Source organism: Pseudomonas sp. ARP3, assembly GCF_001029595.1.
GTDB classification, from domain to species: Bacteria; Pseudomonadota; Gammaproteobacteria; order Pseudomonadales; family Pseudomonadaceae; genus Aquipseudomonas; species Aquipseudomonas rhodesiae.
The window spans coordinates 1-111,909 of sequence record NZ_LEKF01000004.1 but is presented as its reverse complement, the minus strand read 5'-3'; the positions used below and the strand labels follow the sequence as shown (position 1 = coordinate 111,909).

Below are 111,909 nucleotides of genomic sequence, written 5' to 3'. Positions count from 1 at the left end.
GCATCATGCTGGGGGCGTTCGGGCTTTATTTGGTTGACCGCAAGGTCTCAGGCGCCAGCCCGGAAATGCTGGTGGGTACGCCGGAGCACCCGGTGATTGCGCCACGCATCTGGCTGTTTGTGTTTGCGATCATTGCCCACAACATTCCGGAAGGCATGGCGGTGGGCGTATCGGCGGGGGGCAGTATGCCGGATGCCGATAGCCTGGCCATGGGCATTGCTTTGCAGGATGTACCCGAAGGCTTGGTGATTGCGTTGGTGCTGGCGGGTGCGGGCATGTCGCGGGTCAAGGCCTTCATGATCGGCGCCGCGTCGGGGTTGGTCGAACCCGTATTTGCCGTGCTCTGCGCCTGGCTGGTAAGCCTGGCGGAAATGCTGCTGCCCCTTGGGCTGGCGCTGGCCGCTGGGGCGATGCTGCTGGTGGTCACTCACGAAGTGATCCCGGAGTCGCGGCGCAATGGCCACGAAAAGCTAGCCAGCCTGGGCCTATGTATCGGGTTTTGCGTGATGATGGCGATGGATACCGCGTTGGGATAAAGCGCCGGGAGGTTATTCCCCTTCGTCGAAGAAGTTGTTGATCAACTCTACCAAGGCGTCCATTGCCTCTTTTTCTTGATCGCCTTCGGTCTCCAGGTGAATCGTAGTGCCCTTGCCGGCCGCCAACATCATCATCGCCATGATGCTTTTGCCATCAACCATCGACTCCGGCGTGCGTCCTGCGCGGATTTTGCAGGGGTATTTTCCAGCAACGCCGACAAATTTTGCCGAGGCCCGGGCGTGGAGGCCCAGCTTGTTGATGATTTCAATTTCACGAGCGGGCATCGCGTGAGTGTTCCTTTCAGCTGAGGTCGCGGTGGCGAACCTGGACGTTCTTGAGGGTTTGTTGCAGCACCTGACCCAGGCGCTCCGTCAGGTAAACCGAGCGGTGATGGCCGCCGGTGCAGCCGATGGCAATGGTCACATAGGCTCGGTTGCTTGCGGCAAAACGTGGCAGCCACTTGAGCAGGTAAGTGGAGATGTCCTGGAACATCTCCTCCACATCCGGTTGCGCCGCCAGGTAATCGGCGACCGGCTGATCCAGCCCGGACTGGTCACGCAATTCCGGCTTCCAGTAAGGGTTAGGCAGGCAGCGCACATCGAACACCAGATCGGCGTCTACCGGCATGCCGCGCTTGAACCCAAAGGACTCCACGAGAAAGGCCGTGCCAGGCTCCGGCTGGTTCAGCAGCCGCAGCTTGATAGCATCGCGCAGTTGATACAGGTTGAGGCTGGTGGTATTGATCTTCAGGTCGGCCAGATCGATGATCGGCCCCAGCAGCTTGGTCTCGTCCTCAATCGCTTCGGCAAGGGAGCGATGGGGGCTGCTGAGCGGGTGGCGCCGCCGGGTTTCGGAGAAGCGCTTGAGCAGGGTCTCCTCGTCGGCATCCAGGTACAGCACATCGCAGTGAATATGCTTGGCGCGCACTTCCTCCAACAGCTCAGGGAACCGGGAAAGGTGGCTGGGCAAGTTGCGGGCATCGATCGACACGGCAACCAGCGGCTGCGCTAGCTCAGTGTGGATCAGCGCGCGTTCGGCCAGTTCCGGCAGCAACCCGGCGGGCAGGTTGTCGATGCAATAAAAGCCACTGTCCTCCAGAACATTCAGGGCAGTACTTTTACCAGAGCCGGAGCGGCCACTGACGATGATCAAACGCATGATTACTTCTCGTTTTGTTCATCCAGAACAACCTGATAGAGCGCTTCATTGCTGCTGGCGCTGCGTAGTCTGTTACGTACTTCCTTGCGATCAAGCATGCTGGCGATCTGCCGAAGCAGTTCCAGATGCGCATCGGTGGCAGCTTCCGGGACCAGCAGGACAAACAGCAGGTCGACCGGTGCGCCGTCGATGGCGTCGAAATCGATGGGGGCTTCCAGGTGTATCAGAGCGCTTATCGGATCTGCGCACCCTTTGAGGCGGCAGTGTGGAATCGCGATGCCGTTACCAAAACCGGTGGAACCCAGTTTTTCACGGGCGACGAGCGCCTCGAAGACATCTTGCATCTCCAGATCCGGCACTTCGCGAGCGATCAGGTTGGCAATTTGTTCGAGGGCTTTTTTCTTGCTGCCGCCCGGCACGTTCACGAGGGAACGGCCGGGGGTCAGGATAGTTTCAAGTCGGATCATGGGGGGGAGAGTTAGCGACCTGTACCTTGCATCAGGTGCAGATTCTTTTCCTTATGCTTTATGAGTTGGCGGTCAAGCTTTTCGTACAGCGAGTCAATCGCGGCATACATGTCGTCATGTTCGGCATTGGCGACGACTTTGGCATTCGGTATGTGCAGGGTGGCCTCGATTTTCTGCTTGAGCTTATCGACCTCCATGATGACCTGCACATTGGTAATTTTGTCGAAGTGCCCCGCAAGCTTGTTCAGCTTGCTCTCGGTGTACTCACGCAGGGGCTTGGTGACTTCCAGCTGGTGTCCACTGATGTTGACTTGCATACAGCTTCTCCTTCGTTGCCAGTGCATAAAGCGGCAGGCCGGGATGCCTGCCACTGGAACGCTATGGCCCGCCCGTCACATCAAACGCTTACGCTCGCTGGAAGGCGCGATCCCAAGGGACTCGCGATATTTGGCGACGGTTCGACGGGCGACCTGAATGCCTTGTGCCTCCAGTAAACCAGCGATCTTGCTGTCACTCAACGGCTTTTTCTGATTTTCCGCGGCAACCAGTTTTTTGATGATCGCGCGGATCGCCGTGGACGAGCATTCGCCGCCTTCGGAAGTGCTGACATGGCTGGAGAAAAAGTATTTCAGCTCATAAATACCCCGTGGGGTATGCATGAATTTCTGCGTGGTCACCCGTGAAATTGTCGACTCGTGCATGCCGACTGCCTCGGCGATGTCATGCAGCACCAGCGGTTTCATCGCTTCGTCGCCGTATTCCAGGAAGCCGCGCTGATGCTCGACGATCTGGGTGGCGACTTTCATCAGGGTTTCATTGCGGCTTTGCAGGCTCTTGATGAACCAGCGCGCTTCTTGCAGCTGATTGCGCATGAAGGTGTTATCGGCGCTGGTATCGGCGCGGCGCACGAACCCGGCATATTGCGGATTGACGCGCAGGCGCGGCACCGACTCCTGATTCAGCTCCACCAGCCAGCGTTCGTTGTCCTTGCGTACGATAACGTCCGGGACAACGTATTCGGCTTCGCTGGACTCGATCTGCGAGCCTGGGCGAGGGTTGAGGCTTTGCACCAACTCGATGACCTGGCGCAGCTCGTCTTCCTTGAGCTTCATGCGTCGCATCAGTTGGCTGTAGTCGCGGCTGCCCAGCAGATCGATGTAATCGGTGACCAAACGCTGGGCTTCGCTGAGCCAAGGGGTCTTGGCGGGCAACTGACGCAATTGCAGTAGCAGGCACTCGCTGAGGCTGCGGGCACCAATGCCGGCAGGCTCGAACTGCTGGATGCGGTGCAGGACGGCTTCGATTTCGTCCAGCTCGATATCCAGTTCCGGGTCGAAGGCCTCAAGGATCTCCTCAAGGGTTTCGTCCAGATAGCCCTGGTTGTTGATGCAGTCGATCAGGGTCACGGCGATCAGCCGATCGGTGTCCGACATCGGCGCCAGGTTCAACTGCCACAACAGGTGGCTTTGCAGGCTTTCGCCGGCGGACGTCCGGGTGGTGAAATCCCACTCGTCATCGTCGCTGCTGGGCAGGCTGCTGGCGCTGGTCTGGTAGACGTCTTCCCAGGCAGTGTCCACGGGAAGCTCGTTGGGAATACGCTCGTTCCATTCACCTTCCTCCAGGTTATCCACCGTCGGGGCGGTTTCCTGATAGGAGGGTTCCTGCACATCGGAGTTGGGTTTTTGCTCGATGTTGTCAGCCAACGGATCTGCATTATCGAAGTCGTCGCCTTCTTCCTGGCGTTCGAGCATCGGATTGGACTCCAGAGCCTCCTGGATCTCCTGTTGCAGGTCCAAGGTCGACAATTGGAGCAGGCGGATGGCCTGTTGCAGCTGCGGTGTCATCGTCAGCTGCTGGCCCATTCTCAGGACTAGCGATGGTTTCATGGCAGGGGCTTAACACCTTATTCGCCGGCGCAATGCGCCATCCACGACAGGGCGCGTGAGCGCCAAACATAAGCAAATTATATGCCTGATATCGGGGGCTTTGCCTAGAGCGCGGTAACAATAAAAATCCAGAGGCTTTCATTGCATCCGCGCACCAGGCTAACGTCCTGCCAACGCCTTGCTAAAGGCTGTTTACAGGCGGAACTCGTGGCCCAGGTATACTTCCTTGACCAGTTCGTTGGCCAGGATGGTGGCGGCATCGCCTTCGGCGATCAGTTGACCATCGTTGACGATATAGGCGGTTTCGCAGATATCGAGGGTCTCACGTACGTTATGGTCGGTAATCAATACCCCGATGCCCTTGGCCTTGAGGTGATGGATGATCTGTTTGATATCGCCAACCGAAATCGGGTCGACGCCGGCAAACGGTTCGTCCAGCAAGATGAACTTGGGCGCGGTGGCCAGTGCGCGAGCAATTTCCACACGACGACGCTCGCCACCGGACAGGCTCATGCCAAGGTTGTCGCGAATGTGGTTGATGTGGAACTCCTGCAGCAGGTTTTCCAACTCCGCGCGACGGCCATCCCGGTCAAGCTCCTTGCGAGTCTCCAGGATCGCCATGATGTTGTCGGCGACCGAGAGTTTGCGGAAGATCGACGCTTCTTGCGGAAGATAGCCGATACCGGCGCGGGCGCGACCGTGCATCGGTTGGTGGCTGACGTCTAGATCGTCAATCAGCACGCGGCCTTGGTCCGCTTGAACCAGGCCGACGATCATGTAGAAACAGGTGGTCTTGCCGGCACCGTTGGGGCCGAGCAAGCCGACGATCTGGCCGCTGTCAATCGACAGGCTGACATCGCGCACGACCTGACGGCTTTTATAGGCCTTGGCCAGATGCTGGGCTTTCAGGGTTGCCATTACTCGGCCTTCTTCTTCGGCTGGATAACCATGTCGATGCGTGGGCGCGGTGCGCTGACCTTGGTACCGTTGGCGCGGCCCGCCTGGGCGACCTGAGTCTTGGTGTTGTACACGATCTTCTCGCCTTCGGTGGAGTTACCGTCGGCGCTCAGCACCTTGGCCTGATCGATCAGCACAATGCGGTTCTGCTGCGCATGATACTGGATGGTCTTGCCATAGCCCTTCATCGGGCCTGGATCTTCTGCCTTTTGCTTCTGTTCGAAGTAGGCAAGGTTGCCCACCGACGTCACCACGTCGATGTCGCCTGCCGGGGTGCGCGTCAGAGTTACCGTGTTGCCGGTGATCTTCATCGAACCCTGGATAATGATCACGTCGCCCTTGTAAGTGGCAACGCCTTGCTTGTCATCCAGCTGAGCATCGTCAGCCTGGATGCGGATAGGCTGCTCGCTATCGTTCGGCAGAGCCCAGGCGCTCACGCTTCCCAGTGCTGCGCCAAGACCGAGCAAAATCGGGAGAGTTTTAACGAGCCTCATACTGTCCTCTTACGTTCGATAGCAGGTGTATCCTGCTTTCTTTCAAATACGCTTTCATTCCCTTGCCAGTCGATACACCGCCAGCGCCGTCGATTCTAACGTCTTGCTCGGTCTGCGCATATTGCTTCTGTGGGAATACGGTCATGCGACTGCTGGTAATAATGGTGTCGCGGTTCTGCGCATCGGTACGCGCGACGCGCACTGAGTCGATCAGTTCGACTTCGGTGCCATCTGGGTTCACCTCGCCACGCTTGCTAGTCACGTGCCACGGAAACTCCGTGCCGCGATACAGGTTCAAGTCCGGATTGGTCAGCAGGGTCACCTCGCTGGCCTTCAAATGCTCGACTTTGTCCGAGGTCATTTCGTATTGCACCTTGCCATCGGGCAGGAACTGCACGCTGTAGGCGTTGGTGGCGTAATAGTCGATAGCCCCATCGTCGACCTGCGCCACAGGTCGGTCGAGAAACCGCTCCGGGCTGATATTCCAGTAGCCCACCGCCAGGAACAGCGCGGCGATGACTCCGAATAACAGGAAGTTGCGAATCTTTTTGCTCAGCATAAAACGCTCTATAGGTAGGCGGCGTGGGCCGCTTCAAGACGGTCTTGGGCGCGCAGTATCAGCTCGCAGAATTCGCGGGCGGCACCTTCGCCGCCACGGGCAGTGGTGATGCCATGGGCGTGCTCGCGAACGAACGCCGCCGCGTTAGCCACCGCCATGCCCAGCCCGACCCGGCGGATCACCGGCAAGTCGGGCAGGTCGTCACCGAGGTAGGCGACCTGTTCATAGCTTAGGTTGAGTTGGCCCAATAGTTCGTCCAGAACTACCAGTTTATCCTCGCGGCCCTGATACAGGTGAGGAATCCCCAGGTTTTGCGCGCGACGTTCCACCACTGGCGTCTTGCGACCGCTGATAATGGCGGTCTGTACCCCTGCGGCCATCAGCATCTTGATGCCTTGGCCGTCCAGTGTGTTGAATGTTTTAAATTCGCTGCCATCTTCGAGGAAATACAAGCGGCCGTCGGTCAGCACGCCGTCAACGTCGAAGACGGCCAATTTGATGCGCTTGCCGCGTTGTAACAGGTCGTTGCTCAATTACATCACTCCCGCACGCAGCAAATCGTGCATGTTCAAGGCGCCAATCGGGCGGTCATCGCTATTGACCACTACCAGCGCACCGATTTTATGGTCTTCCATGATCTTCAGCGCTTCGGCTGCCAGCATGTCAGGACGCGCGGTCTTGCCATGGGGCGTCATCACCGCATCGATGGTGGCGGTATGGATATCGATGGTGCGGTCCAGAGTCCGACGCAAGTCACCGTCGGTGAATACGCCGGCCAGGCGGCCATCAGCTTCGAGGATCACCGTCATGCCCAGGCCCTTGCGGGTCATTTCCATCAATGCGTCCTTGAGCAGAGTGCCGCGTTGGACGTGAGGCAGCTCATCGCCCGAATGCATGACGTTCTCCACCTTCAACAGCAAACGACGGCCCAGCGCACCGCCCGGGTGGGAAAACGCGAAGTCTTCCGCTGTGAACCCGCGAGCTTCCAGCAGCGCCACGGCCAGGGCATCTCCCATGACCAGCGCGGCGGTAGTGGAGGAGGTCGGGGCCAGATTCAGTGGGCAGGCTTCGTGGGCCACATGCACGTTCAGATTGACTTCAGCAGCCTTGGCCAGGGTCGATTCCGGGTTACCGGTGATGCTGATCATCTGGATGCCTAGGCGTTTGATCAACGGCAGCAGCGTCACGATTTCGTTGGTGGTGCCGGAATTGGATAGGGCCAGGATGATGTCATCCTTGGTGATCATGCCCATGTCACCGTGGCTGGCTTCGGCCGGATGCACGAAAAACGCTGTGGTGCCGGTGCTGGCCAGGGTGGCGGCGATCTTGTTGCCTATATGGCCGGATTTACCCATGCCGACCACGACAACGCGACCCTTGCTGGCCAGGATCATCTCGCAGGCGCGTACGAAATCCGCGTCGATATGGGCCAGCAAACCTTCTACGGCTTCAAGCTCGAGGCGGATAGTGCGTTGTGCGGATTGAATAAGGTCGCTGGATTGGCTCATGTTTGAAATCGTATAGCCTGACGAAAAGTCGGCGATTATAGCGGTAATGTTCAATTCCCTCACGCAAGTTCGTCAGGGTTTATTCGGTAGTCGCCTGAGATTCATGCTCAGCAACGTTTTTTCCTGGCCCCGAAACTGAACTGGCGTTGTTCCGGCCTTGGGGGCGTTGTACCAGCAGTGATATAGTTCGCGGCCAGTTCGGTCCGCTCAGTCCCTGTGGCTATCTATATTGCGCAGCCGTTGCAAACGTTTGTCGCATAGATGGTGTCTGAGTGAGAAGCTGCATCCCAAGGAGTTTAGATGAGTGCCGATAACGCCTACGCGGTCGAGCTGAAGGGACTGACCTTCAAGCGCGGGACGCGCAGCATCTTCAATAACGTCGATATTCGCATTCCCCGCGGCAAGGTCACCGGCATCATGGGGCCTTCCGGTTGCGGCAAGACCACCCTGTTGCGTTTGATGGGCATGCAATTGCGCCCGAACGCCGGTGAGGTGTGGGTCAACGGCCAGAACCTGCCGACGCTGTCGCGCAGCGATCTGTTCGATGCGCGCAAGCACATGGGCGTGTTGTTCCAGAGTGGGGCACTGTTCACCGACCTCGATGTGTTCGAGAACGTGGCGTTTCCGCTGCGGGTGCATACGCAACTGTCCGATGAAATGATTCGTGACATTGTTTTGTTGAAGCTCCAGGCCGTGGGCCTGCGCGGCGCCATCGACCTGATGCCTGACGAGCTGTCCGGCGGTATGAAGCGTCGCGTCGCCCTGGCGCGCGCCATTGCCCTTGATCCGCAGATCCTTATGTACGACGAGCCCTTTGTTGGTCAGGACCCGATCGCCATGGGGGTGCTGGTGCGCCTGATCCGTCTGCTCAACGATGCATTGGGGATCACCAGTATCGTGGTCTCCCACGACCTGGCGGAAACCGCGAGCATCGCCGACTACCTGTACGTCGTCGGCGATGGTCAGGTGTTGGGGCAGGGCACGCCTGAGGAATTGATGAATGCCGACAACCCGCGCATTCGCCAATTCATGACCGGCGATCCCGACGGCCCCGTGCCTTTTCACTTTCCGGCGGCGGACTACCGCGCAGATCTTCTGGGGAAGCGCTGATGCGCAAGACATCTCTTATCGAAAAGGTTCGCCTTTTCGGTCGCTCGGGCATCGACATCGTCGAAGTGCTGGGTCGCTCGACGATTTTTCTATTTCACGCGTTACTAGGCCGCGGCGGCATTGGTGGCGGCTTTGGTCTGTTGATCAAGCAGTTGCACGCAGTGGGTGTGATGTCCCTGGTGATTATCGTGGTCTCCGGCGTCTTCATTGGCATGGTACTGGCGTTGCAAGGCTTCAATATCCTGTCCAGTTACGGTTCGGAGCAGGCGGTGGGGCAGATGGTGGCCCTGACGCTGTTACGCGAGCTGGGGCCGGTGGTGACTGCATTGTTGTTCGCTGGGCGCGCGGGTTCCGCGCTGACCGCCGAAATCGGCAATATGAAGTCCACCGAGCAGTTGTCCAGCCTGGAAATGATTGGCGTGGACCCGCTCAAATACATTGTTGCCCCGCGCCTGTGGGCTGGCTTCATTTCTCTTCCATTGCTGGCGATGATCTTCAGTGTGGTGGGTATCTGGGGTGGTTCTTGGGTCGCGGTAGACTGGCTGGGCGTCTACGACGGCTCCTACTGGGCCAACATGCAGAACAGCGTGACCTTCAACGGTGACGTGCTCAACGGCGTTATAAAGAGCATCGTCTTTGCCTTTGTAGTGACCTGGATCGCCGTATTCCAAGGCTATGACTGTGAGCCCACTTCAGAAGGGATCAGTCGCGCCACCACCAAGACCGTTGTGTACGCCTCGCTGGCGGTACTGGGCCTTGACTTCATTTTGACCGCCTTGATGTTTGGAGATTTCTGATGCAAAACCGCACTGTGGAAATCGGTGTCGGCCTTTTCTTGCTGGCTGGCATCCTGGCTTTACTGTTGCTGGCCCTTCGGGTCAGTGGCCTGTCGGCCAGCCCCACCGCCGACACTTATAAACTTTACGCGTACTTCGACAATATCGCCGGTTTGACTGTCAGAGCCAAAGTGACCATGGCCGGCGTGACGATCGGCAAGGTCACGGCAATCGATCTGGATCGCGATAGCTTCACGGGTCGAGTGACGATGCAGCTGAACAAGAAGGTCGACAACCTGCCGACCGACTCCACTGCGTCTATCCTCACCGCGGGTCTGCTGGGCGAGAAGTACATTGGTATCAGCGTGGGCGGGGAAACAGCCTTGCTCAAGGATGGTTCGACCATCCACGACACGCAGTCGTCGCTGGTGCTTGAAGACCTGATCGGTAAATTCCTGCTCAATACGGTCAATAAAGACGCTAAATGAGGAATCTGTACATGATCTCTACCTTACGACGTGGCCTTCTGGTACTGCTTGCAGCGCTGCCGTTGTTGGCTAACGCGGCGGGTTCTGCGCACGATCTGGTGCAGGACACGACCAACAAAATGTTGGCTGACCTGACGGCTAACAAAGAACAGTACAAGCAAGACCCGAGTAAGTTTTACGACGCGCTCAATACCATTGTCGGGCCGGTGGTCGATGCCGAAGGCATTTCCCGCAGCATCATGACGGTCAAGTATTCGCGTAAGGCGACGCCTGAGCAGATGCAGCGCTTCCAGGAAAATTTCAAGCGCGGCCTGTTTCAGTTCTATGGCAACGCATTGCTTGAGTACAACAACCAGGGCATTACCGTTGCGCCAGCCGGCGACGAATCGGGTAATCGCACCAGCGTCAACATGAGCGTCAAAGGCAACAACGGCGCGATCTACCCGGTGCAATACACCCTGGAGAAGATCCAAGGCGAGTGGAAGCTGCGTAACGTGATCATCAACGGCATCAATATCGGCAAGCTGTTCCGTGATCAGTTCGCCGATGCGATGCAGCGCAATGGCAACGACCTGGACAAGACCATCAACGGCTGGGCCGGGGAAGTCGCCAAGGCCAAGGAAACATCCGACAAAGAAGCCGGGAAGTCTGCGCAATGATCGAGTCGGCTGTTCGTCTTGGCGATGCCGGCGAGCTGTTTCTCAGCGGCGTGCTGGATTACCGTACCGGGCCTGACCTGCGCAAGCAGGGCCAGGCACTGATCAAGACCAGTACCGCGCCCGCGCTGGTGCTGGATTGCTCGGCGGTGACCAAGTCCAGCAGCGTCGGATTATCGTTGTTGCTGTGCTTCATGCGCGATGCCGAGGCGGCCAAGAAGTCGGTCAGCATCCGTGCGTTACCCGACGACATGCGCGAAATTGCCGAGGTTTCCGGTCTGACCGAGCTGTTGGCGCATCCTTAATACACATATTCAAGCAAGCCCCCCGTCAGAGTCCTGCTATGCGGGGTTCGCAGGCGCGGGGCTTTTTTGTATGATGTGCGACCCGCGCGCACTGGGCGCCGATAGAGGTTGAGCATGCAGGCCCTAGAAGTTAAGAGCTTCCTTGAAGGAAAGCTGCCGAATACTGAGGTTGTAGTTGAAGGCGAAGGCTGCAATTTCCAGCTGAACGTGATTAGCGATGAACTGGCGGCATTGAGCCCGGTCAAGCGTCAGCAGCAGATCTATGCCCATTTGAACCCGTGGATCACCGATGGCAGCATCCATGCGGTCACTATGAAATTTTTCAGCCGCGCGGCCTGGGCCGAGCGCACCTGAGCCCCCAAGGCGTCGAGATTCTTATGGATAAATTGATTATTACCGGCGGTGCCCGCCTTGATGGCGAGATCCGCATCTCCGGTGCGAAAAACTCCGCCTTGCCGATTCTGGCTGCGACCCTGCTGTGCGATGGCCCGGTGACCGTGGCCAATCTGCCGCATCTGCACGACATCACCACCATGATCGAGCTGTTCGGTCGCATGGGCATCGAGCCGGTGATTGACGAGAAACTGGCTGTCGAAATCGACCCGCGTACCATCAAAACCCTGATCGCTCCGTACGAATTGGTGAAAACCATGCGTGCATCGATCCTGGTGCTGGGCCCGATGGTTGCCCGTTTCGGCGAAGCTGAAGTGGCACTGCCTGGCGGTTGCGCCATTGGCTCGCGTCCGGTGGACCTGCACATCCGTGGTCTGGAAGCGATGGGCGCGATCATCGACGTCGAAGGCGGCTACATCAAGGCCAAGGCACCGGAAGGCGGCCTGCGGGGCGCGAACTTCTTCTTCGATACCGTCAGCGTGACCGGTACCGAGAACATCATGATGGCCGCTGCTCTGGCCAACGGCCGCAGCGTACTGCAAAACGCCGCCCGCGAGCCGGAAGTAGTCGACCTGGCTAACTTCCTGAACGCCATGGGGGCGAAGGTTTCCGGCGCTGGCACCGACACCATCACCATTGATGGCGTAGAGCGTCTGCACACCGCAACCTACAAGGTTATGCCCGACCGGATCGAGACCGGCACCTACTTGGTCGCCGCCGCCGTCACCGGTGGTCGCGTCAAGGTCAAGGATACCGATCCGACCATCTTGGAAGCGGTCCTGGAAAAACTCCGTGAAGCCGGTGCCGAAATCACCTGCGGCGAAGACTGGATCGAACTGGACATGCACGGCAAGCGGCCAAAAGCCGTCAACGTGCGTACCGCGCCGTACCCGGCGTTCCCGACCGACATGCAGGCGCAGTTCATTTCCTTGAACGCGATTGCAGAAGGCACCGGTGCCGTGATCGAGACCATCTTCGAAAACCGCTTCATGCACGTATACGAGCTGCACCGCATGGGCGCGAAGATCCAGGTTGAGGGCAACACGGCCATCGTGACCGGGATCGACAAGCTCAAGGGCGCGCCAGTAATGGCTACCGACCTGCGTGCCTCGGCCAGCCTGGTGATCTCCGCGTTGTGTGCAGACGGTGACACTTTGATCGACCGCATCTACCACATAGACCGCGGTTACGAGTGCATTGAAGAAAAACTGCAGATGCTGGGCGCAAAAATTCGCCGCGTACCGGGCTAGTCCTGGAACTGAAAACACCGCCACTGTGGTGAGCGGGCTTGCTGTGGTGAGTGGGCTTGCTGTGGTGAGCGGGCTTGCCCCGCGCTGGACTGCGCAGCAGTCCCCGCTTTTGGGTCGCTACGCAACCCAGCGCCGGGCATACCCGCTCACCACACACGGTGTCAGTTCGCGGTATGCTGAATGTGTTCCAAATCGAGGCTGTCATGGCCTCGATCTGTGTCTGGCGCCGTTTGCGACCGGACAGCAATAGCCTGATGAAGGATTGACGTTTCCCATGTTGACCATCGCACTGTCCAAGGGCCGTATCCTTGACGACACTTTGCCGCTTCTGGCTGAAGCGGGCATCGTGCCGACCGAGAATCCGGACAAGAGCCGCAAGCTGATCATCCCCACGACCCAGGACGACGTTCGTCTGTTGATCGTAAGGGCTACTGACGTGCCGACCTATGTTGAGCATGGCGCGGCCGACCTCGGCGTCGCCGGCAAGGACGTGCTGATGGAATATGGCGGTCAGGGCCTGTATGAGCCGCTGGACCTGCGCATTGCGCTGTGCAAGCTGATGACCGCCGGTCGCGTCGGTGACGTTGAACCCAAGGGCCGCCTGCGCGTGGCCACCAAGTTCGTCAACGTCGCCAAGCGCTACTACGCCGAACAAGGTCGTCAGGTCGATATCATCAAGCTCTACGGCTCGATGGAGCTGGCGCCGCTGATCGGCCTGGCCGACAAGATCATCGACGTGGTCGATACCGGCAATACCCTGCGTGCCAACGGTCTCGAACCACAGGAATTTATCGCTGACATCAGCTCCCGTCTGATCGTCAACAAGGCATCGATGAAGATGCAGCACGCCCGTATCCAGGCGTTGATCGACACCCTGCGCAAGGCAGTGGAGTCTCGACACCGCGGTTGACCCACACGCGCGGCCTTAGGCTGCGCCCGTCTATCCGCCTCATAGCCAGAATTCTCAGGTGCCCAAGCGGAGCGAACGGTAGTTTAGGGCGCCTGAGTTTTTTGCCAATCCTATGAGGCCCTCGCTATGACCACGTCCACTGCAATTGCCCGACTCAACGCTGCCGATCCGGATTTCGCCCATCATCTGGATCATCTGCTGAGCTGGGAAAGCGTGTCCGACGATTCGGTCAACCAGCGGGTGCTCGACATCATCAAGGCGGTGCGCGAGCGTGGCGACGCCGCACTGGTGGACTTCACCCGTCAGTTCGACGGTTTGGACGTCCAGTCCATGTCCGATCTGATCCTGCCTCGCGAGCGCCTGGAGCTGGCCCTGACCCGCATCACCGCCCCCCAGCGCGAAGCCCTGGAAGTGGCGGCGGCAAGGGTTCGCAGTTACCACGAAAAACAGAAGCAGGATTCCTGGAGCTACACCGAAGCAGATGGCACGGTGCTGGGCCAGAAGGTCACGCCGCTCGACCGTGCAGGCCTGTACGTGCCGGGCGGCAAAGCGTCGTACCCGTCGTCGGTTCTGATGAATGCTATCCCGGCCAAAGTTGCCGGTGTGGCTGAAGTGGTCATGGTGGTGCCGACCCCGCGCGGTGAAATCAACGAATTGGTGCTAGCCGCCGCGTGCATCGCCGGTGTCGACCGCGTTTTCACCATCGGTGGCGCCCAGGCCGTGGCGGCCCTGGCCTATGGCACCGAGAGCGTGCCAAAGGTCGACAAGGTGGTCGGCCCCGGCAATATTTACGTGGCTACCGCCAAGCGCCACGTCTTTGGCCAGGTCGGTATCGACATGATCGCCGGCCCGTCGGAGATCCTGGTGGTGTGCGACGGCCAGACCGATCCGGACTGGATCGCCATGGATTTGTTCTCCCAAGCCGAGCATGACGAAGACGCTCAGGCGATCCTGGTCAGCCCGGATGCCGAGTTCCTCGATAAGGTCGCGGCCAGCATCAATAAGCTGCTGCCGACCATGGAGCGTGCCGAGATCATCGAGAAGTCGATCAATGGCCGCGGTGCGTTGATCCTGGTGCGTGATATGGAGCAAGCCATCGAAGTGGCCAACCGCATCGCGCCCGAGCACTTGGAGCTGTCCGTGGCTGACCCACAGGCTTGGCTGCCGTCGATTCGCCACGCCGGTGCGATCTTCATGGGGCGCCACACCAGCGAAGCCCTGGGCGACTACTGCGCCGGCCCCAACCACGTACTGCCCACCTCCGGCACCGCGCGCTTCTCGTCGCCGCTGGGGGTGTATGACTTCCAGAAGCGTTCTTCGATCATCTTCTGCTCGCCACAGGGCGCGTCCGAGCTGGGCAAGACCGCTTCGGTGCTGGCCCGTGGTGAATCGCTGAGCGCCCACGCGCGCAGCGCCGAATATCGCATCGCCAAGGGAGAGTAAGACATGAGCAAATTCTGGAGCCCTTTCGTCAAGAACCTCGTGCCTTACGTGCCCGGCGAGCAACCGAAAATGACCAAACTGGTCAAGCTCAACACCAACGAGAATCCCTACGGTCCATCGCCCAAGGCGTTGGCTGCGATGCAGGCCGAGTTGAACGACAACTTGCGCCTGTATCCGGACCCGAACAGCGACCTGCTCAAGCAGGCGGTGGCCACGTATTACGGGATCGACGCCGGCAAAGTATTCCTCGGCAACGGTTCCGATGAGGTGCTGGCGCACATTTTCCACGGCCTGTTCCAGCACGAGCTGCCGCTGCTGTTTCCGGATATCAGCTACAGCTTCTACCCGGTCTACTGCGGCCTCTACGGCATCCAGTCGGCGCCGGTGCCATTGGACGAGCAGTTCCAGATCCGCGTGGAAGACTACGCCAAGCCTAACGGCGGGATCATTTTTCCCAACCCTAACGCGCCAACCGGCTGCGTCCTGGCGCTGGACGCCGTGGAACAGATCCTCAAGGCCAGCCCGGATTCAGTGGTGGTGGTCGATGAAGCCTATATCGACTTCGGCGGCGAAACGGCCATCAGCCTGGTGGACCGCTACCCGAACCTGCTGGTGACCCAGACCCTGTCCAAATCGCGCTCACTGGCCGGTTTGCGCGTGGGCCTGGCGGTGGGCCACCCGGACTTGATCGAGGCGCTGGAGCGGGTAAAGAACAGCTTCAACTCTTACCCCCTGGATCGCCTGGCGATTGTCGGCGCGGCGGCCGCGTTCGAGGACCGTGAATACTTCGAGAAGACCTGCCGACAGGTGATAGACAGCCGCAACCAGTTGGTCGCGCAGTTGGAGGATAAGGGCTTTGAGGTGTTGCCGTCGGCGGCCAACTTTATCTTCGCCCGCCACCCACGGCACGACGCGGCTGGCCTGGCGGCGAAGTTGCGCGAGCAGGGCGTGATCGTGCGGCACTTCAAGCAGGAGCGGATTGCCCAGTTCCTGCGGATCAGCATTGGTACGCCGGAGCAGAATCAGGCGTTGATCGATGGCTTGGGTGACCTCTAACACTCAGTGAAATCAAATGTGGGAGGGGGCAACCCCCTCCCACATTAGTTGGTGCTTTGGCCGTCAGATCAATGGCTCATCTGGCTTCTTGTTCTTCCAGCCATCATTGCCCGGCAGCAGCAGGTTCAACCCGATCGCTACCACGGCGCACAGGGCGATGCCCTTGAGACCGAAATCATCTGGGCCGGTGCCGGTTCCCACCAGCACGCCGCCAATGCCGAACACCAAGGTCACCGACACAATCACCAGATTGCGCGCTTCGCCCAGGTCGATCTTGTGGCGAATCAACGTGTTCATCCCCACAGCAGCAATCGAACCGAACAACAGGCATAGAATTCCGCCCATCACCGGCACTGGAATGCTTTGCAGCAGCGCGCCGAATTTGCCGATAAACGCCAGGCTAATGGCAAAGATAGCCGCCCAGGTCATGATTTTCGGGTTGTAGTTCTTGGTCAGCATCACCGCGCCGGTCACTTCGGCGTAAGTGGTGTTCGGCGGGCCGCCAAACAGGCCGGCGGCCGTGGTGGCAATGCCGTCACCCAGCAAGGTGCGATGCAGGCCAGGTTTTTTCAGGTAGTCGCGCCCGGTCACGCTGCCCACCGCAATCACACCGCCGATGTGTTCGATCGCCGGGGCCAGGGCCACCGGGACGATAAACAGGATCGCCTGCCAGTTGAATTCCGGCGCGGTGAAGTGGGGCAGGGCGAACCACGGGGCGGCCGCGATCTTGGCCGTGTCGACCACTCCAAAGTAGAACGACATGGCAAAGCCCACCAGCACGCCGGAGATAATCGGCACCAGGCGGAAAATGCCTTTGCCGAATACCGCCACGATCAGCGTGGTCAGCAGCGCCGGCATCGAGATCATCATCGCCGTCTGGTAATGAATCAGCTCGGCACCGTCGCCGGACTTGCCCATGGCCATGTTCGCGGCAATCGGTGCCATGGCCAGGCCGATGGAAATGATCACCGGGCCTATCACCACCGGCGGCAGCAAGCGGTCGATAAAACCGGTGCCCTTGATCTTCACCGCCAGGCCCAGGAACGTATAAACGAAACCGGCCGCCATCACGCCGCCCATGGTCGCCGCGAGGCCGAACTGGCCCTTGGCGAGGATGATCGGGGTGATGAAGGCGAAGCTCGAAGCCAGGAATACCGGCACCTGACGCCCGGTCACCACCTGGAACAGCAAGGTGCCTAGACCTGCGGTGAACAGCGCAACGTTTGGATCAAGACCTGTGATCAGCGGCATCAACACCAGCGCGCCAAATGCCACGAAGAGCATTTGTGCGCCAGACAGGATCTGGCGCCAAAGCGGGTCGTTGAATTCATCCTGCATGCTCACGCGTCCTTCTGCTTGGTGCCGAAGATCTTGTCACCGGCATCGCCCAGGCCTGGGATGATGTAGCCGTGTTCGTTCAAGCGTTCATCGATGGAGGCGGTGTAGATCTGCACGTCCGGGTGTGCGCTCTCGACGGCGGCGATGCCCTCCGGCGCGGCTACCAGCACCATGGCGCGGATGTCCTTGCAACCGGCCTTCTTCAGCAGGTCGATGGTGGCGACCATGGAGCTGCCGGTGGCGAGCATCGGGTCGATGATCATTGCCAGGCGCTCGTCGATTTCCGGAACGAGTTTTTCCAGGTAAGTGTGGGCTTGCAGTGTCTCTTCATTACGGGCCACGCCCACGGCGCTGACCTTGGCGCCCGGGATCAGGCTGAGTACGCCTTCGAGCATGCCGATGCCGGCGCGAAGGATCGGCACCACGGTGATTTTCTTACCGGCGATTTTCTCGACCTGGACAGGACCGGCCCAACCGGGAATCTCATAATTCTCCAGGGGTAAATCCTTGGTGGCTTCGTAAGTGAGCAGCGCTCCGACTTCCTGAGCAAGCTCACGGAAGTTCTTCGTGCTGATGTCGGCGCGGCGCATAAGGCCGAGTTTGTGTCGGATCAGCGGGTGGCGGATCTCGCGAGTGGGCATGGGAAAGGCTCCGGCGGCGGGCAAAAAAACCGGCCTAGATTAATCTATCCGAGGGTGTTGTCCTATAGACATGTAGCACGTTAGTCCATAAAGGCTTGCCCGGAGCGCATGAGAAGCGTACCTTCGCCCGCTTTTCTTGCCACAGCACCCCTTGGAGAGCGCCATGTCCGCTGATCTCGAGCATATCCGTCAAATCATGCGCGAGGCTGACTGCCTGTACACCGAAGCGCAAGTCGAAGAAGCGATCGCCAAGGTCGGCGCCCACATCACCCGCGAAATGGCCGATACCAACCCGGTGGTGTTCTGTGTGATGAACGGTGGTCTGATCTTCGCCGGCAAATTGTTGACTCACCTGCAATTCCCGCTGGAAGCGTCTTACCTGCACGCCACCCGCTATCGCAATGAAACCAGCGGCGGCGACCTGTTCTGGAAGGCCAAGCCGGAAGTCTCGTTTATTGACCGTGACGTGCTGATCATCGACGACATCCTCGATGAAGGTCACACCCTGGGCGCAATCATCGACTTCTGCAAACACGCTGGCGCACGCAAAGTGCACACTGCCGTGCTGATCGACAAAGACCACGACCGCAAGGCTCGCCCTGAGCTGAAAGCCGATTTCGTCGGTCTGCCGTGCATCGACCGTTACATCTTCGGTTACGGCATGGACTACAAGGGCTACTGGCGCAACGCCAATGGCATCTACGCCGTCAAAGGGATGTGATACGTGGCGCGCTTTCTGGATCAGACACTGTTTACCGAGCTGGCCGAGAAAGCGAACGCCAGCACCCGTGGGCGGCATCATCACAATTTCCATGAGATGGACGAGCCGTGTCATCGCATGGCAGTGGGCCTGCAACCGAGCACCTACGTGCCCCCACATCGCCACCTCAGTGCGGACAAGGCGGAAACCTTGCTCGTGCTCAAGGGCCGTCTGGGCCTGCTGGTGTTCAATGACCGCGGCGAGGTAATCGCCAAGCGCGTGATGCAGGCTGGCGGCGAGTGCGCCGGCGTCTATCTGCCGCCGGGCGTGTTCCATGGCCTGGTGGTGCTGCAGCCCGATACGGTGATGTTCGAATGCAAGGCAGGGCCTTATCGGCCGGTTGGCGAGGGCGAACTGGCCGAGTGGGCACCGCGTGAAGGCGACGCCGGCGTGGCGGCGTATCAACGCTGGATGCTTGCGCAGTTCGATTGAGCTACAGTGCTGGGCCCCTTGCCGTGGAGTGGCTCATGAGCCGGTTGATACGCAGTTGCGCCATGCTGGCGTTGTCCTTCAGTTTGCCCTTGGCCGCAGCGCCCGCGCCGATGCACGGCCAATTCCTACCGCCGGATGACCTTGCCCTGCGTGCCGAAGCTCCTGATCAGCAGCAATTGCTGCAGGTCACCGAGTACGCGGTGGTGGTGGGCAATCAGCGTCAGTCCAATCAACAGCCGATCCCGGTTACGTCACCGCTGATGATCCGCCTCAAGGGCAAGCCCCTGAACAAAGGCGCGACCATCGCCCAAGTGATGCTCAACTTCGATGCCGAAAGCAAAAGCCTGAAAAAGCCGGTATTCGATGAGAAAACCCGTACGCTTACCTTGTCGTACCCGGTGGCTCAATACCGTGTAATCGTCGATCTGCTGCGCAATGACACGGTGTATGTGCAGTTCCTCAGTTATGCCAACGGTCATATCTGGGCGGATTTGCATACCGGCACGGTCAAGTCCAGATAGGCCGGCGCCTACACAAGGCCGTGCCCCGCAGGTAGACTTCAAGCCCCGTGTAAATGTCTGCAGGCTGGAGTCGGTAATGCGTAAAGATAAGAAACAGGTGATTGGCGACGAGATCGGCGACGATCAGATCAAGTTGTTCCTGGACTTCGAGCCAGTCGACGCAACTTCACCGTCCCTGCACAAACTGATCAAGGCTTACCGTGGCCTGCGTATCGACGACTTCGAACGCTTCCTGGGCTTTTTCAAGGCCGCCGGTTTGGATCTGGATGGCAAGGATGAGCACGGCCAGACCTTCGTTGATCTGATCAAAGACCAGCGTAACGCCGCCGAATACATCGAGCTGATCGACAACGCCCGCGGCTGATTACTCCAGGCAAAAAAACGCCCCGTTCTCCTCGTGAGAGCGGGGCGTTTTTTATTGCAGCAAGGCCTTAGGCGAAGCTCTCGGCCTCGTTGCTCTGCTCAACCAATTGCAGACTGATGTTGTTCTGGGCGTTGATCTTGCGATACAGCTCGGCATCGGTCTCCAGCACTTTTTCCCGCGCCGGGAAGATTTCATGCAGCTTGGCCGCCCACTCCCCACTGGCCTTGTCCGGGAAGCAGCGCTCGATCAGTTCCAGCATGATCGAGACGGTCACCGAAGCGCCTGGCGAGGCGCCCAGCAGGGCCGCCAGCGACCCGTCCTTGGCTGCGACCAGCTCGGTACCGAATTGCAGCACGCCGCCTTTCTTCGGGTCTTTCTTGATGATCTGCACCCGCTGACCGGCCACTTCCAGGCGCCAGTCCTCGGCTTTCGCCTCCGGGTAGAAGCGGCGCAGGGATTCCAGGCGCTGTTCCATGGACTGCATCACTTCGCTCACCAGGTACTTGGTCAGGTCCATGTTGTCGCGAGCCACGGCCAGCATCGGGCCGATGTTGCCGGCGCGCACCGACAGCGGCAGGTCGAGGAACGAACCGTGCTTGAGGAACTTGGTGGTGAACCCGGCATAAGGCCCGAACAGCAGAGATTTCTTGCCATCCACCACGCGGGTATCCAGGTGCGGCACCGACATTGGCGGCGAACCCACGGCGGCCTGGCTGTAGACCTTGGCCTGGTGATGCTTGACCACTTCAGGGTTATCGCAGCGCAGCCACTGGCCGCTGACCGGGAAACCGCCGAAGCCTTTGCTTTCTTCGATGCCCGAGGCTTGCAACAGCGGCAGGGCCGCGCCGCCAGCACCGAGGAACACGAACTTGGCATCCACTTCACGGCTGTTGCCGCTGTTGACGTCCTTGATGCTCACGGTCCAGCCGGCGCCGTTGCGCTTGAGGCCGGTGACGCGCTTGCAATACTTGACCTGGGCGTCGGCCGAGCTGGTCAGGTGGTTGAGCAGTTGATTGGTCAGGGCGCCAAAGTTGACGTCGGTGCCGTTCATGACGCGGGTGGCGGCGATTTTTTCGTCGAGCGGGCGGCCCGGCATCATCAGCGGCATCCATTCGGCCATCTCGCTGCGGTCTTCGGTGTAGTGCATGTCCGAAAACGCGTGGTGCTGGCTCAGGGTCTCAAAGCGCTTCTTGAGGAACTCCACGCCTTTGTCGCCTTGCACGAAGCTCAGGTGCGGTACCGGGCTGATAAAGGATCTGGACGAGCCAAAGGTGCCCTTTTTGGTCAAGTACGCCCAGAACTGCTTCGACACCTCGAACTGGGTGTTGATGTGCACGGCTTTCTTGATGTCGATGGAGCCATCGGCGGCCTGAGGTGTGTAATTCAGCTCACACAGGCCGGCGTGACCGGTACCGGCGTTGTTCCACGGGTTGGAACTTTCCGCGGCACCCGAGTCCATCAGCTCAACGACTTCCAGCTTGAGGCCGGGGTCGAGCTCTTTGAGTAGTACGGCCAGGGTGGCACTCATGATGCCGGCCCCTACCAGTACTACATCGACTGCTTCGTTATGCGCCATTTAACGCGTCTCCAAAATCTGCAGCACCAAATTGACGGCATGGCTGCCAGGAGTGACGGGGCGTTCACGTATTGCCCCAGGTTACCCATGGCCAGGATCGCCATGTCCGTTTCGCAATTCTTTGCAACTCAGCACACGCTTGCTGCCTGGCCTGATCTGCCTATGAACGCATTCATGGGCGGCTGTGGCAATTCGACTTATGGTCAAAGCGTGCGATGCGTGCAATCAATCCGTAGCGGACAGGCTCAAGCTCCAGTGGTTGATGAGTACTCGGTCCTGTGCGGTTGGGCTGTTCCAGACGCTGATGGTGCTTGTACAAACGCCAAACTATTCATTTGCTCGCCACACTCTTGTGAAGTTGTGAAAACCCGTTTTTTCACGCTCTTTTGAAGACGTGAACCTCAAAAAAGGGCTGCCCCAGCCTGGCACCTGGCCCGTAAACCTCTGCCGATAGGCAGCAAAACGGGCAAACAACTCAAGTGGCCGAGCGCAATGGCAGCTCTGGCAGATTCGGTAAAGGCGGGTGGTTTGCAAAGGAACAGCAAGCGCGCCGGCTTCACTCGATCTGTGTGGGCGGCTCTCTGTGGGCGATTCTTGGGGGTTAATACCGAGGCATTAACGATGCTGCGAGGCCCGATCAGGAGACGTCCTTATAATCGGGGGGAGATTGTAGCGAAGAACGTCAGGGAAATGGGCGTGTTTTATGACTTTTATTAGGCGTTTGGTCAGGCGGCCAACACCGGGTGGCGCGATGACCGTGTCGCGCGTGGGCTGACACGGGCCCGGGCCGGCAGCGGTCGATGCATCCAGCTCAGGCGGATTTCTTCGATTTCCACCCAGCCTTGGCCCACCGGCGGCTGGCTGCATTCTTTGAAGGCTTGGCAGCGGCCCTGGGAATCGAGCAAGGCAAACTGACGAAGCGCGGACTTGCGAGTAAATAACGACCAGAGATATTGCATGGCGATCAACCTCCTGTGAATGAGGCCAAGCATGCCGATGCGGGATGACGCGGCGATGTATCGGCTGTGACACATCGGTGACAGCGAACCGCGCAAAGTGTCGTGAGTCATAGGTTGTAACTGATGCTGGTTCCCGGCGATGGCGCCCCGTTATACTGCCGGCCTGTCGGTACCTGATTTCTGGAGAGAAGCGCATGTTGCAACGCCTGTTGTTCGGTTTGATCACTGTGACCACGTTGTCCCTGGTTGGCTGCGCCAACAGCCCGCAACAACTCAGCCCGCAACCGAAGCTCACCACGCAGTTGGCCCCGGTAGGCCATGGTCAGCCGGTGTCGGTGCGTGTGGTGGATGGCCGTCCTTCGCCGACCTTGGGTTCCCGTGGGGGCCTGTATCCGGAGACCGCGCTGATTTCGGTCAACGCCCAGGATGTGCTGCCCAAGCTGCAGGTCCAAGCCGAGGCGGCCGTGCGTCTGCTGGGCTTTACTCCCTCCAACTCGCCGGGCGTGCCGCAGTTGACGGTCACCCTGGCTGAGCTGAAATACCAGTCGCCGAAGGAAGGTCTGTATGTGACCGAGGCGTCAATCGGCGCGACCTTCAAGTCCGACGTCAACGCCGGCACCCGCCGCTACAGTGGCCGCTACGCTGCATCCCTGAATCAGCGCTTTGGCATGTCGCCGAACCAGGAGACCAACACCAAGCTGGTCAGCGACGTCCTGAGCGATGCCTTGACCCGTCTGTTCAAAGACCCGAGCATCGGCCAGTTGCTTAGCTCGCAATAACCGCTCCACAAAAAACCGGGCTCGCAAGGCCCGGTTTTTTTACGTCTTCAGTTTCATGCCGCCGTGTCGATACAGAAGTCCAGCAGGCTGATCCCGGTCAGCAGATCGGTTTCCGGCAAGTCCGCATGGGAATGCCCGCCCAGGGCGCAATACACCAGCCAATGCCGGTCTTGAACGTTGAACGCCAGGCTGTCTATCAGCGCCTCCTGTTCATCGCTTTGAGCGATCAGATACAGCCGATCCTGGTTTTGTGCATGCAGCATGACAAGCTCCCGAACGTCCGAAGGGCCACAGAGTGGACTGTTAAGGTGACGTTCAGGTGACGCGGTAAATTACTGGATAGATTAGCCGTCCATGGGGAGGAAACGTTCACGCGCAGCAGAGGTAGTGCGCGTGCGGTTGTGTCCAAACTGTTACCCAGGCACCGTTTTACCGAGGTTTGCGATGGCACTGCCCGCACTAATGATTAACGTTGTCGCGCTGGCAATCGCCTGCCCAGGCGCCGCGCTGCTGTATGTCACCCGCCTGCGCGAGCAGCGCGCCATGACCAAGCTCGCCGCTCAAAGCGAAGAACGCGCAATCGATCAGCCGATGCTGTTTCTGGATATGCGCCTTGTACGGGCGCACCGGGTGGCTTACCGCATCGGGTTCGCCTGCCTTGGAATGGCGCTACTGACCTCGTGGGTCAGCACTCACCTTTAAGAACACTGCAAAGCGAACGTGGGAGCTGCAAGCCCCCACATTTTTCGCCCGGTGTTTAGAGCGGGATCCCAGCCTTGACCCGATACTGATTGCGCACCGGCGTTGCATATTGCACCACCAGGAATGGCCGGTGTTCCGCCGGGCATTCGCTCAAGCGCCGCTCCCACTCGGCCTTCGCCTTGGCCAACTCGTCGGCGGGGAACAGCTCCTCGGCCTTGGGCACCTGCAATTGCGGCTCGGCTTCACTCCATTGGGCATAAGCCAGGTAGTGCACCGGAAACAAGCGGTAGCCGCCGAGAATCTGCCGGTCCATTTCCACCGCCAGCACCTTGGTGTCTTCGAAGCGCTCGGTAATCGGCGGGGCGAAGTTGATATGCACCCGGCCCTTGTAGCCGGTGATGCCCAGGGCAATGCTCACGTCGTCCTCGCCCGATGCCTTGGTGTAGGTGCCGGTGGTGGCGCGGATATACAGTTCGCGCGCCTTGGCCGCATCGCAGGGGTCGTATTCGTAGCTGATGGACACGGGCGTCAGGTTCAGCGACTGGATCACTTCTGCGAACGGTTCGTCCTTGCGGCTGACGTGGAACATCTTGAGGATCGCCGATTCGGTGCGATCGTCGCCGTCCTTGGCGCGGCCTTCGGCCTGGGCGATCCAGATCGATTGGCCGTCATTGAGGATCGAATGGTTGATGTAGGCAGACAGCAGGTTGAACGCCGCCATTTTTTCCTTCCGCCCGGTGATCGAGCGGTGCACGATGAAGCTCTTGTTCAGGCGCATCAGATCGCTGACGAACGGCTTTTGCAGCAGGTTGTCGCCAATGGCGATGCGCGGCGTCGGCAGGCCGGCGTGGTACACGGCGTAGTTGACGAAGGCCGGGTCCATCACGATATCGCGGTGGTTGGCCAGAAAGAGGTAGGCGGTGCCCGATTTGAGCTGCTCGACCCCGGTGTAGGTGACACCGTCGGTCGCCCGGTCGATGGTGTGGTCGACGTAATACTCGACTTTGTCCTGCAGCGTCGCCACGGTGGTGACGCCGGCGAATTCGCGGCGCAATTTGCGGGCGATCATGGGCTTGAGCAGCCAGCCAAGGGTGCCGGCGAAGCGGGGGAAGCGGAAGTGGGTCAGGATGTCCAGAAAGGCCTTGTCACTGAACAGCCGCGCCAGCACCGCCGGGACTTCGCTGTCGTTGTAAGGTCGGATGGTATCGAATTCGCCCATCATGCTCTCTTGTTAGAAACGGCTAGGGTAAGTAGAAGAAATACCAGGGTTCGGCCCGAGTCATTGGCTCAGCCGGGGTATAACCCTGTAAATAGACCGGCGATTATACGCACAAGTCACCTGGGAGACTGCGATGCTGGAACCTGCGCTGTACGATTGTCCTTATTGTGGCGAGTCGGTTGAAACATCGGTGGATTTGTCTGGCGGTGACCAGATTTACATTGAAGACTGCCAGGTGTGTTGCAGACCGATCATTTTCAATCTGCAGGTGCATGGCGACGAGTGGATGCTCGACACTCGCAGCGAGAACGAATAACAGGTACGCCTATGCAGCGAATCTACGAACCGGAAAACCTGATGGAAGGCGAGCTGCTGCAGCAGATGCTCGCCAGCGAGGGTATCGAGGCGCACCTGGTGGGCCGCCATTTGCTCGGCGGCACCGGCGAATTGCCGATCTTCGGCCTGCTTGGCCTGGAAGTGGACAACGACCGCGCACTCGACGCCCGTGAACTCATCACCGCCTATATCGGCGCGCAACCGCTGCCCGGCGATGAACCCGACAGCTTCCCCGACGTGTTGGTCTGTTAGGCTGTCGGCCGGTTTATCCAAGAGTCGTGTTGCCCCATGTGTGGACGTTATGCCCTGTTTCGCTGGAACCCCACCTTTGCTGCCTTGCCGGGCTTTCCGGCCGATCAGCAGGCGCAGTGGAACATTTCGCCGAATGATTCGGTGCTGATCCAGCGCCTGGAAGGCGAGCAGCTCACCCTGGCCCGCGCTCGCTGGGGGCTGACGCCGCCCTGGCTCACCGACCTGTCCCGCACCCCGGCCCATGCCCGCGCCGAAACCCTGGCCGAGCAACCGATGTTTCGCGAGGCGTTTCGCCAACGCCGCTGCCTTTTGCCAGCCAACGGTTTCTACGAATGGCGCGGAACCCAGCGCAAACGCCCGTACTGGCTGACGCCGGGGGAGGGCTCCTCGTTGTTTTTTGCCGCGATCTGGGAAGCCTACCCCGTGCAGGAACAGGTGTGGCTGAGCACGGCCGTGGTGACGCAGGCCGCGCAAAGTCAGCGACGGCCGTTGATCCTGGATGCGGCAGGGCAAGCGGCCTGGCTCAACCCCGACACGCCGCTGCCGGCGTTGCAGGCATTGCTGGCCAGTGAACCGAGCGCGTTGCGCGAGCGGGTCCTGGCCAACCTGGTCAACGATCCCAAGCTCAATGGGCCGGAGTGCCTGACCCCGGCGTAAGCCTGTCGGCGCGCCCTACACCTTGAACTGATTGATCAGCCGCCGCTGCTGCTCCGCCAGCTTGGTCAAGTCCGCACTGGCCGCGCTGGATTCGTCCGCGCCTCCCGCCACTTCATTGGCCACCTGGCCGATATTAATCACGTTGCGATTGATGTCCTCGGCCACTGCGCTCTGCTCTTCGGCCGCACTGGCAATCTGAGTGTTCATGTCGTTGATCACCGACACTGCCTGAGTAATAGTCTCCAGCGCTTCAGCCGCCTTGGCCGCGTGTTGTACGCTTTCGTCGGTGCGGTGCTGACTGTCTTCCATCACCCGTACCACGTCCCGTGTGCCTTGTTGCAACTGCTGGATCATGGCCTGGATTTCTTCGGTGGCCTGCTGGGTTTTTTGCGCCAGGTTGCGCACTTCGTCGGCGACCACGGCAAACCCGCGACCTTGTTCGCCGGCGCGCGCGGCTTCGATGGCGGCGTTCAGCGCCAGCAGGTTGGTCTGTTCGGCAATCCCGCGAATGGCAGTCAGGATCGCGTTGATGTTTTCACTGTCCTTGGCCAGCGTTTGCACCACCGCCACCGCTTTGCCGATTTCCTCGGCCAGCACACCGATGGAGGCCGAGGTGTCGCGCACAATGCGCATGCCCTGACTCGCGGCCTGATCGGCGTGGCTGGCGGCTTGCGCGGCCTGGGTGGCATTGCGCGCCACGTCCTGGGCGGTGGCGGTCATCTCATGCACGGCAGTGGCGACCTGGTCGATTTCCACCATCTGCTTATGCACGCCCTGGTTGGTGCGGATCGCAATATCGGCGGTGTGCTCCGACGAATCGCTAACCTTCTGCACCGAGCTCACCACCTGGGTAATCATGCCCTGCAATTTGATCAGGAAGGTGTTGAAACCGCTGGCGATTGCGCCCAACTCGTCGGCTCGGTCGCTGGTCAGGCGGCGTGTCAGGTCGCCTTCGCCTTGGGCGATGTCATTGAGCATGGCCACCATCTGTTTGAGCGGGCGGGCGATCCCATGGCCAACCAGCCAGATCACCAGCAGGCCGAGCCCGGCCACCACCAGGCCGGCGATCGCCATGCCGACGGTATCGGTTTTGCGCTGGGCTTGCAGGTCGCTTTGCAGTTTCTGCGAGTCGGCCATCACCGCCGCCAATGGCAATTGCATCATCAAGGTCCAGCGTGCGTCGGTCTGGCCGATGCCGAAGGGCAGGAACAACTCGATATGGCCGTGCTCGCGGTCGATGTCGTAGCGCACTTCGCCGGGCTTGAGCTGGTTGAGGTTGGCCAGTTCGCTGGCGTCGAGCAGGTCGCTGGCCTTTTCGCCGAGTTTGCTGGCGTCCTTGGTGTAGGCCACCAGGCGGCCGTTGCTGGAGATCAGCGCCAGTTCGCCGGCGCCGTTATAGAGCTTCTGGTCGGCACTGGTGAGCATGTCCTGAATGAAGTTCACCGACAGATCGGCCCCCACAATGCCCTGGAACTTGCCATCGACCATGATCGGCTCGATGAACGAGGCCAGCATCACCATGACGTCGCCGACTTTATACGGGGCGGGGTCGATGGCGCAGGGCTTCTGGTTTTCCTTGGAGCACAGGTAGTACTCGCTGGCGCGTACGCCGGTGGAGAGCATTTTCTGGTCGGCCACGTCGGCGAGCTTATCCAGGCCCAGGCTGCCGTCCGCGTTGCGATACCACTACGGGATAAAGCGGCCGTCGGCGCCCATGCCGATGATGGGGCTGTTCACGTAGGCGGCGTCGTTATGATCGATTGCGTTGGGTTCCCAGCCGATGTAGGCACCGAGGATTTTCGGGTTGCGCACCACACTTTCACGCAGCAGATTGATCAATTGCTCACGGCCGATCTGCAGCGCGGGCTCGCCCTTGGCGTCCTTCATGGCAATCAGGGCGTTGGCGGTGGCCAAACCTTTGGCGGTCACCAGCGGCGCCTCCAGCTCACGCTGGATCTGGGTGGCCTGGGTTTGCGCCAGGGACGTCAGGCGCTGCTCGATGATCTGCTCGAACTGCGCCTGAGTGCGTTGCTGGACCATCTCTTGGGTGCGCGCGCTGGCGAACACCGCGTAGAGCACCAGCACCGCGACCACGGTCAGCACAATGGCCCCGGCCAATGCGGCGACGGAAAACTGAATCGACTTGAATTTCATGAACGCTCCACGCGCAGGAGAGATGGGCTGCCTGATGTATCGGCTGGAGACGGGCAGGTCATGAGCGGTGGGCGGTCAAAAGCCGGCCGCTTGTCGCAAATGGGACAGCCGTCGCCGCAGCGGGAGGTGTGAGATGTATCCGAAATTCAGCGGTTACACGTCTGGTGTATCTGGCGTCGATACAGTCGAACGCCTACGATACGCGCCATGTTTTCAGGGCGTCTTTTCAGGGAGAGTGTATTGATGAAGAAATCACTGGCGGTAAGTGTATTGGCGGCAGCGGTCCTGCTGGCCGGGTGTCAATCGGTCAACACCACCAGCGGCGGCGCCGTTGGGGTAGAGCGCAAGCAGTACATGTTCAGCATGCTGTCGAGCCAGGAAGTCGACCAGATGTATGCCCAGTCCTACCAGCAGACCCTGGGTGAGGCCAGCGGCAAAGGCTTGGTGGATAAAACCAGTGCCAACGCCAAGCGGGTGCAGGCCATCGCCAAGCGTCTGATCGCCCAGGCACCGACCTTCCGTGCGGATGCGGCGCAGTGGAACTGGGAAGTGAACCTGATCAAAAGCGATGAGATGAACGCCAACTGCGGGCCTGGCGGCAAGATCTTCGTGTACAGCGCGCTGATCGACAACCTCAAGCTCACCGATGACGAATTGGCCGCGGTAATGGGCCATGAGATCGCCCATGCCCTGCGTGAGCATGGTCGCGAAGCCATGTCCAAGGCTTACGGCATCGAAATGGCCAAGCAGGGCGCCGGCGCGTTGTTTGGCCTGGGTCAGGACAGCCTGGCGCTGGCCGACACCGTAGCCAACTACGGCATGACCTTGCCCAACAGTCGCAGCAATGAAAACGAAGCGGACCTGATCGGCCTGGAACTGTCTGCCCGGGCCGGCTACAACCCGAACGCCGCGATCACGCTGTGGAACAAGATGGCCAAGGCGTCCGAGGGCGCGCCGCCGGAGTTCATGAGCACGCACCCGGCGTCTGACAGCCGCATCGCCTCGCTGCAGGCGGCCATTCCAAAGGTCATGCCGCTCTATCAGCAGGCCAAAAAATCTTGACCCTGTGACGATCCAATGGTGGGAGAGGGTTTGCCCCCTCCCACATTGAATTGGGTTTGCAGGCTGAGACTCTTAGATCCAGCCACTGCTCTGCATGGCTTTGTACACCGCCACGATCGCCAGGATGAAAAACGCTGAGGCGGCCAGGCGGCGAATCAACGTCAGCGGCAGTTTCTCTGCGGCGAAATTCCCCGCCAATACCACCGGCACGTTGGCAATCAGCATGCCCAGGGTGGTACCGATGATCACCAGCCACAGTTCCGGATATTGCGCGGCGAGCATCACCGTGGCGATTTGCGTCTTGTCACCGATTTCCGCGAGGAAAAACGCAATCAGCGTGGTTAGGAAAGGCCCGAACTTGCGCGTGGTGCTGGCTTCGTCATCGTCGAGTTTGTCCGGCACCAAGGTCCACAGCGCGGTGGCGCAGAAGCTGGCCGCGAGGATCCAGTGCAGCACCGCATCCGAGAAGAAACTGCCGAACCAGGCGCCCACGGCACCGGCGGCGGCGTGGTTGGCCAGGGTGGCGGCGACGATACCGGCGATGATCGGCCAGGGTTTGCGAAAGCGGGCGGCCAGGATGAGGGCGAGCAGTTGCGTCTTGTCGCCGATTTCGGCCAAGGCAACGATTGCGGTGGGAACGAGCAATGAATCCAGCATCAGGTAGGTTTCCAGGGGCGGGTCGACACGGCTATGACACGTACAGCCTTCCCGCCCCGGGTAAGGTGTGCGTGTCATAGGTCTTGTCAAACCCCGGTCCGTCTGTGCGGACTCCTGGGTCGCATACGCCATGGTCTGCTGACCAAGTATGTTGACGTATGCCGGACGAGCGTGGTGCTCGTGGGAGACTACTCCCCTAGGACGGAGCGGATTCTGCCTAGGCAAATTCCATTCGGCAAGCGTTCTTTTCTAAACCTCGATCAGCCGCGCTTGGCGCGGTAGATACGAAAACCGTTGCCTTCAGCCTTGATCGCACACACGCCCAGATGCTCTTCGATCAGCGGCTGGTACTTCAGGAAACTGTTGGCCACCAAGCGCAGTTCGCCGCCTTTTGCCAGATGTTTGGCCGCTTTTCGCAGCAAGTTCTCGGTGGCGAAATAGTCTGTGTGCACGCCAACATGGAAAGGTGGATTGCTCAGAATCGCATTCAACCCCATCGGCGCGGCGTCGATGCCATCACCGGTCAGCACCTCGGCTTCCAGGCCGTTGGCGGCCAGGGTCAGGCGGCTGCTGGCGGCTGCGAAGGCGTCCACGTCGAGCAGCGTGACAGTGTTATGCGGGTAGCGACGTTTGATTGCGGCTCCCAATACGCCAGCCCCACAGCCAAAGTCCAGCAGATGACCGCTCGGCAGTTTATCCAGATGCGCCAGCAACAACTCGGTGCCGCGATCCAGGCGGCCGTGGCTGAACACGCCCGGCAGGCTCACCACCTTCAACGGCCCTTCGGCCAGCGGTACGTCGAACGTCTGTGCCAGGCTCTCCAACGCCACCGCCTGCGGGGCATTGGCTACGGTGACTTGCCACAGCTGGCAATGCCGCGCGTTGTCGAGCTTGCGTGGTTTTCCCAAGGGGGTCATTTGCTTGGCGGCGCTTTCGATACCGGCTTTTTTCTCGCCCACCAGGAACAGCTCGGCACCGGGAAGGCGTGCGGCCACGGCCTTGAGCAGGTAGTCGGTCAGGTCCTTGGACTTGGGCAGAAAGATTACCGCCGCGTCGAACGCACGCTCCGGCACGCTGACGCCGAACTGGCTGCGCTCGGGGAAACGGGCGTCGAGCGCCGCCTGGTCGCCGGCATGCCAGCACCAGCCGTGGGCATTGGGCAGGCGCCCCAGCAAGTCGTCGGCGGGCAACCCCACCAATAGCAGGTTGCCTTGAAAAAGTTCGGCCTGGCGAAGCAGTACTTCACTGCGCGGATCCATGGTCTGCTCCTTGAAAAGGGGCGCAGTTTATCAACTCACAACCCGCAGCGGGGTGCCGCTGAAAAAGCCACGGGCGTTTTCCACCAGTTGACCGACGATACGCTGGCGCGCTTCGCGGCTGCCCCAGGCATTGTGTGGGGTGACGATCAAGCGCGGAATATCATCGGCCAGCAGCGGATTACCGTCGACCGGCGGCTCCACGCTCAACACGTCGGTAGCCGCGCCGCCCAGATGGCCGCTGCGCAACCCATGGGCCAGGGCTTGCTCGTCGATCAAGCCGCCGCGCGCGGTGTTGACCACCAGCGCGCCGGGCTTGAGCAGCGCCAGTTCGCGGGCGCCGATCAAATGGCGGGTGTGCTCGTTGAGCGGGCAGTGCAAGGTCAGCGCGTCGACCTGGGGCAGCAGTTCATCCAACGGCACGCGGTCGGCCCGGGCAGGGCGCCCCGGAATCGCGCCCAGCACCACGCGCATGCCAAAGGCTTCGGCCAGACGCGCCACGGCGCTGCCCAATTCACCGTGGCCCAACAGGCCGAGGGTTTTGCCCTCCAATTCAATGATCGGATGATCCAGCAGGCAGAATTGCTTGGCCTGTTGCCATTTGCCGGCGGCTACATCCTGCTGATAGTCCTTCAGCCGCGTCGCCAGGTTGAGCAGCAGCATAATCGTGTGCTGCGCCACCGATGGCGTGCCGTAGCCCTGGCAGTTGCTCACTGTGATGCCCTGGGCGCGGGCGGCGGCCATATCAATGTTGTTGGTACCGGTGGCCGACACCAGGATCAGTCTGAGATCGGGGCAAGCCGCCAGGGTTTGTGCGTTGAGCACGATCTTGTTGCTGATGGCCACTTGGGCACCTTGCAGGCGTTCCAATACATTTTGCGGCGTCGTGTCCGAAAACAGCTGCAACTCTGTGAAGCTGTCTCGCAATTCGCTGAGGTCGAGGTCCCCCAAGTCCAGGGAAGGGTGATCAAGGAAGACGGCGCGGCGATTGTCAGTCATCAACTGTACCTTTTGCGACAGAGTTCGAAGGCGTAATCTGCCGAGCCTATCAGATGAAATAATCAGTTACTTAATGGAGTGAGCATGTACCTCGCCGAGTTTTTGACCGTAGCCTTGATTCACTTGTTGGCGGTGGCCAGTCCCGGACCGGACTTCGCCGTGGTGGTGCGTGAGAGCGTGACCCACGGCCGCCGCGCCGGCACCTGGACCGCGCTGGGCGTGGGTTCGGCGATTTTCCTGCATGTGGGCTATTCGTTGCTGGGTATCGGGCTGATCGTGTCCCAGTCCATCGTGCTGTTCAACGCCCTCAAGTGGGCCGCGGCTGCTTACTTGCTGTACATCGGCTTCAAAGCCCTGCGCGCCCAGCCGGCCAAACCCGCGGCCGAGGGCGAGCTGCACCGCGAAGCCGGTGAACGCACCCCGCGCGGCGCCTTCACCGCCGGTTTCGTAACCAATGGCTTGAACCCCAAGGCCACGTTGTTCTTCCTCTCGTTGTTCACCGTGGTGATCAATCCACACACGCCGCTGGCGGTCCAGGCCGGTTACGGCGTGTACCTGGCGGTGGCGACGGCGCTGTGGTTCTGCCTGGTGGCGATGCTGTTCAGCCAGCAACGCGTGCGCGCCGGGTTTGCGCGGATGGGGCATTGGTTCGACCGGACCATGGGCGCGGTATTGATTGCCATAGGTGTGAAGCTGGCGTTTACCAGCATGAAATAACATTGGCCCACCCGGTGCGCATGACCAGTAATCGGTGCAAATGCTGGCGCAAAGCTAGCATTTGCTGAGGTCTGCAAATCATTCCTTTGGCTGATTTAGCGCACACATAACGTCTCTACAGTGCAGGTCTTCAAGCCAAGACCGTGCAGTCATAAAAGGGATTCGTATGTTGCAGACCCGTGTTATCCCGCCCGCCGAAGGTGCGTACCAATACCCACTGTTGATCAAGCGCCTGCTGATGTCCGGCACCCGTTACGAGAAGACCCGGGAAATCGTCTACCGTGACAAATTGCGTTACACCTACCCCACCTTGATCGAACGCGTCGCGCGCCTGGCCAATGTGTTGACCGAGGCCGGTGTGAAGGCCGGTGACACGGTGGCGGTGATGGATTGGGACAGCCATCGCTATCTGGAATGCATGTTCGCCATCCCGATGATCGGCGCGGTGATCCACACCATCAACGTGCGCCTGTCGCCGGAACAGATCTTGTACACCATGAACCACGCCGAAGACCGCTTCGTGCTGGTCAACAGTGAGTTTGTCGGGCTCTATCAAGCCATCGCCGGGCAGCTCACCACCGTGGACAAGACCCTGCTGCTCACCGACGGCGAAGCCAAAACCGCCGATCTGCCTGACCTGGTGGGCGAGTATGAAACCCTGCTGGCCGCCGCCAGCCCTCAGTACGACTTCCAGGATTTCGACGAGCACTCGGTCGCCACCACGTTCTACACCACTGGCACCACCGGTAACCCCAAGGGCGTGTACTTCACCCATCGCCAACTGGTGCTGCACACCATTGGCGTGGCGACCATCATGGGCAGCGTCGACAGCGTACGATTGCTGGGCACCAACGACGTGTACATGCCGATCACGCCGATGTTTCACGTGCATGCCTGGGGCTTGCCGTATGTGGCTACCATGCTCGGTCTCAAGCAGGTCTACCCTGGCCGCTACGACCCGGAATTGCTGGTGGAGCTGTGGCGCAAGGAAAAGGTCACGTTCTCCCATTGCGTGCCGACCATCCTGCAGATGGTGCTCAACGCCAAGGCCGCTCAGGGGGTGGATTTTGCCGGTTGGAAAATCGTCATCGGTGGCAGTGCGCTGAATCGTTCGCTGTATGAAGCTTCCAAGGCCCGTGGGATTCAACTCACCGCTGCGTACGGCATGTCCGAGACCGGACCGCTGGTGTCCTGTGCGCATCTCAACGAAGAACTGCTGGCCGGCAGCGAAGACGAGCGCATTACCTACCGCATCAAGGCTGGCGTGCCGGGGCCGTTGGTGGAGGCGGCGATCATCGACGCCGAGGGTCGTTTCCTGCCGGCCGATGGCGAATCCCAGGGCGAACTTGTGCTGCGCGCGCCCTGGCTGACCGAGGGATATTTCAAAGAGCCGCAGAAGGGCGCCGAGTTGTGGGCGGGCGGCTGGATGCACACCGGGGATGTGGCCACGCTGGACGCCTTTGGTGTGATCGATATCCGCGACCGCATCAAGGATGTGATCAAGACCGGCGGTGAGTGGGTCTCGTCCCTGGCCCTCGAAGACCTGGTCAGCCGTCACCCGGCGGTACGCGAAGTAGCGGTGGTAGGCGTCGCCGACCCGCAGTGGGGCGAGCGCCCGTTTGCCTTGGTGGTGGTGCGCGAAGGCCATGCAATTGGCGCCCGCGAGCTGAAGGAACACCTCAAACCGTTCGTGGAATTGGGCCATTTGAGCAAGTGGGCGATTCCGAGTCAGATCGCCGTTGTTACGGAAATTCCCAAGACCAGTGTCGGTAAGCTCGACAAGAAACGTATCCGCATTGACATCATTGAATGGCAGGCCAACAACAGCACGTTCCTGTCCACCCTCTGAGCTGATTTGCCGTGCCCTTGTGGCACGGCGATGCTCTATCTCGCGCCTTCACTTGTGATTTGCCGATTTTCAGCCATCCTTCCCGCGTCGGCCTCCGCCGACATGGCGAAAGGACTGTGGCAGACGGCCCGGTGATGCAAATCACACTTTAGAGGGATCAAGCAGTACCCCCTGCTGGCTATAGTCCCACTCAGAGTTTTTCAAGGATGCACCGCTTCGGGCCATGGAGGTTCAGTTGCCAGGCAGCATTGGAATCGTTGTATTCCGGCTGTTACACGCATCATCTAGAACTCACTGCCATAACAATAATGCACATGGAGTAGCGTCGATGACCTCAGTAAACCAGTTCTGGCGCCGGGCAAAATTGCCTCTGGCCGTCAGCCTCGCCTCTACGCTCGCCGGGCCCGCATTCGGCGTCAGCTTCAATATCGGTGAAATCGAAGGGAATTTTGACTCGTCGCTTTCCGTGGGGGCGAGTTGGTCGACAGCCAAGCCCAACAAGGACTTGATCGGCGCCAACAACGGCGGTCGGGGCTTGTCCCAGACGTCCGATGACGGCCACCTGAACTTCAAGCGCGGCGAGACCTTCTCCAAGATCTTCAAGGGTATCCACGACCTGGAGCTGAAGTACGGCGACACCGGCGTATTCGTGCGGGGCAAATACTGGTACGACTTCGAACTCAAGGATGAAAGCCGTGAGTTCAAGGACATCAGCGACAACAATCGCAAGGAAGGGGCCAAGTCTTCCGGCGGGCAGATTCTCGACGCCTTCGTTTATCACAACTATGCGATTGCCGATCAGCCGGGCAGCGTGCGCTTCGGTAAGCAGGTAGTGAGCTGGGGCGAAAGCACCTTTATCGGCGGCGGCATCAACTCTATCAACCCGATCGATGTGTCTGCGTTCCGTCGTCCGGGTGCCGAGATCAAGGAAGGCTTGATTCCGGTCAACATGTTCTACGTATCGCAAACCCTGACCGATAACCTCTCGGCCGAAGCGTTTTACCAGCTGGAATGGGACCAGACCGTTACTGATAACTGCGGCACGTTCTTCTCGCAGCCGGATGTGATTTCCGATGGTTGCAGCAATAACCTGCGGGTGCTGAACAAGCGTTCGACCATCCCGGGCGCAGCCTTGCCGACCTTGACTGCCTTGGGTGTGGACGTTAACAACGAAGGCGTACTGGTCCGTCGTGGCCCCGACCGTGATGCTCGCGACAGCGGACAGTTCGGCGTGGCGATGCACTACAACTTCGAACCGCTGGATACCGAGTTCGGCGCGTACTTCATGAACTACCACAGCCGTGCGCCGATTTTCAGTGCACAGGGTGCGCCGTCGTCGGCCTACACCCGTCCGCTGGGGCCGCTTGGCGCCTTGCGTCCACTGGTCGTTGCCGGTAACTCCAATTACTTTGTCGAGTACCCGGAAGATATCCGCCTCTACGGTTTGAGCTTCTCCACCACGTTGCCGACAGGCACCGCATGGAGTGGTGAACTGAGCTACCGTCCCAACGCACCGGTGCAGTTGAGCACCACCGATATCCTCTTCGCCGGCGTGACGCCGATCCCAGGCTTTGGCAACGCCTCCGTACTCAAAGGCACCCCCGGTCAGGACCTGCACGGTTACAACCGCAAGGAAGTGACCCAGTTCCAGACCACCTTCACGCACTTCTTCGACCAAGTGATGGGCGCGAGTCGCTTGACCACCGTCGGTGAAATCGGTGTGACCCATGTGGGCGGCCTGGAAAGCAAGTCCCAAGCCCGTTATGGCCGTGACCCGGTATTCGGCCCTGGCACCTTGCCAGGTGGCTTCTGCGACAGGCTTAACCTGTCCACCGCCAATGGCGCTGGCTTGCCCAATGCCTCAGGCTTGAACACCAATTGCAACAACGATGGCTTCACCACCGCCACCTCCTGGGGCTATCGCGCTCGCGCCATCTGGGAATACCCGGATGTGTTCGCCGGTGTGAACCTCAAGCCTAACGTGGCGTGGTCCCACGACGTGAAGGGCTACTCGCCAGGCCCTGGCGGTAACTTCGAGGAAGGTCGCAAAGCGGTCAGCCTGGGGCTGGATGCCGAATACCAGAACACCTACACCGCAAGCCTGGCCTACACCAACTTCTTCGGCGGCAAGTTCAGCACCGTGGATGACCGTGATTTTGTCGCCCTGAGCGTCGGCGCGAACTTCTAAGCACACTGAATTTCAGGAAGACCGGAATATGAAAATAACTAAAAGTCTGTTGCACGTAGGTGTGCTGGGGCTGTCGATCCTGGCGAGCAACGTCATGGCGGCGGTCTCGGCCGATGAAGCTGCCAAGCTGGGTACCACCCTGACGCCGATGGGTGCCGAGATGGCCGGTAACGCTGCCGGCACTATCCCGAAATGGTCGCCGATGCCGACCAACGCCGGCGCTGTGGATGCCCGTGGTTTCCTTGCCAACCCGTACGCCAGTGAGCAACCGCAGTTCACCATCACCGCAGCCAATGTCGAGCAGTACAAAGACAAACTGGCGCCGGGGCAGTACGCGATGTTCAAGCGCTACCCGGAAACCTTCAAGATGCCGGTCTACCCGACCCATCGCGGCGCTACCGTGCCGGCCGAGGTGTTTGCCTCGATCAAGAAGAACGCCACCACCACCAACCTGGTGTCCGGTGGCAACGGCCTGGAGAACTTCGAAACCGCGGTGCCATTCCCGATTCCGAAAAGCGGCGTTGAGGTGATCTGGAACCACATCACCCGCTATCGCGGCGGCAGCGTGACGCGTCTGGTTACCCAGGCTACCCCGCAAACCAACGGTTCCTACAGCCTGGTGTACTTCCGCGACCAGTTCGTGTTCCGCGACAAAATGAAGGACTTCGATCCGAAGAACCCGGGCAACGTGCTGTTCTACTTCAAGCAGCAAGTGACCGCGCCGGCACGTCTGGCCGGTGGTGTGCTGCTGGTGCACGAAACCCTGGACCAGGTGAAGGAGCCGCGTTCGGCATGGGTCTACAACGCCGGCCAGCGCCGTGTGCGCCGGGCGCCGCAAGTGTCCTATGACGGCCCGGGCACCGCTGCCGACGGTCTGCGTACCTCCGACAACCTCGACATGTACAACGGCGCGCCGGATCGCTACGACTGGAAGCTAGAGGGCAAGAAAGAAATCTACATTGCCTCCAACAGCTACAAGATCGACGACCCTAAGCTCAAGTACGCCGACATCATCAAGGCCGGTCACATTAACCAGGACCTGGCGCGTTACGAGCTGCGCCGCGTCTGGCATGTGGTCGCCACCTTGAAGGAAGGCCAGCGCCACATTTACGCCAAGCGTGACTTCTACATCGACGAAGACACCTGGCAAGCGGCGGTGATCGACCACTACGACGGCCGTGGCCAACTGTGGCGTGTCGCCGAGGCTCATGCCGAGAACTACTACGACAAGCAAGTGCCGTGGTACGCCCTGGAAACCCTCTACGACCTGCAATCCGGCCGCTACCTGGCGCTGGGCATGAAGAACGAAGAGAAACAGGCCTACGATTTCGGCTTCACCGCCTCCACTAGCGAATTCACCCCGGCGGCCCTGCGTCAGGATGGTGTGCGCTAGGTTGCACGACCCAATGTGTGAGGGGCATGCCCCCTCCCACATGGGATGCATTCCAGATTGAATGATAATTTGGCAAAGCTCGATCAAAGGGTGGGAGGGGGCTTGCCCCCGATAGCGGGATAACAGTCGGCATTTACGTTGACTGTTACCGCGTTATCGGGAGCAAGCTCCCTCCCGCTTTTTGCCTATCGCGATATTTTTTGTCGCAGTTCTTTTTCAGGCAATTGTTGCAAAGATCTACAAAGCGGCGGCTTTTACCGCTAGTCTGCGGACATCTGCAATGCCGACAATAGCCTTCAATAAGAGCCCGGCGATGACTGATCTGTCCCGAATCCAAGGGCCTGCCAGTGCGGTGATCCCGTCCCTGGAAGCTCGCTTTTACCGGCCGCCACTGCCTGACGGCTATGTGCTGCGACCGCGCCTGTGTGAACGGCTGAGTGCCGGATTGCAGGGGCGGTTGTTGCTGGTCAGTGCGCCGGCAGGGTTCGGTAAGAGCTCCCTTGCGATTGAGTTCTGTCAAAGCCTGCCGGCGCATTGGCAAAGCCTGTGGCTGGGCTTGGGCCCACGGGACAGCGACCCTGGTCGTTTCCTCGAGCGCCTGCTCGAAGGTCTGCAACAGTACTTCTCGCCGCTGGGTGCCCAGTCCCTGGGCCTGCTGAAAATGCGTCAGCGTCACCAACCCTTTGCGTTTGAAGAATGGCTTGATGGCCTGCTCGATGAGTTGGCCCACCATCTGTCCACCCGCGCGCCGCTGTTACTGGTGCTGGACGACTATCACTTGGCCCAGGGGCCGGTGCTGGACCGTTGCCTACAGTTTTTCCTCAATCATTTGCCCGATGGCCTGGTAGTGCTGGTGACCAGTCGCCAGCGCCCTGACTGGCATCTGGCGCGCCTGCGGCTGTCGCGGCATTTGCTGGAACTGAACGAGCACGACCTGCGCCTGACCCATGCCGAATCCCTGGCGGTGCTGGATCGCCATAGCAACTCATTGCGCGGCGAAGCCCTCGATAACTTGATCCGTCGTAGCGAAGGCTGGGTGGCCGGTTTGCGTTTCTGGTTGCTGGCGGCCTCCGAAGCCGGCAACGAGAGTGCCTTGCCCCAGAGCCTGCACGGCGGCGAAGGGTTGATCCGCGATTACCTGCTGGAAGAGGTGATCGACTGCCTGCCTGCCGAGGTGCAGGCGTTTCTGTTCGACACCGCGCCCCAGGAGCGCTTTTGCAGTGACCTGTGCGACGCCGTGCGCGAAGCCCATGACAGCGCGGAGATCCTGCGTTACCTGCAATCTCACCAAGTGTTTCTGGTGCCGCTGGACGAGCAGGGCGTTTGGTTCCGTTATCACCATTTGTTCTCCGACCTGCTGCGCAGCCGGCGCGAAAGCAGCCCTGTGCTGCCGGCCGCCAGCCTGCACCTGCGCGCCTGTCGTTGGTTCAACGCCCAAGGTTTGATCGACGAAGCGGTGGAACAAGCGTTGCGCGCCGGTCATCTGGATGTGGCGGCGAACCTGGTGCAAAACCTGTCCGAAGAACAACTGCTGGCCGAGCAGAATGTCGGTATGTTGCTGCGTTGGAAAATGGACTTGCCCGATAGCTTGCTGATCAGCACTCCCCGCTTGATCGTGCTCTACAGCTGGGCATTGGGGCTGGCCTGTCAGTTGGATGCGGCAGAAGAATTGTCCAGCTATCTCAGTCGGTTTCTGCCGGCACCCTCGGCCACCGCGCAAAAATCCATGCTGGCGCAGTGGCTGGCGCTCAGCGGCATCATTGCTCGTGGTCGCGGCGATCGCGAGCGTACCCAGCGCTATTGCAGCGAGGCCTTGGACAGCTTGCCGCAGCGCCGTTACGGCCAGCGACTGATGTGCCTGTCGACCCTGTCCAATCTGGCGATTGCTGACGCCGATTTATGGCGTGCCCGCGGTTTGAATCGCGAGTCGCTGGAGCTGGCGCAGCGCGTCGGCAACCCGCTGTTCGAGGCCTTGGCCCACTATGATCGCGCGCGGGTCCTGCAAGCGCGGGGCGAAATTCTGCGTTCCCTCGACGAAGTGCGCCAGGGCCTGCAACGCCTGCACGGTCTGGCGCCTCAGCGGCTGTATACGGTACGGGCTCGCCTCTCGCTGTATGAAGGTTACTTGCTGCTGGTGCGGTTTCAGCCCGAAGCCGGCATGGTTCGCCTGCGCGCTGGACTGGCTGAAGCCCGTGCCTGTCGCGATATCAGTGTGTTGATCGGGCATTGCGTGATCGCCAGTTTCGAAGGGCGGCGCGGTGAGTTCCCTTTGGCGTTCGCCGAACTCGCCGAAGCCGAACGCTTGATGCATATCTGGGACGTGCCGCCGATCTACTACCTGGCCATGATCACTCTGATCAAGTGCGAATTGTGGCTGGCCCAGGGCCGCACCGATCTGGCCGAAGCCTGGCTGGCACGGTTGGAGCAAACCTACAACGGCGAGCACGCCGCCGCCGCGCCGGAATTCCACCCGCACCTGCCGCAGCATATCGGCCTGCAACAAGCGGCCCTCGACGCCACACGCCATCAGCGCGGCGCGGCTTTGCAGCGCTTGGAAGAACTGGCTCAGCAAGCCCACGACAGCGGTCGCCAGATGATCGCCCTGATGGCCTTGACTCAACAGACACAGTTGCTGCTTGAGGGTGCCCAGGAAACCAAGGCGCGTCTGATTCTGGCTCGGGCACTGGAGGCGGGAGCGGGCGGCGCGCTGCAACCTTTTCAGCGTCTGCTGGACGCCCACCCGGATTGGATGCGCGAACAACTGGCCCAGGACCCTCATGGCTTACTGAGTCAAAGCTTGCTGGCCTTGCTGCCCAAGTCAGTGACGGTGCAGCCTGCGCCAGCCCATGAAGCTCTCAGTGCGCGTGAGTTGGCGGTCCTGCAACTGATCGCCGAAGGCTGCTCCAACCAAGACATCAGCAACCGGCTGTTCATTTCACTGCACACGGTCAAAACCCATGCGAGCCATATCAATAGCAAATTGGGCGTCGAGCGGCGTACCCAGGCGGTGGCGCGGGCGCAGGAATTGCGCTTGATTGGTTAGGTATCAAGCGAGCGTGCTTGGAGTGGTTTGCGAAGCGTTCCAGTCTGTTTTAATAGGGCGATTGTTGCGGCGCTACCCGTCTGAGACACTGATTGATTTGCACTGGAAGACTGCCCATGGACACCAAATCGCCCACGCTCATCCGCGAAACTTTCCCCGTCGGCCCGTTGCAGTGCAACTGCACGATCATCGGCGATCCCGTCACTAAAAAAGCCATCGTGGTCGACCCCGGCGGCAATCATGAGCTGATCCTGGCGCGCCTCGATGCGCTGGGGCTGAAAGTGGTGAGCATCATTCATACCCACGCCCATCTCGATCACTTCCTCGCTTCGGGTCAATTGAAAGAGAAGACCGGTGCCACCCTGCATCTGCACAAGGAGGACCAATTCTTGTGGGACAACCTGGAGATGCAATGTCAGATGTTTGGTGTGCCCTACACCCCGGTGCCGTCGCCCGACCGCTGGCTGGCCGATGACGAAGAACTGGCCTGCGCCTGCGGTGTGGCCTTGCACACCCCAGGGCATACGCCGGGCTCGATGAGTTTCTGGTTCGCCGATGCCAAATTGCTGATTGCCGGGGACACTTTGTTCCGGCGCGGCGTGGGGCGCACGGACCTCTGGGGCGGCGACCAGGCGACCATCGTGCGGTCGATCAAGCAGCGCCTGTACACCCTGGATGAGGGCGCCACCGTGGTGACCGGCCATGGGCCGGACACGCGGCTGGGGGATGAGATGCGCGAGAATCCGTTTGTTCGCGCCTGATGTAAGTGAGCGCACCGTTACAGCGAAAACGCAGGTTCTATTCAGGAGGCGTCTGCTAGGGTTTTGATAGCGGCAAATGTGACCAATGTTTTGTTACAGCCGCGGCAACGGTCATGGAATTTTTGCCGTTTGTCGCGTTCCAAACTCGGCACAGGTCCATTGCCAATGTCCTTTGCACCACAGAATGCAAAAGTAGGAGCTTCTTTCATGTTCACTCCGCGTCGTCTGCTTGTTGTCGCTACCGCCGTAGCCTTGTTGTCCGGCTGCGCTTCCCCTAATCCTTATGACGGCAGCAGCCAGGGACAGGCGAATAATGAATCCGGCGGTATGAGCAAGACCGCCAAATACGGCGGTCTGGGTGCCCTGGCCGGGGCATTGGCGGGCGCTGCCATCGACCACAACAACCGTGGCAAGGGTGCGCTGATCGGCGCGGTAGTGGCAGGTGCAGGCGCCGCCGGGTATGGCTATTACGCCGACCAGCAGGAAAAGAAACTGCGCGAAAGCATGGCCAATACTGGGGTTGAGGTGCAGCGACAGGGTGATCAGATCAAATTGATCATGCCGGGTAACATCACCTTCGCGACTAACTCCGACGCGATCTCCAGCAGTTTTTACCAGCCGCTGAACAACCTGGCCAACTCGCTCAAACAGTTCAATCAAAACACCATCCAGATTGTGGGCTATACCGACAGCACCGGCAGCCGCCAACTGAACATGGACCTGTCCCAACGCCGTGCTCAGAGCGTGGCCAATTATCTGACCTCCCAAGGCGTGAGCCCGGCCAACCTGAGCGCACGCGGTGCCGGCCCGGATAACCCGATTGCCAGTAACGCCGACGTCAATGGCCGCGCCCAGAACCGTCGCGTGGAGGTCAACCTCGGTCCGATCCCTGGCCAGCAATACGGTCAGCCGGGCCAGCAGGCTCCTCAGCAGAATAATCAGTTCCAGGGCAATCCATACCAGCAGTACCAATAAACAGCAGGCATTAAAAAGGGCGCCGTGCAATCCATGCACGGCGCCCTTTTTAGTGGGCGGCATTTACTTCAGTCGATGTACTCGAACACTTTCACAATCTTCTGTACGCCGGACACGCCTTGCACCAAGTTGGCAGCGCGAGTGGCTTCCGCCTGGGTCAGCAAGCCCATCAGGTAGACGATGCCGTTATCGGTGACGACCTTGATGCGCGAGCCTGGGATGGCGTTGTCCGTCAGCATCTGGGCCTTGATTTTGGTCGTCAGCAGCGCGTCGTTGCTAATCGCCAGCAGGGTGATCGGGTCCATCACCTGCAATTCGTTGTGAACCTTCTTCACGCGCTGCACGGCCGCGGCGGCTTGTTCGGCCTGAGCCTTGAGGTCGGCGCGAGGTGTCTGGCCAGCCAGCAGCACCACGCCATTAAAGCTGGTGACGACGATGCGCGAGGCGCCATTGCCGAGGTCCGGCGCGGCCTTGGCGACGTTGACCTCGACCTTGGTTTCGATCAGTGAATCGTCGATCTTGCTGCCGAAGGTGCGCGTGCCCTTGTCGTCCTGGATGGGGGTGTCACGTGTCGCGGTGATTGCCGTGCTGCAGCCGCTGATGGCGAGGCACAGCGTCATGGCCAAAAGGCTGAGGCGGTTAACGGTCATTCTTCACTCCCGAACAGTTGGCTGTCGATCAGATCGCACAGGCAGTGGATCGCCAGCAGGTGGACTTCCTGGATACGTGCGGTGACATTGGCCGGAACGCGGATCTCCACATCTTCAGGCAGCAGCAACGAGGCCATGCCGCCGCCATCGCGTCCGGTCAATGCTACGACAATCATTTCGCGATCATGTGCGGCCTGGATCGCTTGAATAATATTCGCCGAGTTGCCACTGGTGGAAATCGCCAGCAGCACATCGCCCGGTTGGCCCAGGGCGCGGATCTGCTTGGAGAAGATTTCGTTGTAGCTGTAATCGTTGGCGATCGAGGTAATCGTCGACGAGTCGGTGGTCAGGGCGATGGCCGGCAGGCTTGGCCGCTCGCGCTCGAAGCGGTTGAGCAGCTCGGAGGAAAAGTGCTGGGCGTCGCCGGCCGAACCGCCATTGCCGCACGAAAGCATTTTGCCTTCGTTGAGCAAGGCATTGACCATGACCTGACTGGCTTGCTCGATGTGCGGTGCAAGTACGTCCATCGCCTGTTGCTTGGTGTCGATGCTGGCCTGGAAAAGCTGGCGAATTCGGGATTGCATGTCCATCTGTGTGACCTTAAGTAGCGCGGCTGTTTGGCACAGGAATGTGCAGCCCGCAAAGCAAAGAGCAAAAGTGTGTGGTGAAGATGTCCGGCGAATCAGCTGTCGAAGGCGTTCGGGAGCCAGTTCAGATCAGCGGTACCCGACGGTGTGCTTTCTATGGCAACCACATCGAAACGGCAGGGGGCGTCGGCCCAGCGATGCTCTTCTTGCAGGAAAAACTGCGCGGCGAGTATTAGCTTCTGACGCTTGCGCCCGTCGATACTGGCGAGCGCGCCACCCCATTGTGCGTGTTTTCTGTAGCGGACTTCGACGAATACTACTGTATCGCCGTCAAGCATGACCAGATCAAGCTCGCCGCGTTTACATAACCAGTTCTGCGCCAAAAGGCGCAGACCCTGTTGTTGCAGGTAGTTCAGAGCTTGAAGTTCGGCATCCTTGCCGCTTTGCGCACGGGACCGCTCGGGCATCAGCGCGGGGTGTCCGGCAGACGCTGGATCTGACCACCGACGAACTTCGCCCAGGGCATCTGGCGATCTACGCGTTGGTTGCCGCTGATTCCCAGGTTGCCCGAGAGACCGTCAATCCGAGTGTCCGGGAGCGCCTTGAGCTGGCCCAGGCGTGGCGCCAGACGATAGGCATCCACACCCATCGCGTAGAGACGGCCGAGGCTGCCATTGGCTTGTGGCCATTGTGCTGCAACTTGATTGCGCAGCGGGTCGGTGGTGTTGAGCAGCCAAGGGGTTTCACAGAACATTACGTTGGTCATGTCGAGGTATTGGTTCTTGTCGCCGCTGGCGCTGAATACGTGGGACGTTGCATACACGGGCACGTCGCCGGCGTACTGGAAGTTCAGGGTCGGTTTAATCTGTTGGGCCAGTTGCGGGGTTACGGCCAGGAAGATGAACTCGATGTCCTGGCGACGCGAAGGTTGTGCCGCCACGTCGGTACCAACGGCGTTTTGCAGGCTCTTGGCGCGGCCTTCGCTTTTACGCAGTTGGAACAGGTCGGCAATTTGCTGGGCCAGGGCGACCGGCTGGTCGACGTATTCCACACCCATCACCGTACCGCCATGAGCTTCCCAATCCTGACGGAAGGCTTTGTAGACCCGCTCACCCCATTCGCCACGCGGCACCATGGCTGCAGCGCGGTGCAGGCCATCAGCACGGGCACGACGCGAGACTTCGCGGGCTTCGTCTTCGGCGGCCAGGCCAAACTGGAACAACTGCGGTGGCGCTTGATCGGTTTCGCTGTAGTTCAGCGCCAAGGTGGTGATCGGCAATTGAGGGCGCGCGCTGAGCTGTTTGACCAGTGGCTTCTCCAGCGGACCGACCACCAGTTGCACGCCGGCGGCCTGGGCCTTGGCGTAGAAGTCGTCGATGGAGGTGATGCGGGAACTGTCGTAGAACTCGATCACTGGCGGTTTCTGCCCGGCCTGTTCGGCCTGGTAGTGAGCCGCCATGAAGCCTTCGCGCAACGCCTTGCCGACAGAAGCCAGCGGGCCGTCCTGTGGCAACAGCACGGCGATCTTGTTCAGGGGTTGGCTGGCCAGCTCCTTGAGCTTGATCAGTGGGGTCGGCAATTGCAGCGCTGCCGGATGGTTCGGGTTCTGCGCGCGCCAGGTATCGATAGCGGCCTGCTGTTGTTCCAGGGTGCCGGCGGCCTTGACCGACTGCGCCAGGGTGATCCAGCCGTCGAGCACCGGGTTGCCGCTGGCTTGCAGTTGGTCGGCCGGCACGGCGGCAATCAGGACCCAGATCGCTTCATGGTTGCTGTGGGCTGCGTCGCCAGTCAGCAATGGCGCCATGGCGACCCGTTCGCGGGCGGCGGCCAGAGTCTGGCCGTCTGCCTCATAAGCACGGGCATGCACGGTGCCAGTGCGAATTTGCTGTTCGGCCGGCAAGTCCTTGAGGTTCTGCAGGCTCGGGTGGCTCAGAGCGGTCAACGCGGCCTTAGGCTGGTTGCGGGTCATGGCCAGTTCGGCGGCCAGGGTGCTGGCGAATACTTGTGCAGCCGGTTTGAGAGCGTCCAGGGGCACTTGGGCAAGAATCTGCGACGAGCGGCCGGGATTGTTCTGGTGATAGGCCATGTCCGCCGCGCTCAAGCGCAGTAATGCCGCCTTTTCTGGCGTCTTGGCGGTGGCGGCCTGTTCGAGCAATTGCTCGATACTGGCGTCCGGAGTCCGAGGAAGGTCGCCAAGGCTGGACGAGGGCGAGCTGGCGCAGGCGGCCAGTAAGGCAGCGAGGCAGAGGGCGGAGAGCAGCCGCAGGCAAGCGATCATGTAAGTGTTCCTGATACCGATCAAATTAGCGTGGAATTGTACCCAAGCACTGGCCCAGGCGCGATGTTACTGGCGTGAAACCGTCGATTTAGGTCGTGCAAATGTTGCTATTTGTGGACTGCTGGTCATGGATGGCTGAAACGGCATCGGTTTCGATGGCATATTTTCAAAGCCTCTACGCGCTACAATGGATTTTTTTGCCAACCATCGAGGTGTGCGTTTTGACTGCTCCAGGTTCTCTGAATTCCACTGCAGGCTCGCTTTTTGTCGTGGCGACGCCCATTGGCAACCTGGACGACATCAGTGCTCGCGCATTGAAAGTGTTGCGCGACGTTAAATTGATCGCGGCGGAAGATACTCGGCACTCCCAGCGGCTGATGCAGCATTTTGGCATCAGTACTCCTCTGGCCGCCTGTCACGAACACAACGAGCGCGAAGAGGGCAGCCGTTTTATCGTGCGCCTGCTGGCTGGCGACGATGTGGCGTTGATCTCAGATGCCGGCACGCCGCTGATCTCCGACCCTGGCTATCACCTAGTCCGCCAAGCGCGGGCCGCAGGTATCAATGTAGTGCCTGTTCCGGGAGCGTGCGCGTTGATCGCGGCTTTATCGGCGGCTGGTCTGCCGTCCGATCGTTTTATCTTCGAGGGTTTCCTGCCGGCCAAGGCCGTTGGGCGTCGGGCGCGCCTTGAGGCGTTGAAAGAAGAACCGCGCACCCTGATTTTTTACGAAGCTCCGCACCGAATCCTAGAATGTCTGCAGGATATGGAGCTGGTATTCGGCGGGGAGCGTCTTGCGTTGCTGGCGCGTGAGCTGACCAAAACCTTCGAGACCCTCAAGGGCCTGCCCCTGGAAGCGCTGCGTGCCTTTGTAGAAGGCGACAGCAATCAACAGCGTGGTGAGTGCGTGGTGCTGGTGGCGGGCTGGACGGCGCCGGAAAGCGAGGATGCCGTCGGCAGCGAGGCCATGCGCGTGCTGGACTTGCTTCTCAAGGAGATGCCCCTCAAGCGGGCCGCGGCTCTGGCGGCGGAAATTACCGGCGTGCGGAAGAACGTCCTGTATCAAGTGGCGCTGGATAAACAGAAAGCCGAATAGTTCCGGGTTGAATGCGGCATTTCGTCCGATGGTGATGGCAGTCGGGTACTTTTAATACTTGTCCTGAGGCCGTCGTGCCGTTAACCTGCGCGGCGGAGAGTCGATTGGACAGTCGCTGCCCTCTATGAAAATTAGGGGGGGGAGGAAAGTCCGGGCTCCATAGGGCGAAGTGCCAGGTAATGCCTGGGAGGCGTGAGCCTACGGAAAGTGCCACAGAAAATAACCGCCTAAGCACTTCGGTGCCGGTAAGGGTGAAAAGGTGCGGTAAGAGCGCACCGCACGACTGGCAACAGTTCGTGGCTAGGTAAACCCCACTTGGAGCAAGACCAAATAGGGTCCCAAGGCGTGGCCCGCGCTGGGACCGGGTAGGTTGCTAAAGATGTCCAGTGATGGCCATCGTAGACGAATGACTGTTCAAGACAGAACCCGGCTTATAGATCGACTCTCCACCTTATTTCCCTCTATCCGAATCTCGGGCAGAAAACCGGTAGTAACGCAAGAATCCCTCCCTGCCAAATCATTGGCAGATGCATCTTCGTAATACCAAAAAAATCTTACTCTTAATAAATTACTTTAACTTCAAGCAATAGCTCTTTGAGCTTGTTGTGCTTGTTGGGTCAAAAATATCGCTGAACTCTGGTTTCTCCTCCTTTTACGCTCCTAAATCTCCGTTCTGTAAGGCTTTTCCTTGAATCCGTGCCTTGACGGTGTGGTGGGCGCATTCCTATAGTGTGCGCAAGTGGCGGAAAGTGGCACAAAGTGGGTTTTTTGAACGTAAAACGCTAAAATTTGGAGAAACGCATCTGTGTTTCGCGGAGCTAACGCTATCAGTCTCGACGCAAAGGGCCGTCTCGCTATGCCGAGCCGGTATCGCGACGAGCTGATTTCGAGAAGTTCCGGCCAGTTGATCATCACTATTGATGCCGTTGACCCTTGTTTATGTGTTTACCCCCTCGACGAGTGGGAGTTGATTGAAACCAAGTTGCGCGCCTTGCCTTCATTACGCGAAGAAAACCGCCGCCTGCAGCGTTTGCTGATCGGCAATGCCGTCGACCTTGAGCTTGATGGCAGCGGTCGTTTCCTGGTGCCGCCGCGTCTGCGCGAGTACGCCAAGCTCGATAAGCGCGCGATGTTGGTCGGCCAACTGAACAAGTTCCAATTGTGGGACGAAGATGCCTGGGATGCTGTTTCTGCAGCTGACCTGGCTGCTATTCAACAACCGGGCGCCATGCCTGACGAACTGCGTGATCTGATCCTGTGACTATTGATAGCGGCTTTAACCACATCACCGTACTGCTTGACGAAGCCGTCGAGGCTCTCGCCGTACGCGCGGATGGCTGCTATTTGGATGGCACGTTCGGCAGGGGCGGGCACAGCCGGTTGATCCTCAGTCAGCTCGGGCCGGATGGAAAACTCCTCGGGTTCGACAAAGACCCCCAAGCGATTGCCACCGGGCAAGCGCTAGCGGCCGAAGACGGCCGCTTTGTCGTTGTGCAGCGCAGCTTTGCCGAGCTGGGTGCCGAAGTGGCGGAGCGCGGCATGGCAGGCAAGGTGGCCGGGGTGCTACTCGACTTGGGCGTTTCTTCTCCACAGCTCGATGACCCGGAGCGCGGCTTCAGCTTCATGAACGACGGCCCGCTCGATATGCGCATGGACCCCACCCGGGGCGTCAGTGCCGCGCAGTTCATCGCCACCGCACCGGTGGAAGAAATCGCCCGTGTATTCAAAGAGTACGGTGAAGAGCGCTTCGCCGGTCGCATGGCTCGTGCCGTGGTTGAGCGCCGCGAAATCCAGCCGTTCGAGCGCACCGCCGACCTGGCCGAAGTGCTGAAAGTCGCCAACCCTGCCTGGGAAAAGGGCAAAAACCCGGCAACCCGTGCGTTCCAAGGCCTGCGTATCCACGTCAATAACGAATTGGGCGATCTTGAGGCCGGCCTGGAGGCTGCCCTCGACGCACTGGAAGTAGGCGGTCGTCTGGTGGTGATCAGCTTCCACTCTCTGGAAGACCGTATCGTTAAACTGTTTATGCGCCGCCTTGTCAAGGGCGAGTCCGACAACCTGCCGCGCAACCTGCCGGTACGGTTCGAAGCTTTTGTGCCGAAAATCAAAATCCATGGCAAAGCGCAGTTCGCTTCCGAAGCTGAACTCAAGGCCAACCCGCGTGCCCGCAGTGCTGTTATGCGTGTTGCGGAGAAGCTGCGGTGAGTAAGCTTTTCGCCAAACCCCTCCCGGGTGGCAGCTTCTTTATGTTGCTGCTGTTCATCGGCGTACTGGTGTCCGCGATTGCGGTGTCCTACAGCGCCCACTGGAACCGTCAACTGCTCAACACCCTATATGGGGAGTTGAGTGTGCGTGACAAAGCCCAGGCCGAGTGGGGCCGGTTGATCTTGGAACAAAGTACCTGGACGGCCCACAGTCGTATCGAAGTGCTGGCCACCGAGCAGTTGAAAATGCACATCCCGAGCGCGGCTGACGTGCGGATGGTGGCGCCATGATGAAACTCGAAGGCGCACTGTACCCATGGCGCTTCCGCCTGGTGCTCGGTTTGCTGGCGCTGATGGTGGGGGCGATCGCCTGGCGCATCGTTGATCTGCAAGTGGTCGATCGCGACTTTCTGATCGGTCAGGGCGATGCCCGCAGTCTGCGTCATATTCCTATTCCTGCGCACCGTGGCCTGATCACCGACCGCAACGGCGAGCCCTTGGCTGTCAGTACGCCGGTGACCACGCTGTGGGCAAACGCCAAGGAACTGCAAGTCGCCAAGGACCGCTGGCCGGCCCTCGCCGCCGCCCTCGGTCAAGACCCTAAGGCCTTGGCCGAGCGTCTGGAAGCTCAGGCCAATAAAGAGTTCATCTATCTGGTGCGCGGTCTGACGCCTGAGCAGGGCCAGCAGGTGCTCGACCTTAAAGTCCCCGGTGTCTACGGCATCGAGGAATTCCGTCGTTTCTACCCGGCCGGTGAAACCACCGCCCACATGGTGGGTTTCACCGACATCGACGACCATGGCCGCGAAGGCGTAGAGCTGGCCTACGATGAATGGCTCGCCGGGGTTCCCGGCAAGCGACAAGTCATCAAGGATCGGCGCGGCAGGTTGATCAAGGATGTCCAGGTCACCAAAAACGCCAAGGCCGGTAAGCCCTTGGCGTTGTCGATTGACCTGCGTTTGCAATACCTGGCCAACCGTGAGCTGCGTAACGCGATCATCGAAAACGGCGCCAAGGCCGGCAGCCTCGTGATCATGGACGTGAAGACCGGCGAAATCCTCGCCATGGTGAACCAGCCTACCTACAACCCGAACAACCGTCGCAACCTGCAACCGGCGATGATGCGCAACCGCGCCATGATCGACGTGTTCGAGCCGGGTTCGACCATGAAAGCCATCTCCATGAGTGCCGCCCTCGAAACCGGGCGCTGGAAGCCCAGCGACAAAGTCGAGGTCTATCCGGGCACGCTGCAGTTGGGCAAATACACCATTCGTGACGTTTCCCGTACCGAGGGACCGGTGCTGGATCTGACCGGCATCCTGATCAACTCCAGTAACGTGGGTATGAGTAAGGTCGCCTTCGATATCGGCGGCGAAACCATCTACCACCTGGCGCAGAAGATCGGCCTGGGCCAACCCACGGGCTTGGACTTTCCGGGCGAGCGTGTCGGTAACCTGCCGAACTACCGCGACTGGAAAAAAGCCGAGACCGCCACCTTGTCCTACGGCTACGGCCTGTCGGTGACTGCAATCCAACTGGCTCATGCCTTCTCCGTGCTGGCCAACAATGGCCGCATGGTGCCGTTGAGCCTGATCCACGTCGATGAAGCGCCGAAAGCGACCCAGGTGATCCCGGAGAACGTCGCCAAGACTATGCAAGGCATGCTGCAACAAGTGATCGAGGCGCCGCGCGGTGTATTCCGTGCCCAGGTGCCGGCGTATCACGTGGGCGGCAAGTCCGGTACCGCACGTAAGACGTCGGTGGGTACCAAGGGGTACGCCGAGAACTCGTATCGTTCGTTGTTCGCTGGCTTCGGCCCAATGAGCGATCCGCGCTACGCCATCGTCGTGGTGATCGATGAACCGAGTAAGGCCGGTTACTTCGGTGGCCTGGTCTCCGCGCCGGTGTTCAGCAAAGTGATGTCCGGCACCCTGCGCTTGATGAACATCACCCCGGACAACCTGCCGCCCACCCAACAAGCGAACGCCGGGCCACCGGCCGCTGCCGTAAAAGCCAATGGAGGGCGCGGCTGATGTCTCTGAGTTTGAACAAGATCTTCGCCCACGCCGGTCGCGACCTATTGATTCGTGAGCTGACCCTGGACAGCCGCAATGTGCGTGCCGGTGACCTGTTCCTGGCGGTGCCGGGTGGCAAGTTCGACGGCCGTGCACACATTGCCGATGCGTTGCAGCGCGGTGCAGCCGCCGTGGCTTATGAAGCCGAAGGCGCCACCGTGCTACCGATCACCGACGTGCCGCTGATTCCGGTCAAGGGGCTGGCCAAACAGTTATCCGATATCGCCGGGCGTTTCTATGGCGAGCCGAGCCGCCACCTCAACCTGGTGGGCGTGACCGGCACCAACGGCAAGACCAGCGTCACCCAATTGGTTGCCCAGGCTCTTGATCTGCTGGGCCAGCATTGCGGGATTGTCGGCACCCTGGGGACCGGTTTCTATGGCGCGCTGCAAAGCGGCCTGCACACCACCCCGAACCCGATTGCCGTGCAAGCGACCCTGGCCGACCTGAAAAAGGCCGGTGCCAAGGCCGTGGCCATGGAAGTCTCGTCCCACGGGCTGGATCAAGGCCGCGTCAGCGCTCTGGCGTTTGATGTGGCGGTGATGACCAACCTGTCCCGCGACCATTTGGACTACCACGGCACCATGGAGGCTTACGCCGCCGCCAAGGCCAAGCTGTTCGCCTGGAACGATCTTAAGTGTCGGGTGGTGAACCTGGACGATGACTTCGGTCGCCAATTGGCCGCCGAACACAGCGAAGCGCGCCTGATCAGCTACAGCCTGCACGATTCAAGTGCCTACCTGTATTGCCGCGAAGCCCAGTTCAACGACGAAGGCGTGCGTGCCACCCTGGTGACACCTCAGGGCGAACATCACCTGCGCAGTACCTTGCTCGGCCGGTTCAACCTGAGCAATGTACTGGCTGCCATCGGCGCGTTGCTGGGCCTGGACTACGCCCTGGACGAAATTTTAAAAGTACTGCCGAAGCTGGAAGGCCCGGCCGGCCGTATGCAGCGTCTGGGTGGCGGCAAACAGCCGCTGGTGGTGGTCGATTACGCCCACACGCCGGACGCCCTGGAGAAAGTCCTCGAAGCGCTGCGCCCCCACGCCAAGGGCAAATTACTGTGCCTGTTCGGCTGCGGCGGTGATCGTGATCGCGGCAAGCGCCCGCTGATGGCCGAGATTGTTGAACGTCTGGCAGACGGCGTGTTGGTCACCGATGACAACCCGCGCAGCGAGAACCCGAGCCAGATCTTCGACGATATCCGTGTCGGCTTCAAAGACGTATCCAAGGCCACCTTCGTTGCCGGCCGCGGTGCCGCCATCGCCCAACTGATCGCCAGCGCAAGCGCCGACGATGTGGTGGTACTGGCCGGTAAAGGCCACGAGGACTATCAGGAAATCAACGGCGAGCGGCATGCCTTTTCCGATCTGGTCGAGGCTGATCACGCCTTGAGCGCCTGGGAGGTTGCCCATGCTTAAGCCGATGCGCTTCAGTGAACTGACCCAGGCCCTGTCGGGCCGCATGTTGTCCAGCGACTGCCGCTTCGACGGTGTCAGCATCGACAGCCGTGCCATCCAGCCAGGGCAACTGTTTGTTGCGCTGGCCGGCCCGCGCTTTGATGGCCACGACTACCTGAATGACGTCGCCGCCAAAGGCGCCGTGGGTGCCTTGGTGCAGCGCGAAGTGCCGGAGTCGAGCCTGCCGCAGTTGTTGGTTGCCGACACCCGCTTGGCCCTGGGCCAACTGGGCGCACTCAACCGTGCCGCGTTCGATAAGCCTGTGGCTGCCATCACCGGTTCCAGCGGCAAGACCACGGTCAAGGAACTGCTCGCCGGTGTCTTGCGCACCCGTGGTCCGGTACTCGCTACCCGTGGCAACCTGAATAATGATTTCGGCGCGCCGTTGACCCTTCTCGAACTGGCCCCGGAACACACGGCGGCGGTGATCGAACTGGGTGCATCGCGCATCGGCGAAATCGCCTACACCGTCGCACTGACCAAGCCTCACGTCGCCGTTATCAATAACGCCGGTACCGCTCACGTCGGTGAGTTCGGTGGCCCGGAAAAGATCGTCGAAGCCAAGGGTGAAATCCTTGAAGGCCTCGACGCTTCGGGCACTGCCGTATTGAACCTCGACGACAAAGCCTTCGAAACCTGGCGTGTGCGCGCCGCCGGTCGCAAGGTCCTGACGTTTGCCGTGCTTAACGCCGCGGCTGATTTCCATGCATCCAACATCACCGTCGATGCACGCGGCTGCCCTTCCTTTACCTTGCACACCCCGCAAGGCAACGAGCACGTGCAACTGAATTTGTTGGGCAACCATAACGTCGCCAATGCCCTGGCCGCCGCCGCCGCCGCCCATGCCCTGGGCGTGTCGCTGTTCGGTATCGCCACGGGGCTGGGCGCTGTGCAACCCGTCAAGGGCCGCACCGTGGCGCAGTTGGCTACCAATGGTATGCGCGTGATCGACGACACCTATAACGCCAACCCCTCTTCCATCAACGCTGCGGTCGACCTGCTCAAAGGGTTCGCCGGGCGCAAGGTGCTGGTGCTGGGCGATATCGGCGAACTGGGCGACTGGGCCGAGCAGGGGCATCGGGAAGTCGGTGCCTACGCGGCGGGCAAAGTCGATGCGCTGTACGCAGTCGGTCCGAACATGGCCCACGCCGTCGCCGCCTTCGGCCCCGGTGCCACGCATTTCGCCAGTCAAGCCGAGTTGATCCAGGCCATCGGCGCGGCCGAACACGATAAAAACACAACCATTTTGATCAAGGGATCGCGCAGCGCGGTGATGGAAAACGTCGTCGTGGCCTTGTGTGGCTCAAGTACGGAGAAACATTAATGCTGCTGCTGCTGGCTGAGTATCTGCAACAGTTCCACAAAGGCTTCGCGGTCTTCCAGTACCTGACCTTGCGCGGGATTCTGGGTGTGCTGACCGCGTTGTGTTTGTCGCTGTTCCTCGGGCCGTGGATGATCCGCACCCTGCAGAACCTGCAAATTGGTCAATCGGTTCGCAATGATGGCCCGCAGTCGCACCTGTCCAAGTCCGGTACGCCGACCATGGGCGGCGCGCTGATCCTGTCGTCTATCGGTGTCAGCACTTTGCTTTGGGCTGACCTGCACAACCGTTATGTATGGGTGGTGTTGCTGGTGACCCTGCTGTTCGGCGCCATCGGCTGGGTGGACGACTACCGCAAGGTGATCGAGAAGAACTCCAAGGGGCTGCCAAGCCGCTGGAAGTATTTCTGGCAATCGGTATTTGGCCTGGGTGCGGCGATCTTCTTGTACATGACGGCCCCAAGCGCGGTGGAAACCACGCTGATTCTGCCCATGCTCAAGGATGCCAGTATTCCCCTGGGTATCGGTTTCGTGGTGCTGACCTACTTCGTGATCGTCGGCTCCAGCAACGCCGTCAACCTCACCGATGGCCTCGACGGCCTGGCGATCATGCCGACGGTGATGGTGGGCGGCGCGCTCGGCATCTTCTGCTACCTGTCGGGTAACGTGAAATTCGCTGAATACCTGCTGATCCCTTATGTACCGGGGGCGGGCGAGCTGATCGTGTTCTGTGGCGCGCTGATCGGTGCGGGGCTTGGGTTCCTGTGGTTCAACACCTACCCGGCCCAAGTCTTCATGGGCGACGTCGGCGCACTGGCGCTGGGCGCGGCCCTGGGCACCATCGCGGTGATCGTTCGCCAGGAAATCGTGCTGTTCATCATGGGCGGTGTGTTCGTGATGGAAACCCTGTCGGTGGTCATCCAGGTGGCGTCCTTCAAATTGACCGGGCGCCGCGTGTTCCGCATGGCGCCGATTCACCACCACTTTGAACTCAAGGGCTGGCCCGAGCCGCGCGTGATTGTCCGCTTCTGGATCATCACCGTGATTCTGGTGCTGATCGGCCTTGCCACCCTGAAACTGAGGTAGAAACGAGTGTCCCTGATCGCTTCAGACCACTTCCGCATCGTTGTCGGCCTCGGCAAGAGCGGCATGTCCCTGGTTCGCTTCCTGGCGAACCGGGGCACGTCGTTTGCCGTGGCCGATACGCGGGAAAATCCACCGGAGCTGGTCACGCTGCGTCGTGACTACCCGCACGTGGAAGTGCGTTGTGGCGAGCTGGATGTCGAGTTTCTGTGCCGCGCCGACGAGCTCTACGTGAGCCCCGGCCTGGCCCTGGCGACTCCGGCCCTGCAAGCGGCTGCGGCCCGTGGCGTGAAGCTGTCCGGCGATATCGACCTGTTTGCGCGCAATGCCAAGGCGCCGATTGTAGCCATCAGCGGTTCCAACGCGAAAAGCACCGTCACCACCCTGGTCGGCGACATGGCGGCAGCGGCCGGCAAACGCGTGGCCGTGGGCGGCAACCTCGGCACACCCGCGCTGGACCTGCTCAGCGATGACATCGAGCTGTACGTGATGGAGCTGTCGAGCTTCCAACTGGAGACCACCCACGACCTCGGTGCCGAAGTGGCCACCGTGTTGAACGTGAGTGAAGACCACATGGACCGCTACAGCGGCCTACCGGCGTATCACCTGGCCAAGCACCGGATCTTCCGCGGCGCTAAGCAAGTGGTGGTCAACCGTAATGATGCCCTGAGCCGTCCGCTGATGGGCGAAGGGTTGCCATGCTGGACATTCGGTTTGGGCAAACCCGACTTCAAGGCTTTCGGCATTCGTGAAGAGAATGGCGAGAAATACCTGGCATTCGAATTCCAGAGCCTGATGCCGGTGCGCGAGTTGAAAATCCGTGGTGCCCACAACCAGTCGAACGCCCTGGCGGCACTGGCGCTCGGGCATGCCGTGGGTTTGCCGTTCGATGCCATGCTCTCGACCCTGCGCACTTTCGCCGGGCTTGAGCACCGCTGCCAATGGGTGCGTGACTTGGACGGTGTGAGCTATTACAACGACTCCAAGGCCACCAATGTCGGTGCCGCGCTGGCCGCCATTGAGGGCCTGGGTGCCGATATCGACGGCAAGCTGGTGCTGATCGCCGGTGGCGACGGCAAAGGCGCCGACTTCAAGGATCTCAAGGCACCGGTGGGCGCCCACTGCCGCGCCGTGGTGTTGCTGGGCCGTGATGCCGAGCTGATCGCCGCCGCCCTCGGTGACGCGGTGCCGCAGATTCGCGTGGCCTCCCTGGACGAAGCCGTCCTGCAATGCAAAGCCGTGGCCCAACCCGGTGACGCCGTTCTGCTGTCGCCGGCCTGTGCCAGCCTGGACATGTTCAAGAACTACGAAGAGCGCGGCCAGCTGTTCGCTCGCGCCGTGGAGGCCTTGGCATGAACCTGAACCTGAGAAACATCATCAAGCCGTACCCGTCGCCGATTATTACCGGGCGCGGTATCGACCTGGATTTCCCAATGCTTGCCGGTTGCCTGGCGCTGCTGGGCCTGGGCTTGGTGATGATCACTTCGGCTTCTTCCGAAGTCGCCGCCGTGCAGTCCGGCAACACCCTCTACATGATGATCCGCCATCTGGTGTATCTGGTGATCGGTATCGGTGCCTGCATCGTGACCATGATGATCCCCATCGCCACTTGGCAGCGCCTGGGCTGGTTGATGCTGATCGGCGCGTTCGGCTTGCTGGTGATGGTGATCCTGCCGGGCATCGGTCGCGAGGTAAACGGCTCGATGCGCTGGATCGGTTTCGGCGCGTTCAACGTGCAACCCTCGGAAATCGCCAAGGTGTTCGTGGTGATCTACCTGGCTGGCTATCTGGTGCGACGTCAGAAGGAAGTGCGCGAGAGTTGGATGGGGTTCTTCAAGCCATTCATCGTGCTGCTGCCCATGGCCGGCCTGTTGCTGATGGAACCCGACTTCGGCGCCACCGTGGTGATGATGGGTGCGGCGGCGGCGATGCTGTTCCTTGGCGGTGTAGGTCTGTTCCGGTTCACCTTGATGGTGGTGCTGGCGGTGGCGGCCGTGACGATTCTGGTGCAGGCGCAACCCTACCGGATGGCGCGTCTGATCACCTTTACCGACCCATGGTCCGACCAGTTCGGTTCCGGCTACCAGCTGACCCAGGCGTTGATCGCTTTTGGCCGGGGCGAATGGCTGGGCGTTGGCCTGGGCAACAGCGTACAGAAGCAGTTCTACCTGCCGGAGGCCCACACGGACTTCGTGTTCTCGGTACTCGCCGAAGAGCTCGGCGTAGTGGGCTCGCTGTGCACTGTTGCGCTGTTCGTGTTCGTGTGTGTACGCGGCATGTATATCGGCTTGTGGGCCGAGAAGGCCAAACAATATTTCGCCGCGTATGTGGCGTACGGCTTGTCGTTCCTGTGGATCGGCCAGTTCCTGATCAATATCGGTGTGAACGTAGGCCTGCTGCCGACCAAAGGGCTGACCTTGCCGTTCCTCAGCTACGGCGGCAGTTCCTTGGTGATTTGCTGCGCGTGCCTGGGTTTGCTGCTGCGCATCGAGTGGGAGAGTCGCACCCACCTGGGCAGCGAAGAGATGGAATTCAGCGAAAGCGACTTCGCCGAGGAGCCTATCCATGGGCGCTAATGTGCTGATCATGGCGGGCGGTACCGGGGGCCATGTGTTCCCGGCCCTGGCGTGTGCGCGGGAATTCCAGAGCCGTGGCTACACGGTGCACTGGCTGGGGACGCCGCGCGGCATCGAGAACGAATTGGTGCCTAACGCTGGGTTGCCGCTGCACCTGATCAACGTCAGCGGCCTACGTGGCAAGAGCAAGTTGTCCTTGCTCAAAGCGCCGTTTGTGTTGCTCAAGGCGGTGTGGCAAGCGCGCAAGGTTATCCGTGAGCTGAAGCCTGTCTGCGTGCTTGGCTTCGGCGGTTACGTGACCGGCCCCGGCGGCGTTGCGGCCCGGCTGGCCGGTGTACCGGTGATCGTCCACGAACAGAATGCCGTGGCCGGCACCGCCAACCGCCTGCTGGTGCCGCTGGCGGCGCGGGTGTGTGAGGCATTCCCGAACACCTTTGGCTTGTCGAGCAAACGCCGCACCACCGGCAACCCGGTGCGTACCGAGCTGTTCATGGGCATCGCTCGCGATGCCTTGGCCGGGCGCAAGGCGCACCTGTTGATCCTGGGCGGAAGCCTGGGCGCTGAACCACTGAACAAATTGCTGCCCGAAGCCGTGGCACAACTGCCGTTGGAGCTACGCCCGGAGATCTTTCACCAGGCCGGCAAAAACCACGATGAAGTCACCGCCGCGCGTTATCGCGAAGCCGGTGTGGAGGCCAACGTACAGCCTTTCATCAAAGACATGGCCCATGCCTATGGCTGGGCCGACCTGGTGGTTTGTCGCGCTGGTGCGCTGACCGTCAGTGAACTGGCCGCCGCCGGTCTGCCGTCCTTGCTGGTGCCTCTGCCCCATGCGATTGACGATCACCAGACCCGCAACGCCGAATATTTGGCCGGGGAGGGCGCTGCCTTCCTGCTGCCGCAAAGAACGACTGGCGCCGCCGATTTGGCCGCACGCCTGACCGAGGTTTTGATGCAACCGGAACGACTTAACAGCATGGCGAGCACCGCAAGCCGCCTGGCCAAACCTGAAGCAACCCGCACCGTGGTCGATATCTGCCTGGAGGTGGCCCATGGTTGAGAATCAGAAAGCCATGCCGCAGCCGGAAATGCGCCGTATCCGTCGCATTCACTTCGTCGGAATCGGCGGCGTGGGTATGTGCGGCATTGCTGAAGTGCTGCTCAACCTGGGCTATCAGGTGTCCGGTTCGGACTTGAAAGAATCCCAGGTCACCGACCGCCTCAAATCCTTTGGTGCGCAGATCTTTATCGGCCACCGTGCCGAGAACGCCGCCGAGGCCGATGTGCTGGTGGTGTCCAGCGCGGTGAACACAGCTAACCCGGAAGTGGCCACCGCCCTTGAACGTCGTATTCCCGTGGTGCCGCGCGCCGAGATGCTCGCCGAGCTGATGCGCTATCGCCACGGCATCGCGGTCGCCGGTACCCACGGCAAAACCACCACCACCAGCCTGATCGCCTCGGTGTTCGCCGCCGGTGGCCTGGACCCGACGTTCGTGATCGGTGGCCGTCTGAATGCAGCCGGTACCAACGCCCAGCTTGGCACCAGCCGCTACCTGATCGCCGAAGCCGACGAAAGCGATGCCAGCTTCCTGCATCTGCAACCGTTGGTGGCTGTGGTCACCAACATCGACGCCGACCACATGGCGACCTACGACGGTGACTTCAACAAGTTGAAGAAAACCTTCGTCGAGTTCCTCCACAACCTGCCGTTCTACGGCTTGGCGGTGGTGTGCCTGGACGACCCTGTAGTGCGCGAGATTCTGCCGCTGGTCAAACGCCCGACCGTCACTTACGGCTTCAGCGAAGATGCCGACGTGCGTGCGATCAATGTGCGTCAGGAAGGCATGCAAACCTTCTTCACCGTGCTGCGTCCGGACCGTGAGCCGTTGGATGTGTCGGTGAACATGCCGGGTAACCACAACGTATTGAACTCCCTGGCGACCATCTGCATTGCTTCCGATGAAGGCGTCAGCGATGAAGCGATCGTCGAAGGTCTGTCGCGCTTTGCCGGTGTGGGCCGACGCTTCCAGGTCTACGGCCAATTGCCGGTGGAGGGCGGCGACGTGATGCTGGTGGATGATTATGGTCACCACCCGACCGAAGTCGCCGCCGTGATCAAGGCCGTGCGCGGTGGCTGGCCGGAGCGTCGCCTGGTGATGGTGTACCAGCCGCACCGCTACAGCCGTACCCGCGATCTATACGATGACTTCGTCAATGTATTGGCCGACGCCAACGTGCTGCTGCTGATGGAGGTCTACCCGGCCGGTGAAGAACCGATCCCGGGCGCCGACAGCCGCAAGCTATGCAACAGCATCCGCCAGCGTGGCCAGTTGGACCCGATCTACATTGAGCGCGGTGTGGACCTGGCGCCAATCGTCAAACCGCTGCTGCGTGCCGGTGACATTCTGCTGTGCCAGGGCGCCGGTGACATCGGTGGCCTTGCCCCTAAATTGCTGGCGAGCCCGCTCTTCGCCGCTGCCCAGGGGAAGTCGAAATGATCACGAACTACGAAGCCCTGTTTTCCACCATCACGCCTGCCGACTTCGGCCGCGTGGCGGTGTTGTTTGGCGGTAAGAGCGCCGAGCGTGAAGTGTCACTCAAGTCCGGCAACGCCGTGCTCGAAGCCCTGCAAAGCGCCGGCGTGAATGCGTTCGGGATTGATGTGGGCGATGATTTTCTCGCGCGCCTGTTGGCCGAAAAAATCGACCGCGCCTTTATCATCCTGCACGGTCGCGGCGGTGAAGACGGCAGCATGCAGGGCCTGTTGGAGTGCGCCGGTATTCCCTACACCGGTAGCGGCATCCTGGCCTCGGCATTGGCCATGGACAAGCTGCGCACCAAGCAGGTGTGGCACAGCCTGGGTATTCCAACCCCGCGTCACAGTGTTCTGTGCAGCGAAGCCGATTGTATTTCTGCAGTCGAGGAACTGGGCACTCCTTTGATCGTCAAACCTGCCCATGAAGGCTCCAGTATCGGCATGGCCAAAGTGAACTCGGCCGCCGAATTGATCGACGCATGGAAAGCGGCAAGTACCTACGATTCGCAAGTGTTGGTGGAACAGTGGATTTCCGGTCCCGAGTACACCATCGCCACCCTGCGTGGCCAGGTATTGCCGCCCATCGCATTGGGCACGCCCCACACCTTTTACGATTACGACGCCAAGTACCTGGCTTCCGATACCCAGTACCGGATCCCATGCGGCCTCGACGCAAACAAAGAACAGGAATTGATGGACCTTACGGCGAAAGCCTGTGAGGCGTTGGGTATCGCCGGTTGGGCACGGGCAGACGTGATGCAGGACGACCAAGGCAACTTCTGGTTCCTTGAGGTCAACACCGCACCAGGCATGACCGATCACAGCCTGGTACCAATGGCTGCCCGTGCCGCCGGTCTGGACTTCCAGCAGTTGGTGCTGGCGATCCTGGCCGCCAGCATCGAGGCAAGAGGCTAACGACATGAAAGGCGCATCGCTTCGTCATCAGCCCCCACGTGCACCGAGCCGCAAGCCGGTGCCCCGGGGTGCCAGTCGCATGGTGGCTAAAGAGCCGATGTCGGCGCGCCTGCCGAAGGCCAATTTTGCTTTCCTCAAGGCGCTGTTCTGGCCGGTGTTGCTGGTGGTATTGGGCTTCGGCACTTATGAAGGCGCGCAGCGTCTACTGCCGTACGCCGACCGCCCGATCACCAAGATCAGTGTGCAGGGCGATCTGAGCTACATCAGCCAGCAGGCGGTACAGCAGCGCATCGGCCCGTTCCTGGCGGCGAGCTTCTTCACCATCGACCTGGCCGGCATGCGCCGGGAGCTGGAGCAGATGCCGTGGATCGCCCACGCCGAGGTGCGTCGCGTGTGGCCGGATCAGGTGACGATCCGCCTGGAAGAACAACTGCCGGTGGCCCGTTGGGGCGACGAGGCGCTGTTGAACAACCAGGGCCAGGCGTTCACCCCGCGTGAGCTGGCCAACTACGAGCACCTGCCGCAGTTGTTCGGGCCGCAGCGGGCGCAGCAGCAAGTGATGCAGCAGTACCAGGCCTTGAGCCAGATGCTGCGGCCACTGGGCTTCTCCATTGCACGCCTGGAATTGCGTGAACGGGGCAGCTGGTTTTTGACAACCGGGGCAGGCAGTTCCGGCCCGGGCATCGAGTTGTTGCTGGGACGCGACCGCTTGGTGGAGAAGATGCGCCGCTTTATTGCCATCTACGACAAAACCTTGAAAGAACAGATTACGAACATTGCGAGCGTCGACCTGCGTTACGCCAACGGCCTTGCCGTCGGCTGGCGTGAACCGGCTGCGCCCACGGCAGCGCAACCCGCTGTCGCGAAGAATTAAGAAGAGGCAGGACCCATGGCAAACGTGCAAAGCGGCAAAATGATCGTCGGTCTGGATATCGGCACCTCCAAGGTGGTGGCGCTGGTGGGCGAGGTCGGGGAAGACGGCACGATCGAAATCGTCGGTATTGGCACGCATCCGTCCCGGGGCCTGAAGAAGGGCGTGGTGGTGAACATCGAGTCCACCGTGCAATCGATCCAGCGCGCCATCGAAGAGGCGCAGTTGATGGCCGGTTGCCGGATTCACTCGGCGTTCGTTGGCGTGGCGGGCAACCATATCCGCAGCCTGAACTCCCACGGCATCGTGGCGATCCGCGACCGCGAGGTCAGCTCGGCCGACCTGGAGCGCGTGCTCGACGCCGCCCAGGCCGTAGCAATCCCGGCTGACCAGCGCGTGCTGCACACCCTGCCGCAGGACTACGTGATCGATAACCAGGAAGGCGTTCGCGAGCCTTTGGGCATGTCGGGCGTACGTCTGGAAGCCAAGGTCCATGTGGTGACTTGTGCGGTCAATGCCGCGCAAAACATCGAGAAGTGCGTGCGCCGTTGCGGCCTGGAAATCGACGACATCATCCTTGAGCAACTGGCCTCGGCCTACTCGGTGCTGACCGACGACGAAAAAGAACTGGGCGTGTGCCTGGTGGACATCGGCGGCGGTACCACCGATATCGCGATCTTCACCGAAGGTGCGATCCGTCACACCGCCGTGATCCCGATTGCCGGCGACCAGGTTACCAACGACATCGCCATGGCACTGCGCACACCGACCCAGTACGCCGAAGAAATCAAGATCCGTTACGCCTGCGCCCTGGCCAAACTGGCCGGTGCCGGCGAAACCATCAAAGTGCCGAGCGTGGGCGATCGTCCACCGCGCGAACTGTCGCGTCAGGCCTTGGCCGAAGTGGTCGAGCCGCGCTACGACGAACTGTTCACCCTGATCCAGGCTGAACTGCGCCGCAGCGGCTACGAAGATTTGATCCCGGCCGGCATCGTGCTGACCGGCGGCACCTCGAAGATGGAAGGCGCGGTCGAACTGGCCGAGGAAATCTTCCATATGCCGGTGCGCCTGGGCGTGCCACATGGCGTCAAGGGCTTGGGCGACGTGGTGCGCAACCCGATTTATTCCACCGGAGTGGGTTTGCTGTTGTACGGGCTGCAGAAGCAGACCGACGGCATTTCCCTGTCGGGCCCAAGCAACCGTGACAGCTACCGTGGCGACGACGAAGCCAAGGCACCGTTGTTCGAGCGGTTACAGGCTTGGGTAAAAGGGAACTTCTAACGAAGTTGGCTTCATGCGACAAGTTACAAGCTTCAAGCTTGCAGCTCATGGCTTGCAACTTGGAGCTGCTGTAAAGCAGTAGGCGAAAAAACTAGAGAAAACGAAAGGAGAGGGAAAATGTTCGAACTCGTAGACAACATCCCCGCCAGCCCGGTCATCAAAGTGATCGGTGTCGGCGGTGGCGGCGGCAACGCTGTCAACCATATGGTCAAGAGCAACATTGAAGGCGTTGAATTCATCTGCGCCAACACGGATGCCCAGGCGCTGAAAAGCATCGGCGCGCGCACCATCCTGCAATTGGGCACCGCGGTGACCAAGGGCCTCGGCGCTGGCGCCAACCCGGAAGTCGGCCGTCAAGCCGCCCTGGAAGACCGCGAGCGTATTGCCGAAGTGCTGCAAGGCACCAACATGGTGTTCATCACCACCGGCATGGGCGGCGGCACTGGTACCGGTGCTGCGCCGATCATCGCCGAAGTGGCCAAGGAAATGGGGATTCTGACGGTTGCAGTAGTGACCCGTCCGTTCCCGTTCGAAGGTCGCAAGCGTATGCAGATCGCCGACGAAGGCATCCGTCTGCTGTCTGAAAGCGTCGACTCGTTGATCACCATTCCCAACGAGAAGCTGCTGACCATCCTGGGCAAGGACGCAAGCCTGCTGTCCGCTTTCGCCAAGGCTGACGATGTACTGGCCGGTGCCGTTCGCGGTATCTCCGACATCATCAAGCGCCCAGGCATGATCAACGTCGACTTTGCCGACGTCCGTACCGTGATGAGCGAAATGGGCATGGCGATGATGGGCACTGGCTGCGCCAGCGGTCCGAACCGTGCACGCGAAGCCACCGAAGCGGCCATCCGCAACCCGCTGCTGGAAGACGTGAACCTGCAAGGCGCACGCGGCATCCTGGTGAATATCACCGCCGGTCCTGACCTGTCCCTGGGTGAGTACTCCGACGTGGGTAGCATCATTGAAGCCTTTGCTTCCGAGCACGCCATGGTCAAGGTCGGTACCGTCATCGATCCGGACATGCGCGACGAGCTGCACGTCACCGTGGTTGCCACTGGTCTGGGTGCCAAGATCGAGAAGCCTGTGAAGGTCATCGACAACACCCTGCACAGCAGCCAGGCCAGCCAGGCGGCTGCCGCTCCAGCCCCTGCGCGTCAGGAGCTGCCGTCGGTGAACTACCGCGATCTGGATCGTCCGACTGTGATGCGCAACCAGGCTCAGGCCGGTGCTGCGGCGTCCCGTAGCCCGAATCCGCAAGATGACCTGGACTACCTGGACATCCCGGCATTCCTGCGTCGTCAGGCCGATTAATGGAATGTATCAGGGCTATGAAGGTGATTGGTGTTCAGCAAAGGTCTGGTCTGCTATTATCGCCAGCCTTTGTTGATACCAGTTCGCAATTTGCGCTGAAGCGGTCCAAGCCATGATTAAACAACGCACCCTGAAGAATATTATTCGTGCCACAGGTGTAGGTCTGCACTCCGGGGAAAAGGTCTACCTGACCCTCAAGCCTGCACCTGTCGACACCGGCATCGTGTTTGTGCGTGCCGACCTGGACCCTGTGGTGCAGATTCCTGCTCGCGCGGAAAACGTTGGCGAAACCACTATGTCGACCACATTGGTCAACGGTGACGTCAAAGTGGACACGGTGGAGCACTTGCTCTCGGCCATGGCCGGTTTGGGCATCGATAACGCCTACGTCGAGCTCTCCGCGTCCGAAGTCCCGATCATGGATGGCAGCGCTGGACCCTTCGTATTCTTGATTCAATCTGCCGGCCTGGAAGAACAGGACGCAGCTAAGAAGTTCATTCGCATTCTGCGGGAAGTGACAGTAGAAGACGGCGACAAGCGCGCCACCTTCGTTCCGTTCGAAGGCTTTAAAGTGAGCTTTGAGATCGATTTCGATCACCCGGTATTCCGTGACCGCACCCAAAGTGCAAGCGTGGATTTTTCCAGCACTTCGTTTGTAAAAGAAGTCAGCCGCGCCCGTACCTTTGGTTTCATGAGTGACATCGAGTACCTGCGCAAGCACAACCTCGCACTCGGCGGCAGCGTTGAAAACGCCATTGTGGTCGACGCGGATGGTGTACTGAACGAAGACGGCCTTCGCTATGAAGACGAATTCGTGAAGCACAAGATCCTCGATGCAATCGGTGACCTCTACCTGCTGGGCAATAGCCTGATAGGCGAGTTCAAAGGCTTCAAGTCGGGCCACGCCCTTAACAACCAGCTGCTGCGCAAGTTGATTGAGCAGACAGACGCTTGGGAAGTCGTGACCTTCGAAGATGCCAGCACCGCACCGATCTCTTACATGCGTCCCGTTGCGGCGGTGTAAGTAACAACTCTCTTTCTTTAGTTTTTAAAGGCTGCCTTCGGGTGGCCTTTTTTTATTCCTGTGGGGTGTGGGCCTCGGTTGGCGGTGCACCGGCATCCACGATGCAATTGCGCCCACTGTGCTTGGCCTCATACAACGCCTGGTCCGCACTGAGCAGCAGCGCTTCCAGGGATTGGCGGTTGCGTTTATCCCAGGTGCTCACGCCGATGCTCACGGTGATCGGCCGCTCGCTACCCGCCACCCGTGGCAAGTGTTCGACGCTGCTGCGGATGTGCTCGGCGATGACCATGGCGCCTGCGGCATCAGTATGGGGCAGCACCACCGCGAATTCCTCGCCGCCATAGCGGGCGGCGAGGTCGGCGGGGCGGCGTATATTGCCGGCGATCACTTGGGCCACGGTGCGCAGGGCCTCGTCGCCGCCGCTATGACCGTGGCGGTCGTTGAACGCCTTGAAGTGATCCACGTCGATCATCAGCAGGGTCAGTGGCTCGGTCGAGCGCTGGGCGCGATCCCATTCCTGGCGCAGGCGCTCGTCGAGGATGCGACGGTTGGCCAGTCCGGTCAGGGCATCCGTGGCTGCCAGTTCTGACAGCACCCGTTCGGCGCGATAGCGACGTCGCAGCTCGCGACGCAGCATCCAGGCCAGCCACAACAACCCGATGCACAGAATGCCGGTCGCGCCGCTGGTCAGCAGTGCGGCGCGTTTCCAGGGGGCGAACACATCCTCGCGAGACAGCGCCACCACTACGATCAGTGGCAGTGTGCCCACGGTAGTGAAGGTGTACAGCCGGTCCTTGCCGGTGATGGTCGAGGTTGCCTGGAAGCTGCCATTGCCTTCGCGCAACATGCGCTTGAAATTCGGTCGCTCGCTCAAATCCTTGTTAATCATGTCGCTTTCGAGCAGCGGCTGTTGGGCCAGCAGGATGCCGTGGGTATTGAGTAGGTTGACGCTGCTACCGTTGCCGATGGCCAGGGTGCTGAACAATTGATCGAAATACGCCAGGCGCATAGTCGCCACCGCAACGCCGGCGAACTCGCCATTGGGCCCCGATACGCGCCGACTGAATGCTATGCGCCACACTTGGTCGCAGTCGCAACGGATCTGGAAGGCCCGGCTGATATACAAACCGGCCTGTGGGTCCTTCAGATGCACCTGGAAATAATCGCGATCAGCGAAATTGCGCGGGGTGGGCCGCAGGGTCGAGGAATCCGCGATCACCGCGCCATTGGCATCCAGCATCAGCACCTCGCCTTTAAAGGGCGCGGCGGTGGATAAATCGAATTGCACCAGGTGTTGGATAGTGGCGTCGACCTTGGCCAGGTCCTCGCGCTGCCTGGCGGCTATCAGCCCCTTGAGGGCCAGGTCGTACAGCTCGACGTTGCGCAGCACATCGGCGTTGATCAGCTGGGCGATATTGGTGGACGAGCGCTTGGCAGCCTGTAGCGTGCTGGTGTGTTCGCGGATCAATAACGCCGCGACGATAATGACGATCAGGACGACGGTGAGGCCGCTGCCCAGAAGGAGCAACAATTGCGGGTGTGCGGAAGGGTGGCGAGCACGGCGTGGACTCATCGGGCAGAACTTCAGCGGTATGGATGCTGGCAGTTTAGTTCTACCCGATGAAGATTGGATACTCGGTTACCAAAGAAAGAACGGTGCCTCAGAACACATCAATCGGATAGTCGACGATCACCCGGTATTCATCCACATCGCGGTCTACTGCCGAGTAGCCGTTGCTGCCACGGTGGGTCGCCCATTGCAGGCGCACGGCCAGGTCTTTGGCCTGGCCGCCTTGCACCACATATTTCAAATCGATATCCCGCTCCCAGTGCTTGGCGTCCTTACCGTCGGCGCTGTACCAGGCGCTGTAGCCACGGCTTTGCGGGTCGACCTGGGTCAAGTCGGTCTTGCCGCTGATGTACGACACCGCCGTGGTCAGGCCGGGCATACCGAGGCCGACAAAATCATAGGCGTACTTGAGCTTCCACGAGCGTTCATTCGGGCCGTTGAAGTCCGAGTATTGCTGGGAGTTGTCCAGGTACACGCTGTCGCCCTGGGTGATGTAGTCAAACGGCGTATTGCCGTTAACCCGCTGGTAGGCGGCGGTCACGCTATGGTTGCCCACGCCCACGGTCAAATGCAGGCTCCAGGTGTTGTTGTCGATATCCCCCAACAGGGATTGGCCGGTGTCCTGGGTGTGGTAGTAGTGCAGGCCCGGGTTGAGGCTGACCAGGTCGTTGAGGGCGTAGGTGTAGTCCAGGTCGTAGTAGTACTGGTGCCAGACGTCCTTGAGTTCGGATGCATAGAGATTGCTGGTCACCCCCGGCACACCGCTGAACGACACGCCGGCCCAATCCAGGTGTTGACTGATGCGGTTATCGGGCAAGGCGCCGTAGCTGGCGCCGATGCGCCGATGGCCGCTCTGGTTGTAGAGCTTGGTGAAGCTGGCTTGGCCGCCCTCGAACATCCAGCCGTCCAGGCTATGGTTGCTCAGGCTGACGCCACGGAAAGTCTGCGGCAGCATGCGGGTCATGCCACCGGCAATCACCGGGTTATTGAGGAACAGGTCACCGGCTTTGAGTTCGGTGTCGAAGGCGCGCATTTTCAGGGTGCCGCCGGCCGTGGAGAACGAGCCGGGGGCCTTGCCGCTGCCGCTGTCGCTGCCATAGGGAAGGATGCTGGAACCATCGGTGCCACCACCGCCGTCGAGCTTGAGGCCCAGCATGGCGTGAGCGTCCAGGCCGAAACCGACGGTGCCCTGGGTGTAGCCCGATTCGAAGGTGCCGATAAAACCCTGGCCCCATTCCTTGCTGTCGTCGGTGTGGATGTCGCGACGGTCGCGGTTCATATAGTAATTACGGGTGTCGATTCTAAGGTGTGAACCTTCGACGAAACCGTCGGCGGGGAGGCTTTCTGCTGCGTGGGCTAGGGGGATAATCGTTGCTGCAATCGCGAGAAATAACGGGGTGAACGTCAGTGAGTTCTTCACCAGTAAAGCTCCTTTGAGTCAATCGTAAACGGCCGGTGTCGTGGGGGATGCCCGGCCTTTTTGACGGCAAAAAAAAGCCGCTGAAGGTCAGCGGCTTTAAGACAGATTCCCAGCGTAGAGCCCTGGAAATAAGTCGAGGGAAATTCGGGTAAGCGGGTCAGCTGTCTTTGCCGTCGCGCTCATCGATGCGTCAAATTAACGCAGGGGAGCACTGCGAAACAGAGTGTAACAAGATAATAACTATTGCCCAAACCGCAACAGTCACGCACTTAGAGCGGTAGGGTGATACCGAAAGTATTGCCACCGGTGTCGCTGCGCACAAACACATCCCCGCCGTGCATCAGCGCAATCGCTTTGACGATGGCCAGCCCCAACCCGTGATTCGCCCCGCTGTTACGCCGCGAGGCGTCGACCCGATAGAAGCGCTCGAACAACCGTGGCAGGTGTTCACTGGCGATTGTTTCGCCCGGGTTGGTCACGGCGATTGCCACCTGCTGCGCCTGCACCTCGATAGCTACGTCGATCACCTGACCTGGCGCGGTGTGTTGCACGGCGTTACTCAACAAGTTGATCAGCGCACGGCGCAGGTGGGCTTTTTCGATCCGTACCTGGGCGTCGCCGTGGACCCGCACTTGCACCTGGGCGTCTTCGAGGATGAAGTCCAAGTAATCGAGGGTGGTTGCCACCTCGTCGGCCAGTGAGCTTTCAACCAGTTTGGTGGCCTTGGTGCCCTGATCGGCGCTGGCCAGGAACAACATGTCATTGACGATCGAGCGCAGGCGTTCCAACTCTTCCAGGTTCGATTGCAACACCTCCAGATAATGCTCGGCCGAGCGTCCGCGTGTGAGGGCCACCTGGGTCTGGCCGATCAGGTTGGTCAGCGGCGAGCGCAGTTCGTGGGCCACGTCGGCATTGAACGATTCCAGGCGCGAATACGCCTGTTCCACGCGGTCGAGGGTGGCGTTGAACGAGTTGACGAACTGATTGAGTTCCGGCGGCAACGGCGACAACTGCAGGCGCCCGGAGAGTTTGGGCGGTGCCAGTTTCTGCGCTTCTTCCGAGAGTTTGCCCAACGGCTTGAGGCCAATGCGCGAGACCCAGAACCCCAGCAACGCCGCCAGCAACACGCCCACCAGCGCCAGGCTGACCAACGCCACCAGCAACTGATGCTGGGTGGCGCGGAAGTTTTCGGTGTCGATGGCGATCATAAAGCGCAGCGGCGGACGCTGGTCTTTGGCCGGGAACTGGCTGACCAGCACTTTAAGCGGGTAGCGATGGCCGGGCAGATGCAGGTCGCGCTTACCGGTGGGGCCGGCGGCGAAGGCGCGGATCTGCGCATCGGGATTGCCGTATTCGTAGGCCGGGTCGTTGCTGACTACCCAGAAGTGAATGCGCTTGTCTTCTTCGCTCAGCAGCTTGAGTTTGTTGGTGATCTTGGCCCAGTGGTCCGGCGTGCCGAAGCGGTTCACCGAGGATTCGAGCACGCTGTAGCGCGCGTCCAATTCGGCCCCCGGCAACAGGCCCAGGCCGCGATCCACTTGTTGGTACAGGGCACCGCCGATCAACAGGAAGATCAGTGCCGCCACCAGGGTGAACATGCCGCTCAGGCGCAGCGCAATGGAATTAGCCGGCACTGCGGTTCTCCAGCACATAGCCCATGCCACGGATGGTGTGCAGCAGTTTGTGTTCGAACGGGCCGTCGAGCTTGGCGCGCAGACGCTTGATCGCCACTTCGACCACGTTGGCATCGCTGTCGAAATTGATGTCCCAGACCATCTCCGCGATGGCGGTCTTGGACAGGATCTCGCCCTGGCGGCGCGCCAATACACTGAGCAGCGAGAACTCTTTGGCGGTGAGGTCCAGGCGCACGCCGTTGCGACTGGCCTTGCGGCTGATCAGGTCGATCCACAGGTCGGCGACCGTCACCTGCACCGGCTCATGCCCGCCGCTGCGACGCGTCAAGGCTTGCAGGCGCGCCACCAGTTCGAGAAACGAAAACGGTTTGCCCAAGTAATCGTCGGCGCCTTCGCGCAGGCCACGGATGCGGTCTTCCACGCGCTCGCGGGCGGTGAGCATGATCACTGGCGTCTGCTTGCGAGCACGCAAGGCGCGCAGCACACCAAAGCCATCGAGGCCGGGCAGCATCACGTCGAGCACAATCACTGCGTAGTCATTCTCCAGGGCCAGGTGCAAGCCCTCGACGCCGTCGCGCGCGACATCCACGGTGTAGCCTTGCTCCGTCAGACCGCGATGCAGGTAGTCCGCGGTTTTCTCTTCATCTTCGATAATCAGGACGCGCATGACCCCGCCTCATTCTGTGGTCGCCAGCGCGGGCGCTGGTGTGGGCCGATGGAAAATTTTTTCGAGGTACAAGTATATGACCGGCGTGGTGAACAGGGTCAGCGCCTGGCTCACCAGCAGCCCGCCGACCACTGCGATACCCAGCGGTTGGCGCAGCTCCGCACCTGGCCCGGCACCGAGCATCAGCGGCACCGCGCCGAGCAGGGCGGCGAGGGTGGTCATGATGATCGGCCGGAACCGCGTGACGCAGGCTTCATAAATCGCTTCCTGGGGCGTCAGCCCGCGCACGCGCTGAGCCTCCAGGGCGAAGTCGATCATCAGGATGCCGTTCTTTTTCACGATGCCGATCAGCAGCACCAGGCCGATCAACGCCATGATCGAAAAGTCCTGGCCCATCAAGGTCAGCATGATCAGCGCGCCGAGGCCCGCCGAAGGCAGGGTCGAGATGATCGTCAGCGGATGCACGAAGCTTTCGTACAGCACCCCCAGGATGATGTACACCGCCACCAGCGCCGCGAGGATCAGCCATGGCTGGCTGGCCAGTGAACTTTGGAACGCCTGGGCCGCGCCCTGGAAGGTGCCGATGAGGGTGCTGGGCATGCCGATCTCGGCCTTGGCCTGGTCGAGCATGATCACCGCATCCCCCAGCGCCACACCGGGTGCCAGGTTGAAGGACAGGTTGGCGGCCGGGAACATACCGTCATGGCTGATGGACAACGGCCCCACGGTCGGTGGGTCGACCTTGGCCAAGGCCGATAGCGGCACCATCTCGTTGGTCAGCGGCGAGCGCAGGTAAAAGTAGTTCAGGCTCTCGGCCTTGCCGCGTTGTTGGCGGTCCAGCTCCAGCACCACTTGGTATTGATTGATCTCCGTCTGGAATTCGTTGATCTGGCGCTGGCCGAAGGCGTCATACAGTGCTTGATCCACATCGGTGGCGGTCAGACCGAACCGCGCGGCGGCCTGCCGATCGATGCTGATGTGGGTGATGCTGCCGCCCAGTTGCAGGTCATTGGACAGATCGCGAAAGGCCGGGTTGGCGCGCAGTTTTTCGGTGAGGCGCTGGGTCCAGGTGTTGAGCGTCGGGCCGTCGTTGCTCTTGAGCACATATTGATATTGGGCGCGGCTGGGGCCGGAGCTGAGGTTGATGTCCTGGCCGGCGCGCAGGTACAGCACGATGCCCGGCACCTTGGCCAGTTTCGCGCGGACGCGGTCGATAAACTGGCTGGCCGATACATCGCGCGACCCGCGATCTTTCAAGGCGATCCAGAACCGGCCGTTGGCGATGGTCTGGTTGCTGCCGGTCACCCCAACCGCGTGGGAGAACGCCTGCACCGCCGGGTCGTCCTTGATGATCTCGGCCAGTGCTTTGTGCTTGGCGACCATGTCCGGGAACGACACATCGGCCGCCGCCTCGCTGGTGCCGAGCACGAAGCCGGTGTCCTGCACCGGGAAGAACCCTTTGGGAATAAACACGTAACCGACCACGGCCAACGCGAGAGTCACCCCGAAGATCGCCAGCATGCTGCGCTGATGAGCCAGGGCCCTTCGCAGGTTACGCGCATAGCCGGCCAGCAGGCGCTCGCTGAAACCGGGTTTGGCATGGGCGTGATGACTGGGCGCGCGCATGAATAACGCGGCCAGGGTCGGTGCCAGGGTCAGGGACACCACCACCGAAATCAGGATGGTCGAGGTGGCGGTCAGCGCGAACTCCTTGAACAGGCGTCCGACCACGCCGCCCATGAACAGCAGCGGGATAAACGCCGCCACCAGCGAAAAGCTGATGGACACCACCGTAAAGCCGATCTCGCCGGCACCCTTGATCGCCGCCGCGCGTTGATCGAGGCCGGCCTCCAAATGGCGGTGGATGTTCTCCACCACCACGATGGCATCGTCCACCACAAAGCCCACGGCGATCACGATGGCCACCAGGGTCAGGTTGTTCAGGCTGAAGCCCATCAGGTACATCAGGGCAAAACTGGCGATCAACGACACGCCGAGCACGCTGGACACAATCAGCGTGGCCGACAGTTGGCGCAGGAACAACGCCATCACCGCCACCACCAGCAGGACCGCGATCAGCAAGGTCACTTCCACCTCATGCAGCGAGGCACGGATGGTCTTGGTGCGGTCGCTCAGCACACTGACCTGCACCGAGGCTGGCAGCATGGCTTGCAGGCGCGGCAACTGCGCCTGGATGCGGTCCACGGTCTCGACGATATTCGCGCCGGGCTGGCGTGAGATCACCAGGTTTACCCCGGGTGTGTCCCCGGACCAGGCCTGCACGTAGGCGTTTTCCGAACCATTGATGACCTTGGCGATATCGCGCAATTGCACCGGCGCGCCGTCCTTGTAGGACACGATCAACCGTGCGTAGTCCTCGGGATGAAACAACTGATCGTTGGTCGACAGGGTCGATACGCTGTTATCGCCGTAGATCGCGCCCTTGGCCAGGTTCAGGCTCGACTGCTGGATGGCCAGGCGGATATCGGCGAGGGTCAGGCCGATGGCCGCGAGTTTGTCGGGGGAGGCTTGCACGCGGATCGCAGGACGTTGCTGACCGGTGATGTTGATTTGGCCGACGCCGTCGATCTGGCTGATCTGTCGGGCCAGCAGGGTTTCCACGTAGTCGCTCAGTTCGGTGCTGGGCATGCTGTTGGAGCTGACGCTGAGGATCAGCACCGGGCTGTCCGCCGGGTTGACCTTCTTCCAGGTCGGCAAGCTCGGCATATCGCTGGGCAGCTTGCCGGACGCGGTGTTGATCGCGGCCTGCACTTCCTGGGCGGCAGTGTCGATGCTTTTGTCGAGGGTGAATTGCAGAGTCAGCAGGGTGGAGCCCAGCGCGCTGCTGGAGGTCATCTGGGTCACGCCGGGGATCGCGCTGAATTGCACTTCCAACGGCGTGGCCACGGACGAGGCCATGGTGTCGGGGCTGGCGCCGGGCAACTGGGCGCTGACCTGAATTGTCGGAAATTCCGCCTCCGGCAGTGGCGCGATAGCCAGGCGCGGGAAGGCAATCAGCCCGAGCAGCACCAGGGCGAAGGTCAGCAGCAAGGTGGCGACCGGATGGTCGACACACCAGGCCGACGGAGAGCGGCTGCCGTTCATGGCTGCACCGTGGCGTCGACGGTCTGGATCACCTGGGGCGGCTCTTTGAGCACCTCGACCCGGGCGCCGGCCTTGAGCCGCGACTGACCATCGCTGACCAGCACATCCCCGGCCTGCACACCCTGGATCAGGCTGAGGTCGCTGTTCTGATAGGTGACCTGCACCGGCACCACCTCGACCTTGTCACCGTTGACCCGGTACACAAAGTGCGAATCCAGGCCGCGCTGCACCACGGTCGGCGGCACTACCAGGGCATTTTTGTCGAGGGCGGTCTGGATTTTGATGGTCACCAGTTGCCCCGGCCACAGGCGCTGGGCGGGGTTACTGAACTCGGCCTTGGCGCGCAGGGTGCCGGTGGTGGAGTTGATCTGGTTGTCGATCAGGCTCAGGTGGCCACGGCCCAGTAAATCGCCAGTCTGGCCGTCGGTGTCGGCGCCCAGATAGGCGTCGACACTGGCTTTTTCCGGCGCGGCGATCAGGCCTTGCAGGGTCGGCAGCATCTGCTGCGGCAGGGAAAATTCCACAGCGATCGGGTCGATCTGCGTCACGGAAAACAGGCCCAGGGCATCGCTGCTGCGCAAGAAGTTGCCTTCATCCACTGTGCGAATACCGACTCGGCCACTGACCGGCGAACGAATCTGCGTGTAGGAAAGCTGCACTTGAGCCGAATCAATCGCCGCCTGGTTGCCCTGGGCGGTGGCCTTGAGCTGGTTGACCAGGGCTTGCTGCTGGTCATAGGTCTGCTTGGACACGCCGTCATCGACACTCAACGCCTTGTAGCGCTTGAGGTTGACCAGCGCCACCTGCAACTGCGCCTGGCTCTCGCCCAACTGCGCCCTGGCCTGATCGAGGCTGGCGCGAATCGAGCGGTCATCCAGGGTAGCCAACAGGTCACCGGCCTTGACCCACTGGCCTTCCTTGACCAGCAATCGGGTGAGAATACCGTCCACCTGCGGGCGCACTACCACACTGTGCAGCGACAACACCGTGCCGATGCCGCTGACAAACCGAGGCACGTCCTGCTGCGTCACGTTCACCACCCGTACCGGGATCGCGCTGGGCGCCGCCAGCCGGGGCTTGGCCGGGCGGGTCACGGCCCAGAGGGCAATCGCGGATACCACGAGGACAACCGCGATCAGGGCGGTTTTTCGCTGAATGTGCATGGGCTGAGGCGCCGGGACAGAGGAGTGAAAGGGTTGGCCGTCTTTATAGCCCGCCAACCCGGTCAGCAAGGTGACTGCTAACTGACAGCGCTGTCAGCAAACGCCGACCATTCGTACAGGCGGTGGTTAAAGATCCGAGGCGGGCAGGTATACTGCGCGCCAGCGAAGCCCGCAAGCCGGCTTCGCTTCATTTTTTGCATGCTCCGGAGCTTCCATGAATTCCCCGACACAATCCTCTGTTGAAGCGGCCGACCTCGCCGATCCGGCCAGCGCCGAAGGCGTTGAAAAGGCCGAGATCCCGGCGTTCAAGTTTCCCTTCAAGCCGGGTGAGCTCGCCGGAGCCAAGAACGCCGCACAGCCTTGGTATAAGAACGGCGCCAAGAACGGCCACACCAAAACCCCGGGCATGGCCCCGCCGGGCACTCGGCGCTCCATGGGTAAACGCTGAGAATAAAGTCGGTCGGTTAGTTATGGCGTTTGCCTACAAATACTGCTGATATTTCTGCTTGTAGGATGACATCCGTTTCCAGAAAGCTTGCCAGCTTCTGCCATGCCCCCAGGGTTACCGCGCAGGGATGGTGAGGTTGGTCTTTCCGGAAAAGGATGTTTCCCGTGGCTTTGATACACCTGTGTGTAGCGCTTGCCCTGTTGCTGTCGGTGGATGCCGTGGCGGCCGCTGATCAACCGCGTGACGAAATCCGTTTCGCTGTTGCCGCACAATTCCCCCCGTTCCAGAGTCGCAACCCGCAAGGGCAACTGGTCGGCTTGAACATCGAGTTGGGCAATGCCTTGTGCGTGCAATTGAATGTGCGCTGCACCTGGGTCGACCAAGTGCAGGTCGAAGACTTCAGCGCGTTGGATGCACGCCACTTTGACGCAATCATGGGCATCGCCCCCACTTCCAAACGGCGACGTTGGGCGAACTTCACCGATCTTCTCTATCCCTTTACCACCCGCCTGGTGGCGCGCAAAACCTCCGGCTTGCAGCCCTCTGCCCGCTCGCTCAAGGGCAAGCGTGTCGGCGTGCTGTTGGGCAGTAACCGTGAAGCCTTCGCCCGCTCGAAATGGGCGCCCAAAGGCGTGATCGTCAAAAGCTTCTGGCTCAATGACGAACTGGTCCGCAGCCTGGTGGCGGGGGATATCGATGCCACCTTGCAAGGCACCGTGGAAATTCGCGAGGCTTTACTCGATACGCCCGAGGGCCAGGCTTTTGACTTTCTAGGCCCACCCGTTTCCGCCGAGCTATTGGGCGACGGCGTGGCGATTGCGGTGCGCAAACCGGATACCGCGTTGCGCCAAGCACTCAACCGCGCCCTTGAGCAGCTTATGCACAACGGCGAGTACCAGCGCATCGTTCAACCCTACCGCCTCGATGCCCCGCCCATCGGGCATGACGGCTAGTATGTGAGCAGCCGAGGGGCGCAGCGACTTACGCCGCCCGCAACGGGATAAACGCGTAGTTGGCCGGCACCTCGGTCGCAATCTGCGCGCCGGCATCCAGCACCTGCTCGGCGATGTCCAGCCCAGACACATGAAACACCCAGTCACTGGCCACTTTTGGTTGCTGCGTCGCCTGTTCGATCGCCTGGGCAAACGCGCCCATGTCCGGCAAGTAAGCCGTGAACCCATCGCCCTTGAGCGCGGTGGTGCGAATGCCCAGCAGTGCACACACCGCTTCCTTGGTCTGCACGTCGTCGCGGTCGGCCTGACGGGAGCGTTCAATCAACTGCGCCAATTCCCGATCCACCAATTGACCACCGACGATCAATGCCGGCCCCTGTTCCCAGGACTCCGGCGGGCATTCTTTGGCGGCAGGGTTCAACGGGATATGCGGGTTGATCTCCATCGGGTAGATGCGACACACCAGCGGGCGCCGTTCATAAATGCGGCATAGGTTGTCTTCGTCAAGATTCCGGCAGCGTCCGGCGTTATAGGCGGCAAACGTGATGGCCACAAATGCTTCGGCAGTGCCGCTGGGAACCACCACCGACCGCCGTTCGGCATGCTCGCGTTGATGGGCGGGCAGGCCCAGGCCGTTGCCGAGAAAGCCTTCCACCAGAACGATGACATTTCCGCCGTCGGCCGCCCACATACGGGCTTCGTCGAGGGTCAGCGGGACATGGTGGTCGGAGCAGCATTTGCCACAACCGACGCAGGAAAAATGGGTATTCATGGCGGATCTGTTACCAGGCTAGGTCAGAGGGCACGCGGCAACGGTGACGGGTTTTTACCTCTGTTCGCCGTTGTGCGACTCTGGAAGCAAGTTATGCGCCAGTCACTCGCGATCAACCACGTCGCGCAGCACGAAGCCCATGCCCGCGCTTTCATACAGCCGTCGGGCGCGCAGGTTGCTTTCCAGCACTTTGAGGTCCACGTAGGGTTCGCCGCGCTGCTTGAACACCTGGAACGCATGCAGCAACAACGCCCGTCCCAGTCCTTGGCCTTGAGCGCAGGGATGCACGGAGAGGTTCTTGATAAACGCGCTGGTCCAGCATTGCGCCACGCCGAGAACGCCCGACGGGTTGCTGGCCACCAGACACAGGGTGGGGTCGAACTCGGCATCGGTGGTGAACTGAGCCTGCCAGGTGGGTAGGTCGGGCACGCGGCCGCCGCCTTGGTCCTGGGTCATGCGCAGAACCGCATGAATCGCCGGCGCCAGTTCTTCTCGGTAATGATCCAGCTGCGTACCGGCCGGCCACTGCGGGGCGGGCAGGCTGCCGCCGAGCGGGCGGCGTAGCAGTTGGAAATACTCAACCATCGATCAGCGGCCTTGTTGCGCTACGGTCTGAGCGGCGACCACCAGGCACTTGGTCAGTTCTGGGGAGGAAAACTTGGTCAGCACCGCGTTAGCCCCGGCCAGGCGTGCTTTTTCGCTGTTCATGGCGCTGTCCAGGGAGGTGTGCAGCAGCACATAGAGGTGCTGGAAATCCGGGGTTTCGCGCAGAGTGCGGGTCAGGGCGTAACCGTCCATTTCGGACATCTCGATGTCCGATACCACCACGTTGATCTCTTCGCCGGTGCCTTGCAGTTCAAGCAGTACGTCGATGGCTTCCTTGGCACTGCGCGCGGTGTGGCAGGTCAGGCCGAGGTTGCGCAGGGTGTGCACCGACTGCTGCAACGCCACTTGGCTGTCATCCACCACCAGAATCCGCGCATGGCCAAGCACTTCGGCTTCTTCCATGGTCAGGTCGGTGGGTGCGGTTTCAATCGGCGCGGGGGCAATGCCGTGGATCACTTTTTCGATGTCGAGCACCTGCACCAGGCCGCCTTCCACCTGGGTCACCCCGGTGATAAACGCGCGGTTGCCGCCTGAGCCGTAGGGCGGCGGGCGGATATCGGTGGTCAGGCAGTGCACGATCTTGCTCACCGCCTGCACATGCAGGCCCTGCTTGGAACGGCTCACATCGGTGACGATCAGGCAGCCACCGTTCGGATCTTCCAGCGGCATCTCGCCGAGGGCGCGGCTCAGGTCGATCACCGACAGTGAGGAACCGCGCAGGGTGGCGATGCCTTTAACGTGAGGATGGGACTCCGGCAATTTGGTCAGCGGCGGGCAAGGGATGATTTCGCTGACTTTCAGCAGGTTGATGGCCATCAGCTTGCCGCTGCGCAAGGTAAAGAGCAGAAGCGAGAGTGAGTCTGCGCGGGCTTTGGAGGTAGGCATAAAAACCTTCTGTGAATCACGGAGGACGATCTATGGAAGGTTATCGACCTCCGCGGCCCAGGCTTTAGCCCTTCCACACCTGCGGGTTCACCAGGTCCTGGGGCCTTTGCCCGAGCAGGGCGCTGCGCAGGTTGTCCAGGGCGCGGTTGGCCATGGCTTCGCGAGTTTCGGTGGTGGCCGAGCCGATGTGCGGCAGGGTCACGGCATTGCTCAGTTGGAACAGCGGCGACTCGGCCAAAGGTTCCTGTTCGTAGACGTCCAGCCCCGCGCCGCGAATGATGTGGTTCTGCAAGGCATGGATCAGCGCCGGCTCGTCCACCACCGGGCCGCGGGAAATGTTCACGAGGATGGCGCTGTGCTTCATCAGCCCCAGCTCGCGGGTGCTGATCAGGTGCCGGGTCTTGTCGCTCAACGGCACCACCAGGCAGACGAAATCCGCTTCGGCCAGCAACTGGTCGAGACTGCGAAACTGCGCGCCCAGCTCCTGTTCCAGCGCCGGTTTGCGGCTGTTGCCGCTGTACAGGATCGGCATGTTGAAACCCAGACGCCCGCGCCGCGCGACCGCCGCGCCGATATTGCCCATGCCGACGATGCCCAGGGTCTTGCCATGCACATCGCAGCCGAACAACGGCGCGCCGACGCTGGCCTTCCATTGCCCGGCCTTGGTCCAGGCGTCCAGCTCGGCCACGCGTCGCGCACTGCTCATCAGCAGGGCGAAGGCCAGGTCGGCGGTGCTTTCGGTCAGTACGTCGGGGGTGTTGGTGAGCATGATTCCACGCTCGGTGAGGTACGGCACATCGTAATTGTCGTAGCCCACCGACACGCTCGATACCACCTCCAGCTTGGCCGCGCCTTCGAGCTGCGCGCGGCCCAGCTTGCGACCCACGCCGATCAGGCCGTGGGCGTGGGGCAGGGCTTCAGCGAACTGCGCATTAATATCCCCCAGCTTGGGGTTAGGCGCGATGACTTCGAAATCCTGTTGCAGGCGTTCGATCATCGGCGCGGTGATGCGGCTGAAGGCGAGGACAGTCTTTTTCATGGCAGGCGGGGCTCATCGACTACGAAAGAATGCCAAGCACGCTAACATTCCTGCCGGCGGTTGTCAGGACACCGCCGAACCAATCTGAGCACAAGCCCCAATGGGTTGTTTGTTGGCGATCAATTAGCCAACCGCACCCCACCCAAGCTGCCGCTTAATTCATACGCCACCAATTCGGCCTGATGAGCCGCCAGAATCTCCGGCAGCGAGCCGCGCAGGTATTCCACCCAGGTCTTGATCTTCGCATCCAGGTATTGGCGCGATGGGTAGATGGCGTACAGGTTCAGCTCTTGGGAGCGGTAGTTGGGCATGACCCGTACCAGCGTGCCGTTACGCAGGCCTTCGATGGCGGCGTACACCGGCAGCAGGCCGACGCCCATGCCGCTGGTGATGGCGGTTTTCATCGCGTCGGCCGAGTTCACCAGGAACGGCGAGGTGTTGATCGCCACGCTTTCCTGGCCTTCGGGGCCATTGAACGTCCATTTGTCCAGCTGGATCACCGGGCTGACCAGGCGCAGGCACGCGTGGTTGAGCAAGTCCTGGGGGCGCTGTGCGCAACCTTTGGTCTTGACGTAGTCCGGCGAAGCGCAGGCGATGCTGTAGGTAATGCCCAGGCGCTGGGATACGAAACCCGAATCCGGCAATTCGCTGGCCAGCACGATGGACACGTCGTAGCCCTCGTCGAGCAGGTCCGGCACGCGGTTGGCCAGAGTCAGGTCGAAGGTAACGTCCGGGTGCGTGCGGCGGTAGCGGGCAATGGCATCGATCACGAAATGCTGGCCGATGCCGGTCATGGTGTGCACTTTGAGTTGCCCGGCGGGACGGGCGTGGGCGTCGCTGGCCTCGGCTTCGGCTTCCTCGACATAAGCGAGGATCTGTTCACAGCGCAGCAGGTAGCGTTTACCCGCCTCGGTGAGGGCAATGCGACGGGTGGTGCGGTTGAGCAAGCGGGTTTGCAGATGGGCCTCAAGGTTGGAGACCGCGCGCGAGACGTTGGCAGTGGTGGTGTCCAGTTGTGCGGCGGCGGCGGTGAAGCTGCCCGCTTCGGCCACGCAACTGAAGGCGCGCATGTTTTGCAAAGTGTCCATAGGGGCTTCTCAAGGGAGATGGCAAATTGTGACAGAAAGTTACGCAGTACGGTGATCCCTACCAATGGATTATCGCCTGAACGGTAACAAAGATTCACAGGAATACCCGCTTATCGACATCCCCCGCGCGCCCTAGAATTGCGCCACCTCTCCCGCTTCACCCATCTCAGGAATTCGCTTGCCGTGCCGCGTCGCATCAGCAGAGAGCTGAAGACTCTCAGTGTTTGGGCTTTATCGTTAGCAATCAGCGGCTGCATCGGAACCGGAGGAATCGCCCCACAAGGCCACGCCCTCGATGCCAATCAACTGGCCACCGACGAGGCGATCCAGCACGCCGCGCAAGACGCCCACTGGCCCACTGTGCAGTGGTGGCAAGCCTACGGCGACCCGCAACTGGATCACTGGGTCGACCTCGCTACCCAGCACAGCCCAAGCCTGGCCATGGCGGCGGCGCGAGTGCGTGAGGCGCGGGCCATGGCCGGGTTGGCCGAGTCGGCCGAAGCGCTGCAGGTCAACAGCGATACCACCCTCAAACGTCACAATTGGCCCAAGGATCAGTTCTACGGCCCTGGCGAGCTGAGCGGTGCCAACACCTGGGACAACAATACGTCCCTGGGCTTGAGCTATGCCCTGGACCTGTGGGGTCGCGAAAGCAACGCCACCGAGCGCGCAGTGGACCTGGCGCATATGAGCGCCGCCGAAGCGCGTCAGGCCCAACTCGAACTGCAAAACAACGTGGTGCGCGCCTATATCCAACTGTCGTTGCACTACGCCAACCGCGATATCGTCGCCGCCACATTGGCCCAGCAACAGCAGATCCTCGACCTGGCCAACAAACGCCTCAATGCCGGGATCGGCACGCATTTGGACGTGAGCCAGGCCGAATCGCCGTTGCCGGAAACCCATCGACAACTGGATGAGCTGGACGAAGCCATCGCCCTGAGCCGTAACCAATTGGCGGCGCTGGCGGGCATGGGGCCGGGGCAGGGCGAGCAGTTGCGGCGGCCAAGCCTGTCCCTGGCCGCGCCGCTCAAGTTGCCGTCGAGCGTCCCCGCGCAACTGCTTGGCCAACGCCCGGATGTGGTTGCCAGTCGCTGGCAAGTGGCAGCGCAGGCGCGGGGCATCGATGTGGCCCATGCCGGTTTCTACCCCAACGTCGATCTGGTCGGCAGCCTCGGTTATATGGCCACCGGCGGCGGCATGCTGGAATTTTTGGCCGGCAAAAAATTCAACTACAGCGTCGGCCCGGCCATCACGCTGCCGATCTTCGACGGCGGCCGCCTGCGCGCGCAACTGGGCGAAGCCAGCGCCGGCTATGACATCGCGGTGGCACGCTACAACCAGACCCTGGTCAATGCGCTCAAGGGCATCAGCGACCAGTTGATCCGTCGCGAGTCCATGGACAAGCAGCAGACCTTCGCCGCGCAATCGGTGGCCTCGGCGCAGAAAACCTACGACATCGCGATGATCGCCTATCAGCGCGGCCTCACTGACTACCTCAACGTGCTCAACGCCCAGACCCTGCTGTTTCGCCAGCAACAGATCGAGCAGCAAGTGCAGGCCGCGCGCCTGAGCGCCCATGCCGAACTGGTGACCGCCCTGGGCGGTGGCCTCGGTGCCGGCGACGACGTGCCTGCACCCGCCAAGACCGTTCCGAGCAAGACCCCGGCGGCGCTGGCCGCGTTCGATCACTGAGTAGGTTGCGATGACTCCCTTGCCTGCACCGCTGCGCTGGCTGCGTTCCCTTGAGTGGCGCCGTGGTTTCTTCGATTGGGCACGCAGTGACGGCGTGACCTGGGTATACATCTTCAAAGTGCTGATCGCGGCGTTCCTTACGCTATGGCTGGCCATGCGTCTGGAGCTGCCGCAACCGCGCACCGCGATGATCACGGTATTTATCGTGATGCAGCCGCAGAGCGGCCAGGTGTTTGCCAAGAGTTTTTACCGCTTCCTCGGCACCCTGGCGGGGTCGGCGGTGATGGTCTTGTTGATCGCCCTGTTTGCGCAGAACACCGAGCTGTTTCTCGGTGCGCTGGCGATCTGGGTTGGCATTTGCACCGCTGGCGCCACGCGCAACCGTAACTTTCGCGCCTATGGGTTTGTGTTGGCCGGGTATACCGCCGCGATGGTCGGCCTGCCGGCCCTGGCGCATCCGGACGGCGCCTTTATGGCGGCAGTCTGGCGTGTGCTGGAGATCTCTTTGGGGATCATCTGCTCGACCCTGGTCAGTGCCGCGATCCTGCCGCAGACCTCCAGCGCCGCCATGCGCAACGCGCTCTACCAACGCTTTGGCGTGTTCGCGCTGTTCGTCACCGATGGCCTGCGCGGGCGCAGCCAGCGCGACGGCTTCGAGGCCAGCAACGTGCGCTTCATCGCCGAAGCCGTGGGCCTGGAGGGGCTGCGCAGTATCACGGTGTTCGAAGACCCGCACATGCGTCGGCGCAACGGTCGCCTCAGTCGCCTCAACAGCGAATTCATGAGTATCACCACCCGCTTCAACGCCTTGCACCAGTTGCTTGAGCGCCTGCGCACCGATGCCGCCGACCATGTGGTGGCCGCGATCAAACCGGGCCTGCAAGACCTCGCCGAAGTGCTCGACGGTTTCTCTGGCCGCGCCCTCACCAGCCCCGATGCTGCGCGGCTGGTCAACCAGCTCAGCGCCTACAAGGACAGCTTGCCGGCCACGGTGCGCAGCCTGCGGGCGCGCTTTCAGGAGGGCAACCCCAGCGACGCCGAACAGCTGGATTTTCACACCGCCTATGAGTTGCTGTACCGCTTTGTCGACGACCTGCACAACTACGCGCAAACCCACGCCTCCCTGGCCGAGCACAGCCATGCGCGGGAAGACTGGGACGAACCCTACACACCGAAAACCAACTGGCTGGCCTGCGCCGCTTCGGGGATTCGTGCGTCGTTCATCCTGATCGTGCTGGGCAGCTACTGGGTGGCCACCGCCTGGCCCAGCGGCGCAACGATGACGATGATCGCAGCGGCCACCGTCGGCCTGTCCGCCGCCACGCCCAATCCCAAGCGCATGGCGTTCCAGATGGCCTGCGGTACCTTGATCGGTGCCCTGGTGGGCTTTGTCGAAATGTTCTTCGTGTTCCCCTGGATCGATGGCTTCCCGTTGCTGTGCGTGATGCTCGCACCGGTGATCATCCTGGGCGCATTCCTCGCCTCACGCCCGCAATACGCGGGTGTCGGTGTGGGCCTGCTGATCTTTTTCAGCACCGGCTCGGTGCCGGACAACCTCACGGTCTACAACCCTTACACCTTTATCAACGACTACATCGCCATGATCATCGGCATGCTGGTGTGTGCGGCGGCGGGGGCGATTATCCTGCCGCCCAACAGCCGCTGGTTGTGGCGCCGCCTGGAGCAGGACCTGCGCGAACAGGTGGTGTATGCCATCAGCGGCAAGCTCAAGGGCCTGGCCTCCAGTTTCGAGAGCCGTACCCGCGACCTGTTGCACCAGGCTTATGGCCTCGCCGTCGGCCAGCCGCAAGTGCAGCGCAACTTGCTGCGCTGGATGTTTGTGGTGCTGGAGGTCGGCCACGCGATCATCGAGTTGCGCAAGGAACAGGCGATCCTGCCGGTGCACCCGGCGTACGCCGAATCCCAGCCGTGGCGCCAGGCGATCCGCGTGATGGGGCGCTCGCTGGTGCGGCTGTTTCTGCAACCCAGCGCGAGCAACCTGGAGCGCGGGCTGGTCGCGGTCGACCATGCGATCAGCCGCGTGCAGGCCACCGACGAACCCTTCGCCCCGCACTTCGATACCTCGGCCCTGCGTCGGGTGAAAAGCTACCTGCACTTTATCCGCACCTCATTGCTGGACCCGCAATCACCCTTGGCGGCCCTCAAAGGAGCCCCGCATGCCCCGTGAAATCGCGTTCCACGGCATTTATATGCCGACCATGACCCTGATGTTCCTGATTGCCGCAGTGCTGGCGTGGGGCCTGGATCGCTTCCTGGCCGGCTTCGACCTGTACCGGTTTTTCTGGCATCCGGCGTTGCTGCGCCTGAGCCTGTTCGTTTGCCTGTTCGGCGCCCTGGCGCTGAGCGTCTACCGTTGAGAATGCACTGATGAAAAAGTTTTTCAGCCTGCTTGCCACCTTGCTGGTACTGGCCCTGGCGATCTGGATTGGCCACACATTGTGGGTGCACTACATGCAAACCCCGTGGACCCGCGATGGCCGCGTGCGCGCCGACATCATCAATGTCGCCGCCGACGTCACCGGTGAAGTGGTCGACGTGCCGGTGCGCGACAACCAGTTGGTAAAAAAGGGCGACCTGCTGATGCAGATCGACCCGGAGCACTATCGCATCGCGGTCAAACAGGCCCAGGCGCTGGTCGCCTCGCGCAAAGCCACCTGGGAAATGCGCAAGGTCAACGCCCACCGCCGCGCCGATCTGGACGCTCTGGTCATCTCCAAGGAAAACCGCGACGACGCCAGCAACATTGCCGACTCGGCCCTGGCCGATTACCAACATGCGCAGGCCCAGCTGGAAGCAGCCGAACTCAACCTGAAACGCACTCAGGTCGTGGCGGCCGTGGACGGCTACGTCACTAACCTCAACGTCCATCGCGGCGACTACGCACGCATCGGCGAGCCCAAGATGGCCGTGGTGGATATGCACTCGTTCTGGGTCTACGGCTTCTTCGAAGAAACCAAGTTGCCCCATGTGAAAGTTGGTGACAAAGCCGATATGCAACTGATGAGCGGCGAGACGTTAAAGGGCCATGTGGAAAGCATCTCCCGCGGCATCTACGACCGCGACAACCCCGAAAGCCGTGAATTGATCGCTGATGTAAACCCGACCTTCAACTGGGTACGCCTGGCCCAGCGGGTGCCGGTGCGGATTCATATCGATGAAGTGCCGCAAGGCGTGCTGTTGGCGGCGGGGATCACATGCACCGTGATCGTCGACCAAACGCAGAATTGAAATGTGGGGGGCAATCCCCCTCCCACATTTGACTGTGTTATGCCTTGATGAAGGTCTCATGCAAATGCCGCCACAACAGCGCACCACTGGCCTGTTTCTCGAACACCACGGTGGCGCGGCGGTCGGTCTGGGTGCCGCTGTCGTCCACTTGATGTTCGCGATAGGTCACCGTGGCGCCGCGCGCGTGGCGGTCAACCCCGGTCATTTCGCTCAAGGTGATTTTCAAGCCAGGGCGCATGCCGCCCAGGCGGGTGAACAGCGCCTTGACGCCGGCCGCATTCACCCGTGCGCCGGTGGCGGGGGCGATCATGCTGAAATCCGGAGAGAAGCGCGCAAGCAGGTTTTCCAAGGTTGCGTCGGGCGCAACGCCGGCAAACCATTGTTCGATCTCGATGTGGGTCTGGGTCACTTCTTCAAAGAAATCGCTGTAGTCGATCATTTACAAACTCCCATTTAAACCAAAGCGTTTTTTCAACACGGTTTCCAATAATCCTTTGGGCAACCACGTCGCCAACAGCGGCAACGCCCGGCTGCCATTGCCCGAGCGCAACAGGCGCGGCGGTTGCGATTGTTGCACCGCCTTGAGCACATCGGCCGCGAACACGGTTGCGGGTGTCGGTTTGTCCTGGGACGCCTGGCTGCGCGCACGAATGCCATCGCGCAACGGCCACCAGGGCGATTGTTCGTTGATCAGCAGTTCGGCTTGGGCGCCGGCGTTTTTGGCGAAGTGGGTGTCGATAGCCCCGGGTTGGACCTCCATGACGCGCACGCCAAAGGGCGCCAGTTCCATGCGCAGGGCATCGCTCAACGCATGTACGGCGGCCTTGGATGCGCAGTAAGCACCGGCGAACGGCGTGACCAGCACGCCGGAGACGCTGCCGATATTCACCACCAAACCCTTGCGTTTGCGCAAGGCCGGGAACAGCGCCTGGGTTACGCCGACGAGGGAAAATACGTTGGTTTCGAACTGGCGCTGCATGGCCTCGGTGCCGCCGTCGAGCAGCGGGCCCATGGCGCCGTAGCCGGCATTATTGATTAGCACGTCTAGCTCGCCCAGGTGTGCGGCCAGGGCTTTCAGCGCGGTGGCATCGTTGACGTCCAACTGCACGGCATGAAAGCCGGCCTGGTTGAGGGCAATCACGTCATCCTTGCGGCGAGCGCTGGCCAGCACCTCATAGCCGGCGGCTTTGAACGCTTCGGCCAGGGCGCGGCCGATACCGCTGGAGCAACCGGTGATCAATACGTTGGGCATGGAGCAGTCCTTTATCAGTCCGCGAAGCTGCCTTGCAGGTGCTCGGCACGAAATTCCAGGGTTTGCGGGCGGTAGCCGGCGCGTAGCGGTGGGGTGGGCAGGCAATCGTCCCAAGTGGCGCCGGCCTGCAACTCGCCGGGGCCGCGATAGCGCGGGGCGGCGTAGACGTTGTCGGCTAGGTTCACGGTGTCGCCCGGTGCGTAGGCCGCGACGCGCCAGCGCAGTTCGGTGAGGGGCACGTCGTTGCCGTTGTTCAGGGTCAGCTTCAGTGGCCGATCGGCTGGGCAGTCCTGCGGCGCGTAGGTAATGCGCAGTTCCAGGCGCGCCAATTGTGAGGCTTCGCGGTTGTCCAGCCACACCACCCAAACGGCCACGCAACCCAGGCCCGCCAAGGCCGCGAGGGACACCGGCAGCGCTTTGGCCGGGTAGCGCAGCAGCAGGATCAGCCAGGTGATGATCAGGAGAATGCCGAAGAACATGGAGACCACCTCGAATTTGGAACCAGCATCCTAACTTAAGCGTAGGTGGGATTGGGTAGCTTGAGTGCTGTGGTGGCCTTGCGGGCCCTATCGGGGGCAAGCCCCCTCCCACACTGGAATGTATTCACAGATCAAAGGCAGTAGGGGGCTTGCCCCGATAGGGCCCACACAGCCAGCGAAAATCCAAAAAAAGCCCGCACCCACACTGGAATGTATTCACAGATCAAAGGCAGTAGGGGGCTTGCCCCCGATAGGGCCCTCACAGCCAGCGAAAATCCAAAAAAAAGCCCGCACCCACACTGGTATGTATTCACAGATCAAAGGTGGGAGGGGGCTTGCCCCCGATAGGGCCCACACAGCCAGCGAAAATCCAAAAAAAAGCCCCCACCCAACCCACTGCGGATAGGGGACGCAATGGGTTGGGCGAGGGCTTCTTGTACGACTGTTTTACTGCGCGATAGTTTTCACCGACACGCCACGTTCGATCGGCGTCGAGCGGCCGTAGATGTCTTCGAAGCGTTCGATGTCGTCTTCGCCCAGGTAGCTACCCGATTGCACTTCGATGATCTCCAACGGGATCTTGCCTGGGTTGCGCAGGCGATGGACCGAAGCGATCGGGATGTAGGTGGACTGGTTTTCGGTGAGCAGGAACACGTTCTCGTCACAGGTCACTTCGGCGGTGCCGCTGACCACGATCCAGTGTTCGGCGCGGTGGTGGTGCATTTGCAGCGACAGGCACGCGCCCGGCTTGACCGAAATGTGCTTGACCTGGAAGCGGCCGCCCATGTCCACCGAATCGTAGGAGCCCCACGGACGATACACTTCGCAGTGGTTCTGGGTTTCGCTGCGGCCCTGTTCGTTGAGGGTGTTGACCATCTGCTTGACGCCCTGGACCTTGTCCTTGTGGGCAATCATCATCGCGTCCTTGGTTTCCACCACCACGATATTGTCCAGGCCGATTACCGACACCAGTTTGCCGTTGCCGTGCACCATGCAGTTGCGGCTGTCCTGGATCACCACGTCGCCTTTGCTCACGTTGCCGTTGGCGTCTTTGTCGTTGACCGCCCACAACGACGCCCAGCAACCCACGTCGCTCCAACCGGCGCTCAGCGGCACTACGCAGGCGCGTTGGGTTTTTTCCATCACGGCGTAGTCGATGGAATTGTCCGGGCAGCAGGCGAATGTCGCGTCGTCGAAGGACACGGTGTCGGCGGTCTGCTCGCTGCGTTCCAGGGTCAGCACGCAGGTGTCGTAGATGTCCGGATCGTGTTTTTTCAGCTCTTCCAGGAAACGGCTGGCACGGAACAGGAACATGCCGCTATTCCAGAAGTAACCGCCGCTTTTGACGAACTCGACGGCGCGTTTTTCATCGGGTTTTTCCACGAACTGTTGCACGCGGCTCACGCCTTCGGGCAGCAGCGAATCGTTGGTGGACTTGATGTAGCCATAGCCGGTTTCCGGACGGGTGGCCGGCACGCCGAACAGCACCATCTCGCCACGCTCGGCGGCTACGGTGGCCAGGGCCAGGGCACGCTGCAGGGCTTTTTGATCGTCGATCACGTGGTCGGCGGGCAGCACCAGCATCAGCTCGTCGCGGCCTTCGTTGACCAGCATCATCGCGGTCAGGGCCACGGCCGGTGCGGTGTTGCGGCCAAACGGTTCCATCAGGATGCGCTGGCATTCGAGCTTACGCGCGGCCAGTTGCTCGTTGACGATAAAGCGGTGGTCCTTGTTGCAGACCACGATCGGGGAGTCCATGCCTTCGAACACCAGGCGTTCCAGGGTTTGCTGGAACAGCGTGTGCTCGCCGGTCAGGGCCAGGAATTGCTTGGGGAACTGTTTACGGGAAAGCGGCCAAAGACGTGAGCCGCTACCACCGGAAAGGATTACTGGGATCATGGGTGTTTCTCCTTGAATTGATTTGGGTCAGAGCCTGTGGGGGGGGTAAGCCCGCGCCCACAGGGTTAGCGTCAATTTCAGAATCTAATCAGCGGGTCGACACAGGGCGTTTCACCCACACTGGCGACAGGCTCGAACCCGAGCCCGTTACATACAGCACCGCCGCTTCACCACGTTCCAACGCAACCGGCTTCACATCGCCGACTTTCTTGTCACCGTCATACAACGCCAGGCTCACCTTCACCGGGTTGATTTCGCGCTCGCCACGGCCTTTGGCGGCCACCGACTTGACCACATCGGTCTTGCCATCGGCGGTTTTCAGGGTCAGGGCCTTGTCGCTGAGGTTCTGCACGCGCACCAGGGATTTCTGCTTGTTCTTGAACGGCGGTTCTTCGATCAGCTGTGGCTGTCCGCTACCGCTGTTGACCAGGGTGTAGTAGTGATCGGCGGCGAGTTTGACCGGCACGGTCTGGCTGCCGACTTTGGCGCTGTAGTCACCGCCAGGCATAAAGCTGAAGTCGCTGCTGGCCAGTGGGGCCACTTCGCTCAGGTTGGTGTTGCCAACGGTGGCGCTGACTTCCTGGTTGCTGGCGTTGTATACACGCACGAAGCTCGAACCTTTTGGCGCGGTCGGGCCGTACAGGGCTGCGTCACCACCGGCGAAGGCGGACATCGATACGACGCTCAGGCCGGCAGCGATGGCCAGAGTCTTGGCGAGACGACGAGGAGTTGTAGTGAAAGTCATGTGAGTTACCTCTCTTTCAGTTTTGCGCCCGTTCGGGCGTCTCGGATTTTTCAAGGGTGTTGAGTGCCATGTTTTGTTGGCGCGAACCGGCTTGTTTAAGTTGCGCAACCCACGATGGGTCGGCATCACCGATTTCGTTGTTGACCGGCAGATAACGTTCAGGGAACTCCCAGATCAGTACCTGGGGCGGGCTGTTCTTGAAGTCGTCGCTTTTGAGGTAGCTGAGCATCGGCAGGATCGGGCCGTGGCCGTCTTCGGCATAGCTGATCACATCGCTGCCCAAGGCTTGCTTGAGGGCGCCGACGAAGTTCCAGTTGGGGTTGGCGCTGTAGCTGGTGCCCACCAGCGCCACTGGGGTTTCGCTGTCGCTGAACAGCGCGTCGTCGCCTTTGGTTTCGGCCAGGTGCGTGACGCGTTTTTGCAGCGGCTCTTTAGGTGGCATCAGGTTTTCGAACAGCGGGTCCAAGGGCAGGAACAGACGCAGGTCGCCTTTATGCGGCTCGGTTTTTTCGGCCTCGGTGACAAAGCGCTGTGGCTCGCCACTGAGCGGGGTCTGCTCGGCAATCGCCTTGGCCAGTTGCTTGGCGGCGACTTCCGCGCCGTCCGGCGTCCAGTGGGTGTCGGTGCGCAGGAACACTTGCTTGCCGCTCAATTTGGCCTGTTGCAGCGGGCCAAGCAGGTCAGGGGCCGGGATCTTGTCGGCGGCGACACGGGCGTGGAAGTCCTGATACAGGTTGGCGTGGATGCTGGCCGGCTTCACTTCACCCAGGTGCTCTGGATACAGGCGTACCTTAGCCGGCACGATCGCCATCACCAGTTGAATGCCCTGGGCCTTGAGCTTCTGGCGCACGCCTTCGACCAGCGCGTAGTTGCCTTCCAGGTTCTGGTCTTCGTTGACGGCGGGGTTGAACTCCTCGTCGCTGTACAACCAGTGATCGCGGCCCAGCACCACGCCAGGACGGCCTTCGTTGAACAGCTTGTAGTCCAGCGCGGCCCACAGGTTGGTGCCCAGGCGTTTGATCGGGAACTCGTCGTCGTAGTGGGTTTCGACGGCTTTGGTCCAGCGACCGTTGAGCACAGTGGCGTCGGCGTTGGTGCTAAAGCCGAAGAAGCTGCGCAGCGACCAGGCGCCCAGTGCCAACAGCAGCACCAGAAACAGGCCGATATAGAGGACGCGTAATGAACGGGTCATGGTCGGCTCCCTCAGAATTGGAAGTAAAGGAACGGCGAGAAACTCTGCGCCGACAGTTTGAGAATCGACGCCACGAACAGCAGCAGCACCGCAGCGCGCATGGCGTAGCGTGGCCAGTCAGCGGTCCAGTAGGCCGGTTGCACGGCAGCGTCCTGGCCCACGGTAAAACCGGGCTGGTGGATGCTGCCGGGGTTGTCGCCCGGTACGGCCTTGATCAGGCTCGGATCGGCCGGCTTGGTTTTGTCGGCGGGGCGGTTGGTGTAGAAGTCGCGCAGGCCGAAGAACGCCAACGTCGCATACGCCACCACCAGGGTTGCCACTTGCAGGCCGGTGAGGCTGGCGCGGTTGAGTTCCGACAGCGACCACTCGCCAAAGCTGAACATCGCACCGTACATACGGCCGGCGACGTGCAGGTTTTCGGCGCGGAAGATCACCCAGCCCATCACCACCAGCAGGAAGGTGAAGGCCCAGCGCAGCACATTGAAACTGCGCGGCGCGGTGTTCAGGCCGATGGCTTTTTCGATCGCCAGCCACATGCCGTGCCAGGCGCCCCACACGATGTAGGTGATGTTCGCGCCGTGCCACAGGCCACCGAGCAGCATGGTCAGGAACAGGTTGCGATAAGTAATCAGCGTGCCTTTACGGTTGCCGCCCAGGGTGATGTAGAGGTAGTCACGCAGCCAGGTCGACAGGCTGATGTGCCAGCGGCGCCAGAACTCGGTGATCGACTGGCTGATATACGGCTGTTTGAAGTTTTCCATAAAGCGGAAACCCATCATCAAGCCCAGGCCGATGGCCATGTCGCTGTAGCCGGAGAAGTCGAAGTACAGCTGCGCGGTATACGCCAGCGCGCCGAGCCAGGCATCCCCGGTGGTGGGGTTTTGCAGGGCGAAGCAATGGTCGGCCACCACCGCCAGGGTGTCGGCGATAAAGACTTTCTTGATAAAACCCTGCATGAACCGCGTGCAGCCCTCGGAGAACTTATCCAGGGTGTGGGTGCGGTTGTTGAACTGGTCGGCCAGGTCGCGGAAACGCAACACCGGGCCGGCGATCAGGTGCGGGAAAATCGCCACGAACGCCGCAAAGTCGATGAGATTGCGCGTGGCCGGGGTGTCGCCACGGTATACGTCGATGATGTAGCTGATGGACTCGAAAATGTAGAACGAGATACCGATCGGCAACAGCACATGGGTCAGGATGAACGGCTCCAGGCCCATCGACTTCATCATCACGTTGATGCTGTCGACACCGAAGTTGGCGTACTTGAAGTAGCCGAGGATGCACAGGTCGACGGCCACGCCGAGCAGCAGCCAGCGTTGGGCCGGTTTGGTGCGCACACCGGCGGCACCGACCTTGAGGCCGATCCAGTAATTCCACAGCGTCACGGCGGCGAACAGCGCCAGGAAGTCCACTCGCCACCAGGCGTAGAACACGTAGCTGGCAATCAGCAGCAGCAGATTGCGATAGCGTTGCCCGCTCAAGTAATACAAGCCGAGAAAGATCGGCAAGAACAGAAACAGGAACACATTGGACGAGAAAACCATCCCGATCTCTCCATGTTTAACCAACAGTCAAGGGCCAGAGCCCCCCCAAACCCCCCACGAAAAAACGGGGGGCGGTACTACATTCCTACTGATGAAACCGGCTCAAAAATGTGGGAGGGGGCTTGCCCCCGCTGGCGGTGAGTCATTCACCGGATGTATCAACTGATACACCGCTATCGGGGGCAAGCCCCCTCCCACATGTCTAACCGCGTTGCGTCAGGAGCCTTTATTGCCTTTCTCATGCGCCGGGTCGTAGACCTTGGTCAGGTCGCCGCCCAGGCGGAAGGTCTTGAACGGCTGCATGCCATGCTTGCGTTCGATCACATCCGGTGCACAGGTGTAGAGGTTGCAGAACGGTTCGAGCCAGGCGAATTTCATGGCCTGCTTCAGGTCCTTCATGTCCTGTTCCTTGCCGTTCTTCTGCTCGAAGATTTCCGGGTCTTTCACCCCGGCCAGCACCTTGTCGCCCAGGCGCTTGAGCGCGCTGTTGTTTTCCTGGCGCAGGTCCACGCCGTTGACCAGGGCGAAACTGGCGATCATCGACAGTGGCGGCAAGGCGTAGTTGTGGTACGACAGCGCGCGTTGCTGGCGCTTCAATTCGTTAGGCAGGAAACCTTGGTCGTCGACCTGGTTCACGCCGACCTTATATTCCTTCACCGCCCAATCGAACAGGTCGCGGCGGTTGGTGGCGACGGAGGTTGCCATCACCGACCAGGCGGCCCAGTAGGAGTGGTTGTTGGTTTTCTCCAGCGGCAGGTTGTCCCAGTCGCTCACTACCTGATCGGCCAGTTTGTTGAACCAGGCTTCGATCAGCTGCGACTCCTGCTGGTGGTTGGCCAGCGGGTGCGAGTCGGAGAACTTCAGGCGCACATAGGCCGAGGCCATGCTGCCCAGCGCCCATTTGCGCATGGACTTGCCGGTGTGGTTGAAGTCCTTGGACATCAGCGCATCGGCCTTGGCCCAGGACACCAGCCAGTTCAACGTGCATTCGAGCTGCTCCGGGCGACCGTCGCGCATGAACTGCATCACGCGCTTGCTGGTGTCTTTTTCCAGCTTGGTAATGTCAGCGGTGCTGTCGCGGAACGCCTGCTCGGACTGCACATTCAGCGTGGCGCGTGCCTTGTCCGAACCTTCGTACTTGCTGCGAAATTGCAGCGGCCCGGTGTAGGGCGTGGGCATGGTGTCGCAGTTTTCCTTGAAGTCGCCGGTCTTGAACGCTTCGATCGGTGCGAAATAGCCCTGGGGCGGACGCAGCGGCGCGGCGGCGTTGACGGAGCCGGCGAACATCGCCAGGCCCAGCAGGGTAGGGAGCATCAGCTTTTGCATAAGTAACCTCACTTCCCGAGTTGGGCGGTCTGTTGACCACCGCTTGGGAATACGTTGCGTGTGCAAATTTTCGCTTCGACCTTCTGCGCGGCAGTGCCCTTTTCCGGACCCTGCACTTCCACGGCCAGCAAGTTCTGCGAGGCCCAGTCTTCATCGGTGCGCAGTTCAAAGGCGAAACGCCCGTCTGTATCGGATGTTTCGGGTTTCTCGATCTTGATGTCCTCGTGGCGCCCGTTCATGTACCAGAGGGTGGCTTGCAGGGTTTTCACCGAGGTGTCGGCGAAGCGGATGTCGACCTGATGGTTTGCGTTGCGCAGGTCTTTGTTCGAACTGTTGACCAGCAATTCGTTCTTGCCCGGTTTCAAGGTGGCGCTGGCGCTCATCTGCGCGGGCTTGCCTTCGCAGCCGTTGTCCAGCAGCGACATCATCTGGCGGTAGATGGTCTCCTGGTCGAGGCGATACAGCGGCGAGAATTCCCAGATCAGGATCTTCGGCGGGCTCTTCTGGAATTCGTCGCTGCCCAGGTATTGCAGCATCGAGCCTTCCAGGCCGCCGCCGGGGAAAGCGACGTTGAGGATGTCGGCGCCGATTTCTTCTTCCAGGAACCCGGCGAAGTTGTAGTTCTTGCCGCTATGGCTGGTACCCACCAAGGTGATCTGCGGGTTGCCGGAGTCGCCGAACAGGTCGCCGTCGCCCGCTTCGCCCTTAGGCTCGGTGGTGAACTGGTCCATGTACTGGATCGCGTAGCTGGTGCCGCACAGTTGCCCGGCCATGTTGTGCAGGGTGCCGGTCTTGCCCATGCGCCCGGAGCGCTTGGTTTCGAATTCACGCTTGGGAATATCGGCGAATTCCGGCATCTGCTTGACCTTGGCCGCGACGATTTTCGCGGTGCGCTGGGCGCCGTATGGGGTCCAGTGCTGGTCGCCACGGAAGTAGAAATCGTGGGCCGGCAGTTCGTCCGGCAGTTGCTCGTTGGTCAGCGGCGACAGGTCCGGCACCACGTAACCCATCTTGGCGAAACGGCCGAGCATCGTCTTGTAGTTGGTCAGGGCCTTGTCGAAGTCGTACGAGGCTTTCTCTGCGGGATTGAGCTTGTTGCGGTTCACCAGGCCACGGGTCGGCTGGTAGACCACCACCAGTTCCACGCCTTTGCTTTTGAACGCGTCATGCAACTGCTGCATGCGCTTGTAGCCGGCCGGGGTGGTGTCGAACTCGGTGCGCAGGTCTTCCTGGGTACGGAACAGCCAGTCGCCCTGGGCTTGCACCAGGGTGGTGAAGTTCTGCTGGTAGCGCGTGGTGTAGTTCTTCGCGTCGTGGGCGGCCGGGCACAGGCTGCAGCACGGTTCGGCGGTAAAGGTCGGTGCCTTGACTTCGTCGGCGCGCACGCCCTGGCTGGCCGCGAGCAGGCCGAGGGTCAGACCCGAGAGGCTCAGCAGTTTGATCATGTGTGGGTGCATAAGGGTCATCCTCAGTCCTGCATTTCGGTCTGGCGTTCGACAGGGTCGATCAGCACGGCTTTCTGCTGGCGCACCAGCAGGTCGAGAATTTCTTCCTGGCGATCGCCGAGGACGCCGGAGAAGCTGATGCCACTGGATTTGGTCGGCGCCAGCATCGACACGCGGTACAGCTCGATACTCAACGGCGAGTCGATGGACAGCGGCCCGCTGCCGTTCCCCGCCAGTTCACCGCCGACCACGATCAGGGAAACCTTGGCGTCGAACGGATCGAGGGCGATGTCGCGGTCGGTGTCGGTCAAGTCCTTGATGTGGCCGTAGACGCCGGTCAAACCGTTGGCCATCGCGACGTTTTCGTACAGCTTGATGTTTACGCTGTTACGCACGCGGATGCCGTGGCGGCGGTTGCTGATCACCTTGTTGCCCCACAGCAGGTTGTCGCCGCTCTCATAGAGGGTGATGCCGTCGGTGTGGTTGCGGTAGATCTCGTTGTCGGCGATCAGGTTGTTGACGCTGTTACGGTCGATCACCAGGCCCGAGAGTTTGTTGTCGTAGCTGCGGTTGTTGAAGATGAAGCTGTCGTTCACTTCCCGGGAAATGATGATGCCGTGCTTCTTCTTGGTGCCGTAGACGGTGTTGTCCGCAATGATCAGGCCGTGGGAACGGTCGTGGGGGTCAATGCCGTAGACGATGTTGTCTTTGTAGGTATTGCCCTTGATCACGAAGCCGGTGGTCTCGTAGCAGTAGAAGCCGTACCACATGTCCGAGAACTCTGAATCAATGATCCAGCCGGTCGGCTCAGGACGCTTGAGTACCTTGGCCATATTCGGCGTGTACTGGGAAATACTCACCCCGTACGACTTACTGTTGGCGTAGCCGAAACTGGCCATTTTGCTGTTGGCGACGTAGGTCTCGGTGCCGCCCCAGGCCAGCAGGAACGGGCGGAATTCCTTGGGCGACTTGAACAGCGCCGGGCCATTGGCCTTTTCGCTCCAACCGGTGATTTTGGTGTCGCGCACAAACAGCTGGCCGTCGTTGATCAGGAACGAACCGGCTTCCTGGGACAGGCGCAGCTCTTGGGTGCGCTTGTCGATTTCGAGGATGCCCTTGCGCCCGACCACGATCGGCAACTTGGCCAGGAACACGCCCGGCGAGGTTTCGCTCAGGTACTGCTTGGGCACTTTGCCCAGCAGGTCCTTGAGGTTCATGTAGCCGTCGTCGATAAAGATCGCCTGGGGAATGCCATGCTGGCGCACTACCCATTCGGCCATCTTGTTATCGCCGCCGATAAAGTCCTTGAGCGCGTCTTCCTGCATCATGCGACGGATGCTGATTTTGCCCGGCTTGGTGCGTACGATCTTTTTTTCCATGGCCGCGGCGGTGTAGCCCGACAGGTCGGGCAGGGCCGGCTTGGCCATTTCCAGCGGCGCGGTCGGCGGGCTGGAAATGGTGTAGGTCTTGGCCTGTTGCAGTTCCTTGGCGATGGTCGGCGCCTTGGCCGTCGTATCGGCAAACGCGGTGGTACTGGCCACCAGCATTGCCGCGACGAGTAGGCTTTGAGCATTCATTGCGCAGGCTCCCATCAGAATTTCCAGATCACGTCGACAAACGCGCGATGCATGTACGAGTCGACCTGGCTGCCGTAGGCGTCACCCGGTTTGAACACACCCGCACGGAAACGCACCAACGCCGACGGCTCGTCGATCGACTGGCTGAGCGCGGCCGGCAGCAAGCCGGTCTTGAAGTACTTGGTGACCACCAGGTCCATCTCCTGACCCAGGTCTTTCTTACCGTCTTCCAGCGGCAGGGACGTGCTGGAGAGGATCGCGCCGGTCACGTCGTCGGTGTTGTTCTGCACCGCGTCGATACCGTTGCTGCCCACCGGCTTGTTGCCGTCCACGCGCCAGAACTTGTGGTACACCAGGCTGGCGTCATAGTCCTCACGCAGTTGCCAGGAGCCGAACAGGCTCATGGACTGCATGTTGTTCATTTCGCCGCGAAACGCTTCGCCGAAGCGATGCACACGGGATTGGGTGCCGGTCCAGTTCGAACGGTTGCTCTGCAGGCCGTTCTGTTCGTATTCGGCGCTGGCGCGGGCATAGGCCGCACCCACTTGCCACTGCGGGTCGAGACGCAGGCGGATACCCAGGTCGGTGGCCCAGCCGTTCACGTTATCGCTGCGCTTGGCCTGGTCCGGGCGGCTGCCGTCTGCTTTGAGGGCGTTGACCGTGTCGCGGTCGCCCTGCATACCGGTGACGCTGGCCCAGTAGTTGACGGTGTTGGTGTTGCGCCAGTTGTAGGCGTCGCTGTTGGCTTCGATGCCGAGCCAGGTCAGGTCGCCGTTTTCGCGCTTGTCCAACGAGTCGGTGGGCACGCCCGGTTCCGGGTAATCCAGCTTGCCGTCGTCATGGGTGTGATGGCCGCGCAGGCCGATCCACTGGCCCGGCATCCACTGGTAGGAAGCGTCGGCGTAGAAGTGCTGGCGGTCCTTGTCCTTGGGCGACAGTTCCTTGAGGTCGGTGCGGTATTCGCTGAAGCGTTCGGCGGCGCCCACATTGGCTTTGAGCAAAGTGGTGTCGAAGGTCCAGTTCAGCGCTTCGATATTGGTGTCGCGCCATTGGCCGTCGTCGTTGCGCAGGCGCTGGCGGCCGAACTTGAGGATCTCGCCGGGGTAGGGCGTGAAGCCGCTGTAGCCCACCCAGAACTCACGCATCGCCAAGTAGTTTTTCTTGGCTTTGCGGTCGTCATTGGTGGTGGGCTGGTCTGCGTCATCGGCCGACTGTTGCAGGGTGTCGGTCTCGATGATGTCGCTGGACACCACCGCCTGGCCCATGGCGTAGGCGCTCCAGTTGCCGCTTTCGCCGTAGATCCACGGGCGCAGGTCCAGGCCGACGCCGTTGACGTCGCCGCCTTTCTGGGTGCCCAGGTCGCGGTCGTCTTCGGATTGCGCGGTGGCTTTGACTTCCAGGCCGAAATTCTTGGCTTCGGTCAGCGCGGCCAGGGTAGGGCACGACCACAGCAGGGCGAAGGTCAGGCCAATACCGGCCTTGACGAATGGGTTGAGCTTCATAGGGATTCCTCGCCGTCTTCTTCTTGCAGGGCGTGCAGTTGCAGCGTGCTTTGGGGCAGGGTGCCGCGCGCGGCCAGCTCCTGTTGCACCAGGCGTTGGCCTTGGGCGCGTTGTTCCGGAGTCAGCGGGGCTTCGAGCTGGGCGGCCAGGTCATTGGCCTCCGGCGTGTCCTGGGCCTTGGCCAACTGGCTGAAGACATAGGCATTGACGGGGTCGGGCTTGGTGCCCTTGCCTTGGGAAAACAATTGGGCGATGGCGAAATCGGCGCTGTTCTGGCCGTTGCGCGCAGCGGTCAGCAAGTGGTCCAGGGCCTTTTGCGGGTAGACCTTGCCCAGGTAGCCACGGCGATAGATCTGGCCGAGGTAGTAATCGGCGGCCACTTCTTTGCCAACGGCTTTTTCGAAATGCGCTTCGGCGGCCTTGGCATCGGCCGGCACCCACTTGCCTTCGTAGTAGAGCTTGCCGAGCAACAGTTCAGCGCGCGGCTGGTCGGCGGCGCGGCCGTTGTCCAGGTACTTCATCATTTGGTCGACGTCGCCCAGTTCGGGGAAGTCGTAGAGCAGTTGCGCCAGGCTGACCCAGGACGCGGGGTAGCCGGGGGCGATTTTTTCCAGCAGCGCCTGGGCCGTCTTTTCGTCGGTCTTGCCCAGGGAGGCATCACCCAATACGCGGGCAACGCTATCGACCCGTTGAGCGGTGACGGTGCCACGGCTGTAGCCGGCTTCCATCTGCTTGAGCAGTTCGGCTTGTTTTTCTGGCTCGGCTTTCTTCTGATAGACCGTAGCCAGTTCGACGTAGCAAATATCGGTGGTGTTCAGCGCGGCTTTGCAGATGCGCTCCACATCATCCAGATGCTGATCGTAGGTGTTCTGGGTGCGATACAGCAGCACCTGGGCCAGGCCCGCTTCCGGATAACCCGCCGCCTGCCACTGACTGATCTGCTGCTGGGCATTCACATTGGGAAAGCTGTGAGGGTATTGCAGGTACAGCATCGCCAGTGGAATCAGGGTGTTGCCTTCGCCATTGGCAAAGGCTTTTTTCAGCAGGGTTTCGGCTTCGTGGTGCTCGGCCTCGGTGGCGCCGGGCTTGGCCACCAGCAGGCGACCCAGGCGCGCCTGGGCGCGGGGCGAAGTATCCGCTGCGGCGCGGTACGTGGCCTCGGCCTGTTTGATCTGCGCCGGGTCACGAGTGCCAACCTGGATATCGGCCAGGCCCACTTGGGCCTCGCTGTAACCCAGGTCGGCCAGTTGCTGGTAGTTCTGCTGCGCGGTGACGGTGTCGCCGCGCTTGAGCGCTTCATTGGCCAGGCGTTGGTCGGGCAGGCCGACGCAACCGGCCAGCGAGATGGCCAGGGCCAGCGCACAGTAGGCCGAGGCGAAGTGGGATTTGCGCTGTGCGGGAGATGGCTTGCCTGCGAGCGTATCGGCGCGGTCAGCCTGGTAAACCGAGTCGCCAGCATCGCGGGCAAGCCCGGCTCCCACAGGGGCCAGTGTTGTTGTCGAGATAAGGTTCACAGGCATGTCCTCGCTTACAGACCGTGAGCCATGGCTTTGTCGATCAGCCAGTTCAGCGATGGGCCGCGGTCGCTGATCACTTCCACCGGGCGGCCGGCGTAGGTGCTGTCCAGCGGGGCATCAGGCTTGATCTGCACGCGGATGTCGGAGGACAGGTCGGCGCTGTTCAGGCTGGTGCTGCTGACGATGGTGCCGGTGCGGGTCTGTTCTTCGTCGGCGACCTGGAAGCTCACCGGTGTACCTGGGCGCACGTCGGCGAACTGGCGATAGGTGAAGCGCGCTTCGACGTTGGCTTCGCTGCCGCGTGGAACCAGTTGGAAGATCACGTCGCCCTTGCTGGCGTATTGGCCGTCGGCGACCAGTTGCTGCGCCACCACGCAATCGCAGGGCGAAGTCAGGGTGCCGGTCATTTGCTTGCCGAACAGCTCTTCGACTTTGGCCGGTTGCAGTTGGTCTTCGTCGAGGTGGCCTTTGAGCACGTCGAGCATGCTGGTGCTGAAGGTGGCCAGCGGCGCGCCCTTGGCGGCGACCGCATCACCTTTGAGCAGGCTCTGCACGGTGCCGTCGCGCGGCATGGTCACGTTCATGCCCGGTACGCTGACCAGGCCGGCCTGGGCGTGGCTGACAAAGTACATGCTGTAGATCGACTTGAAGACGAACCCGAACGCTGCCAAGCCCACCAGGAAGATCGCCAGGCTGAAGGTCACGGCACGCAAGCGACCGAAGGCGCTCATGTTGCTGCCGCCGTCCTTGACCTTGCGCGCCTTGGTGAAGTTGTCGCGCTGCAGAGTCGCCAGCACGTCGCCCATGGTCACGATGTCACCGGACAGGTGCGAGGTGATCAGGTGGCGCAGGGTGGAAATATCCTGGGCGTCGAGGTTCTGGAACTGGCAACCGGTGCGGCCGGTCTGGCGGTCGTAGGAGCGAATCTGCAGCTCGACGTCCATGGCCAAGCCAAGGTTATCGATGACGAATTGCAGACGACCCTTGTGCACTTCACCCACGTTCAGCGGCTGGGTGGCGGTGAACGCCAGGCCGCCGGCGGACAGGTCGATCACCCGTGCTTCGGTCTGGCTGCGGTCGGTGTTGAAAAAGCGCAGCTTGGCCGGGATTTTGACCCGGGCGTGCTGACGCTGGGCTTCGGATTCGTGGACAACGTTGGCGTTTACTTGGCTGTTCATGACGGTGTAATTCCTAGGTTAATTCAGGCTTGGCTGGGTCAGACCATCATCAGCAACACGGCGACGAAAATGCTGCCGGCGGAGAAGGTCATGGTCCGAGACGACCAGGTGTTGAACCAACGTTGAAAGCTGGCCAAATCGCGGGTCAGTTTGGTGTCCTGGCGGGTCCAGGACTGTTGATCAAGGCGGAAGAACACGTAGATCTTCACCAACGCGCCCATGATCTGGTTGTAATAGAGAATCAGTGGGTAGGCCGGGCCGATCTTGTGGCCGGAGCACGACAGCAGCAGGGTCAGGATCAGGCGGGTGATGCCGATCCACAGCAGGTACGCGAGGATGAATGCGCCGCCGTACTTGAAGGTGGCGATGATTGCCACGGTCAGGCCGAGCAGCGAAGTCCACATCGACACGCGCTGATCGAACAACACGATGCTGGTGAACAGACCCAGGCGACGCACACCCAGGCCCAGGGCACGGGAGTTCTGACGCAGGTTGTTGCCGTACCAGCGGAACATCAGCTTGCGGCTGGCCTTGATAAAGCTCTTTTCCGGCGGGTGTTCCACGGTGTTGATCGCGGCATCCGGCACGTAGAACGTGTCGTAGCCCAAGCGCATCAGGCTGAACCAGCTGGACTTGTCATCACCGGTGAGGAACTTGAAGCGGCCCAGGCGCCAGTGTTGCAGCGAGTCGCTTTCCACGTCAGCAATAAAGCCCGGGTCGGTGACCACGCTGGCGCGGAATACCGACATACGACCGGTCATGGTCAGTACGCGCTTGGACAGGGCCATGGAACACATGTTGATGTGGCGTTGGGCGAAGCGCAGCTTGTGCCACTCGCTCATGATGTAACCGCCGCGCACTTCGCAGAACTCGTTGGTGGTCAGGCCGCCGACGTTGCCGAACAGCTGGAACCACGGCACGGTCTTGCGTACAACGCCTTCGGCGAGCACGGTGTCGCCGTCGATCACCGCCACGACCGCGCGGTCATCCGGCAAGTGACGCGAAATAGCACGGAAACCGAAGGCCAGGCCGTCGCGCTTGCCGGTGCCGGCGATACGCACGAAGTCGAGCTTGACGTGTTCTGGTGGGTTCATCTTTTCCCACAAGCTCTTGACCAGCAGCTCATCGGACATTTCCACCAGGGAGCAGACCACGGTGGTCGGGAAGCCACAGTCGATCGCTTCACGGATCACCGAGCTGTACACCTGGGCAGTGGTCAGGGCATCGATGCGGAAACTGGTGACCATCAGAAACACATGGGACGGGTCGGCAGCCTTGCCCAGCTTGCGGACTTTGCGGCGCAGGTGCGGGTAGACCACATACAGGAACAGCATGCCGCGAAAGAAATGCGTAGCGCCCATCGAGTAGCGCCAGATACCGACGGCGCCAATCAGGAAAATAAAATTCTTCGACTCGGAGTCGAACGTACTCGCCGGCAACAGCAGGGCGAGTCCCATCAGCAGGCTCAGAAACAACAGCCAGCCGGCGGATTGGAGGAGTACGTGTTTTAGCGTGGACATAAGCGTCATCCGAAGGTGAAGAAGGCTTCAAGCTGCAAGCGCTGGGGATAAGGACGCTTGCAGCTTGAAACTTGCCGTTGCTGTTACCAGCAAATGCCTTCAGTACGGCCGCTCGCGCTGGTTGCCTTGGACATGAAGCCCACCAGATCGACCACTTGCTTACCTTCCGGCGCGTTATGGGCCAGGGAGCGGAACTTCTCGTCGCGGTTGCCCAGGATGATCACGTCGGAGTTGTTGATCACATCGTCGAAGTCCGAGTTGAGCAGGGACGACACGTGAGGGATCTTGCCTTCGATGTAATCCTTGTTGGCGCCGTGAACACGCGCGTATTCGACGTTGCTGTCGTAGATGCTCAGGTCGTAGCCCTTGCCGATCAGCATCTCGGCCAGCTCGACCAGCGGGCTTTCACGCAGGTCATCGGTACCGGCCTTGAAGCTCAGGCCCAGCAGGGCGACTTTGCGTTTGTCGTGGCTGGAGACGATGTCGAAGGCGTTCTGCACCTGGGACTCGTTGCTGCGCATCAGGGAGTTGAGCAGCGGTGCTTCCACGTCCAGGGAGCCGGCGCGGTAAGTCAGGGCGCGAACATCTTTTGGCAGGCACGAGCCGCCGAAGGCGAAACCTGGGCGCATGTAGTACTGGGACAGGTTGAGGGTCTTGTCCTGGCAGACCACTTCCATCACTTCGCGACCGTCGACACCGACCGCTTTGGCGATGTTGCCGATTTCGTTGGCGAAGGTGACTTTGGTAGCGTGCCACACGTTGCAGGTGTACTTGATCATCTCGGCGACGGCGATGTCCTTGCGGATGATCGGTGCGTCGAGTTCTTCGTACAGCGACTGCAGGACATCGCCGGAGGCTGTGTCGAATTCGCCGATGACGGTCATCGGTGGCAGGTCGTAGTCGGCGATGGCGGTGGATTCGCGCAGGAATTCCGGGTTGACCGCGACGCCGAAATCGACGCCTGCTTTCTTGCCGGAGCAGTCTTCGAGGATTGGGATCACCACGTTAGCGACGGTGCCCGGCAACACGGTGCTGCGCACCACGATGGTGTGGCGGGTGGTCTTGTCACGCAGGACAAAACCGATCTCGCGGCATACCGATTCGATGTAGTTGAGTTCCAGGTCGCCGTTTTTCTTGCTCGGCGTGCCGACGCAAATCATCGACAGGTCGGTATCGCGGATGGCTTCGGCGAAGTTGGTGGTGCCGCGCAGTCGACCCGTTTGGATACCCTGGCTCAACAGTTCGCCCAGACCCGGTTCAACGATTGGCGATTTGCCAGCGTTGATCAGGTCGATCTTTTCCTTGGAGATGTCCACGCCGACCACTTCGTGGCCACGGGCAGACAGGCAACCGGCACAGACTGCGCCAACGTAACCCAAACCAAATATGCTGATGCGCATCGCATTTACCTCATTGTCATTGAAGACGGTGTTAATCATGCCAATAGATGGCCGGAGTTCATGTTTGCAAGCGTCACTGTTTCCACGAAAGTTAGGCGAATAGACGCCGACTTACCGTGTACAGGCATGTTAAATAGTGAGTGTCTAACAATTGCACTCAAGTTGTGCGCAACGTGGCCTTGTTATTGGGGCCTGCCCTCAAATGCAGCCAGCCTTCCTGGGAGAAGGGCCTGGCGCCAGTGCCGCAGAGCTTTGATAAGGGCAATAAGCCTTTAAATATCAAAGCCTTGGGATGTGTCACTGACCCATTGGGGTAAGCACGACCTTGGCCTTATAGTTTGTGGCAATAATTCCTTATCGCCGCCTTTAACTAATCAGTTGGTAATATGACCCATGAGTCGAAGTTGAATATGACAACTTCGCTACTTCCGTTGGTCGCCATGTAAGCCATCTCTTACAGAAACCGAGAATTTCGTTACCGGTGGTATGAGCGGCGCTTTAGGATGAAGTTCCTAGCCGCTCATCCTGTTTCCAGAAATTTCTTGAAATACGAGAGGAGATGGCACTAGTACTATATTGATAGCACTTGCTATTTGGGCCAGTAGTTGTGGGGAGTTGGCGCGCGGGGATAGTTTTGTGCCACTAGTGTGAAAAAAAAACGGTGCCACTACGAAAAAAAACGATGAATGTCGAGTGAAACTATTGATAGGGTTGTGTCGTGATATTTTTTGACGTCAAATAAATGACGATTTTTGATCTGCAGTGCAAACAGATAGGTGGGAGGCACCTGCCCCCGATTGCGATGTGTCAGTCAATTTATGTATCGACTGATGCGCTGCCATCGGGGGCAAGCCCCCTCCCACATCTGCATTTTTTTGTCTGAGAGAGGCGGGTACGGCCTTATTCCGGTGCGTGGTCGCGCAGAAACACCAGGTTGTCCGGCTTGGACTGCTCCGCATTGAAGCGGTAGCCTTGCACATCAAACCCCTTGAGCTTTTCGGGGTCATTGATGCGTTCTTCGATCACAAAACGGCTCATCATGCCGCGCGCCTTTTTTGCGTAGAAACTGATGATTTTGTACTGGCCGTTTTTCAGGTCCTTGAACTCGGTGTTGATGATCCGCGCGTTCAGGGCCGTGCGTTTGACCGCCGAAAAGTACTCGTTGGACGCCAGGTTGAGCAGCACATCGTCACCTTGGGCGGCCAGGGCTTCGTTGAGCCATTCGCTGATGCGTGTGCCCCAGAAGGCGTACAGGTCCTTGCCACGGGCGTTGGCCAGTTTGGTGCCCATTTCCAGGCGGTACGGCATCATCAGGTCCAGCGGGCGCAGCAGGCCATACAGGCCTGAGAGCATGCGCAGGTGGTCCTGGGCGTAGCTGAAATCGGCGTCGCTGAACGTTTCCGCGTTCAAGCCGGTATACACGTCGCCCTTGAAGGCCAGCAGGGCCTGCTTGGCGTTTTCGGGGGTGAAGGCGGGCGTCCAACTGCCAAAGCGCGCGGCATTCAGGCCGCCGATCTTGTCGGAGACGTGCATCAATTCGCTGATCTGCGCCGGGCTGAATTCGCGCAGTTGCTCGATCAGTTCCTGTGAGTGATCCAGGTACTGCGGCTGGGTGAAGCGCGCAGTGACCGGCTTTGACTCGAAATCGAGGGTTTTGGCGGGGGAAATCACCATCAGCATGAAGTTGGCTCCTGTAATCGTGGGCGCGATTCTAGGGGCTGGGGCGATTTGACTCCACCTATGATGGCGATAGGCGCGATCCGCTATGATGGCCGGTAGTTCTGGAGAGGGAGACCCTGTGTGCGAATAGCGCTTTTATTGTCCGCTTGTCTGTTGTGCCTAAGCGCCCAGGCCGCGCCGGTGGACGTGGCCAGCCTGGACCGTGGCATCTGGCCCGAAAAGCTCAGCACGCCGGCGCTGTTCGATGTGGGCTCGCGCGCCGAAATCCTGATGTTCGCCCACAGCCTGCTGGCCAGCGAGTCCCAGGATGAAGCGGCTCTTAAACAACGCCTGGGATTGAAGATCATCAACCTGGCGGCCATCAACGACCTGCGCCGTGAGCTGTGGCAACGCTTGCTGGAGAACTACAGCGTCGCCCAGCAGAGTTGCGAGGTGGATGCGTCGTTCTGCTACCTGGTGGAAAACATGGACGACCTTCGCGAGGAGGCCGGCAAGTTCCAGATCAGCGAAAGCTCCTTCTATATAGATTGGGCCGCCCCCAGCCATGCCTTCCATGAGCGCTACCTGGACGAACTGCTGCGCAAGGCCGCGCTGTTTCCGCAGATCAGCAGCGAGGTTGCGCGGTTCGGCGACCATGAACGCAATGGCGATGAATTCAATGACCGCCTGTTCCTGCTGACCTTCGACGGCGGCCCCGCGCCCGTCAGCGGCAACACCGATTGGCTGGCCGACTATCTGCGCAAACAGAAGATGAACGGGGTGTTCTTTGTCCTCGGTAGCAGCCTGCAAACCCGCGTGGAGCGCAGCTCCGCCGCCGACGTGCAGGCGCTGTACCAAGGCCAGTGTGTGGGCACCCAGGGCTGGCAGTACCGTTCCCATAGCCATTGGGTGGACTGGCAAAGCTCGATCACCCGCAGCGCTGCGCTGGTGCAGAACCTGATGCCGGAAAACTACCTGCCGCTGTTTCGCCCACCCTATGGCCAGCGCCGCGCGGACAGCCAGGGGTTTTTCCAATCACAGGGCTTGCAGGTGGCGTTGTGGGACATCGATTCCCAGGACGAGCCGGGCAAGCTCAAGGCTGAAGAATCGGCGCAGCGCGTGCTCACGCTGATGCTGTTATGGCGCAAAGGCGTGATTGTGTTTCACGACACTCAGGACAAGGCGCGGGTGGCATTGCCGTGGTTGCTGCAGGCGACCGCGCAGAGCGGCCTGGGTTGGCAGGACTGTCGCGAAGCGTTTCGATGAAGTGCCCGGCCCTGTTGGGTTTGCGCAAGTTTCGGGGTGATTTTGTGCGACATTTCGATGCAGGCGGACTTCCGACTTTAACGGCGCAGCTGGCACTCGGCTAGTGCTATTCGTCATCCTGAAAAATAAACTTCAAAAAAGCGTCAAAGTGCTTTTTCCTGTCACACGTTTTGCGGTATTACGAAGTCAGATCGCCGAAACCTGCAGCACAGGTGGCGTCTTCCAAGACTCCTCATGTGGGCATGCACTTGACGTCACTCAGGTGCATTCGGTGGTCGAATCGAGGCGCAGCACCGCCCAGGTATTGCGTCGACTGGCTCCCACAAAAGGTGACCGAGTATGGATGATCATGGACGTAACCCTTCTTCCGACCAGCCAATCCTTTATGTGCTTGATACGAATGTATTGATCCACGATCCAAACGCACTGCTCAATTTCGAAGAACACCACGTCGCCATCCCGATGATCGTGCTTGAGGAGCTCGACAAACTCAAAAGCGGCCACCACAGCGTTGCCGCCGAATGTCGCCAGGCCATCCGCCTGATCGACAAGACCCTGGGCGAGGCCTCGCCTGAAGATGTTGAAGTCGGTGTGCCGATCCAGCGCGGCAAGAGCGGGCCCAAGGGCTTGCTGTCGATTCTGATGAGCAAGCGCAGCGAGCCCAACAGCCTGCTGCCGGAAAACCTGAACGACAACAAAATCATCAACCAATTGATCGACCTGCACGCGCGTGACAAGGACCTGCGTCTGGTGCTGGTGACCAAAGACATCAATATGCGCCTCAAGGCTCGCGCATGTGGGATCGCGGCCGAGGACTACAGCACCGACCAACTGGTCGACGACGTTTCGATGCTATCCCGTGGGTATCACACCATGACCGGTTCGTTCTGGGACCGTGTCAGCAAGGTGGAAACCCGTCAGGACCATGGCCGCACCTGGCATCAGGTACAACTGATCGACAACCTGCCGGCGGTGCATATCAATGAATTCATCATCGACGAACAGGGCTTCGTGGGCTGGATCAAAGAGATCCAGGTCGACAAGCTGCTGATCCTCGACCTGCATCAGGAACCCCTGTTGCACCAGGAAGCCTGGGGCCTGAAACCGCGTGATATCTACCAAAGCCTGGCGCTGTATGCGCTGTTGGATCCGGATATCCATCTGGTGAACCTGACCGGTGCCGCCGGTTCCGGTAAAACCATCCTGGCCCTGGCGGCCGCCATCGAACAGACCATGGTCACCAAGCGCTATCGCCGCATCATCGCCACCCGCAGCGTGCAGGGCCTGGACCAGGAAATCGGCTTCCTGCCAGGCACCGAGGCGGAAAAAATGGAACCGTGGCTTGGGGCGATCACCGACAACCTCGAAGCCTTGCACATGGATGACGAAAACACCCATGGCAGCGTCGACTACATCCTCAGCAAAGTGCCGTTGCAGTTCAAATCCCTCAACTACATCCGAGGTCGCAGCTTCCAGCAGAGCCTGATCCTGATCGACGAATGCCAGAACCTGACACCGCACCAGATGAAAACCATCATCACCCGTGCCGGCGCCGGTTCCAAAGTGGTGTGCCTGGGCAACCTGGCACAGATCGACACTCCTTACCTGTCCGCGACCAGTTCCGGGCTGACCTACCTGACCGAACGCTTCAAGGATTTCCCGAACGGCGTGCATATCGCGCTGCAAGGGGTGCCTCGCTCGATTCTGGCGGAATACGCAGAGTCGCATCTCTGAGTCGCAAGCTTTAAGCTACAAGCTGCAAGTGGGTCCGGTGAGCTTTTGACCTGCCGCTTGCAGCTTTTAGCTTTTTTGCTGCCTCAAGGAGGCCTCGTGCTGACTCATCTCGATTCCCAAGGTCGCGCCCATATGGTCGACGTCACCGACAAGTCCGTGACGTTCCGTGAGGCGGTGGCCGAAGCGCGGGTGCGCATGCTGCCCGAGACCCTCAAAATGATTGTCGACGGTGCCCACCCCAAGGGCGACGTGTTCGCCGTGGCCCGTATCGCCGGGATCCAGGCGGCCAAAAAGACCAGTGATCTGATTCCCCTGTGCCATCCGCTGATGCTGACGGGCGTCAAGGTCGAGCTGGCCGCTGAAGGGGAAAATACCGTACATATCGTCGCGCGCTGCAAGCTCTCGGGGCAGACCGGCGTGGAGATGGAAGCGTTGACCGCCGCCAGCGTCGCCGCACTGACCATTTACGATATGTGCAAGGCGGTGGATCGCGGCATGACCATCGAAAACATTCGCCTGCTGGAAAAACTCGGCGGCAAGAGCGGGCATTTCAAGGCAGACCAGGCATGAGCATCAACGTATTGTTTTTTGCGCGTTACGCCGAGGCGGTGGGCTTCGATTCGCTGGAGATGGAAGGCGAGTTTGCCACCGTGGATGCCGTGCGCCTGGCCTTGGCCAGCGACCCCGAGTTCGCCGTACTTAACGAGGCGAGCCTGATGTGCGCGCGCAACGAGGAGTTGTGTGATCTGGACGAACCGGTCTTGGCCGGTGATGACGTGGCGTTTTTTCCGCCCGTGACCGGAGGCTGAACGTGGCCATTCGTGTGCAGGTGGAGGCCTTTGATCCGGGTGCGCAAGTCAATGCCATGCACGCCGCGAATGTAGGCGTGGGCGCGGTGGTGAGCTTTGTTGGCTACGTGCGCGACTTCAACGATGGGCGCGATGTGTCTGGCATGTTCCTCGAACATTATCCGGGCATGACCGAAAAGGCCCTGGCCAAGATCACCGCCGAAGCCGAGCAGCGCTGGCCATTGCTCAAACTGGAAGTGCTGCACCGCGTCGGCGCCCTGGGGCCGGGCGAGCCGATTGTGTTCGTCGCGGCCGCCAGTGCACATCGCCAGGCGGCGTTCGACGCCTGTGCGTTTGTGATGGACTATCTGAAGACCCGCGCGCCGTTCTGGAAGAAGGAAAACACCCCGGAAGGTGCGCGCTGGGTGGAAGGGCGAGACAGCGACCACACTGCGGCGGATCGCTGGAAGTAGTACGGTCAAAAATCAGCTGAAATTAAATGTGGGAGGGGGCTCGCCCCCGATAGCAGTGTGTCAGTCAACAGAGGTGTTGAATGTGCCATTGAAGTGCGCCCCAAAAGTTGGACACCTATCCAACTCTTGGGGCTTTTTCATGAGCAAGTACACGACGCAGTTCAAGCTTTCCGCCATTACCGCTTTTCTTGAACGAGGCCGGGGTTTTCGCCGTATCGCCGCTCAATTTCAAATGGACCCCACCTTGCTTCGCCGTTGGGTGGAGGCTTACCGGCTGCACGGTGAGGCCAGCCTGAGCAGTGCCGGTG

General features: G+C 60.7%; 110 protein-coding genes, 1 other RNA gene and 1 riboswitch (1 of these 112 only partly in view). Of the genes, 58 read left to right on the top strand and 53 right to left on the bottom strand.

The genetic code is table 11. The features are described from left to right. Positions 1-536 carry the 3' portion of a ZIP family metal transporter gene (locus ABX75_RS06625; protein WP_047881649.1) on the top strand. 358 nt of this gene lie to the left of the window's left edge, so only the last 536 of its 894 coding nucleotides appear in the window; the start codon falls outside the window, past its left edge; its stop codon occupies positions 534-536. A gap of 12 nt (positions 537-548) precedes the next feature. Here ABX75_RS06625 and ABX75_RS06620 read toward each other — a convergent pair whose 3' ends face one another. The 10 genes from ABX75_RS06620 to ABX75_RS06575 all read right to left on the bottom strand — a co-directional run bounded on the left by ABX75_RS06620 (position 549) and on the right by ABX75_RS06575 (position 7,566). Continuing rightward, entirely contained in the window at positions 549-821 is a 273-nt protein-coding gene (locus ABX75_RS06620; RefSeq protein ID WP_034095909.1) for an HPr family phosphocarrier protein, read from the bottom strand. A gap of 16 nt (positions 822-837) precedes the next feature. Continuing rightward, positions 838-1,695: an RNase adapter RapZ gene (gene rapZ / locus ABX75_RS06615; protein ID WP_034095910.1), complete on the bottom strand. Its 858-nt coding sequence runs from the start codon at positions 1,693-1,695 to the stop codon at positions 838-840. A 2-nt stretch (positions 1,696-1,697) separates the two neighbouring features. Continuing rightward, positions 1,698-2,162 (bottom strand): PTS IIA-like nitrogen regulatory protein PtsN, encoded by a 465-nt coding sequence (gene ptsN / locus ABX75_RS06610; RefSeq protein WP_034095911.1) that lies wholly within the window; start codon positions 2,160-2,162, stop codon positions 1,698-1,700. Between the two features lie 11 nt (positions 2,163-2,173). Beyond that, complete coding sequence (hpf, locus tag ABX75_RS06605) at positions 2,174-2,479, bottom strand: ribosome hibernation-promoting factor, HPF/YfiA family (protein WP_034095912.1); 306 nt, start codon at positions 2,477-2,479, stop codon at positions 2,174-2,176. Between the two features lie 75 nt (positions 2,480-2,554). Further along, on the bottom strand, positions 2,555-4,048 hold the full coding sequence (locus tag ABX75_RS06600; RefSeq protein WP_034111779.1) for an RNA polymerase factor sigma-54: 1,494 nt from the start codon (positions 4,046-4,048) through the stop codon (positions 2,555-2,557). A gap of 192 nt (positions 4,049-4,240) precedes the next feature. After that, positions 4,241-4,966, bottom strand: a complete 726-nt coding sequence (lptB, locus tag ABX75_RS06595; protein ID WP_034095914.1) for an LPS export ABC transporter ATP-binding protein — start codon at positions 4,964-4,966, stop codon at positions 4,241-4,243. After that, positions 4,966-5,499, bottom strand: coding sequence for a lipopolysaccharide transport periplasmic protein LptA (gene lptA, locus ABX75_RS06590; RefSeq protein ID WP_034095915.1), 534 nt, complete (start codon positions 5,497-5,499; stop codon positions 4,966-4,968). The genes lptB and lptA overlap by 1 nt, the downstream gene beginning before the upstream one ends. Beyond that, positions 5,486-6,058, bottom strand: a complete 573-nt coding sequence (lptC, locus tag ABX75_RS06585; RefSeq protein WP_034095916.1) for an LPS export ABC transporter periplasmic protein LptC — start codon at positions 6,056-6,058, stop codon at positions 5,486-5,488. Before lptC ends, lptA begins: the two co-directional genes overlap by 14 nt. A gap of 8 nt (positions 6,059-6,066) precedes the next feature. Further along, entirely contained in the window at positions 6,067-6,591 is a 525-nt protein-coding gene (locus ABX75_RS06580) for an HAD family hydrolase (protein WP_034095917.1), read from the bottom strand. Then, positions 6,592-7,566 (bottom strand): KpsF/GutQ family sugar-phosphate isomerase, encoded by a 975-nt coding sequence (locus tag ABX75_RS06575; RefSeq protein WP_034095918.1) that lies wholly within the window; start codon positions 7,564-7,566, stop codon positions 6,592-6,594. A 300-nt stretch (positions 7,567-7,866) separates the two neighbouring features. Between ABX75_RS06575 and ABX75_RS06570 the strand changes: the two genes are divergently transcribed. From ABX75_RS06570 to hisC, 10 genes are all read left to right on the top strand, one after another. Further along, positions 7,867-8,676 (top strand): ATP-binding cassette domain-containing protein, encoded by an 810-nt coding sequence (locus ABX75_RS06570; RefSeq protein WP_034095919.1) that lies wholly within the window; start codon positions 7,867-7,869, stop codon positions 8,674-8,676. Further along, positions 8,676-9,473: a lipid asymmetry maintenance ABC transporter permease subunit MlaE gene (mlaE, locus tag ABX75_RS06565; RefSeq protein ID WP_034095920.1), complete on the top strand. Its 798-nt coding sequence runs from the start codon at positions 8,676-8,678 to the stop codon at positions 9,471-9,473. Before ABX75_RS06570 ends, mlaE begins: the two co-directional genes overlap by 1 nt. Next, on the top strand, positions 9,473-9,940 hold the full coding sequence (mlaD, locus tag ABX75_RS06560) for an outer membrane lipid asymmetry maintenance protein MlaD (RefSeq protein WP_034095921.1): 468 nt from the start codon (positions 9,473-9,475) through the stop codon (positions 9,938-9,940). The genes mlaE and mlaD overlap by 1 nt, the downstream gene beginning before the upstream one ends. A gap of 11 nt (positions 9,941-9,951) precedes the next feature. Next, positions 9,952-10,599 (top strand): phospholipid-binding protein MlaC, encoded by a 648-nt coding sequence (locus ABX75_RS06555; RefSeq protein WP_034095922.1) that lies wholly within the window; start codon positions 9,952-9,954, stop codon positions 10,597-10,599. Beyond that, positions 10,596-10,901 (top strand): lipid asymmetry maintenance protein MlaB, encoded by a 306-nt coding sequence (locus ABX75_RS06550; protein WP_034095923.1) that lies wholly within the window; start codon positions 10,596-10,598, stop codon positions 10,899-10,901. The genes ABX75_RS06555 and ABX75_RS06550 overlap by 4 nt, the downstream gene beginning before the upstream one ends. Before the next feature lie 114 nt (positions 10,902-11,015). Next, a complete protein-coding gene (locus tag ABX75_RS06545; protein WP_034095924.1) occupies positions 11,016-11,255 on the top strand; it encodes a BolA family protein in 240 nt (79 codons plus the stop codon). Positions 11,256-11,278: 23 nt separating this feature from the next. Continuing rightward, positions 11,279-12,544 carry a UDP-N-acetylglucosamine 1-carboxyvinyltransferase gene (gene murA, locus ABX75_RS06540; RefSeq protein WP_034095925.1) on the top strand — a complete coding sequence of 422 codons (1,266 nt, stop codon included), beginning with the start codon at positions 11,279-11,281 and terminating at the stop codon, positions 12,542-12,544. A 274-nt stretch (positions 12,545-12,818) separates the two neighbouring features. Continuing rightward, on the top strand, positions 12,819-13,454 hold the full coding sequence (gene hisG, locus ABX75_RS06535) for an ATP phosphoribosyltransferase (RefSeq protein ID WP_010213102.1): 636 nt from the start codon (positions 12,819-12,821) through the stop codon (positions 13,452-13,454). Between the two features lie 126 nt (positions 13,455-13,580). Further along, the gene (gene hisD, locus ABX75_RS06530; RefSeq protein ID WP_034111781.1) at positions 13,581-14,897 is read left to right on the top strand and encodes a histidinol dehydrogenase; all 1,317 of its coding nucleotides are present in this window, start codon (positions 13,581-13,583) and stop codon (positions 14,895-14,897) included. 3 nt (positions 14,898-14,900) lie between these two features. Further along, positions 14,901-15,953 (top strand): histidinol-phosphate transaminase, encoded by a 1,053-nt coding sequence (hisC, locus tag ABX75_RS06525; protein ID WP_034095927.1) that lies wholly within the window; start codon positions 14,901-14,903, stop codon positions 15,951-15,953. Between the two features lie 63 nt (positions 15,954-16,016). Here hisC and ABX75_RS06520 read toward each other — a convergent pair whose 3' ends face one another. Next, positions 16,017-17,291 carry a uracil-xanthine permease family protein gene (locus ABX75_RS06520; protein ID WP_034095928.1) on the bottom strand — a complete coding sequence of 425 codons (1,275 nt, stop codon included), beginning with the start codon at positions 17,289-17,291 and terminating at the stop codon, positions 16,017-16,019. 2 nt (positions 17,292-17,293) lie between these two features. Next, the gene (gene upp / locus ABX75_RS06515) at positions 17,294-17,932 is read right to left on the bottom strand and encodes a uracil phosphoribosyltransferase (protein ID WP_034095929.1); all 639 of its coding nucleotides are present in this window, start codon (positions 17,930-17,932) and stop codon (positions 17,294-17,296) included. Positions 17,933-18,095: 163 nt separating this feature from the next. Between upp and ABX75_RS06510 the strand changes: the two genes are divergently transcribed. The 4 genes from ABX75_RS06510 (at position 18,096) to ABX75_RS06495 (ending at position 20,009) form a co-directional block, all read left to right on the top strand. Beyond that, positions 18,096-18,653: a hypoxanthine-guanine phosphoribosyltransferase gene (locus ABX75_RS06510; RefSeq protein ID WP_012722254.1), complete on the top strand. Its 558-nt coding sequence runs from the start codon at positions 18,096-18,098 to the stop codon at positions 18,651-18,653. Between the two features lie 3 nt (positions 18,654-18,656). Continuing rightward, positions 18,657-19,124, top strand: a complete 468-nt coding sequence (locus ABX75_RS06505) for a WbuC family cupin fold metalloprotein (protein WP_047881648.1) — start codon at positions 18,657-18,659, stop codon at positions 19,122-19,124. 35 nt (positions 19,125-19,159) lie between these two features. Then, complete coding sequence (locus tag ABX75_RS06500) at positions 19,160-19,645, top strand: hypothetical protein (RefSeq protein WP_034111783.1); 486 nt, start codon at positions 19,160-19,162, stop codon at positions 19,643-19,645. Between the two features lie 76 nt (positions 19,646-19,721). Further along, positions 19,722-20,009 (top strand): PA4642 family protein, encoded by a 288-nt coding sequence (locus tag ABX75_RS06495; RefSeq protein ID WP_017845962.1) that lies wholly within the window; start codon positions 19,722-19,724, stop codon positions 20,007-20,009. 67 nt (positions 20,010-20,076) lie between these two features. On the opposite strand, the gene mqo is transcribed toward ABX75_RS06495, so the two are convergent. Together mqo and ABX75_RS06485 are read right to left on the bottom strand one after the other, a co-directional pair. Then, complete coding sequence (mqo, locus tag ABX75_RS06490; protein WP_034095932.1) at positions 20,077-21,585, bottom strand: malate dehydrogenase (quinone); 1,509 nt, start codon at positions 21,583-21,585, stop codon at positions 20,077-20,079. 725 nt (positions 21,586-22,310) lie between these two features. Continuing rightward, positions 22,311-22,544 carry a hypothetical protein gene (locus tag ABX75_RS06485; protein WP_047881647.1) on the bottom strand — a complete coding sequence of 78 codons (234 nt, stop codon included), beginning with the start codon at positions 22,542-22,544 and terminating at the stop codon, positions 22,311-22,313. A 194-nt stretch (positions 22,545-22,738) separates the two neighbouring features. Between ABX75_RS06485 and ABX75_RS06480 the strand changes: the two genes are divergently transcribed. Next, a complete protein-coding gene (locus ABX75_RS06480; RefSeq protein ID WP_034095934.1) occupies positions 22,739-23,323 on the top strand; it encodes a YajG family lipoprotein in 585 nt (194 codons plus the stop codon). 53 nt (positions 23,324-23,376) lie between these two features. Here the strand turns inward: ABX75_RS06480 and ABX75_RS06475 are convergent, their stop codons facing one another. Further along, positions 23,377-23,586: a hypothetical protein gene (locus ABX75_RS06475; RefSeq protein ID WP_034095935.1), complete on the bottom strand. Its 210-nt coding sequence runs from the start codon at positions 23,584-23,586 to the stop codon at positions 23,377-23,379. A gap of 181 nt (positions 23,587-23,767) precedes the next feature. On the opposite strand from ABX75_RS06475, the gene ABX75_RS06470 reads away from it, so the two are divergent. Then, the gene (locus ABX75_RS06470) at positions 23,768-24,025 is read left to right on the top strand and encodes a hypothetical protein (RefSeq protein WP_047881646.1); all 258 of its coding nucleotides are present in this window, start codon (positions 23,768-23,770) and stop codon (positions 24,023-24,025) included. Positions 24,026-24,080: 55 nt separating this feature from the next. Here ABX75_RS06470 and ABX75_RS06465 read toward each other — a convergent pair whose 3' ends face one another. Next, on the bottom strand, positions 24,081-25,244 hold the full coding sequence (locus ABX75_RS06465; RefSeq protein ID WP_177329673.1) for a 1-acyl-sn-glycerol-3-phosphate acyltransferase: 1,164 nt from the start codon (positions 25,242-25,244) through the stop codon (positions 24,081-24,083). A 133-nt stretch (positions 25,245-25,377) separates the two neighbouring features. Here ABX75_RS06465 and ABX75_RS06460 point away from each other — a divergent pair, with 133 nt between their 5' ends. Genes ABX75_RS06460 through ABX75_RS06450 form a run of 3 tightly spaced genes read left to right on the top strand, consistent with a single transcriptional unit; the run spans position 25,378 to position 26,489 of the window. After that, positions 25,378-25,560: a CPXCG motif-containing cysteine-rich protein gene (locus ABX75_RS06460; protein WP_034095938.1), complete on the top strand. Its 183-nt coding sequence runs from the start codon at positions 25,378-25,380 to the stop codon at positions 25,558-25,560. 11 nt (positions 25,561-25,571) lie between these two features. Beyond that, positions 25,572-25,832: a putative signal transducing protein gene (locus ABX75_RS06455; protein WP_034095939.1), complete on the top strand. Its 261-nt coding sequence runs from the start codon at positions 25,572-25,574 to the stop codon at positions 25,830-25,832. A 36-nt stretch (positions 25,833-25,868) separates the two neighbouring features. After that, entirely contained in the window at positions 25,869-26,489 is a 621-nt protein-coding gene (locus ABX75_RS06450) for an SOS response-associated peptidase (protein WP_034095940.1), read from the top strand. 15 nt (positions 26,490-26,504) lie between these two features. Here ABX75_RS06450 and ABX75_RS29915 read toward each other — a convergent pair whose 3' ends face one another. Together ABX75_RS29915 and ABX75_RS29910 are read right to left on the bottom strand one after the other, a co-directional pair. Beyond that, a complete protein-coding gene (locus ABX75_RS29915; protein WP_371263981.1) occupies positions 26,505-27,563 on the bottom strand; it encodes a methyl-accepting chemotaxis protein in 1,059 nt (352 codons plus the stop codon). A 612-nt stretch (positions 27,564-28,175) separates the two neighbouring features. Next, positions 28,176-28,643: a hypothetical protein gene (locus ABX75_RS29910; protein ID WP_371263980.1), complete on the bottom strand. Its 468-nt coding sequence runs from the start codon at positions 28,641-28,643 to the stop codon at positions 28,176-28,178. A 243-nt stretch (positions 28,644-28,886) separates the two neighbouring features. Between ABX75_RS29910 and ABX75_RS06440 the strand changes: the two genes are divergently transcribed. Further along, on the top strand, positions 28,887-29,705 hold the full coding sequence (locus tag ABX75_RS06440) for a M48 family metallopeptidase (protein ID WP_034095942.1): 819 nt from the start codon (positions 28,887-28,889) through the stop codon (positions 29,703-29,705). Between the two features lie 72 nt (positions 29,706-29,777). Here ABX75_RS06440 and ABX75_RS06435 read toward each other — a convergent pair whose 3' ends face one another. The 3 genes from ABX75_RS06435 to ABX75_RS06425 form a co-directional block, all read right to left on the bottom strand. Then, positions 29,778-30,362, bottom strand: coding sequence for a TMEM165/GDT1 family protein (locus ABX75_RS06435; protein ID WP_016978300.1), 585 nt, complete (start codon positions 30,360-30,362; stop codon positions 29,778-29,780). Between the two features lie 89 nt (positions 30,363-30,451). Further along, positions 30,452-30,571, bottom strand: a riboswitch (yybP-ykoY riboswitch). Positions 30,572-30,622: 51 nt separating this feature from the next. Next, positions 30,623-31,621 (bottom strand): class I SAM-dependent methyltransferase, encoded by a 999-nt coding sequence (locus tag ABX75_RS06430; protein WP_034095944.1) that lies wholly within the window; start codon positions 31,619-31,621, stop codon positions 30,623-30,625. A gap of 30 nt (positions 31,622-31,651) precedes the next feature. Further along, positions 31,652-32,617: a 2-hydroxyacid dehydrogenase gene (locus ABX75_RS06425; protein WP_047881644.1), complete on the bottom strand. Its 966-nt coding sequence runs from the start codon at positions 32,615-32,617 to the stop codon at positions 31,652-31,654. An 84-nt stretch (positions 32,618-32,701) separates the two neighbouring features. Here ABX75_RS06425 and ABX75_RS06420 point away from each other — a divergent pair, with 84 nt between their 5' ends. From ABX75_RS06420 to ABX75_RS06395, 6 genes are all read left to right on the top strand, one after another. Next, the gene (locus tag ABX75_RS06420; RefSeq protein WP_034095946.1) at positions 32,702-33,334 is read left to right on the top strand and encodes a LysE family translocator; all 633 of its coding nucleotides are present in this window, start codon (positions 32,702-32,704) and stop codon (positions 33,332-33,334) included. 166 nt (positions 33,335-33,500) lie between these two features. After that, positions 33,501-35,183 (top strand): fatty acid--CoA ligase, encoded by a 1,683-nt coding sequence (locus ABX75_RS06415; protein ID WP_040267265.1) that lies wholly within the window; start codon positions 33,501-33,503, stop codon positions 35,181-35,183. A 328-nt stretch (positions 35,184-35,511) separates the two neighbouring features. Beyond that, on the top strand, positions 35,512-37,371 hold the full coding sequence (locus ABX75_RS06410; protein ID WP_034095948.1) for a DUF1302 domain-containing protein: 1,860 nt from the start codon (positions 35,512-35,514) through the stop codon (positions 37,369-37,371). 28 nt (positions 37,372-37,399) lie between these two features. Then, the gene (locus ABX75_RS06405) at positions 37,400-38,764 is read left to right on the top strand and encodes a DUF1329 domain-containing protein (RefSeq protein ID WP_034111795.1); all 1,365 of its coding nucleotides are present in this window, start codon (positions 37,400-37,402) and stop codon (positions 38,762-38,764) included. A 313-nt stretch (positions 38,765-39,077) separates the two neighbouring features. Continuing rightward, positions 39,078-41,807: a LuxR C-terminal-related transcriptional regulator gene (locus tag ABX75_RS06400; protein WP_047881643.1), complete on the top strand. Its 2,730-nt coding sequence runs from the start codon at positions 39,078-39,080 to the stop codon at positions 41,805-41,807. Positions 41,808-41,923: 116 nt separating this feature from the next. Further along, positions 41,924-42,568, top strand: coding sequence for an MBL fold metallo-hydrolase (locus ABX75_RS06395; protein WP_047881642.1), 645 nt, complete (start codon positions 41,924-41,926; stop codon positions 42,566-42,568). Positions 42,569-42,609: 41 nt separating this feature from the next. Here the strand turns inward: ABX75_RS06395 and ABX75_RS29345 are convergent, their stop codons facing one another. Next, the gene (locus ABX75_RS29345; protein ID WP_156796371.1) at positions 42,610-42,777 is read right to left on the bottom strand and encodes a hypothetical protein; all 168 of its coding nucleotides are present in this window, start codon (positions 42,775-42,777) and stop codon (positions 42,610-42,612) included. Between ABX75_RS29345 and ABX75_RS06390 the strand changes: the two genes are divergently transcribed. Next, on the top strand, positions 42,776-43,543 hold the full coding sequence (locus tag ABX75_RS06390; RefSeq protein WP_034095952.1) for an OmpA family protein: 768 nt from the start codon (positions 42,776-42,778) through the stop codon (positions 43,541-43,543). The genes ABX75_RS29345 and ABX75_RS06390 overlap by 2 nt on opposite strands. Positions 43,544-43,611: 68 nt before the next feature. On the opposite strand, the gene ABX75_RS06385 is transcribed toward ABX75_RS06390, so the two are convergent. The 4 genes from ABX75_RS06385 to ABX75_RS06370 form a co-directional block, all read right to left on the bottom strand. Then, positions 43,612-44,193 (bottom strand): BON domain-containing protein, encoded by a 582-nt coding sequence (locus ABX75_RS06385; protein WP_034111799.1) that lies wholly within the window; start codon positions 44,191-44,193, stop codon positions 43,612-43,614. Next, on the bottom strand, positions 44,190-44,783 hold the full coding sequence (locus tag ABX75_RS06380) for a phosphoheptose isomerase (protein WP_007904374.1): 594 nt from the start codon (positions 44,781-44,783) through the stop codon (positions 44,190-44,192). The genes ABX75_RS06385 and ABX75_RS06380 overlap by 4 nt, the downstream gene beginning before the upstream one ends. A gap of 92 nt (positions 44,784-44,875) precedes the next feature. Continuing rightward, the gene (locus ABX75_RS06375) at positions 44,876-45,247 is read right to left on the bottom strand and encodes a YraN family protein (protein ID WP_034111801.1); all 372 of its coding nucleotides are present in this window, start codon (positions 45,245-45,247) and stop codon (positions 44,876-44,878) included. Continuing rightward, positions 45,247-47,058 carry a penicillin-binding protein activator gene (locus tag ABX75_RS06370; protein ID WP_047881641.1) on the bottom strand — a complete coding sequence of 604 codons (1,812 nt, stop codon included), beginning with the start codon at positions 47,056-47,058 and terminating at the stop codon, positions 45,247-45,249. The genes ABX75_RS06375 and ABX75_RS06370 overlap by 1 nt, the downstream gene beginning before the upstream one ends. Before the next feature lie 221 nt (positions 47,059-47,279). On the opposite strand from ABX75_RS06370, the gene rsmI reads away from it, so the two are divergent. The 18 genes from rsmI (at position 47,280) to lpxC (ending at position 66,811) form a co-directional block, all read left to right on the top strand. Further along, positions 47,280-48,152: a 16S rRNA (cytidine(1402)-2'-O)-methyltransferase gene (gene rsmI, locus ABX75_RS06365; protein WP_034096760.1), complete on the top strand. Its 873-nt coding sequence runs from the start codon at positions 47,280-47,282 to the stop codon at positions 48,150-48,152. Between the two features lie 96 nt (positions 48,153-48,248). Further along, positions 48,249-48,602, top strand: an RNA gene (rnpB, locus tag ABX75_RS28060) — RNase P RNA component class A. Between the two features lie 355 nt (positions 48,603-48,957). After that, on the top strand, positions 48,958-49,413 hold the full coding sequence (gene mraZ / locus ABX75_RS06360) for a division/cell wall cluster transcriptional repressor MraZ (protein WP_003171868.1): 456 nt from the start codon (positions 48,958-48,960) through the stop codon (positions 49,411-49,413). Next, positions 49,410-50,357 (top strand): 16S rRNA (cytosine(1402)-N(4))-methyltransferase RsmH, encoded by a 948-nt coding sequence (gene rsmH / locus ABX75_RS06355; protein ID WP_034095955.1) that lies wholly within the window; start codon positions 49,410-49,412, stop codon positions 50,355-50,357. Before mraZ ends, rsmH begins: the two co-directional genes overlap by 4 nt. Next, positions 50,354-50,647, top strand: a complete 294-nt coding sequence (ftsL, locus tag ABX75_RS06350) for a cell division protein FtsL (protein ID WP_034095956.1) — start codon at positions 50,354-50,356, stop codon at positions 50,645-50,647. The genes rsmH and ftsL overlap by 4 nt, the downstream gene beginning before the upstream one ends. Then, the gene (locus ABX75_RS06345; protein ID WP_167389880.1) at positions 50,647-52,389 is read left to right on the top strand and encodes a penicillin-binding protein 2; all 1,743 of its coding nucleotides are present in this window, start codon (positions 50,647-50,649) and stop codon (positions 52,387-52,389) included. Before ftsL ends, ABX75_RS06345 begins: the two co-directional genes overlap by 1 nt. Beyond that, positions 52,389-53,852 (top strand): UDP-N-acetylmuramoyl-L-alanyl-D-glutamate--2,6-diaminopimelate ligase, encoded by a 1,464-nt coding sequence (murE, locus tag ABX75_RS06340; RefSeq protein WP_047881640.1) that lies wholly within the window; start codon positions 52,389-52,391, stop codon positions 53,850-53,852. The genes ABX75_RS06345 and murE overlap by 1 nt, the downstream gene beginning before the upstream one ends. Next, positions 53,845-55,215, top strand: a complete 1,371-nt coding sequence (gene murF / locus ABX75_RS06335) for a UDP-N-acetylmuramoyl-tripeptide--D-alanyl-D-alanine ligase (protein WP_034095959.1) — start codon at positions 53,845-53,847, stop codon at positions 55,213-55,215. The genes murE and murF overlap by 8 nt, the downstream gene beginning before the upstream one ends. Further along, entirely contained in the window at positions 55,215-56,297 is a 1,083-nt protein-coding gene (mraY, locus tag ABX75_RS06330) for a phospho-N-acetylmuramoyl-pentapeptide-transferase (protein WP_034111805.1), read from the top strand. Before murF ends, mraY begins: the two co-directional genes overlap by 1 nt. Positions 56,298-56,303: 6 nt before the next feature. Then, positions 56,304-57,650: a UDP-N-acetylmuramoyl-L-alanine--D-glutamate ligase gene (gene murD, locus ABX75_RS06325; protein WP_047881639.1), complete on the top strand. Its 1,347-nt coding sequence runs from the start codon at positions 56,304-56,306 to the stop codon at positions 57,648-57,650. Then, positions 57,647-58,870 (top strand): putative lipid II flippase FtsW, encoded by a 1,224-nt coding sequence (gene ftsW, locus ABX75_RS06320; protein WP_034095962.1) that lies wholly within the window; start codon positions 57,647-57,649, stop codon positions 58,868-58,870. Before murD ends, ftsW begins: the two co-directional genes overlap by 4 nt. After that, positions 58,860-59,930, top strand: a complete 1,071-nt coding sequence (murG, locus tag ABX75_RS06315) for an undecaprenyldiphospho-muramoylpentapeptide beta-N-acetylglucosaminyltransferase (protein ID WP_034095963.1) — start codon at positions 58,860-58,862, stop codon at positions 59,928-59,930. Before ftsW ends, murG begins: the two co-directional genes overlap by 11 nt. After that, positions 59,923-61,368: a UDP-N-acetylmuramate--L-alanine ligase gene (gene murC / locus ABX75_RS06310; protein WP_034095964.1), complete on the top strand. Its 1,446-nt coding sequence runs from the start codon at positions 59,923-59,925 to the stop codon at positions 61,366-61,368. Before murG ends, murC begins: the two co-directional genes overlap by 8 nt. Then, positions 61,365-62,321 carry a D-alanine--D-alanine ligase gene (locus ABX75_RS06305; RefSeq protein WP_034095965.1) on the top strand — a complete coding sequence of 319 codons (957 nt, stop codon included), beginning with the start codon at positions 61,365-61,367 and terminating at the stop codon, positions 62,319-62,321. The genes murC and ABX75_RS06305 overlap by 4 nt, the downstream gene beginning before the upstream one ends. A 4-nt stretch (positions 62,322-62,325) precedes the next feature. Then, a complete protein-coding gene (locus tag ABX75_RS06300; protein ID WP_034095966.1) occupies positions 62,326-63,195 on the top strand; it encodes a cell division protein FtsQ/DivIB in 870 nt (289 codons plus the stop codon). A gap of 15 nt (positions 63,196-63,210) precedes the next feature. After that, entirely contained in the window at positions 63,211-64,473 is a 1,263-nt protein-coding gene (gene ftsA, locus ABX75_RS06295) for a cell division protein FtsA (protein WP_034095967.1), read from the top strand. A gap of 117 nt (positions 64,474-64,590) precedes the next feature. Continuing rightward, on the top strand, positions 64,591-65,787 hold the full coding sequence (gene ftsZ / locus ABX75_RS06290; RefSeq protein ID WP_034095968.1) for a cell division protein FtsZ: 1,197 nt from the start codon (positions 64,591-64,593) through the stop codon (positions 65,785-65,787). A gap of 112 nt (positions 65,788-65,899) precedes the next feature. After that, positions 65,900-66,811: a UDP-3-O-acyl-N-acetylglucosamine deacetylase gene (gene lpxC / locus ABX75_RS06285; RefSeq protein WP_003171886.1), complete on the top strand. Its 912-nt coding sequence runs from the start codon at positions 65,900-65,902 to the stop codon at positions 66,809-66,811. A gap of 52 nt (positions 66,812-66,863) precedes the next feature. Here lpxC and ABX75_RS06280 read toward each other — a convergent pair whose 3' ends face one another. The 6 genes from ABX75_RS06280 to ABX75_RS06255 all read right to left on the bottom strand — a co-directional run bounded on the left by ABX75_RS06280 (position 66,864) and on the right by ABX75_RS06255 (position 76,370). Further along, complete coding sequence (locus tag ABX75_RS06280) at positions 66,864-68,384, bottom strand: sensor domain-containing diguanylate cyclase (RefSeq protein WP_047881638.1); 1,521 nt, start codon at positions 68,382-68,384, stop codon at positions 66,864-66,866. An 88-nt stretch (positions 68,385-68,472) separates the two neighbouring features. Then, entirely contained in the window at positions 68,473-69,801 is a 1,329-nt protein-coding gene (locus tag ABX75_RS06275) for an OprD family porin (RefSeq protein ID WP_047881637.1), read from the bottom strand. A 269-nt stretch (positions 69,802-70,070) separates the two neighbouring features. Next, positions 70,071-71,435, bottom strand: coding sequence for a heavy metal sensor histidine kinase (locus tag ABX75_RS06270; RefSeq protein WP_047881636.1), 1,365 nt, complete (start codon positions 71,433-71,435; stop codon positions 70,071-70,073). Beyond that, positions 71,425-72,102, bottom strand: coding sequence for a heavy metal response regulator transcription factor (locus ABX75_RS06265; RefSeq protein WP_034095972.1), 678 nt, complete (start codon positions 72,100-72,102; stop codon positions 71,425-71,427). Before ABX75_RS06265 ends, ABX75_RS06270 begins: the two co-directional genes overlap by 11 nt. A 9-nt stretch (positions 72,103-72,111) precedes the next feature. Continuing rightward, complete coding sequence (locus tag ABX75_RS06260) at positions 72,112-75,207, bottom strand: multidrug efflux RND transporter permease subunit (RefSeq protein WP_047881635.1); 3,096 nt, start codon at positions 75,205-75,207, stop codon at positions 72,112-72,114. Next, positions 75,204-76,370: an efflux RND transporter periplasmic adaptor subunit gene (locus ABX75_RS06255; RefSeq protein WP_047881634.1), complete on the bottom strand. Its 1,167-nt coding sequence runs from the start codon at positions 76,368-76,370 to the stop codon at positions 75,204-75,206. The genes ABX75_RS06260 and ABX75_RS06255 overlap by 4 nt, the downstream gene beginning before the upstream one ends. A gap of 214 nt (positions 76,371-76,584) precedes the next feature. On the opposite strand from ABX75_RS06255, the gene ABX75_RS06250 reads away from it, so the two are divergent. Continuing rightward, a complete protein-coding gene (locus ABX75_RS06250) occupies positions 76,585-76,818 on the top strand; it encodes a hypothetical protein (RefSeq protein WP_034095975.1) in 234 nt (77 codons plus the stop codon). Positions 76,819-76,982: 164 nt separating this feature from the next. Beyond that, positions 76,983-77,771 carry a transporter substrate-binding domain-containing protein gene (locus ABX75_RS06245; RefSeq protein ID WP_034095976.1) on the top strand — a complete coding sequence of 263 codons (789 nt, stop codon included), beginning with the start codon at positions 76,983-76,985 and terminating at the stop codon, positions 77,769-77,771. A 28-nt stretch (positions 77,772-77,799) separates the two neighbouring features. Here ABX75_RS06245 and ABX75_RS06240 read toward each other — a convergent pair whose 3' ends face one another. The 5 genes from ABX75_RS06240 to ABX75_RS06220 form a co-directional block, all read right to left on the bottom strand. Next, the gene (locus ABX75_RS06240; RefSeq protein WP_034095977.1) at positions 77,800-78,543 is read right to left on the bottom strand and encodes a YkgJ family cysteine cluster protein; all 744 of its coding nucleotides are present in this window, start codon (positions 78,541-78,543) and stop codon (positions 77,800-77,802) included. A gap of 102 nt (positions 78,544-78,645) precedes the next feature. After that, positions 78,646-79,128, bottom strand: coding sequence for an N-acetyltransferase (locus ABX75_RS06235; protein ID WP_034111819.1), 483 nt, complete (start codon positions 79,126-79,128; stop codon positions 78,646-78,648). A 3-nt stretch (positions 79,129-79,131) separates the two neighbouring features. Next, positions 79,132-80,034, bottom strand: coding sequence for a chemotaxis protein CheV (locus ABX75_RS06230; RefSeq protein ID WP_034111821.1), 903 nt, complete (start codon positions 80,032-80,034; stop codon positions 79,132-79,134). A gap of 64 nt (positions 80,035-80,098) precedes the next feature. Next, entirely contained in the window at positions 80,099-81,073 is a 975-nt protein-coding gene (locus tag ABX75_RS06225; protein ID WP_047881633.1) for a D-glycerate dehydrogenase, read from the bottom strand. Between the two features lie 119 nt (positions 81,074-81,192). Beyond that, positions 81,193-82,161 carry a LysR family transcriptional regulator gene (locus ABX75_RS06220; RefSeq protein ID WP_034095981.1) on the bottom strand — a complete coding sequence of 323 codons (969 nt, stop codon included), beginning with the start codon at positions 82,159-82,161 and terminating at the stop codon, positions 81,193-81,195. A gap of 183 nt (positions 82,162-82,344) precedes the next feature. On the opposite strand from ABX75_RS06220, the gene ABX75_RS06215 reads away from it, so the two are divergent. From ABX75_RS06215 to ABX75_RS06200, 4 genes are read left to right on the top strand one after another with little or no spacing between them, the layout of a single operon-like run. Next, complete coding sequence (locus ABX75_RS06215) at positions 82,345-83,856, top strand: efflux transporter outer membrane subunit (RefSeq protein ID WP_047881632.1); 1,512 nt, start codon at positions 82,345-82,347, stop codon at positions 83,854-83,856. A gap of 10 nt (positions 83,857-83,866) precedes the next feature. Continuing rightward, on the top strand, positions 83,867-86,044 hold the full coding sequence (locus tag ABX75_RS06210; RefSeq protein ID WP_034095983.1) for an FUSC family protein: 2,178 nt from the start codon (positions 83,867-83,869) through the stop codon (positions 86,042-86,044). Continuing rightward, positions 86,034-86,234 carry a DUF1656 domain-containing protein gene (locus ABX75_RS06205; RefSeq protein WP_034095984.1) on the top strand — a complete coding sequence of 67 codons (201 nt, stop codon included), beginning with the start codon at positions 86,034-86,036 and terminating at the stop codon, positions 86,232-86,234. The genes ABX75_RS06210 and ABX75_RS06205 overlap by 11 nt, the downstream gene beginning before the upstream one ends. Positions 86,235-86,244: 10 nt before the next feature. After that, entirely contained in the window at positions 86,245-87,105 is an 861-nt protein-coding gene (locus tag ABX75_RS06200) for an HlyD family secretion protein (protein WP_034095985.1), read from the top strand. Positions 87,106-87,142: 37 nt separating this feature from the next. Here the strand turns inward: ABX75_RS06200 and ABX75_RS06195 are convergent, their stop codons facing one another. The 16 genes from ABX75_RS06195 to yaaA all read right to left on the bottom strand — a co-directional run bounded on the left by ABX75_RS06195 (position 87,143) and on the right by yaaA (position 107,361). Beyond that, positions 87,143-87,544: a nuclear transport factor 2 family protein gene (locus tag ABX75_RS06195; protein WP_047881631.1), complete on the bottom strand. Its 402-nt coding sequence runs from the start codon at positions 87,542-87,544 to the stop codon at positions 87,143-87,145. Continuing rightward, a complete protein-coding gene (locus ABX75_RS06190; RefSeq protein ID WP_047881630.1) occupies positions 87,545-88,357 on the bottom strand; it encodes an SDR family oxidoreductase in 813 nt (270 codons plus the stop codon). A 14-nt stretch (positions 88,358-88,371) separates the two neighbouring features. Then, a complete protein-coding gene (locus ABX75_RS06185; protein WP_047881629.1) occupies positions 88,372-88,836 on the bottom strand; it encodes a hypothetical protein in 465 nt (154 codons plus the stop codon). A gap of 447 nt (positions 88,837-89,283) precedes the next feature. Then, positions 89,284-90,735 carry a mannose-1-phosphate guanylyltransferase/mannose-6-phosphate isomerase gene (locus ABX75_RS06180; protein WP_034095989.1) on the bottom strand — a complete coding sequence of 484 codons (1,452 nt, stop codon included), beginning with the start codon at positions 90,733-90,735 and terminating at the stop codon, positions 89,284-89,286. A gap of 88 nt (positions 90,736-90,823) precedes the next feature. Beyond that, entirely contained in the window at positions 90,824-91,480 is a 657-nt protein-coding gene (locus ABX75_RS06175) for an alginate O-acetyltransferase AlgF (RefSeq protein WP_034095990.1), read from the bottom strand. A gap of 16 nt (positions 91,481-91,496) precedes the next feature. Then, positions 91,497-92,672: an alginate O-acetyltransferase gene (locus tag ABX75_RS06170; RefSeq protein ID WP_034095991.1), complete on the bottom strand. Its 1,176-nt coding sequence runs from the start codon at positions 92,670-92,672 to the stop codon at positions 91,497-91,499. Positions 92,673-92,683: 11 nt separating this feature from the next. Next, positions 92,684-94,216, bottom strand: a complete 1,533-nt coding sequence (locus tag ABX75_RS06165) for an MBOAT family protein (RefSeq protein ID WP_034095992.1) — start codon at positions 94,214-94,216, stop codon at positions 92,684-92,686. Positions 94,217-94,432: 216 nt separating this feature from the next. Next, the gene (locus ABX75_RS06160; protein WP_047881628.1) at positions 94,433-95,542 is read right to left on the bottom strand and encodes a mannuronate-specific alginate lyase; all 1,110 of its coding nucleotides are present in this window, start codon (positions 95,540-95,542) and stop codon (positions 94,433-94,435) included. 8 nt (positions 95,543-95,550) lie between these two features. Beyond that, positions 95,551-96,999: an alginate O-acetyltransferase gene (locus tag ABX75_RS06155; protein WP_034096761.1), complete on the bottom strand. Its 1,449-nt coding sequence runs from the start codon at positions 96,997-96,999 to the stop codon at positions 95,551-95,553. A gap of 11 nt (positions 97,000-97,010) precedes the next feature. Then, the gene (algG, locus tag ABX75_RS06150; protein ID WP_034095994.1) at positions 97,011-98,579 is read right to left on the bottom strand and encodes a mannuronan 5-epimerase AlgG; all 1,569 of its coding nucleotides are present in this window, start codon (positions 98,577-98,579) and stop codon (positions 97,011-97,013) included. After that, the gene (locus ABX75_RS06145) at positions 98,579-100,066 is read right to left on the bottom strand and encodes an alginate export family protein (protein ID WP_034111837.1); all 1,488 of its coding nucleotides are present in this window, start codon (positions 100,064-100,066) and stop codon (positions 98,579-98,581) included. Before ABX75_RS06145 ends, algG begins: the two co-directional genes overlap by 1 nt. Next, positions 100,063-101,586 (bottom strand): alginate biosynthesis TPR repeat lipoprotein AlgK, encoded by a 1,524-nt coding sequence (algK, locus tag ABX75_RS06140; protein WP_256203850.1) that lies wholly within the window; start codon positions 101,584-101,586, stop codon positions 100,063-100,065. Before algK ends, ABX75_RS06145 begins: the two co-directional genes overlap by 4 nt. A gap of 8 nt (positions 101,587-101,594) precedes the next feature. After that, on the bottom strand, positions 101,595-102,761 hold the full coding sequence (locus tag ABX75_RS06135) for an alginate biosynthesis protein Alg44 (protein WP_034095996.1): 1,167 nt from the start codon (positions 102,759-102,761) through the stop codon (positions 101,595-101,597). Between the two features lie 38 nt (positions 102,762-102,799). Continuing rightward, positions 102,800-104,290, bottom strand: coding sequence for a mannuronan synthase (alg8, locus tag ABX75_RS06130; RefSeq protein WP_034095997.1), 1,491 nt, complete (start codon positions 104,288-104,290; stop codon positions 102,800-102,802). Between the two features lie 74 nt (positions 104,291-104,364). Beyond that, complete coding sequence (locus tag ABX75_RS06125) at positions 104,365-105,681, bottom strand: nucleotide sugar dehydrogenase (protein WP_047881700.1); 1,317 nt, start codon at positions 105,679-105,681, stop codon at positions 104,365-104,367. Positions 105,682-106,581: 900 nt separating this feature from the next. Next, entirely contained in the window at positions 106,582-107,361 is a 780-nt protein-coding gene (gene yaaA / locus ABX75_RS06120) for a peroxide stress protein YaaA (protein ID WP_040267337.1), read from the bottom strand. A gap of 120 nt (positions 107,362-107,481) precedes the next feature. On the opposite strand from yaaA, the gene ABX75_RS06115 reads away from it, so the two are divergent. The 6 genes from ABX75_RS06115 to ABX75_RS29905 all read left to right on the top strand — a co-directional run. Next, complete coding sequence (locus ABX75_RS06115) at positions 107,482-108,606, top strand: polysaccharide deacetylase family protein (RefSeq protein ID WP_034095999.1); 1,125 nt, start codon at positions 107,482-107,484, stop codon at positions 108,604-108,606. A 339-nt stretch (positions 108,607-108,945) separates the two neighbouring features. Beyond that, positions 108,946-110,340, top strand: coding sequence for a PhoH family protein (locus tag ABX75_RS06110; RefSeq protein ID WP_024073562.1), 1,395 nt, complete (start codon positions 108,946-108,948; stop codon positions 110,338-110,340). A gap of 96 nt (positions 110,341-110,436) precedes the next feature. Beyond that, the gene (gene moaC, locus ABX75_RS06105; RefSeq protein WP_034096000.1) at positions 110,437-110,910 is read left to right on the top strand and encodes a cyclic pyranopterin monophosphate synthase MoaC; all 474 of its coding nucleotides are present in this window, start codon (positions 110,437-110,439) and stop codon (positions 110,908-110,910) included. After that, entirely contained in the window at positions 110,907-111,149 is a 243-nt protein-coding gene (locus ABX75_RS06100; RefSeq protein WP_034096001.1) for a MoaD/ThiS family protein, read from the top strand. Before moaC ends, ABX75_RS06100 begins: the two co-directional genes overlap by 4 nt. Positions 111,150-111,151: 2 nt before the next feature. Next, positions 111,152-111,601: a molybdopterin synthase catalytic subunit MoaE gene (gene moaE, locus ABX75_RS06095; protein ID WP_034096002.1), complete on the top strand. Its 450-nt coding sequence runs from the start codon at positions 111,152-111,154 to the stop codon at positions 111,599-111,601. A gap of 139 nt (positions 111,602-111,740) precedes the next feature. After that, on the top strand, positions 111,741-111,909 hold a 169-nt coding region (locus ABX75_RS29905; RefSeq protein ID WP_047881627.1), incomplete at its 3' end, for a transposase.

What these genes read in the sequence shown, in the direction of transcription:
- ABX75_RS06620 (WP_034095909.1), bottom strand. Translation starts at nt 821, where the DNA reads ATGCCCGCTCGTGAAATTGAAATCATCAACAAGCTGGGCCTCCACGCC.
- rapZ (WP_034095910.1), bottom strand. Translation starts at nt 1,695, where the DNA reads ATGCGTTTGATCATCGTCAGTGGCCGCTCCGGCTCTGGTAAAAGTACT.
- ptsN (WP_034095911.1), bottom strand. Translation starts at nt 2,162, where the DNA reads ATGATCCGACTTGAAACTATCCTGACCCCCGGCCGTTCCCTCGTGAAC.
- hpf (WP_034095912.1), bottom strand. Translation starts at nt 2,479, where the DNA reads ATGCAAGTCAACATCAGTGGACACCAGCTGGAAGTCACCAAGCCCCTG.
- ABX75_RS06600 (WP_034111779.1), bottom strand. Translation starts at nt 4,048, where the DNA reads ATGAAACCATCGCTAGTCCTGAGAATGGGCCAGCAGCTGACGATGACA.
- lptB (WP_034095914.1), bottom strand. Translation starts at nt 4,966, where the DNA reads ATGGCAACCCTGAAAGCCCAGCATCTGGCCAAGGCCTATAAAAGCCGT.
- lptA (WP_034095915.1), bottom strand. Translation starts at nt 5,499, where the DNA reads ATGAGGCTCGTTAAAACTCTCCCGATTTTGCTCGGTCTTGGCGCAGCA.
- lptC (WP_034095916.1), bottom strand. Translation starts at nt 6,058, where the DNA reads ATGCTGAGCAAAAAGATTCGCAACTTCCTGTTATTCGGAGTCATCGCC.
- ABX75_RS06575 (WP_034095918.1), bottom strand. Translation starts at nt 7,566, where the DNA reads ATGAGCCAATCCAGCGACCTTATTCAATCCGCACAACGCACTATCCGC.
- ABX75_RS06570 (WP_034095919.1), top strand. Translation starts at nt 7,867, where the DNA reads ATGAGTGCCGATAACGCCTACGCGGTCGAGCTGAAGGGACTGACCTTC.
- mlaE (WP_034095920.1), top strand. Translation starts at nt 8,676, where the DNA reads ATGCGCAAGACATCTCTTATCGAAAAGGTTCGCCTTTTCGGTCGCTCG.
- mlaD (WP_034095921.1), top strand. Translation starts at nt 9,473, where the DNA reads ATGCAAAACCGCACTGTGGAAATCGGTGTCGGCCTTTTCTTGCTGGCT.
- ABX75_RS06555 (WP_034095922.1), top strand. Translation starts at nt 9,952, where the DNA reads ATGATCTCTACCTTACGACGTGGCCTTCTGGTACTGCTTGCAGCGCTG.
- ABX75_RS06550 (WP_034095923.1), top strand. Translation starts at nt 10,596, where the DNA reads ATGATCGAGTCGGCTGTTCGTCTTGGCGATGCCGGCGAGCTGTTTCTC.
- ABX75_RS06545 (WP_034095924.1), top strand. Translation starts at nt 11,016, where the DNA reads ATGCAGGCCCTAGAAGTTAAGAGCTTCCTTGAAGGAAAGCTGCCGAAT.
- murA (WP_034095925.1), top strand. Translation starts at nt 11,279, where the DNA reads ATGGATAAATTGATTATTACCGGCGGTGCCCGCCTTGATGGCGAGATC.
- hisG (WP_010213102.1), top strand. Translation starts at nt 12,819, where the DNA reads ATGTTGACCATCGCACTGTCCAAGGGCCGTATCCTTGACGACACTTTG.
- hisD (WP_034111781.1), top strand. Translation starts at nt 13,581, where the DNA reads ATGACCACGTCCACTGCAATTGCCCGACTCAACGCTGCCGATCCGGAT.
- hisC (WP_034095927.1), top strand. Translation starts at nt 14,901, where the DNA reads ATGAGCAAATTCTGGAGCCCTTTCGTCAAGAACCTCGTGCCTTACGTG.
- ABX75_RS06520 (WP_034095928.1), bottom strand. Translation starts at nt 17,291, where the DNA reads ATGCAGGATGAATTCAACGACCCGCTTTGGCGCCAGATCCTGTCTGGC.
- upp (WP_034095929.1), bottom strand. Translation starts at nt 17,932, where the DNA reads ATGCCCACTCGCGAGATCCGCCACCCGCTGATCCGACACAAACTCGGC.
- ABX75_RS06510 (WP_012722254.1), top strand. Translation starts at nt 18,096, where the DNA reads ATGTCCGCTGATCTCGAGCATATCCGTCAAATCATGCGCGAGGCTGAC.
- ABX75_RS06500 (WP_034111783.1), top strand. Translation starts at nt 19,160, where the DNA reads ATGAGCCGGTTGATACGCAGTTGCGCCATGCTGGCGTTGTCCTTCAGT.
- ABX75_RS06495 (WP_017845962.1), top strand. Translation starts at nt 19,722, where the DNA reads ATGCGTAAAGATAAGAAACAGGTGATTGGCGACGAGATCGGCGACGAT.
- mqo (WP_034095932.1), bottom strand. Translation starts at nt 21,585, where the DNA reads ATGGCGCATAACGAAGCAGTCGATGTAGTACTGGTAGGGGCCGGCATC.
- ABX75_RS06485 (WP_047881647.1), bottom strand. Translation starts at nt 22,544, where the DNA reads ATGCAATATCTCTGGTCGTTATTTACTCGCAAGTCCGCGCTTCGTCAG.
- ABX75_RS06480 (WP_034095934.1), top strand. Translation starts at nt 22,739, where the DNA reads ATGTTGCAACGCCTGTTGTTCGGTTTGATCACTGTGACCACGTTGTCC.
- ABX75_RS06475 (WP_034095935.1), bottom strand. Translation starts at nt 23,586, where the DNA reads ATGCTGCATGCACAAAACCAGGATCGGCTGTATCTGATCGCTCAAAGC.
- ABX75_RS06470 (WP_047881646.1), top strand. Translation starts at nt 23,768, where the DNA reads ATGGCACTGCCCGCACTAATGATTAACGTTGTCGCGCTGGCAATCGCC.
- ABX75_RS06465 (WP_177329673.1), bottom strand. Translation starts at nt 25,244, where the DNA reads ATGGGCGAATTCGATACCATCCGACCTTACAACGACAGCGAAGTCCCG.
- ABX75_RS06460 (WP_034095938.1), top strand. Translation starts at nt 25,378, where the DNA reads ATGCTGGAACCTGCGCTGTACGATTGTCCTTATTGTGGCGAGTCGGTT.
- ABX75_RS06455 (WP_034095939.1), top strand. Translation starts at nt 25,572, where the DNA reads ATGCAGCGAATCTACGAACCGGAAAACCTGATGGAAGGCGAGCTGCTG.
- ABX75_RS06450 (WP_034095940.1), top strand. Translation starts at nt 25,869, where the DNA reads ATGTGTGGACGTTATGCCCTGTTTCGCTGGAACCCCACCTTTGCTGCC.
- ABX75_RS29915 (WP_371263981.1), bottom strand. Translation starts at nt 27,563, where the DNA reads ATGGCGATCGCCGGCCTGGTGGTGGCCGGGCTCGGCCTGCTGGTGATC.
- ABX75_RS29910 (WP_371263980.1), bottom strand. Translation starts at nt 28,643, where the DNA reads ATGAAATTCAAGTCGATTCAGTTTTCCGTCGCCGCATTGGCCGGGGCC.
- ABX75_RS06440 (WP_034095942.1), top strand. Translation starts at nt 28,887, where the DNA reads ATGAAGAAATCACTGGCGGTAAGTGTATTGGCGGCAGCGGTCCTGCTG.
- ABX75_RS06435 (WP_016978300.1), bottom strand. Translation starts at nt 30,362, where the DNA reads ATGCTGGATTCATTGCTCGTTCCCACCGCAATCGTTGCCTTGGCCGAA.
- ABX75_RS06430 (WP_034095944.1), bottom strand. Translation starts at nt 31,621, where the DNA reads ATGGATCCGCGCAGTGAAGTACTGCTTCGCCAGGCCGAACTTTTTCAA.
- ABX75_RS06425 (WP_047881644.1), bottom strand. Translation starts at nt 32,617, where the DNA reads ATGACTGACAATCGCCGCGCCGTCTTCCTTGATCACCCTTCCCTGGAC.
- ABX75_RS06420 (WP_034095946.1), top strand. Translation starts at nt 32,702, where the DNA reads ATGTACCTCGCCGAGTTTTTGACCGTAGCCTTGATTCACTTGTTGGCG.
- ABX75_RS06415 (WP_040267265.1), top strand. Translation starts at nt 33,501, where the DNA reads ATGTTGCAGACCCGTGTTATCCCGCCCGCCGAAGGTGCGTACCAATAC.
- ABX75_RS06410 (WP_034095948.1), top strand. Translation starts at nt 35,512, where the DNA reads ATGACCTCAGTAAACCAGTTCTGGCGCCGGGCAAAATTGCCTCTGGCC.
- ABX75_RS06405 (WP_034111795.1), top strand. Translation starts at nt 37,400, where the DNA reads ATGAAAATAACTAAAAGTCTGTTGCACGTAGGTGTGCTGGGGCTGTCG.
- ABX75_RS06400 (WP_047881643.1), top strand. Translation starts at nt 39,078, where the DNA reads ATGACTGATCTGTCCCGAATCCAAGGGCCTGCCAGTGCGGTGATCCCG.
- ABX75_RS06395 (WP_047881642.1), top strand. Translation starts at nt 41,924, where the DNA reads ATGGACACCAAATCGCCCACGCTCATCCGCGAAACTTTCCCCGTCGGC.
- ABX75_RS06390 (WP_034095952.1), top strand. Translation starts at nt 42,776, where the DNA reads ATGTTCACTCCGCGTCGTCTGCTTGTTGTCGCTACCGCCGTAGCCTTG.
- ABX75_RS29345 (WP_156796371.1), bottom strand. Translation starts at nt 42,777, where the DNA reads ATGAAAGAAGCTCCTACTTTTGCATTCTGTGGTGCAAAGGACATTGGC.
- ABX75_RS06385 (WP_034111799.1), bottom strand. Translation starts at nt 44,193, where the DNA reads ATGACCGTTAACCGCCTCAGCCTTTTGGCCATGACGCTGTGCCTCGCC.
- ABX75_RS06380 (WP_007904374.1), bottom strand. Translation starts at nt 44,783, where the DNA reads ATGGACATGCAATCCCGAATTCGCCAGCTTTTCCAGGCCAGCATCGAC.
- ABX75_RS06375 (WP_034111801.1), bottom strand. Translation starts at nt 45,247, where the DNA reads ATGCCCGAGCGGTCCCGTGCGCAAAGCGGCAAGGATGCCGAACTTCAA.
- ABX75_RS06370 (WP_047881641.1), bottom strand. Translation starts at nt 47,058, where the DNA reads ATGATCGCTTGCCTGCGGCTGCTCTCCGCCCTCTGCCTCGCTGCCTTA.
- ABX75_RS06345 (WP_167389880.1), top strand. Translation starts at nt 50,647, where the DNA reads ATGAAACTCGAAGGCGCACTGTACCCATGGCGCTTCCGCCTGGTGCTC.
- murE (WP_047881640.1), top strand. Translation starts at nt 52,389, where the DNA reads ATGTCTCTGAGTTTGAACAAGATCTTCGCCCACGCCGGTCGCGACCTA.
- murF (WP_034095959.1), top strand. Translation starts at nt 53,845, where the DNA reads ATGCTTAAGCCGATGCGCTTCAGTGAACTGACCCAGGCCCTGTCGGGC.
- mraY (WP_034111805.1), top strand. Translation starts at nt 55,215, where the DNA reads ATGCTGCTGCTGCTGGCTGAGTATCTGCAACAGTTCCACAAAGGCTTC.
- ftsW (WP_034095962.1), top strand. Translation starts at nt 57,647, where the DNA reads ATGAACCTGAACCTGAGAAACATCATCAAGCCGTACCCGTCGCCGATT.
- murG (WP_034095963.1), top strand. Translation starts at nt 58,860, where the DNA reads ATGGGCGCTAATGTGCTGATCATGGCGGGCGGTACCGGGGGCCATGTG.
- murC (WP_034095964.1), top strand. Translation starts at nt 59,923, where the DNA reads ATGGTTGAGAATCAGAAAGCCATGCCGCAGCCGGAAATGCGCCGTATC.
- ABX75_RS06305 (WP_034095965.1), top strand. Translation starts at nt 61,365, where the DNA reads ATGATCACGAACTACGAAGCCCTGTTTTCCACCATCACGCCTGCCGAC.
- ABX75_RS06300 (WP_034095966.1), top strand. Translation starts at nt 62,326, where the DNA reads ATGAAAGGCGCATCGCTTCGTCATCAGCCCCCACGTGCACCGAGCCGC.
- ftsA (WP_034095967.1), top strand. Translation starts at nt 63,211, where the DNA reads ATGGCAAACGTGCAAAGCGGCAAAATGATCGTCGGTCTGGATATCGGC.
- ftsZ (WP_034095968.1), top strand. Translation starts at nt 64,591, where the DNA reads ATGTTCGAACTCGTAGACAACATCCCCGCCAGCCCGGTCATCAAAGTG.
- lpxC (WP_003171886.1), top strand. Translation starts at nt 65,900, where the DNA reads ATGATTAAACAACGCACCCTGAAGAATATTATTCGTGCCACAGGTGTA.
- ABX75_RS06280 (WP_047881638.1), bottom strand. Translation starts at nt 68,384, where the DNA reads ATGAGTCCACGCCGTGCTCGCCACCCTTCCGCACACCCGCAATTGTTG.
- ABX75_RS06265 (WP_034095972.1), bottom strand. Translation starts at nt 72,102, where the DNA reads ATGCGCGTCCTGATTATCGAAGATGAAGAGAAAACCGCGGACTACCTG.
- ABX75_RS06260 (WP_047881635.1), bottom strand. Translation starts at nt 75,207, where the DNA reads ATGAACGGCAGCCGCTCTCCGTCGGCCTGGTGTGTCGACCATCCGGTC.
- ABX75_RS06255 (WP_047881634.1), bottom strand. Translation starts at nt 76,370, where the DNA reads ATGCACATTCAGCGAAAAACCGCCCTGATCGCGGTTGTCCTCGTGGTA.
- ABX75_RS06250 (WP_034095975.1), top strand. Translation starts at nt 76,585, where the DNA reads ATGAATTCCCCGACACAATCCTCTGTTGAAGCGGCCGACCTCGCCGAT.
- ABX75_RS06240 (WP_034095977.1), bottom strand. Translation starts at nt 78,543, where the DNA reads ATGAATACCCATTTTTCCTGCGTCGGTTGTGGCAAATGCTGCTCCGAC.
- ABX75_RS06235 (WP_034111819.1), bottom strand. Translation starts at nt 79,128, where the DNA reads ATGGTTGAGTATTTCCAACTGCTACGCCGCCCGCTCGGCGGCAGCCTG.
- ABX75_RS06230 (WP_034111821.1), bottom strand. Translation starts at nt 80,034, where the DNA reads ATGCCTACCTCCAAAGCCCGCGCAGACTCACTCTCGCTTCTGCTCTTT.
- ABX75_RS06225 (WP_047881633.1), bottom strand. Translation starts at nt 81,073, where the DNA reads ATGAAAAAGACTGTCCTCGCCTTCAGCCGCATCACCGCGCCGATGATC.
- ABX75_RS06220 (WP_034095981.1), bottom strand. Translation starts at nt 82,161, where the DNA reads ATGGACACTTTGCAAAACATGCGCGCCTTCAGTTGCGTGGCCGAAGCG.
- ABX75_RS06210 (WP_034095983.1), top strand. Translation starts at nt 83,867, where the DNA reads ATGACTCCCTTGCCTGCACCGCTGCGCTGGCTGCGTTCCCTTGAGTGG.
- ABX75_RS06205 (WP_034095984.1), top strand. Translation starts at nt 86,034, where the DNA reads ATGCCCCGTGAAATCGCGTTCCACGGCATTTATATGCCGACCATGACC.
- ABX75_RS06200 (WP_034095985.1), top strand. Translation starts at nt 86,245, where the DNA reads ATGAAAAAGTTTTTCAGCCTGCTTGCCACCTTGCTGGTACTGGCCCTG.
- ABX75_RS06195 (WP_047881631.1), bottom strand. Translation starts at nt 87,544, where the DNA reads ATGATCGACTACAGCGATTTCTTTGAAGAAGTGACCCAGACCCACATC.
- ABX75_RS06190 (WP_047881630.1), bottom strand. Translation starts at nt 88,357, where the DNA reads ATGCCCAACGTATTGATCACCGGTTGCTCCAGCGGTATCGGCCGCGCC.
- ABX75_RS06185 (WP_047881629.1), bottom strand. Translation starts at nt 88,836, where the DNA reads ATGTTCTTCGGCATTCTCCTGATCATCACCTGGCTGATCCTGCTGCTG.
- ABX75_RS06180 (WP_034095989.1), bottom strand. Translation starts at nt 90,735, where the DNA reads ATGATCCCAGTAATCCTTTCCGGTGGTAGCGGCTCACGTCTTTGGCCG.
- ABX75_RS06175 (WP_034095990.1), bottom strand. Translation starts at nt 91,480, where the DNA reads ATGACTTTCACTACAACTCCTCGTCGTCTCGCCAAGACTCTGGCCATC.
- ABX75_RS06170 (WP_034095991.1), bottom strand. Translation starts at nt 92,672, where the DNA reads ATGACCCGTTCATTACGCGTCCTCTATATCGGCCTGTTTCTGGTGCTG.
- ABX75_RS06165 (WP_034095992.1), bottom strand. Translation starts at nt 94,216, where the DNA reads ATGGTTTTCTCGTCCAATGTGTTCCTGTTTCTGTTCTTGCCGATCTTT.
- ABX75_RS06160 (WP_047881628.1), bottom strand. Translation starts at nt 95,542, where the DNA reads ATGCAAAAGCTGATGCTCCCTACCCTGCTGGGCCTGGCGATGTTCGCC.
- ABX75_RS06155 (WP_034096761.1), bottom strand. Translation starts at nt 96,999, where the DNA reads ATGCACCCACACATGATCAAACTGCTGAGCCTCTCGGGTCTGACCCTC.
- algG (WP_034095994.1), bottom strand. Translation starts at nt 98,579, where the DNA reads ATGGGAGCCTGCGCAATGAATGCTCAAAGCCTACTCGTCGCGGCAATG.
- ABX75_RS06145 (WP_034111837.1), bottom strand. Translation starts at nt 100,066, where the DNA reads ATGAAGCTCAACCCATTCGTCAAGGCCGGTATTGGCCTGACCTTCGCC.
- algK (WP_256203850.1), bottom strand. Translation starts at nt 101,586, where the DNA reads ATGCCTGTGAACCTTATCTCGACAACAACACTGGCCCCTGTGGGAGCC.
- ABX75_RS06135 (WP_034095996.1), bottom strand. Translation starts at nt 102,761, where the DNA reads ATGAACAGCCAAGTAAACGCCAACGTTGTCCACGAATCCGAAGCCCAG.
- alg8 (WP_034095997.1), bottom strand. Translation starts at nt 104,290, where the DNA reads ATGACGCTTATGTCCACGCTAAAACACGTACTCCTCCAATCCGCCGGC.
- ABX75_RS06125 (WP_047881700.1), bottom strand. Translation starts at nt 105,681, where the DNA reads ATGCGCATCAGCATATTTGGTTTGGGTTACGTTGGCGCAGTCTGTGCC.
- yaaA (WP_040267337.1), bottom strand. Translation starts at nt 107,361, where the DNA reads ATGCTGATGGTGATTTCCCCCGCCAAAACCCTCGATTTCGAGTCAAAG.
- ABX75_RS06110 (WP_024073562.1), top strand. Translation starts at nt 108,946, where the DNA reads ATGGATGATCATGGACGTAACCCTTCTTCCGACCAGCCAATCCTTTAT.
- ABX75_RS06100 (WP_034096001.1), top strand. Translation starts at nt 110,907, where the DNA reads ATGAGCATCAACGTATTGTTTTTTGCGCGTTACGCCGAGGCGGTGGGC.